Source organism: Bradyrhizobium denitrificans (assembly GCF_013179005.1).
GTDB lineage: Bacteria > Pseudomonadota > Alphaproteobacteria > Rhizobiales > Xanthobacteraceae > Bradyrhizobium > Bradyrhizobium denitrificans.
Genome location: NZ_JABFDP010000001.1, coordinates 1 through 115,343 on the forward strand (window position 1 = coordinate 1; position 115,343 = coordinate 115,343).

General features: G+C 63.9%; 82 protein-coding genes and 1 pseudogene (1 of these 83 running past the window's edge). 60 read left to right on the forward strand and 23 right to left on the reverse strand.

The window, feature by feature from the left end:
- The first annotated feature begins 209 nt into the window (after positions 1 to 209).
- The 9 genes and pseudogenes from HL671_RS00005 to HL671_RS00040 form a co-directional block, all read left to right on the forward strand.
- The gene (locus tag HL671_RS00005) at positions 210 to 692 is read left to right on the forward strand and encodes a toxin-activating lysine-acyltransferase (RefSeq protein ID WP_283813068.1); all 483 of its coding nucleotides are present in this window, start codon (positions 210 to 212) and stop codon (positions 690 to 692) included.
- A 233-nt stretch (positions 693 to 925) separates the two neighbouring features.
- Positions 926 to 3,076 carry a type I secretion system permease/ATPase gene (locus HL671_RS00010; protein WP_172235256.1) on the forward strand — a complete coding sequence of 717 codons (2,151 nt, stop codon included), beginning with the start codon at positions 926 to 928 and terminating at the stop codon, positions 3,074 to 3,076.
- A 4-nt stretch (positions 3,077 to 3,080) separates the two neighbouring features.
- Positions 3,081 to 4,571, forward strand: a complete 1,491-nt coding sequence (locus tag HL671_RS00015; protein WP_172235257.1) for an HlyD family type I secretion periplasmic adaptor subunit — start codon at positions 3,081 to 3,083, stop codon at positions 4,569 to 4,571.
- A gap of 8 nt (positions 4,572 to 4,579) precedes the next feature.
- Positions 4,580 to 5,290, forward strand: a complete 711-nt coding sequence (locus HL671_RS00020) for a DUF6778 family protein (protein WP_172235258.1) — start codon at positions 4,580 to 4,582, stop codon at positions 5,288 to 5,290.
- A gap of 133 nt (positions 5,291 to 5,423) precedes the next feature.
- Complete coding sequence (locus tag HL671_RS00025; RefSeq protein WP_172235259.1) at positions 5,424 to 6,584, forward strand: RCC1 domain-containing protein; 1,161 nt, start codon at positions 5,424 to 5,426, stop codon at positions 6,582 to 6,584.
- A 1,198-nt stretch (positions 6,585 to 7,782) separates the two neighbouring features.
- Positions 7,783 to 19,089, forward strand: coding sequence for a beta strand repeat-containing protein (locus HL671_RS00030; protein WP_172235260.1), 11,307 nt, complete (start codon positions 7,783 to 7,785; stop codon positions 19,087 to 19,089).
- Between the two features lie 225 nt (positions 19,090 to 19,314).
- Positions 19,315 to 19,422, forward strand: coding sequence for an Arm DNA-binding domain-containing protein (locus HL671_RS38135; RefSeq protein WP_246579570.1), 108 nt, complete (start codon positions 19,315 to 19,317; stop codon positions 19,420 to 19,422).
- A gap of 36 nt (positions 19,423 to 19,458) precedes the next feature.
- Positions 19,459 to 19,755, forward strand: a complete 297-nt coding sequence (locus HL671_RS00035; protein WP_246579577.1) for an integrase arm-type DNA-binding domain-containing protein — start codon at positions 19,459 to 19,461, stop codon at positions 19,753 to 19,755.
- A gap of 37 nt (positions 19,756 to 19,792) precedes the next feature.
- Positions 19,793 to 20,156: pseudogene (locus HL671_RS00040) on the forward strand (hypothetical protein); the annotation flags it as partial.
- Between the two features lie 205 nt (positions 20,157 to 20,361).
- Here HL671_RS00040 and HL671_RS00045 read toward each other — a convergent pair.
- Both HL671_RS00045 and HL671_RS00050 read right to left on the reverse strand, forming a co-directional pair.
- Positions 20,362 to 21,441, reverse strand: a complete 1,080-nt coding sequence (locus HL671_RS00045) for a SphA family protein (protein ID WP_246579569.1) — start codon at positions 21,439 to 21,441, stop codon at positions 20,362 to 20,364.
- Between the two features lie 104 nt (positions 21,442 to 21,545).
- Positions 21,546 to 23,981: an arylsulfatase gene (locus HL671_RS00050; protein WP_210263697.1), complete on the reverse strand. Its 2,436-nt coding sequence runs from the start codon at positions 23,979 to 23,981 to the stop codon at positions 21,546 to 21,548.
- Positions 23,982 to 24,069: 88 nt separating this feature from the next.
- On the opposite strand from HL671_RS00050, the gene HL671_RS00055 reads away from it, so the two are divergent.
- Positions 24,070 to 24,426, forward strand: coding sequence for a hypothetical protein (locus tag HL671_RS00055; RefSeq protein WP_172235262.1), 357 nt, complete (start codon positions 24,070 to 24,072; stop codon positions 24,424 to 24,426).
- Positions 24,427 to 24,432: 6 nt separating this feature from the next.
- Here the strand turns inward: HL671_RS00055 and HL671_RS38140 are convergent, their stop codons facing one another.
- Positions 24,433 to 24,702, reverse strand: coding sequence for a hypothetical protein (locus HL671_RS38140; RefSeq protein ID WP_246579568.1), 270 nt, complete (start codon positions 24,700 to 24,702; stop codon positions 24,433 to 24,435).
- Between the two features lie 351 nt (positions 24,703 to 25,053).
- On the opposite strand from HL671_RS38140, the gene HL671_RS00060 reads away from it, so the two are divergent.
- A complete protein-coding gene (locus HL671_RS00060; RefSeq protein WP_246579567.1) occupies positions 25,054 to 27,369 on the forward strand; it encodes a tetratricopeptide repeat protein in 2,316 nt (771 codons plus the stop codon).
- A 683-nt stretch (positions 27,370 to 28,052) separates the two neighbouring features.
- Positions 28,053 to 29,414, forward strand: coding sequence for a DUF1254 domain-containing protein (locus HL671_RS00065; RefSeq protein ID WP_246579566.1), 1,362 nt, complete (start codon positions 28,053 to 28,055; stop codon positions 29,412 to 29,414).
- Between the two features lie 230 nt (positions 29,415 to 29,644).
- Here HL671_RS00065 and HL671_RS00070 read toward each other — a convergent pair whose 3' ends face one another.
- Positions 29,645 to 30,229, reverse strand: a complete 585-nt coding sequence (locus HL671_RS00070; protein WP_172235265.1) for an AMP-binding protein — start codon at positions 30,227 to 30,229, stop codon at positions 29,645 to 29,647.
- A gap of 164 nt (positions 30,230 to 30,393) precedes the next feature.
- On the opposite strand from HL671_RS00070, the gene HL671_RS00075 reads away from it, so the two are divergent.
- Both HL671_RS00075 and HL671_RS00080 read left to right on the forward strand, forming a co-directional pair.
- Positions 30,394 to 30,717 (forward strand): hypothetical protein, encoded by a 324-nt coding sequence (locus tag HL671_RS00075; protein WP_172235266.1) that lies wholly within the window; start codon positions 30,394 to 30,396, stop codon positions 30,715 to 30,717.
- A 478-nt stretch (positions 30,718 to 31,195) separates the two neighbouring features.
- Positions 31,196 to 31,681 (forward strand): GNAT family N-acetyltransferase, encoded by a 486-nt coding sequence (locus HL671_RS00080; protein WP_172235267.1) that lies wholly within the window; start codon positions 31,196 to 31,198, stop codon positions 31,679 to 31,681.
- 544 nt (positions 31,682 to 32,225) lie between these two features.
- Here HL671_RS00080 and HL671_RS00085 read toward each other — a convergent pair.
- Positions 32,226 to 32,882, reverse strand: a complete 657-nt coding sequence (locus HL671_RS00085; protein WP_041750282.1) for a glutathione S-transferase family protein — start codon at positions 32,880 to 32,882, stop codon at positions 32,226 to 32,228.
- Between the two features lie 226 nt (positions 32,883 to 33,108).
- On the opposite strand from HL671_RS00085, the gene HL671_RS00090 reads away from it, so the two are divergent.
- The 6 genes from HL671_RS00090 (at position 33,109) to HL671_RS00115 (ending at position 40,255) form a co-directional block, all read left to right on the forward strand.
- Positions 33,109 to 33,843, forward strand: a complete 735-nt coding sequence (locus HL671_RS00090; protein ID WP_041750283.1) for a TauD/TfdA family dioxygenase — start codon at positions 33,109 to 33,111, stop codon at positions 33,841 to 33,843.
- A gap of 68 nt (positions 33,844 to 33,911) precedes the next feature.
- On the forward strand, positions 33,912 to 34,445 hold the full coding sequence (locus HL671_RS00095) for a cupin domain-containing protein (RefSeq protein WP_172235268.1): 534 nt from the start codon (positions 33,912 to 33,914) through the stop codon (positions 34,443 to 34,445).
- A 52-nt stretch (positions 34,446 to 34,497) separates the two neighbouring features.
- A complete protein-coding gene (locus tag HL671_RS00100; RefSeq protein ID WP_041750284.1) occupies positions 34,498 to 35,835 on the forward strand; it encodes a KamA family radical SAM protein in 1,338 nt (445 codons plus the stop codon).
- A complete protein-coding gene (locus tag HL671_RS00105; RefSeq protein WP_172235270.1) occupies positions 35,828 to 37,702 on the forward strand; it encodes an FAD/NAD(P)-binding protein in 1,875 nt (624 codons plus the stop codon). The genes HL671_RS00100 and HL671_RS00105 overlap by 8 nt, the downstream gene beginning before the upstream one ends.
- Positions 37,702 to 38,790 carry a branched-chain amino acid aminotransferase gene (locus HL671_RS00110; protein ID WP_210263698.1) on the forward strand — a complete coding sequence of 363 codons (1,089 nt, stop codon included), beginning with the start codon at positions 37,702 to 37,704 and terminating at the stop codon, positions 38,788 to 38,790. Before HL671_RS00105 ends, HL671_RS00110 begins: the two co-directional genes overlap by 1 nt.
- A gap of 226 nt (positions 38,791 to 39,016) precedes the next feature.
- Positions 39,017 to 40,255 carry an MFS transporter gene (locus tag HL671_RS00115; RefSeq protein WP_246705791.1) on the forward strand — a complete coding sequence of 413 codons (1,239 nt, stop codon included), beginning with the start codon at positions 39,017 to 39,019 and terminating at the stop codon, positions 40,253 to 40,255.
- 166 nt (positions 40,256 to 40,421) lie between these two features.
- Here the strand turns inward: HL671_RS00115 and HL671_RS00120 are convergent, their stop codons facing one another.
- On the reverse strand, positions 40,422 to 41,285 hold the full coding sequence (locus HL671_RS00120) for a LysR family transcriptional regulator (RefSeq protein WP_041751197.1): 864 nt from the start codon (positions 41,283 to 41,285) through the stop codon (positions 40,422 to 40,424).
- 824 nt (positions 41,286 to 42,109) lie between these two features.
- On the opposite strand from HL671_RS00120, the gene HL671_RS00125 reads away from it, so the two are divergent.
- The 19 genes from HL671_RS00125 to HL671_RS00215 all read left to right on the forward strand — a co-directional run bounded on the left by HL671_RS00125 (position 42,110) and on the right by HL671_RS00215 (position 68,169).
- Positions 42,110 to 43,309, forward strand: coding sequence for an amino acid aminotransferase (locus HL671_RS00125; RefSeq protein ID WP_172235273.1), 1,200 nt, complete (start codon positions 42,110 to 42,112; stop codon positions 43,307 to 43,309).
- 79 nt (positions 43,310 to 43,388) lie between these two features.
- The gene (locus tag HL671_RS00130; protein WP_172235274.1) at positions 43,389 to 44,228 is read left to right on the forward strand and encodes a GntR family transcriptional regulator; all 840 of its coding nucleotides are present in this window, start codon (positions 43,389 to 43,391) and stop codon (positions 44,226 to 44,228) included.
- 586 nt (positions 44,229 to 44,814) lie between these two features.
- On the forward strand, positions 44,815 to 45,315 hold the full coding sequence (locus HL671_RS00135) for a cupin domain-containing protein (protein ID WP_172235275.1): 501 nt from the start codon (positions 44,815 to 44,817) through the stop codon (positions 45,313 to 45,315).
- Positions 45,312 to 46,547 (forward strand): MFS transporter, encoded by a 1,236-nt coding sequence (locus tag HL671_RS00140; protein WP_172235276.1) that lies wholly within the window; start codon positions 45,312 to 45,314, stop codon positions 46,545 to 46,547. The genes HL671_RS00135 and HL671_RS00140 overlap by 4 nt, the downstream gene beginning before the upstream one ends.
- A gap of 531 nt (positions 46,548 to 47,078) precedes the next feature.
- Positions 47,079 to 47,909, forward strand: coding sequence for an N-acyl homoserine lactonase family protein (locus HL671_RS00145; RefSeq protein WP_172235277.1), 831 nt, complete (start codon positions 47,079 to 47,081; stop codon positions 47,907 to 47,909).
- Positions 47,910 to 48,054: 145 nt separating this feature from the next.
- A complete protein-coding gene (locus HL671_RS00150) occupies positions 48,055 to 49,179 on the forward strand; it encodes an NAD(P)/FAD-dependent oxidoreductase (RefSeq protein WP_172235278.1) in 1,125 nt (374 codons plus the stop codon).
- A 1,380-nt stretch (positions 49,180 to 50,559) separates the two neighbouring features.
- Positions 50,560 to 52,485, forward strand: coding sequence for a TonB-dependent receptor (locus tag HL671_RS00155; protein WP_246579565.1), 1,926 nt, complete (start codon positions 50,560 to 50,562; stop codon positions 52,483 to 52,485).
- 227 nt (positions 52,486 to 52,712) lie between these two features.
- On the forward strand, positions 52,713 to 53,141 hold the full coding sequence (locus HL671_RS00160) for a ParB N-terminal domain-containing protein (protein ID WP_172235443.1): 429 nt from the start codon (positions 52,713 to 52,715) through the stop codon (positions 53,139 to 53,141).
- Positions 53,141 to 54,508: a Y4yA family PLP-dependent enzyme gene (locus tag HL671_RS00165; RefSeq protein WP_172235280.1), complete on the forward strand. Its 1,368-nt coding sequence runs from the start codon at positions 53,141 to 53,143 to the stop codon at positions 54,506 to 54,508. Before HL671_RS00160 ends, HL671_RS00165 begins: the two co-directional genes overlap by 1 nt.
- A 10-nt stretch (positions 54,509 to 54,518) precedes the next feature.
- Complete coding sequence (locus tag HL671_RS00170; RefSeq protein ID WP_012040954.1) at positions 54,519 to 55,529, forward strand: PLP-dependent cysteine synthase family protein; 1,011 nt, start codon at positions 54,519 to 54,521, stop codon at positions 55,527 to 55,529.
- The gene (locus tag HL671_RS00175; protein ID WP_041750288.1) at positions 55,526 to 56,665 is read left to right on the forward strand and encodes an NAD/NADP octopine/nopaline dehydrogenase family protein; all 1,140 of its coding nucleotides are present in this window, start codon (positions 55,526 to 55,528) and stop codon (positions 56,663 to 56,665) included. Before HL671_RS00170 ends, HL671_RS00175 begins: the two co-directional genes overlap by 4 nt.
- Positions 56,665 to 58,557, forward strand: coding sequence for an IucA/IucC family protein (locus HL671_RS00180; protein ID WP_172235281.1), 1,893 nt, complete (start codon positions 56,665 to 56,667; stop codon positions 58,555 to 58,557). Before HL671_RS00175 ends, HL671_RS00180 begins: the two co-directional genes overlap by 1 nt.
- Positions 58,554 to 59,756: an MFS transporter gene (locus HL671_RS00185; RefSeq protein WP_012040957.1), complete on the forward strand. Its 1,203-nt coding sequence runs from the start codon at positions 58,554 to 58,556 to the stop codon at positions 59,754 to 59,756. The genes HL671_RS00180 and HL671_RS00185 overlap by 4 nt, the downstream gene beginning before the upstream one ends.
- Before the next feature lie 125 nt (positions 59,757 to 59,881).
- The gene (locus HL671_RS00190) at positions 59,882 to 60,655 is read left to right on the forward strand and encodes an EAL domain-containing protein (protein WP_172235282.1); all 774 of its coding nucleotides are present in this window, start codon (positions 59,882 to 59,884) and stop codon (positions 60,653 to 60,655) included.
- Between the two features lie 797 nt (positions 60,656 to 61,452).
- Positions 61,453 to 62,268 (forward strand): 2OG-Fe(II) oxygenase, encoded by an 816-nt coding sequence (locus HL671_RS38880; protein WP_012040960.1) that lies wholly within the window; start codon positions 61,453 to 61,455, stop codon positions 62,266 to 62,268.
- 3 nt (positions 62,269 to 62,271) lie between these two features.
- A complete protein-coding gene (locus tag HL671_RS00200) occupies positions 62,272 to 63,132 on the forward strand; it encodes a hypothetical protein (RefSeq protein WP_172235283.1) in 861 nt (286 codons plus the stop codon).
- Positions 63,133 to 63,310: 178 nt separating this feature from the next.
- Positions 63,311 to 64,504 (forward strand): MFS transporter, encoded by a 1,194-nt coding sequence (locus HL671_RS00205; protein WP_172235284.1) that lies wholly within the window; start codon positions 63,311 to 63,313, stop codon positions 64,502 to 64,504.
- A gap of 123 nt (positions 64,505 to 64,627) precedes the next feature.
- Positions 64,628 to 65,830: an MFS transporter gene (locus HL671_RS00210; RefSeq protein WP_172235285.1), complete on the forward strand. Its 1,203-nt coding sequence runs from the start codon at positions 64,628 to 64,630 to the stop codon at positions 65,828 to 65,830.
- Between the two features lie 641 nt (positions 65,831 to 66,471).
- Positions 66,472 to 68,169, forward strand: a complete 1,698-nt coding sequence (locus tag HL671_RS00215) for a methyl-accepting chemotaxis protein (protein ID WP_012040964.1) — start codon at positions 66,472 to 66,474, stop codon at positions 68,167 to 68,169.
- A gap of 23 nt (positions 68,170 to 68,192) precedes the next feature.
- On the opposite strand, the gene HL671_RS00220 is transcribed toward HL671_RS00215, so the two are convergent.
- Both HL671_RS00220 and HL671_RS00225 read right to left on the reverse strand, forming a co-directional pair.
- A complete protein-coding gene (locus HL671_RS00220) occupies positions 68,193 to 68,657 on the reverse strand; it encodes an NUDIX hydrolase (protein WP_012040965.1) in 465 nt (154 codons plus the stop codon).
- A 4-nt stretch (positions 68,658 to 68,661) separates the two neighbouring features.
- A complete protein-coding gene (locus tag HL671_RS00225) occupies positions 68,662 to 69,903 on the reverse strand; it encodes a DUF763 domain-containing protein (protein ID WP_012040966.1) in 1,242 nt (413 codons plus the stop codon).
- A 179-nt stretch (positions 69,904 to 70,082) separates the two neighbouring features.
- Between HL671_RS00225 and HL671_RS00230 the strand changes: the two genes are divergently transcribed.
- Positions 70,083 to 70,958, forward strand: coding sequence for an S-methyl-5'-thioadenosine phosphorylase (locus HL671_RS00230; RefSeq protein ID WP_012040967.1), 876 nt, complete (start codon positions 70,083 to 70,085; stop codon positions 70,956 to 70,958).
- A 14-nt stretch (positions 70,959 to 70,972) separates the two neighbouring features.
- Positions 70,973 to 72,076 carry an S-methyl-5-thioribose-1-phosphate isomerase gene (gene mtnA, locus HL671_RS00235; RefSeq protein WP_172235286.1) on the forward strand — a complete coding sequence of 368 codons (1,104 nt, stop codon included), beginning with the start codon at positions 70,973 to 70,975 and terminating at the stop codon, positions 72,074 to 72,076.
- Here the strand turns inward: mtnA and HL671_RS00240 are convergent.
- Positions 72,073 to 72,711 (reverse strand): HAD-IA family hydrolase, encoded by a 639-nt coding sequence (locus HL671_RS00240; RefSeq protein ID WP_172235444.1) that lies wholly within the window; start codon positions 72,709 to 72,711, stop codon positions 72,073 to 72,075. The genes mtnA and HL671_RS00240 overlap by 4 nt on opposite strands.
- 87 nt (positions 72,712 to 72,798) lie before the next feature.
- On the opposite strand from HL671_RS00240, the gene HL671_RS00245 reads away from it, so the two are divergent.
- Together HL671_RS00245 and HL671_RS00250 are read left to right on the forward strand one after the other, a co-directional pair.
- Positions 72,799 to 73,566: a S1 family peptidase gene (locus HL671_RS00245; protein ID WP_172235287.1), complete on the forward strand. Its 768-nt coding sequence runs from the start codon at positions 72,799 to 72,801 to the stop codon at positions 73,564 to 73,566.
- Positions 73,567 to 73,667: 101 nt separating this feature from the next.
- Entirely contained in the window at positions 73,668 to 75,170 is a 1,503-nt protein-coding gene (locus HL671_RS00250; protein ID WP_172235288.1) for a flavin-containing monooxygenase, read from the forward strand.
- Positions 75,171 to 75,296: 126 nt separating this feature from the next.
- On the opposite strand, the gene HL671_RS00255 is transcribed toward HL671_RS00250, so the two are convergent.
- Complete coding sequence (locus HL671_RS00255) at positions 75,297 to 76,214, reverse strand: response regulator transcription factor (RefSeq protein ID WP_172235289.1); 918 nt, start codon at positions 76,212 to 76,214, stop codon at positions 75,297 to 75,299.
- A complete protein-coding gene (locus HL671_RS00260) occupies positions 76,204 to 79,578 on the reverse strand; it encodes a hybrid sensor histidine kinase/response regulator (RefSeq protein ID WP_012040973.1) in 3,375 nt (1,124 codons plus the stop codon). The genes HL671_RS00255 and HL671_RS00260 overlap by 11 nt, the downstream gene beginning before the upstream one ends.
- 187 nt (positions 79,579 to 79,765) lie before the next feature.
- Between HL671_RS00260 and urtA the strand changes: the two genes are divergently transcribed.
- The 7 genes from urtA (at position 79,766) to HL671_RS00295 (ending at position 86,714) form a co-directional block, all read left to right on the forward strand.
- Positions 79,766 to 81,028, forward strand: a complete 1,263-nt coding sequence (urtA, locus tag HL671_RS00265; RefSeq protein WP_041751202.1) for an urea ABC transporter substrate-binding protein — start codon at positions 79,766 to 79,768, stop codon at positions 81,026 to 81,028.
- Positions 81,029 to 81,265: 237 nt separating this feature from the next.
- Positions 81,266 to 82,192, forward strand: coding sequence for an urea ABC transporter permease subunit UrtB (gene urtB, locus HL671_RS00270; protein WP_012040975.1), 927 nt, complete (start codon positions 81,266 to 81,268; stop codon positions 82,190 to 82,192).
- Between the two features lie 34 nt (positions 82,193 to 82,226).
- Positions 82,227 to 83,366, forward strand: coding sequence for an urea ABC transporter permease subunit UrtC (gene urtC, locus HL671_RS00275; RefSeq protein ID WP_012040976.1), 1,140 nt, complete (start codon positions 82,227 to 82,229; stop codon positions 83,364 to 83,366).
- Between the two features lie 10 nt (positions 83,367 to 83,376).
- A complete protein-coding gene (urtD, locus tag HL671_RS00280; RefSeq protein ID WP_172235290.1) occupies positions 83,377 to 84,132 on the forward strand; it encodes an urea ABC transporter ATP-binding protein UrtD in 756 nt (251 codons plus the stop codon).
- Between the two features lie 186 nt (positions 84,133 to 84,318).
- On the forward strand, positions 84,319 to 85,008 hold the full coding sequence (gene urtE, locus HL671_RS00285; RefSeq protein ID WP_012040978.1) for an urea ABC transporter ATP-binding subunit UrtE: 690 nt from the start codon (positions 84,319 to 84,321) through the stop codon (positions 85,006 to 85,008).
- Positions 85,009 to 85,043: 35 nt separating this feature from the next.
- A complete protein-coding gene (gene fmdA, locus HL671_RS00290; protein ID WP_009031409.1) occupies positions 85,044 to 86,273 on the forward strand; it encodes a formamidase in 1,230 nt (409 codons plus the stop codon).
- Positions 86,274 to 86,372: 99 nt separating this feature from the next.
- Entirely contained in the window at positions 86,373 to 86,714 is a 342-nt protein-coding gene (locus HL671_RS00295; RefSeq protein WP_012040979.1) for an FmdB family zinc ribbon protein, read from the forward strand.
- Positions 86,715 to 86,747: 33 nt separating this feature from the next.
- Here HL671_RS00295 and HL671_RS00300 read toward each other — a convergent pair whose 3' ends face one another.
- The 4 genes from HL671_RS00300 to HL671_RS00315 form a co-directional block, all read right to left on the reverse strand.
- On the reverse strand, positions 86,748 to 87,569 hold the full coding sequence (locus HL671_RS00300) for an MlaD family protein (RefSeq protein WP_012040980.1): 822 nt from the start codon (positions 87,567 to 87,569) through the stop codon (positions 86,748 to 86,750).
- Positions 87,570 to 87,624: 55 nt separating this feature from the next.
- The gene (locus HL671_RS00305; protein WP_012040981.1) at positions 87,625 to 88,341 is read right to left on the reverse strand and encodes a DUF1614 domain-containing protein; all 717 of its coding nucleotides are present in this window, start codon (positions 88,339 to 88,341) and stop codon (positions 87,625 to 87,627) included.
- Positions 88,342 to 88,454: 113 nt separating this feature from the next.
- Positions 88,455 to 89,021, reverse strand: a complete 567-nt coding sequence (locus tag HL671_RS00310) for a class GN sortase (protein ID WP_012040982.1) — start codon at positions 89,019 to 89,021, stop codon at positions 88,455 to 88,457.
- A 102-nt stretch (positions 89,022 to 89,123) separates the two neighbouring features.
- Positions 89,124 to 91,391 carry a marine proteobacterial sortase target protein gene (locus tag HL671_RS00315; protein WP_172235291.1) on the reverse strand — a complete coding sequence of 756 codons (2,268 nt, stop codon included), beginning with the start codon at positions 91,389 to 91,391 and terminating at the stop codon, positions 89,124 to 89,126.
- 200 nt (positions 91,392 to 91,591) lie between these two features.
- Between HL671_RS00315 and HL671_RS00320 the strand changes: the two genes are divergently transcribed.
- Positions 91,592 to 92,362: a helix-turn-helix domain-containing protein gene (locus HL671_RS00320; RefSeq protein ID WP_012040984.1), complete on the forward strand. Its 771-nt coding sequence runs from the start codon at positions 91,592 to 91,594 to the stop codon at positions 92,360 to 92,362.
- A 266-nt stretch (positions 92,363 to 92,628) separates the two neighbouring features.
- On the opposite strand, the gene HL671_RS00325 is transcribed toward HL671_RS00320, so the two are convergent.
- Together HL671_RS00325 and HL671_RS00330 are read right to left on the reverse strand one after the other, a co-directional pair.
- Positions 92,629 to 93,861 (reverse strand): ABC transporter substrate-binding protein, encoded by a 1,233-nt coding sequence (locus HL671_RS00325; RefSeq protein WP_172235292.1) that lies wholly within the window; start codon positions 93,859 to 93,861, stop codon positions 92,629 to 92,631.
- A gap of 75 nt (positions 93,862 to 93,936) precedes the next feature.
- The gene (locus HL671_RS00330) at positions 93,937 to 95,487 is read right to left on the reverse strand and encodes an acyl-CoA synthetase (RefSeq protein WP_172235293.1); all 1,551 of its coding nucleotides are present in this window, start codon (positions 95,485 to 95,487) and stop codon (positions 93,937 to 93,939) included.
- Between the two features lie 271 nt (positions 95,488 to 95,758).
- Between HL671_RS00330 and HL671_RS00335 the strand changes: the two genes are divergently transcribed.
- The 4 genes from HL671_RS00335 (at position 95,759) to HL671_RS00350 (ending at position 99,907) form a co-directional block, all read left to right on the forward strand.
- Positions 95,759 to 96,898, forward strand: coding sequence for an acyl-CoA dehydrogenase family protein (locus tag HL671_RS00335; protein ID WP_172235294.1), 1,140 nt, complete (start codon positions 95,759 to 95,761; stop codon positions 96,896 to 96,898).
- A gap of 261 nt (positions 96,899 to 97,159) precedes the next feature.
- Positions 97,160 to 98,329: an acyl-CoA dehydrogenase family protein gene (locus HL671_RS00340; RefSeq protein WP_172235295.1), complete on the forward strand. Its 1,170-nt coding sequence runs from the start codon at positions 97,160 to 97,162 to the stop codon at positions 98,327 to 98,329.
- Positions 98,329 to 98,985, forward strand: a complete 657-nt coding sequence (locus HL671_RS00345; RefSeq protein ID WP_012040989.1) for a glutathione S-transferase family protein — start codon at positions 98,329 to 98,331, stop codon at positions 98,983 to 98,985. The genes HL671_RS00340 and HL671_RS00345 overlap by 1 nt, the downstream gene beginning before the upstream one ends.
- Positions 98,986 to 99,115: 130 nt before the next feature.
- A complete protein-coding gene (locus tag HL671_RS00350; protein ID WP_012040990.1) occupies positions 99,116 to 99,907 on the forward strand; it encodes an AraC family transcriptional regulator in 792 nt (263 codons plus the stop codon).
- Here HL671_RS00350 and HL671_RS00355 read toward each other — a convergent pair.
- Positions 99,877 to 102,459, reverse strand: coding sequence for a cation-translocating P-type ATPase (locus HL671_RS00355; RefSeq protein ID WP_012040991.1), 2,583 nt, complete (start codon positions 102,457 to 102,459; stop codon positions 99,877 to 99,879). The two genes, HL671_RS00350 and HL671_RS00355, sit on opposite strands and share 31 nt — an antisense overlap.
- A 187-nt stretch (positions 102,460 to 102,646) precedes the next feature.
- On the opposite strand from HL671_RS00355, the gene HL671_RS00360 reads away from it, so the two are divergent.
- From HL671_RS00360 to HL671_RS00375, 4 genes are all read left to right on the forward strand, one after another.
- Positions 102,647 to 103,513: a beta-keto acid cleavage family enzyme gene (locus HL671_RS00360; protein WP_172235296.1), complete on the forward strand. Its 867-nt coding sequence runs from the start codon at positions 102,647 to 102,649 to the stop codon at positions 103,511 to 103,513.
- Between the two features lie 110 nt (positions 103,514 to 103,623).
- A complete protein-coding gene (locus HL671_RS00365) occupies positions 103,624 to 105,222 on the forward strand; it encodes an AMP-binding protein (RefSeq protein WP_172235297.1) in 1,599 nt (532 codons plus the stop codon).
- Positions 105,223 to 105,394: 172 nt separating this feature from the next.
- Entirely contained in the window at positions 105,395 to 107,011 is a 1,617-nt protein-coding gene (locus HL671_RS00370; RefSeq protein WP_172235298.1) for an acyl-CoA carboxylase subunit beta, read from the forward strand.
- 17 nt (positions 107,012 to 107,028) lie between these two features.
- Complete coding sequence (locus HL671_RS00375) at positions 107,029 to 108,984, forward strand: acetyl/propionyl/methylcrotonyl-CoA carboxylase subunit alpha (RefSeq protein ID WP_172235445.1); 1,956 nt, start codon at positions 107,029 to 107,031, stop codon at positions 108,982 to 108,984.
- A 93-nt stretch (positions 108,985 to 109,077) separates the two neighbouring features.
- Here HL671_RS00375 and HL671_RS00380 read toward each other — a convergent pair whose 3' ends face one another.
- From HL671_RS00380 to HL671_RS00400, 5 genes are all read right to left on the reverse strand, one after another.
- Positions 109,078 to 109,440, reverse strand: a complete 363-nt coding sequence (locus HL671_RS00380; RefSeq protein ID WP_083780588.1) for a response regulator — start codon at positions 109,438 to 109,440, stop codon at positions 109,078 to 109,080.
- On the reverse strand, positions 109,427 to 110,809 hold the full coding sequence (locus HL671_RS00385) for a sensor histidine kinase (protein WP_172235299.1): 1,383 nt from the start codon (positions 110,807 to 110,809) through the stop codon (positions 109,427 to 109,429). Before HL671_RS00385 ends, HL671_RS00380 begins: the two co-directional genes overlap by 14 nt.
- A gap of 348 nt (positions 110,810 to 111,157) precedes the next feature.
- Positions 111,158 to 111,466: a cytochrome c family protein gene (locus HL671_RS00390; RefSeq protein WP_012040998.1), complete on the reverse strand. Its 309-nt coding sequence runs from the start codon at positions 111,464 to 111,466 to the stop codon at positions 111,158 to 111,160.
- A gap of 12 nt (positions 111,467 to 111,478) precedes the next feature.
- On the reverse strand, positions 111,479 to 112,228 hold the full coding sequence (locus HL671_RS00395) for a CBS domain-containing protein (RefSeq protein WP_012040999.1): 750 nt from the start codon (positions 112,226 to 112,228) through the stop codon (positions 111,479 to 111,481).
- 97 nt (positions 112,229 to 112,325) lie between these two features.
- Positions 112,326 to 113,888, reverse strand: a complete 1,563-nt coding sequence (locus HL671_RS00400; RefSeq protein ID WP_172235300.1) for an AMP-binding protein — start codon at positions 113,886 to 113,888, stop codon at positions 112,326 to 112,328.
- 313 nt (positions 113,889 to 114,201) lie between these two features.
- Between HL671_RS00400 and HL671_RS00405 the strand changes: the two genes are divergently transcribed.
- Positions 114,202 to 115,343, forward strand: partial view of an ABC transporter substrate-binding protein gene (locus HL671_RS00405; protein WP_172235301.1) — the 5' portion only. 46 nt of this gene lie beyond the right edge of the window; only the first 1,142 of its 1,188 coding nucleotides appear in the window; its start codon is at positions 114,202 to 114,204; its stop codon lies off the right edge, out of view.

Here is a 115,343-nt window from a genome sequence, read left to right on the forward strand (position 1 = left end):
CTCTAGTTATGGGTGGTCCAAAGTTCGGTCTCACTGCACGTCAGGCCGGACTCTAAATCCTTCTGGAGGAGATTCTTAGGGGCAGGTCAAGCGAGCCTGAAGATCTCCGGTCAGATGTGACCTCGACGCATTTTCAAGAATTCGCTCAACATTCTCATCGGTCCAGTCTAGGACCAAGTCGTTTCATGTCGCGAGGAGGGAAACGACGCATGACCGAAAATCAAGCCGACGTCGGGGCGGAGCCAGCCGCACACGGAGCTTCCGCATCAGAGCAGCCTCGCAATCCGCCGCCGGATGCGGTGCTCGGACAAGTTGTATGGCTCATGATGAATATGCCGCGGTACAGGCATATCTTCCTCGCCGATCTCGAATGGATGGTCCTGCCGCCGATCCTTCTCAACCAGTATCGATTGTTTCGCGCTGGCAACCACATCGTCGCTTTCGCGGCCTGGGCCTATCTGTCCGAAGACGCGGAGGCGCGATTGCAGGAGCCGCATCCCCGGCTTGCGCCGACCGACTGGAAGAGCGGCGACCGGCTCTGGCTGATCGATCTGCATGCTCCGTTCGGGCAGCAGGAGCTTGCCTTGAAGGAGCTGGGTGCGACGGCGCTGAAGGGGAAGGCGTACAAGATGCATCGCTGGACGCCCCAAGGCCGGCAGACCGTCGAAGTCGTGCCGGAGGCCAGTTTCTGATTTCAACCTTTGAGAGTGATCGAGAGGATCGCAAGCGGCAATGCTGCGACGCTTTCTCTCGTTCACTATGTCCTCCAGGCAACGCATAATAGCAAGTTTGTGTTTCTGAAGGTGGCTACGATTGACAATCGAGACACAGAACGTCTACGGAGGGTTGTACTGACAAATCAGGTCTGAGTAGTTGCTGAAGTGTAACTACTCGCTCTCTGGTGGAAAATGTTTTGTGGGGGCGCATGGCGGACGTTGGGGGCAACGCCGGCCAGCAAGGTAGCAGTCCCGGTCTTGTGGATACGGGTCTCGGCTGTCTGGGGCTAGTTTTGGCGATTGCTGGCGAGGCGTTCGACGTCGAGCGCGCGCGCCGCGAATATTTGAAGCCCGGCTGCGTTGCAGAAAGCCATGATCTGCTGCGAATTGCCAAGGGAGAAGGCCTGAAGGCGCGACTCAGTCGTTCATCAGTCGGCCGCATTCAAGCGTTGTCTTTGCCGGTGATTGCCAGGCGCGTCGATGGCGGGTTTTTCGTCATTGGTCGTCGCACGGAAACCGGCGTGCTGGTGGGGCTGGCAGGTGGTCCGCCGCTGTCCTGGACCTTGGAAGAGCTCGCGCAACAGTGGACCGGCGAAATCCTGCTGGTCGTGAAGCGTGATCGACTCGCCAGCGATGTCGTCGGCTTCGGCCTGAAATGGTTTCTGCCCGTGGTTCGGCGTTTCGCGCGAATCCTGGCGGAGGTGCTGGTCATCTCGGTGTTCATCCAGCTCGTAGCGCTGGTGTCGCCGTTGTTTTTCCAGGTCGTGATCGACAAGGTTCTGGTGCATCGGGCGTTGACGACGCTCGAAGTGCTCGTGATCGGGCTCCTGCTCATCAATCTCGCTGATGTCGCACTCAACTGGCTGCGGACTTATGCGTTCGCGCACACGACGAGCCGGATGGATGCGATGCTGGGTTCGCTGCTGTTCCGCCATCTCGTCGCGCTCCCGATCGGCTATTTCGAGAGTCGCGCCACCGGTCAGACCGTCGCGCGCGTGCGCGAACTCGAGAACATCCGCCAGTTCATCACCTCGTCGGCGCTGACGCTGGTGCTCGACGTGGTGTTCGGCCTGCTCTTCCTCGTGGTGATGTTCTGGTATAGCCCGCAGCTCACGCTCGTCGTGGTGCTGTCGATTCCCTGCTACGCCGCTATCTCGATCGGGATCACGCCGGCGCTGAAGGCGCGGGTGCAGGAGAAGTTCCAGCGCGGCGCCGTCAACCAGTCGCTCCTGGTCGAGAGCCTCGCCGGCATCCAGACCTTGAAGGCGATGGCGGTCGAGCCGCAGGTGCGCCAGCGTTGGGAGGAGCAGCTCGCCGGCTATATCGGCGCATCGCTGCGGGTCGTCACCCTGGGCGCCACCGGCTCGCAGCTGGTCTCGCTCGTTAACAAGGTGACCTCGGCGGCGCTGCTGTGGTTCGGCGCGCAGGCGGTCATCTCCGGCACGATGACGATCGGCGAGTTCGTCGCCTTCAACATGCTGGCCGGACAAATCTCCGGGCCGGTGCTGCGGCTCGCTCAGCTCTGGCAGGATTTCCAGCAATTCCGGCTGTCGATCGAGCGACTCGGCGACATCATCAACACCCCGACCGAGCGCGCCGTTGCCAGCGCGCGGCAGAATCTGCCGCCGGTTCAGGGCCACATCCGCTTCGAGAACATCGTCTTCCGCTATCGCCCGGGCATGCCGGAGATCCTGCGCGATCTCTCGCTCGACATCCGCGCGGGTGAGGTGGTGGGGCTGGTCGGCCGCTCCGGCTCCGGCAAGTCGACGCTGACCAAGCTGCTGCAGCGGCTCTACGTGCCCGAGCGCGGCCGCGTGATGGTGGATGGTATAGACATTGCGCTGCTCGATCCGGCCTGGCTTCGCCGACAGATCGGCGTCGTGTTGCAGGAGAACGTGCTGTTCAACCGCTCGGTGCGCGAGAACATCGCGCTGATCGATCCGTCGATGCCGTTGGATCAGGTGATGCGGGCAGCGCAACTGTCCGGCGCGCATGAATTCATCCTGGAGCTGCCGCATGGCTACGACACCGTGCTCGAGGAGCGCGGCGCCAATCTCTCGGGAGGTCAGCGCCAGCGCATCGCGATCGCGCGCGCGCTCGTCAGCAATCCGCGCATCCTGATCTTCGACGAGGCGACATCCGCGCTGGACTATGAGAGCGAGCGCATCATCCAGAGCAAAATGCGGGCGATATGTCAGGGCCGCACCGTGCTCGTCGTCGCGCACCGGTTGTCGACCGTGCGCAACGCCGACCGCATCATCGTCATGGAGCGCGGCCGGCTGGCCGAGGCCGGCACGCACGATGCGCTGATGACCCACGACGGTCTCTACGCCAACCTCGTGCGCCAGGCGGTGGGATAGAGCCATGGTCGAGCCGACACCGCTGCGCAGTTCCGACAATGCAAGAGCATCCGCCGAGCCGCCTGCCGCGGCCAAGCCGGCTGCCAAGGTCATGGCGTTTCCGGGCAAGCCGATCCGGCTGAACGCCGAGGAGCGCGAGTTTCTCCCCGCCGCGCTGGAAGTGATCGAGACGCCACTGTCGCCGACCTTGCGGCTCACCGCGGCCACGTTGTGCGTGATCATCGTCGGCGCCGTCTCCTGGGCGTCGCTGTCGCACATCGACATGGTCGCCGTGGCCGAAGGAAAGGTCGTGCCGCTCGGCCAGGTCAAGGTGGTTCAGCCGCTGGAGACGGCGATGATCCGCACCATCCATGTCGATGAGGGTGATCACGTGAAGGCCGGGCAGCTGCTGGTCGACCTCGATCCGACCGAGGCGCGGGCCGATCTCGATTCGCTGCGCTCGGTCCGCGCGCAGGCGGCGCTCGATGCCGAAGTGGCGCGGGTGCTGCTGAGCCGCAATCCCGAGGAGGAGTTCCGGCCGCCGGCCGACGCCGATCCGGTGCTGGTGGCGCAGTCTCGCGACCAGGCGCATCGCGAGATCGAGAAGCATCTGGCGACCATGGCCGCCTATCAGGCCGACATAGCGCAGAAGAGCGCGGCGCTCGAGGCCAACGACGCGCAGATCGAGCGGGCGCGGCTGACGATCCCGCTGCTGCAGGAAAAGAACGACGTGGCGAAAGGACTGTTCGAGAAGGGCTACGGCCCGCGTCCCCCGGTGCTCGAGAGCGAGCAGCAACTGGTCGAGAAGCGTGCCGAACTGCGGTCCGCGCAGGTCAATGTCGACCAGATCCAGGCCGAGATTCGCGCGCTGAAGGCGCGGCTGGCCGAGTCGGCGGCCGGCTATCTCGCCGACGCCACCGACCGCCGCACCAAGGCGCTGACCAAGGTCGCGCAGCTCGATCAGGATCTCACCAAGGCGCGGCAGAAGGAGAGCTATCGCCGGCTCGCCGCCCCCGTCGACGGCAGCGTGCAAGGCCTCAAGATCCACACGCCGGGTGCGGTCGTCACCACCGCCGACACGCTGATGACCATCGTGCCGGACGGCACCGGCATCGAGGTCGACTGCCTGATCCAGAACAAGGATATCGGCTTCGTCAGCGAAGGCCAGGACGCCGAGGTGAAGCTGGAGGCGTTCCCGTTCACCCGCTTCGGCCTGGTGCACGGCCGCGTCCGCAAGCTCGGCCGCGACGCCGCGACATCGCCGAACGCGCCGCCCGGCAGCGCCGCGGCGCTGGTGACGCAAGGCTCGCCGATGAGCCCCGGCGCGCCGCCCGAACTGTCCTATCCCGCCAAGGTCACGCTGCTGCAGGACTGGATCGCCGTGAACGGCCGCCACGAGCCGATCCGCCCAGGCATGCGCGTGTCAGCGGAGATCAAGACCGGCGAGCGCCGCGTGATCGAATATCTGCTGTCGCCCGTGATCCAGGCGGTGAAGGAAGCAGGGAGGGAGCGGTGAAGCCATTCATGACAGAGCGCGCCGGCCTCGCGTCGGTGCACCTCGGACTGCCTCGCGCGGCCCAAGGACGGATGGCGATGATGGAGGCTTGCCGAGGCCGAGCCCGCCTGTTGGCGGGGTGGGCGCGATTCGCGGTCCTCGGGCTGATGCTGGCGCTCTGCGGCTGCGTCACCGCGGAGAACGCCCTGACGCAGACGGATATTGCGAGCATGAAACTGACGGCGGTGGCTGTCAGCTTCACGCCGAATGCCTTCGTCTCGTGGGACGAGGGCGAGAACGACTATGGCGCCGCGAAAGGCCTGTCAGGTCCGCAGTTGCTCGAAGCGATGCGCACGCAGGAGATGAAGGACTACGTCCGCGGCATGCTGGGCGACCGGATCAAGGCCGGCGTCGAGCAGGCGCTCGCCGGGCAACTGATCGGATCACGGCCGGTGCGGCTCGAGATCGTGGTCAAGCGCTTCAAGACCCCGTCGGGGGCGTCGCGGATCCTGATCGGCAGCGACCCTGATATGACGGCGTCCGCGACCCTGGTCGACGCCCGGACCGGTGCGGTCGTCGTCGCCCATCCTGAACTTGTTGCGTCCGTCCATCGCTCCGGCGGCCTCATCGGAACCGCAGTGACGGCCGCCATCGACAACGCGAGAAACGAGACGCAGGAGGGCTTGCTGATCGCGCGCTATGGCCGGATGTACCGCGAGTGGCTGACCCATGGCGCGTAGTGGGAATGGCATGACCTGTGTCGAAAGGGCATTGACTACGGTCCCCCGTTGCATCGTGAGGCATCGTCCGGTCGATCGGCCTGGAGCCTTGTTAAGGATGTTGCGCTCGCGGCCGAGCGAGAGGCCGCCAAGTTTGTTTGCGTCGGCGCTATCTCTTGTTCTCTTCTCCCTTATGTTCTGTGACCATACGTGGGGCGCAGTTCAGCTCGGCTCGCAACGGCATCATGCAGTCGCAATAACCCCAGGTGCTGAGGCTGTTCTTCGGGAGGATGGTCGTGTCGTTGCATTCAAGAACACCGCGAAAGACGGCGCTCCGGTGCTCATTGAAGGCTTAACGGATGTCGTGGCGATCTCTGGGGTCTCGCCGGGGATGCTGGATGCCTCACAACCCGAGAGTCCCGCCTCCTGGATAGCGCTTCGACGAAATGGCGACGTGTACCAATGGAAAGGTACGTGTGCGGAAGACGGCTACGTCGACTGCAAGTACACGCGTGCTTCCAAAGTTGCCGGATTGAGCAATATCACGACGATAAGCAGTTCGCGAGGTGCCCATCTTGCGTTGGATCGAAATGGCCAAGTGTGGGGATGGGGTTGGGATATCGATGGGTTGCTCACCGGAGCAGTCTATCCCTTCGTCAAGCCTCAGCTGGCTTTGGTAAAGCGTCCGATCCGTCTCCCAATTCCCCAGGAGCTCCGGTTCGTTGCGGTCGGCTTTCCGCATGCGATTGGGATCGACCGAGCGGGAGGTGTGTGGATTTGGGGGCGTCCAGATCGGTTCGACGCTCAGCCGGAAAAAAGCCAATCGATTTCCGCAGGGCAATTGACCTTCCGCAAGGTCGATGGACTACCGCCGGCTCGTTCAGCTGTTGCATTCGGCAGGACTTATGTTCTGGCCGAGACCGGCGAAGTGTGGTCGTGGGGAATCACTTCCTACAATCGTCATGAATCCTTTGGTCGTCGACAGCCCGATAAGATGGACGGAGCTTGCCCGACAAAGGCTTTGAGCGTTACGGCAGGAACCGTCGTGGCTGTTTGTCTTGACGGAACCGTGTATCGCGCACTCTGGCCGGGCGTCGAAACGACCGATTGCTGCCAAGCAAGGATCGTGACCGAAGAGCGATGGGAACGTGTTCCGTTTCTATCAGGGATCAATCAGCTGCACGTCAGCAACGCAACATTCGATGTGTCGCTCGTCGATAATTCCGGCGATGCGTACCGAGACGCCTTCGAAACATTTGGCGCGGTCTTGAAGCCTCTGACGAGCCTTCAAGGGCCGCTGGGCTTGGGCCGCTAGGGGGATAGCTGTGGCTGGACAAAACATTATCGATACTGCACATCAAATGTTCGGTTTCCGAGCCGACGGTAGTACGCCCTTCGTCTACAACATGAATGAGTCGCCGCGCAATCAAGGCCTTGTGTTGGAGAACAAGTATGTAAAAATCGGCGGCCAGCGGGTTCTGACCGAGGGACTTGGAATTGATTGTTCCAATCTTGTGCAACAATCGTTGTTGGGTTCTGGCTATGCTGTAGATTGGTTTCAAGCTTCGCCGGACCACCCGCCATCTTTCATGCAGAATGGTGAGTTGAGTCCCAGAGCGTCTCGCTACTATGATGTTGTTGATCCCGGTGATGTACGGCCGGGAGACCTGATCCTATTCGTTGCAACGGGCGCCAGTGATCACGGGGGCAACGGCCATGTTGGCATTGTCGAAACAGCTCCAGATCCGACCACGGGCGTGGGTACATTCTACGGGTCCCAATCGAGTACTGGCCCTGGTGGAGACCAAAGGTTCAACATCATTACCGGAACGTGGTCTAAGGATTCGATTGTCGCGGGATTGCGCGTTAAGGACAGTGCATACGATCCAGAGGCAGCCGCAAGAAGGCTTGAGCCTATACTCGCGCGGCGCAACGAACAGCTGATCCGGCTAGCCGACGAAGATCCAAATCAAGCTGATGCGGCCCACGGCATCATCGGATCAAACGAGCTTCTTTTGGAGTCGCTCACTGGCGCAAGCGGCCGCAACGTTTCACAGGCTGGTAACCCTTTTCTCGATCGGTCCCAAGCTGCCAAGCCTATCCTTTATATTCCGCAGATGGAGGTTGCCGAGCAATTGCTCGGCACGCAATGGCCTGTTGTCCAGGGTTGGAACACACCTTCGTTCAGTGGCCCCAACGTGCTGTCGCCTGATGTTGCCGCCGGGCTGGCTGATCCTAATGGTCGTTCTTATCAGCCAATTCGGTATTTGGATGGGACAGATCTGTTAAACCAGCCGATTCAACCCGCATCTTCTGATGGCTCTTTGTCAACGCCGCTCCGCAATGATATTGGCGGCACGATTGACCTTAATTTCATCCAGAATTTCGGTCTCCTGTCCGTAAACTGGGGTGCCAGCGGTGCGACATACAAGATGTCGCAGGTTCCGGTCACAGAGTGGAACTCGAGTCAGGTGCCCGTCGAAGACCGTACGTATAATATCTACTATGATTTGATGTCTTCGCCCCCCGTCGTGCTCGACCTGAACGGCGACGGCATCGACATTGCCCAGCTCAATCAATCCAACACGTTCATGAACGTCGTTGGCGACGGGCTGAAGCATCGCACGGCGTGGGCCGGGGCGGGCGATGGCGTGCTGATGTATGACGCGGCGGGCAACAGCGCGATCGACGATCCCAAGGCGTTCGAGTTCACGCGCTGGGATCCGACGGCGGCGACCGACATGCAGGCGCTTGCCGACGTCTTCGATACCAACCACAACGGCAAGCTCGATGCCGGCGATGCCGGCTGGGACAAGTTCAAGGTGCTCGTCACCAATGCTGACGGCACGACGACGCTGGAGACGCTGGGCCAGCTCGGCATCACCGCGATCAACCTGACGTCGGACACCAAGACGCAGACGCTCGCCGACGGCTCGGTGATCTCGGGCCAGACGACGTTCACGCGCGCCGACGGTTCGACCGGAACGGCGGCCGACGTGTCGTTTGCCTATGATGCGAATGGTCACGCCGCGCAGACGGTGACGACGCACAATGCCGACGGCTCGACCACGATCGACACCACCTTGCTCAATGCCGATGGCAGCCGCGCCGGCGAGAGCATCAGCACGATCTCCGCCGATGGTCGCGGCCACACCTTGCGCCGCGACACCACCGGCAGCGGCATCTTCGATTCCGTCCAGTCGGACGTGACCGTCGTCAATGCCGATGGCAGCCGCACCGAGACGCTGTCCGACTTCAACGCGGCCGGCGTGCTGCGCGACCGCACGGTCACGACGACCAGCGCGGACGGCCACAGCCAGACCATCGCGCGCGATCTCGACGGCAACGGCTTTGCCGAGCAGTCGGAAATTCACGTCACGGCGGCGGACGGGGCGACCATCGTGACGACCTCCGACCTCGTGCCGAACGGGGCAGTGCGCGATCGCACCGTGCTGACGACCAGCGCCGATGGGCTCGGCAAACGAACCGATGTCGACCATGCCGGCAGCGGCACGTTCGACGTGTCCGTCACCGACGTGACCGTGGTCGCCGTCGACGGCGGCCGCACGGAGACAATCACGACTCTGTCTGCCAACGGCACGGTCGCAAGCCGCAGCGTCAAGGTGACCAGCGCCGACGGCCGGACCAAGACCACCACCAGCGATCTCGACGGCAACGGCACGACGGATCTCGCTCAGGTCGCGGCCATCGTCGTCGCGGCGGACGGCAGCTCGGTCACGACCCAGAGCGACAGCAACGGCGATGGCAGCCTGCGCGACCGCACCGTCACCTCGCTCGGCGCCGACGGCCTGTCGCGGACGGTCCAGAGCGACCTGGACGGCAACGGCGCCGTCGACCTGACCACGACCGATGTCACGGTGCTGAATGCCGGCGGCTCGCGCACGGAGACGGTGACCGAGCTCAATGCCGATGGCTCGCGGCGCGACCAGACCGTGACGGTCTACGGCGCCGACGGCCGCTCGCGCACGGTCTCGGCTGACCGCAACGGCGATGGCATCGTCGATCATATCGAGACCATCGTGATTGCCGCGGACGGCAGCAGCATCGACACGATCGATGACGTCACGGCGAACGGCACGCTGCGCAGCCGGACCATCGTCAGCACCAGCGCCGACGGCCTGTCCAAGACGACGCAGATCGATGCCGCCGGCGCCGTCGACGCCAATGGCCACGCCGTCGACGATCTGGTTCGCAGCGACATCACGGTTGCCAATGCCGATGGTAGTCGCACCGAGACCGTGACCGAGACCCATGCCGACAGCTCGCTGAAGGACAGGACTGTCACGACGGTCAGCGCGGACGGGTTGAGCCGGACAACCCGGCAGGACTCTTTTGGTGTCGGGATTTTCAACTTTAGAGAGAGCTATGTCTATGTAAGCAACTCAGACGGGAGTAAGGTCGAGACGGTCACCGACACCCATGCCGACGGCTCGCTGATGAGCCGCAGCGTGATCACCACCAGCGCCGATCGTCTTTCGGTGCTCGCCGTGATCGACGCGACGGGCTCCGGCACGGCATCGCAGACACAGTCCACGCTCATCAAGGCCGACGGCAGCACCGTGAAGACCGTCACGGACCTCAATGCCAATGGTTCGGTCCGTGACCGCAGCGTCACCACGACCAGCGCCAACGGGCTTTCGGTGACGACGCAGACCGATTCGAACGGCGACGGACAGTTCGATCAGACACGCACCGACGTCACCGTGCTCAATGCCGACGGCAGTCGCACCGAGACGGTCACCGATCTCAACGCCGACGGCTCGCTGCGGGACCGCACCGTCAAGACCGTGACGGCGAGCGGGCTCTCGGCCACGACGCAGAGCGACTTGACCGGCCACGGCCGCTTCGACCGCACGCATACCGATGTCACCGTGCTCAATGCCGACGGCAGCCGCACCGAGACCAGCACCGATCTCGCCGCCACTGGTGCGGTCATCGACCGCACGGTCAAGACCGTCAGCGCCAACGGGCTGTCGGTGACGACCTCGTCCGATCCGTCGGGCAGCGGCACTGCGGTGACGACGACCGACGTCACCGTGCTCAACGCCGATGGCGGCCGGACCGAGACGATCAGCGACATCGCCGCCAATGGCGCGCTGCTCGATCGCACCGTGACCGCGATCTCGGCGTCGGGCGAGAGCAGGACCGTGAGCCGCGATATCGACGGCGACGGCCATGTCGACCAGACCGAAACGATCCTGATCGGCGCCGACGGCAGCCGGATCGATACCGTCTCCGACCTCAACAGTGACGGCTCGGTGAAGGACCGCGTCGTGACCACGACTGCGGCCAACGGGCTTGTGGCGACGATCCAGCGCGACCCGACCGGCGCGGGCAGCTTCGCCCAGACCGAGACCGACGTCGTTCTGCGCAAGGCGGATGGCAGCCAGGTCGAAACCGTCACCTGCCGCAACGCGGATGGCTCGGTACGCTACCGCACGGTGACGACGACGAGCGCCGATGGCTTGTCGAAGACCACGCAATGGGACGACACCGGCACCGGCCGCCATGATCGCACCCGGACGGATGTCACCGTCATCAACGGCGATGGCAGCAGGACCGAGACCGTCACCAACCTCAACGCCGACGGCTCAATCCACGACCAGACCGTGACCACTACGAGCGCCGACAGCCGCACGGTGTCGGTGCAGCGCGTGGCGAACGGCGCGACCTCGACCGAGATCCGGAAGGTGATGGCGGACGGCTCGACCGTGACCACCGTGTCGGATCGGAACGCCGACGGCACGCCCAAGGACAGGATGGTGAGCACGGTGAGCGCGGACGGGCTCACCACTACGGTGCAGCGCGACCCCACCGGGGCCGGCAGCTTTGCCCAGACCGACACTGACAGCATTGTGCTCAACGCCGACGGCAGCCGCGTCGAGACCAAGGAGTCCCGCAACGCCGACGGCTTGCTGCGCTACCGCACGGTGACGACGACCAGCGCCGACGGCCTGTCGAAGACGACGCAGTTCGATCTGGCCGGCGCCAGCCGTTTTGATCAGACCCAGACCGACGTGACCGTCCTCAACGCCGACGGCAGCCGCACCGAGACCGTCAGCACCTTCAAGGCCGACAATACGCTGCTCAATCGCCAGGTGAAGACCGTCAGCGCCAACGGCCTCAGCACCACGACGCAGTGGGACAGGACCGGCGCGGGCAAGTTCGACCAGACCGCGACCGACGTCACCGTGCTCAACCGCGATGGCAGCCGCACCGAGACGATCACCGACCTCAACGCTGACGGCACCCCGCAGGCGCAGACGATCGTCACGACCTCGGCCGACGGCCGCACCGTGACGCGGCAGACGCGCAAGACCTCCGACTCCAGGTTCGACCAGAACCAGACGGTGGTGACGACGAAGAACGCGGACGGCAGCGCGACGCAGACACTGACCGACACCACCGACGACGGCAAGCTCAGGGATCGCGCCGTCACCACCACCAGCGCCGACGGCCTTACCGTCACGATCACGCGCGACTCCAACGGCGACGGCAAGGTCGATCAGACCGAGACCGATGTGACCCAGGCCGACGGCAGCAAGATCCAGACCATCGCGGACTACGATGCCAACGGCAACCTGCTCAACCGCACCGTGATTACCACGAGCTTCGACGGTCTGACACAGAGCACACAGCAGGACGAGAACGGCAACAACACCATCAGCCGGGCCCGCAGCGACGTCACGGTCATCAATCTCGACGGCAGCAAGACCGAAACCATTATCGATCGCAACAGCGACAACACGATCCGCCAGCAGGCGGTGGTGACCACGAGCGCCGACGGCCTCAGCACGTTCTCCAAGCTCGACGGTCAGGGGAAGGGCTTCTACGGCCACACCGAGACGATGACGGTGAACGCCGATGGCAGCACGCTCACGGTGGCCAAGGACGTCGACTCCAACGGCAAGCTGCTGGACGAGACGGATACGATCATCAGCGCGGATCGCCATAGCAAGACCGTTAAGATCGATTCCAAGGGCACGGGCGTCTTCAACTCGGTCGCCGTCTCGCAATCCAACATCGACGGCAGCATCTCGACCACAATCACCGATTACAATGACGACAAGAGCGTCAAGGACCGGGCGGTCACGACCCTGAGTGCGGACGGGCGCACCAAGGTCATTCAGATCGATTCGAAGAATGCCGGAACGTTCGACCTCACCACGGTCAGCGCGATCGGGATCGACGGCAGCAAGACCGTCACCTCGACCAACGTCAACGGCACGGTCGATCGCCGCTTCTATGATTCGATCGGCAATCTCGACAGCGAGACCATCACGGCGGGCAACGGCTCGACGCTGAAGACGGTGTATAAATACGGCATTCCGGTCAGCACCAGCTACACGAATGCGAATGGCAGCGGAGGGCAAGGCTCTTCCGGGCTTGGATCGGCTTACGGCGCGTTCCTTGGCGGCAATTCGATGATTGGGAGCATCGGCCGGTCGTACCTGATCGGCCAGCTTGGCCAGGCGGTTGCGAAGTCGGATGCTCTGAACGAGCTTGCGCGATCGCTTGCCGATTCGACAGGTGCTAAATCTCCGATCAACTCGGCGTTGAGCGATTCCGCGGCGACAACAGGTAATGGCTTCGTCGATGGTGTCGACGGTATGGTCTCGTCCTTGCTGTTGGCAGAGGCTGCGCAGGCTCTCGGAATCAGAGGTTTCGCTGGAACGGTATTCACGATCACCGGATCAGCGATCACGAAGCAGCTTCTGATCAACCTTGAGAATATTGCAAAAACAGCAGTCAACGGCGCCACGCTCGACTCAGTTACGATCGGCGATCTTTTTAAGGGTTTCGACCCCGCCACCTTCTTCACCAACCTGGGCGACGCGATCGGCGGAGCGGCGGGCAGCTATCTCGGCTCCCAGGTCGTGGCACCGACCAACATCATCGGTGCCATTGGCGGCCAGATCGGCAGCACCATCGGAGGCACCATTGGGCTCTCGATCGGAACCGCTCTCGGCGGTCCGATCGGCGGCATCATTGGCGATTTTATCGGCTCGTTCATCGGCGACGTTCTCGGGACCTTGTTCGGGGATCTGTTCGGGCCCGATGGACCGCCTTCGGCCTCCATCACGCTCGGCGTGCTGAATGGCACCCTCGGCGTCGTCGCGACATCTCACGACAATGGCGGCGAGGTCGCCCCGTTGATGGGGATCGCCGGCGCCGTCGACAACATGGTCGATACGCTGATCGGCATGACCGGGGGCAAATTGAGCTTTGCCACTCCGGCCTCGCCGAGTGGTGCGGCGCAGGGCGACGGCTTCCTCGGCAGTGTGCTGGGCGGCGGCATCGGCTTGATCGGCGGATCCGCGGACGTGACGTTCTCCTATTCGGGCAATCAGGCCAGCGTCTACATTCCAGGCATCGGCACCGAAAACCTGCCCACCTCGGGCGATACGTCGGCGGCATGGACGAAGGCCGCGCAGGATAGCGTGTGGGCCATCATTCAGGAGGCGCAGCTGTCGGCCGGCGATCCGATCCTGACGACCGCGTTCGCCGCGGCGCGTGTGCAGGACAGCAATTTCGAGGCCGTTGCCTCCGACCTGCAGGTGGCCAAGGACTACGAGACCTATCTGGACAACACGGCGGCGATCAATCAGCTCATCGCACAGAACCCGGACTCGGCCTTTGCCGCGGGCTGGCTGCTCACCTTGTTGCGGGCCGAGGAACTCGGCCTGACCCAGGTGCCGCACGAACAGGGCTGGACGGCCAATCTGGTCAGCGGCACCGGCTCCGTCGCCGCCGTCGAGAAGGTCTATGACAACAACGGAATCCTGGTCGAGGAGGTCGACTTCAACAAGGACGGCAGCCAGGTCGACCAGCAATACTTCAAGAACCTCACGGTCTCCCTGAGCAACGCGACGCTTCACGATCCGGAGGGATCGACCTGGTCCATCACCGGAAACAACGACACCGTCACCGCCAAGCGGCTGTCGATCGTGAATCTGACGGGCAACAACGACAGCGTCACCGTCACGGGATCGAAGGCAACCGTCAATGTCACGGGGAGCGCGGATGATGTGACGATCACTGCCGGCACCGTCACGGTCGCGGGAGGAGGCAGCAGCGTCAGCATCCACGGCAACAATGATGTGATCATCGGCGGCAAGGGCACGACGCTGACAGTGTCCGGAACCGCCGAGGCGATCACCCTGGATGGCGGCACGCTCATCCTGACCGACGACGGCATCAATGCAGCCATCGCTGGCACCGGCGGTCAGATCACCGTCGCCAACAGCGTCACCGTCGATCTCACGGCAGCGGCGAGTGCGCTGACGGCCGGCTACGGCCTCACCGCCACGGTCGAGGGGGCCGGCTCCAGCATCACTGCGTCGACGCTCGCGCATGTCGTCGCCACAGGGGGCGGCGAGTCGGTCAATGTCGGCGCGACGTCGAGCGTGTTCTTGAGCGGTGACGGCGGCAGCATCACCGCGGGGTCTTCGTCCCAGATCACGCTGAACGGCAACAACGCAAGCATCACGGCCAAAGACAGCGAGCAGATCACCGTCACCGGTACCAACGACACGACCAGGGTCGGCGACCAGTCGACCGTGACCATCAACGGCTCCGGCGATACGACGATCGCGGGGGCATTGGCCGTGATCAATGTCACGGGCTCGGGCGACGTCACCACCGCCGGAAGCGGCCTGACGCTGGTCGTCAACGGCGACGGCAACATGCAGACCGCTGCCGACGGCGCCACGATGACCGTCACCGGCGCCAACGAGACCAACTCGGCCGGCGACAAGGCGACGATCATACAGAAGGGAGCGGGCGGCACCACGACGGCGGGCAAGGGCTCGACGGTGACCGTCACCGGCGACAAAGGCAAGACGAGTGTCGGTGATGGCTCCCATGCCACTGTTGTCGGCTTGTCGGAAGTGGTGGCGGGCGGCATGCAGTCCGTGTTGTCCGTGCAGGGTGACTCGGCGACCGTCACGGCGGGCGATTTCTCGGCCGTCACCGTCACCGGCAACTACGCCTCGGTTACCGCTGGCACCGGCGCTACGGTGAGCACCGCCGGCAGTCGAGAGACGATCACTGTCGGGGCGCAAGCCAGCGTGGTCGCCGTAGGCGGCTTGAATAATGTCACTGCGGTTGGCCTGGGAGCATCGATCTCCTTCAGCGGGCCCGGCAGGTCCCGGTCGACCGCCAACTTGGATGGTGGATCGGTCGTCCTGACCAGCGCTCTGGCGACGATCAATGGTACCGGCAATATCATCACGCAAAATACAAACAGCAACGTGATGATCGTCGGAACTGGGGATGCCGTCGATATCACTGGGGTCAGCAATAGTACCATGATCAGCAGTGGCTCGATTGCCGTCGAAGCCGGTGCCAGTACGGTCGCGACAGGCGACAATGATGCGGCGGTCGTGAAGGCGAACGCGACGCTGAGCCTGACCGGGACCGGAAACTCGATCGACTTCGCGGGGGCCGGGGCAACGGTCACCGCCAGCAATGCCGGCGTCCGAGTCGAGAATGGATCCGGCGGAACGCTGAACGGATCATTCGATACGATCGCCGTCGGTGCCAACGCCTCGCTCAATCTCATCGGCAGCAATTCGAGCGTGACGGTGAGTGGGGCGGGCAGCAGCATCGGCGTGACCGGCACCACGGACTCGATCGCGATCAACAACGGCAATGTCGCATTGGGGGCATCGTCCAGCGTCATCGTATCCGGCGACGGAAATGCAATCTCCGCAGTCGGTCATGACACCGTCATCGCGAGCGGCAAGCATGACAGCGTTGCCGTGTCCGGCACCGGCAACGTGATCGCGATCTCCAACGCGACCATCTACCTCGCCGATGGCGCGGATGCCGTCATCGTCGGCTCGAACGATACGATCGTCGCCGGCAGCAACGCGACCCTCACGCTGATCGGCAACAATGACGGCGTCACGGTGAACGGCGCCAATACGTCGATCGATCTCGCCGGCAACGGCGATTCGATCACCATGAGCGCCGGCTCGCTGACGCTCGAGCCCGGCACGGTGGCGACAGTCGTCGGCTCCAACAACAAAATTCAGCAAGGCAAGGGGCTGACGCAGGGGGACAACGCCATCATCCAGGCGACCGGCAGCGACGGCATCTTCGTTGCTGGCAACAATGCCCATGCGGATGTGACCGGCACCCACAATGTCGTGGTCGTCGGCGACAATTCGACCGCGAACGTGTCTGGTGCCCTGAACCTGGTCAGCGCCGGCAACAAGGCCGCGGTGACCATGTCGGGCAATGAAAACTCCGTCTCGGTCGGCGACGACGCCAATGTCAACATTACCGGGTCGTCGAACATGCTTGCCGCAGGCGCCAACCTGACGGCGGACGAGGGCGGGACGCACAACACCGTGACAGCGACGACGGGGGCGCATGGCATCCTGAGCGGCACCAGCGACCAGCTCACTCTGGGAAACAACGCTGCTCTTCAGGTCACCGGCAGCAACGACGCCTTCACCACGGGAACGTCCTCGTCGGTCCTCGTGACCGGAAGCAGCAACCAGGGAAGCGTCGGCGACGGTTCTTCGGTGACCGTCAACGGAAGCTCCGATATCATCAGCGCGGGCAGCAACGCGACGATCACGGTCGGCGGTGCCCAGGATACAATCAGCGCGGGCGCCAACGCCTGGCTGACGGTCAACGGCAATTCCAATACGGTCTATGCCGGCGACCATTCCAGCGTGTGGCTAAACGGCGCACATGACACGCTGGGGTCTTCGACTGCGGCAAGTGCGTGGGTCTCGCTGAACGTCGCCGGCAGCTACGATCAGGCGACTATCGGCGACAGTGCTAACGTGACCCTGGGCGGGACCAACGCGCATATCGCGGCGGGGGCAGGGTCGACACTGAATGCTGGCGGCAGCACCAACACGGCCTCGCTTGGAGACGCTGCGAAGATCACGCTTGGAGGCAGCGGCAATACGATCTCGGGCGGCAAGACATCGTCGGCCACCGTCACCGGCGCATCGGATACGCTCACGCTGGGCGCCGGAGCGAACGTGACCGTGCAAGGCAACGGCAATACGTCGACAGTCGGAGATGGATCGACCATCGTCGTCTCCGGGTCGCAAGACACAACCACGGCCGGCGCCAGCGCGGCGCTCACGGTGTCCGGTACCGGAAATACTAGCTACGTTGGCAATGGCACGTCGGCGGCAGGGTCCTCGGTCGTGATCTCCGGAAACGCAAATGCGACGACAGCCGGAACCTACACGGCGGTCCAGGTGATCGGCGATTCGAACACCACCACCGCCGGTGCGTCGTCGACGCTTGTCGTCAATGGTGCAAAGAACAACACGACCGCCGGTCCCAACGCCACGTTGACGATCAATGGCAACAACAACGCCGTCGCCGCCGGATATGCCTCATCCGCGACCGTCAACGGGGCGAACAGTCAGATCAACATGGACTATTCGGCCTGGCTGCAGGTGAACGGTAACTATGACACGAGCACGGTTGGCACCGGCTCGACCGTCATCATGGCCGGCAACCACGACGGCACCACCACCGGCAGTGGTTCCAACGTGACGCTGACGGCAACCGCCACCGCCGATCAGGTCTCGCTCAATGACAACACCAAGCTCACCGTGAACGGAGCTGGAAACGCCATCTATGGCGGCGCTGGCGATACACTGACCCTGGCAGGAAGCTCGAATGGTGTGAACGTCGGCACCGGGGCAAGCGTCACGGTGGGAGGTGACAGCAACTCGATTACCGCCGCAGCCAAGGCCTGGATGCTGATCAGTGGCAACTCCAACTCCGAAAACGTGGGTGCTGGGTCAAACGTCACGATCGCTGGAAATGCCAACAACACTCTGCTGGGAGATGGCTCGACGGCGGCGATCACTGGATCAAAGAATTCGACCTCTTACAACGCGAGCGGTGCCAACGAGAACGTGGTTGTTTCTGGAGATAGCAATTCGGTCTATGTCGGTGCGGGAGCACACGTCACGGTAAGCGGCTCAAGCAATTCGACAACGGCGTTGGCGAGCGCTTGGATGTACGTCTCCGGCAATTCAAACGCCGAGACCGTGGGTGCCGGAGCAAGCGTAACAGTCAGCGGTAAAGGAAATCAGACCTGGCTGGGTGACAACTCCGCCGCCGCCATCGGCGGGTCCAACAACATGACATCCTACAATGCGACGGGCTCGAACGAGAACCTGAATATATCCGGCAATTCGAACACGACGACCGCCGGAACGGGTGCTAGTGTCTACATCGGCGGGGCTGGCAACAACACGTCTCTCGGACAGTCAGCCGGCGTTCAGGTGGTCGGAAACTCAAACACGACGACTATCGGCGATGCGTCGACTTTGCTCGTTAGTGGCTCCTCAAACTCCACGACCATTGGCGCTAGCGCGAATGTCACTATCTCCGGCTCCTCCGACAACACGTCAATTGGTGTAAATTCAGCAATCACCGTGAATGGGAGCAGTAATTACACAACAGCGCCTGGATCCGGCGATATCGCTTGGATCAATGGCGGCAATAACCAGCTCTATATGGGAGCAGGAGCAAACGTAACAATGAACGGCAACGGCAACGTTGTCAGAATTGGTGACATTTCCTATCTTTACGTTAACGGTCATGGCAATAATGCTACGGCAGGAAACCGTTCGGCACTGATAGTGACTTCTTCCGACAATTATCTCGTGACGGGTCAGTACTCTGGCTATCATTTTGATAGTTACGCGACCGAAGCGAGCGCGATTCAGTCAGGTGGTGTACATGCGGGATATGGCACTCAATTCTTCGTCGGTAGTGCTTATGTATTCCAAACGACGGGCATGTAGCTGAGGCGGCGCTGATTGATGCTGGTGAAGTAGGGATTGACTGACACTCTATCGGCCAGTCATCCCTCCCAGCCATTCCCAAGACCCGCCAAAATGCTTGTTTAACAATGCATTAGGTGGTGGAATCGTTGCCGGCCATTCTCAGGATGACCCATCCAAACCCGGTCTAGACCGGGTATGAAACTGGGTGTCGGTCCGAGCGGACCGGGTATCGCGGGTGAGTTCATGCTGACTGACGTCCAGATCCGGAAAGCCAAGGCTGCGGACAGGCCCTACAAGCTCACCGACGGCGGAGGCCTCCACGTCTACGTCTCCGCTGCCGGCGGCAAGTGATGGCGCCTGCGCTACGAGTTCGATGGCAAGGAGAAACTGCTTTCGTTCGGACCGTATCCCTCGGTCGGTCTCGCCGAAGCCAGGGACGCTGCCGCAAACGCCAAGCGCTGTCTTCGAGAGGGGCGGGATCCTGCCGTCGAGAAACGGCTGAAGCGCCTCCAAGTCGCCACGAGCCAATCGTCGACGTTCGAGGCGATTGCCCGCGAATGGCACGATCTGAACAAGGGCCATTGGGTCGAGCAGCACGCCTTCGATGTCATCCATTCACTGGAGCGGGACGTGTTCCCGATCTCGGCTCTATTCCGATCAGGGATATCACCGCGGCCAACGTGATCGCGTTCTGCATCACATCGAGGACCGTCGAGCAGGCGATGGCGAGATCGAGCCACGAGTCCATTTGATCGGACCGATAGGACGCCGCACTCTGGCGCTGGCCAAGCTGGCCGAGCATGATTGGGTCGAGGCCGATCGCGTGCAGCTCAAGGCCGGCTCCAGCGCGGAGCTCGCATCCATCCCAGCGTTCACGACCAGCACGATCTACCTCGTCGCCGGGCTCCTGCTGCCGATCTGGAAGCGCATCCCTCAGAAGTCCACGCGGGTCTATCGCCTCCAGACCGATGCAGGCGAGCGCATCATCGGCCGCAAGGTCCCGCTCAGTTGGGTTACGGCAATGTCGGGCGGAGAGACCGGCGCTCGCAGCTGAAGACGCGTTCGCGGCACTCCTGCGCGACGGCGACCCGACGCGCACCGCGCCGCCCCCGCGGGAGCAGCGGTTCGAGCCGTCTCCATTCCACATCGCTCAACCAAAAAGTTGCTACCTCATCAAGGCCTCCCGTGATTCGGACGCCTTGAATCGCAACTCAGCCTGCGCCGACACTCCTAATTGAGTACGGACCCTAGCACCGATTGAGGCGGCGGACCGTTTCGTTGATCGCCATCTTATTTGTGCATCGGGTGCTTCGTAGGTGTCGCGATGCTCGCCGGGACAGCCTCCGATATCGAGAAAGTGAGCCAAGTGTTCCAACCCGACGGCCGATTCTGAGCCGCAAACTCGCCATATCCCTTCACGCCAAGGAACGCCTGGTTACTTCCAATCTGAAAAGCGTAGCCGATCTGTGGACCGATGCCAAAAACCCGCGATCGGAAGCTGCCAAGGACAGCCGGCTGGCCGAAATCGTCTGTTATCTGTTGATAGACGTATCCCACCAAGCCAACAAAGACCTGCTTCGACAGGAACTGAGATGCGCCCCAGTCGAAATGGAAATCGACGCCGCTCTGGTACTGTGTGTCTCGGTTCTTGAAATTATAGGTGAGGCCGCCGACTCCTGATAGTTCAAGTCCGGTGGCGGGATTGAAGTAAGTATAGCCGCCACCGACGTCAACGGCGCCGTGACCAAGGCCGATATTGGCCAATCGGTTGGGACTATAATCGCCTATCGGGATATTACCCGTACCGTAAACGATGAAGTTGTGAACGCCAGTATTCCACTTCAGCTTCGCGGTTGGGTAGAGGTCTCCATACGAGGTGACGGCTTCTTCCAGCAACCCGTTACGCGTGATCGAGATCGGGCCAACCGCAGTTGTGAGTGTGCCTGCTATGCTGGCTGAATTTCGCGCGTAGATGCTGGCCAGCGTCGCCGACAACTGACCACCGAGCACGGGCGTTGCGAATGTATAGGTCGGCGCGATGAGCATCAGGTCGGCTTGCCCGCGCAGGGCCACGTTGAGATCGACTGCAACGGCCGTTGACAATCGTCCGATCTGGACTTCCCGCGACGCGGCTGCTGCTCCTGACGCCCCTGCGTTGGCGTGATAATAGATCGCGGCGATCGACCAGCCCGGCGTGGTCGGCGTTGCCGACATACTGCCGTACAGGCCCGGCAGCCAGTACGAGATGCCGCTTTCGTCGGCGCGTGCGGCCTGCGGAGACAGTAGGGCAACGACGGTAACCGCGACGACCGCTGTCGGTCGCCGCGAGAACAATCTCGATCCGGAATTCAGACTTTCAGGCGACGTCATTGCGGCTCGCTCCAATCCAGTTCTCTACGATTGCAGGGGGGGCGGCCGCACCAGTTCAGCCTTTGGGCACTGATTTGTTGCGGCCGAAGCATCGGCTACTTCCTTCAATCGGAGAGGCCTTTCTTGACCAAGGCGGCCTTTCGAGCCCGCTTCGCGTCCTCAATATCGGCCTTCTTCATGTCGAGCAGATCGATCGTCACCTTCGCTATCTTGCCGGTGAACTTGAACGGGACCTTGTAACTTTCGGTGACGGGCGTCCCCTCGTCGGCACCGACATCAGCGCCTTCATCCGCCGAGAAAACCCCAAACTCAGTACGCTCGATCCGCCCGGTCGCAACGCTCCGACCGTTAACGATGATAGTGCCGAGGCCACCCTTGCCGACGCCACCGCCGTCATACGCGAACTCGAACCGGATTGTTGCCCTTCCGGCGGGCACTGCCTGCTTCGCGCTAACCGTGAACCGTTCCAGGCCGAGGAAGTTGTAGGTGTAGGTCGGTTTGCCATCCTTCAGATAAAGGCTCCAGCCGCCGAACCGCCCGGCTTGTGCAAGGATCACGCCGTTGGCGCCACCCTTCGGAATATCTACTTCGGCCGTGATCGTGTGCGACCGATTCTTGATGTTAATGAAGACGTTCTCCGACATTCCCGCCATGCCTTCGTGCACCGTGAGACTCGTGCGGCCTGCCATCAAATCCGGTCGCCCAGCCAGTGCCGCGTTGGCCCGTTCGAGGGTACGGTCGTCGAGAGGCAACACAGAGTTTGCTTCTGCCTCCTTCATGAAGAGGTCTTGCATCTCCTTCAGCTTGTCAGGATCCTTCGCCGCCAAGTCGTTCGCCAGGCTGAAGTCCGACCGGGTATCGTACAGTTCCCAGACATCCTGATCGAGTGGACGTCGAGGCTTGGTCTCCCAAGCCGCACGATGGATCGTGCCCGCGAGCCATCCGTCATGATAGATTGCGCGGTTGCCGAAGATCTCGAAGTACTGCGTCTTATGGGTGCTCTCCGCCTTGGGGGCGTCGAACGAGTAGACCATGCTGGTGCCTTCGATCGGCACCTGGATGGTGCCATTCACACTCTTAGGCTCCGGCAAACTTGCTGCTTCCAGGATGGTTGGTGCGATGTCCACGACGTGGTGCCATTGTGTCCGCACCTCGTTCTTGGCCCTGATCACCTTCGGCCAATACACCACCATTCCGTTACGGGTACCACCATAGCTCGACGCGACCTGCTTGGTCCAGGTGAACGGCGTGTCGCCAGCAACCGCCCAGCCGGCTGCGTAATGGCTGTAAGTGTTTGGCCCGCCCAGCTCATCGTAATGCTTGAGCACGTCCTGAACGGTCTCCTGCACACCGTTAAAATAAGTCATCTCGTTGAACATTCCGCTCATGCCACCCTCGGCACTCGCGCCATTGTCGCCAACGATGTAGAAGATGAGCGTATTTTCGAGCTGACCGGTGGCTTTGATGGCGTCGACCAAGCGTCCGATCTCGGTGTCGGTATATTCGGCGAAACCGGCAAATACCTCCATCTGCCTCGTGAACAGCTTTTTTTCGTCACCGCTAAGCTTGGCCCAGTCCGCAATGGCGTCCGGCTTAGGTGCGAGCTTGGTGCCCGCAGGAACGACGCCGAGCTTGATCTGCCGTGCCAGAGTCTCTTCGCGTAATGCGTCCCATCCCTGGTCGAACTTGCCCTTATATTTCGCGATCCACTGCTTGGGCACGTGATGAGGCGCATGGGTCGCCCCCGGAGCGAAATACATGAAGAACGGCTTGTCAGGAGTCAGCGATTTCTGCGACTTCATCCAGGCTATGGCCTTGTCCGTCATATCCGTCATGAAGTGATAGTTAGGATCCTTTGGCAACTCGACCTGCGTCGTGCCATCGTAGATCAGTGGGGCCCACTGGTTGGTTTCGCCTCCCATGAAACCATAGAACTTGTCGAATCCCTGGCGGGTTGGCCAGCGATCCGTCGGTCCCGAAGCACTGACCTCCCAGGCGGCCGTCTCGTGATTTTTGCCGAAATGGGCGGTGCTGTAGCCGTTCAGACGCAGCATCTCAGCGACTGACGCAACGTTGTTAGGACGCTGACCGGTCTGGCCCGGAAATGAGGTGCCTGTCTCGGCAATCGAACCGAAATTGTTCACATGGTGATTGCGGCCGGAAAGCAGGGCTGCTCGGGTCGGTGAACACAACGCCGTCGTGTGGAACTGATTGTATCGCAATCCGCCACTCGCAAGTTGTTCGACTGTCGGCATGTGAATTGGGCCACCGAATGCCGACGACTGGCCGAAGCCCATGTCATCAATCAGGACAATCAGCACGTTCGGAGCCTGTGAGGGCGCCTTGATCTCGAAGCGCGGCGGCGGCGCGCCGGCGTTGCGAACATCCAGCACCGTGCTGTGCGGATATGCGGGTTCAGGAATCGGCAGAACGCTACGATCGGTGGGTAGTACGACACCTGGCGGTACGACGGACTGCGCCAAGGACTGCGCCAAGGCAGGAGCGACCATCGCCGGCGCGATGAGCATCAAGGCGACCATCGCACGGATCACGCCTGCCCGACCTGTCAAGCGCACCCTTGTGCTATCTCGATTCGGAGACAGCAATTGATCCGAAGAGTCCCTACACATGACGCGCTCCTGGCTGAATGAAAATGACAATTGGATTGCCTATTCTGTCAAAACGCTTTTGATCCGTTGCGCCGCATCGCGATATGCTGCCGTTCGCGGCGTCTGGGTAGGCAAGCGACGCACGTACCCAGATGATGTCCAACATGATGATCCCGATTGGGCCGACGCTCTTGGCAACGAACAACAGAAGCCAGACCAGACCGAAGTAAACCTGCAAGGCGCGACTGAAAACAGCTCACGTCTTCGCGCCATTGAATTGCTAAATGCATCGGTCGACTGCCATGGCCGGCGCCAGATGCAGCAAAACGCCGAATATTTGAACCTGTTTGGCTTGGGCAGGCCAGCCAAACACTGAGCTGGTTCAGCGTCGACCGACGCGATTGACGGGACCGCCACGATTCATCGGCGTACCGGCACGCACGCCGACACCAGGTGCACCGACGCCAGGCCGTACCACCGCGCGTGCGACCGGTCGCGGTCGCAGAACGACACCAGGCCGAACAATGCATCCCACCGGATATTCGATGTACTGGCAGTACACCACCGCGCCGGCTCTTTCCGTGCTCGCTGCCACAAAGCCGGCTACCAATCCACTTGTGAGCAAGATCGCGAGTGCACTCGATCGCTTCATTGTGGCGTCCTCCAGTTTTTTATCAATGACTAAACTAGCGCAATGAGCGCGACATACATTGCGGAAGATCAAGCCGCTGGCCTAATCATCACATTTGAGCTGAGTTCCATCAGGCCGATGCCGGCCGCAACAGCTCGCTGCACTTGACACCCTCTGGATCCCACCGATGATATGGCTGATGGCCGGCTGACTTCATCTCTATAGGATTGGCTGTTGGCACGCAGGCGGCGCAAATCGACTCATCAACCAGTGGCGAATTTCCCTGCGAGATCGCCAGAGGCATCGTTGCGGGAACCAGAGCCACGACGATGGAACTCGGGATTCTCTGGACTGTTCTGGGCGGCCAGCTCGATGGCAACGACTGCCATTCTGGCTTGGATTGCCTTTCTCTCGCTCGAGAACAAGGCTTCGCCGGCCCCTGAGATTGCTACCTATGTCGGCAGCAGCGCCTGCGCTGGCTGTCACCAGACGGAGGCACGGCTGTGGATGGCGTCTCAGCACAAGGGGGCAATGCAGCACGCCACCGACGGGACGGTGCTCGGCAATTTCAACGACGTGCGTTTTGACTATTTCGGTGTGCAGTCGCGCTTCTTCCGTAAGAATGGACAGTTTTTCGTGGAGACCGATGGTCCCGATGGAGCGCTGGCCGTCTACGAAGTGAAATATACCTTCGGCGTCGATCCGCTGCAGCAGTATCTCGTTCCGTTCCCGGACGGCCGCCTCCAGGTCCTGCCGATTGCATGGGACAGCCGACCTAGTGATAGAGGTGGCCAGCGATGGTTTCATCTCTCGGCAAATGAAGCGATCAAGCACGATGATGTTCTGCACTGGACCAGATTGAACCAGACCTGGAACTTCATGTGCGCGGAATGCCATTCCACTGGTGTGCGCAAGAACTACGATGCGGAGAAGGATCGGTTCGCGACGACGTGGACGGAGATCAGTGTGGGCTGTGAGGCATGTCATGGACAGGGCTCGCGCCACGTCAGTTGGGCGCACGAGCAGCAGAGCTGGTTGCCGTTTGGCAGGCGCCAGGACTCGAGCAAGGGATTGCTGGTGCATCTTGATGAGCGCAACGGCATCACCTGGTCAATCGAGCCTCAGACAGGCAACGTGCAGCGCTCTTCCGAGCCCGCAGCCCTCCGCAAAGAGGTCGAGACTTGCGGCCTATGTCACGCGCGTCGGGCGGCCTTTCATGAAGGCTGGATTCCCGGACATTCATTATCGGAGACCCATGCGGTCGAAGCGCTCTCGCGCAACACGTTCGATGTTGACGGACAGATCCGCGATGTCGAGGAGCCGTATAACTACACACCCTTCAGGCAAAGCAAGATGTATGCGGCCGGCGTCAGCTGCAGCGATTGCCATGAGCCGCACAGCGGAGGGCTTCGCCTCTCAGGCGAAGGTACATGCCTGCAATGTCACGCATCGAACAAATACGCTGATGTGAAGCATCGCCAGCATGCGGGCGTCGACCCCGCGCCGACCTGCATCTCGTGCCACATGCCGACCCGGACCTACATGTCGATCGATGTCAGACACGATCACGCGTTCAGGGTTCCGCGACCCGATCAATCTGTGGCGTTGGGAACGGCGAACGCCTGCAACGACTGCCATCGCGATCAGTCGGCACAATGGGCCGCAGCGGCGATTGAGCGATGGTACGGAGCTGATCGCAAGGGCTTTCAAAGTTACGGACCGATATTTCATGCCGCCCGGATCAACCGCACAGACGCGGCGGCGCTTCTTTCGGAGCTGGCCTCGGATCGGCGCGCGCCGGCCGTAGCGCGTGCCAGTGCGCTTGGCGAATTGGCATCTCGCATGACGCGAGCGGACATTTCAACGGCCCGCGCCGCGCTCGGTGATCCCGATCCTATGGTGCGGCTCGGCGCGCTGGACATGCTGGAAAACGTGCCCGCCGCTGAGATCTGGTCGTTCGTGTCTCCGCTTTTGTCCGATCCCAGCCGCGGCGTTCGCATCAGAGCCGCTGCTCTGCTGGCCAATATGCCAGTCCGAAGTCAGCATCCGGCGGATCGTGCTCGCTTCGATCTGGCGGCGGCCGAGTTCATCGCAGCCCAGCGCTCCAACGCGGAGCGGCCGGAGGCTCGGACCGCTCTTGGGAATTTTTTGTTGCAGCGCGACCGACCGCAAGAGGCCGAGGCCGAATACCGGGCCGCACTGAGGCTAAGCCCGCATTACGCGACGGCCGCAATCAACCTTGCCGACCTCTATCGGCAGCGCGGCCAGGACGGCGAAGGTGAAGCGGTCCTGCGCACAGCGCTCGTGGCGTCGCCGCGCGACGCCGCGCTTTTTTACTCCCTTGGCCTGACGTTGACACGCCTCAGACGGCCGGACGATGCACTCAACGCGTTGGCTCGCGCAGCGGAACTGGAGCCGGAGCGTCAACGTTATGTTTACGTCTACGGCATCGCGCTGCATTCCAGCGGTCGCCGTGAGGCGGCGGTGAGTGTTCTGAAGGACGCCTTGCGCGCCCATCCAAACGATAGCCAGATTTTGCAGGCGCTCATCTCCTTCAGTCGGATGTCTGGGGACGCGACGTCGGCGCTCCGCTATGCCGAGCAGCTTGCTGCGATTGCGCCGAGCGATAAGGAGCTGGCAGCGCTTATTCAGGAACTCCGTCGCATCGCGTCTCCGCCCGCAAGATAGACGCGAGTGTCTGTTCGCAGTTCGGCCGCTCGGTGAGATGCGAGTCGGCTTCGGAGTTCCGGCAATGCAGTCGCGCAGTCTTGGTTTACCGGATGCCATGACGAGAATGACCGCGGATGCCCCGCTGAATTGAACCATCTTCGCAAGTTCGCTGGCCGCGACCACCCCGTTCAGTCCCAATGTCGGCGACCATTCACATCGGTCAAGCAATTAGAGAGACTCTGGACGGCTCGAGGAGCAATTCCTTGGAGGCGCGCAGCTCTTGAACCTGGCGTCGGCTTTCATCCGACGCAATGTGCGGTTCGATCTGGACCTCCGGGATGATAGCGACAGCCGGCTCTTCGGCATCACAACCGAGACCAAATTGGTACCCAGCCAGCTTGTCAGCTGACGCTGGGAACACCATTCGACGCCGTCCCGCGAGGGAGCCACGTGATTGAGTTATATCAATATGATCGCGCCACAAGCGATTAATCAGCAAGGGCTCTCCAACGGAGAATTCCCCGATGTGGACGAAACGCGACTTCCTTTGCTCTGGTGCATTGACCGCGGTCGTAGCTGCGGGAATAAAGCCTGGGCCGGCGCTTGCTGAGATGCTAACGGGCGCGCCCGCTGTACCCAATTTGAAGTATTCAACCTCTATGCCGTCGGGGGTCGCGATACCGGACAGTGTGGACACTCGGTTGGGTAGGCTGAACTTCTTTGGCGGCTTTCCCGATCAAGCCAGCGTCGATAGGCTTTACGACAATCTCGACTTTCAACGAGCTGTTCAAGCCTACCTGCTGGCGCTCCCGGTGGTGAACCAGGTGGGGAACCGCGATGGCATCCTCGCGGTCGGTCCGGCAAATACGACAGTACCGATTTGGGAAACCATGGTCGATGCCCGGACAGTCGAGCTCACCGCCAACAACAACACGCCTTACACTTGGTTCTGGCTCGACCTGCGCGGCGGTCCGCTCGTCGTTGAAGCTCCGCCGAACGTGCTCGGGCTCGCCAATGATATGTGGTACAGGTGGGTCGGTGACATCGGGCTCGTTGGCCCGGACAAGGGTAAGGGCGGAAAGTATCTGGTGCTGCCGCCCGGCTACAAGGGCCGGGTCCCCTCAGGCTATTTCGTCCTGCGACCAGGGTCATATCTCACCTGGATTGCATGGCGCAGTTTCCTGGTCGGCGATGATCCAAAGCCCGGTGTTGATCTCGTCAAGAAGCATACAAAGATCTATCGCCTCGGCGAAACAAATCCGCCAAAGCTCAATTTCGTGGATATGTCGGGCAAGCCATTCAATATGGTAGCGCCCGCAGACTATCCATACTGGGCGTTACTGAACAAGGTTGTACAAGAGGAGCCAACCGACGACGTCGACGCGACGACCTTGGGGTTCTGGGCTTCAGTCGGCATCATGAAGGGTAAGCCTTTTGCGCCTGACGAACGGATGCAGAAAATACTGGCCGAAGCGGCAATTGTTGGCGATGCGACGGCGCGGGCGATCATGTACAGGTGGCGCGGCGCCGATGGCTACTGGTATTCGGATAGAAACTGGCGTTTAGGTTTTGTCGGGGGTTACAAGTTCGAGGAGAACGGCGCGCGATTGCTGAACGCGTATTCCGGCTTCTTCTTCTACGCGACCGGCGTGACGCCCGCGATGGATTCGAGGAGCGTCGGCGAGGGCTCGCAATACCTGGCGATGTTCGTCGATGCCAAGAAGACCGTCCTGGATGGCGGTAAGAACTATCGGCTGCATCTGCCACCGAACATCCCGATCAAGAACTTTTGGTCGGTGATCGTCTACGACAACCAGACGCGCTCGATGCTCCAGACAGACCAGCGCTTTCCTAGCGTAAGCAGCCAGAACAAGAAGCTGAAAATCAACCCGGACGGCTCGGTTGATGTATATTTCGGACCCAAAGCACCCGCTGGCTTGGAGGATAACTGGGCTCAGACGGTCCCCGGAGCAAGCTGGAATATCCTGTTGCGGCTGTACGGTCCGCTTCAGGCTTTCTTCGACAAGACATGGCGACCTGGCGACATCGAGCTTCAATCCTGAGCGAGTTGGCTGCCTTGGGTGGCTATGCCGCCCAAGGCAGCATAGCCAGTTCCTCTGAACGAAGCTCGCGTTGGCTCACAATCGGCCCTATGCCGGCGTGTCTCTCCACGTCTGCTACGGGTCACAGGACTAAACCGCTCGCGCGGTAGGGCACACAGCCGGCAGCACGGCTGAGAGGATGGCGCAACGAGGCAGCCGCTACGGAACAACGACGTTGGTGCGGTGCAGCTTCAACGCGATCGCTGCGCCGCGCGGCCGGAGATACGGACGCCAGCAATCCCGGCGCTACGGTCGTCAATTCGGTGCCGATCAACGCAATGACTGGTCGGCGGGCAGGCGTCACCACCGATCCCGAGACGCCGGATCTCGCCGAGCACAGCGAGTTGCGTCGGTGATCCTGTGTTCACCAGGTGCTCGATCAAGGCCGGGGTCATCAGGGCGACCGCCAGTCGGCCCGTTTCGATCGCTTGGCTCAGGTCGGTGATGTCGCCGCGTGGGGGAAGTACCACTGTCCCACCGACGACCAGTGGCGACAAGAACGACGAAATCAGGCCGTAGCTATAGCTCAATCCGAGACTTTGCAGCGCCTGGAATGGTCCTGACAGCCCGAGGCTGTGAAGACGCTTTATGGCGTTAAAGAGCACGGCTGCGTGGCTCAGCCGAACAATCTTTGGCTTCCCAGTACTTCCCGAAGTCGCGATCAGAAGGAGATCATCGGTCGGGCGACAATCCTCTCGCGTATCCGCAACGTCCCGAGGTCCATCTTGGTTCGTTGGCGCTCCTCGAGGGAAAGCGTGGCGAGATGCGTCCGACACTTCCAGGAGAATCGTTCCATGCCAAGGCGGCGCGCATATTGAAGGAATGCGAAGCAGCCAAGGTTGGGTTCAGGCGTGGCCAAAGCCGTCGCCGCATAGAAATCGGCGTCCTCCCGACCATCAAGATGCAATGCGTAACCGCTTTACAATAAAGCCTCGCGACATTGCAGCCCGACATCGATGTTGCTTTGCGCGAGCGCAGCCGGGACGGACACGACATCCTCACCGCGAGAGGAGTTCGCCTGAACGTGGTCCTCAAGACGAATCAGGACCAGTGCGCTATGGAGGCCGTAAAATCCATGAATAGTACAATCGCTCCATTGAGTCTGATTGCCGAACTATCAGCCGTTCCCCTCGACGACTTCGGATTGATACGCTCTTTGGGCATGTACCTTTCGAAGAGCCTCGAACAGGATTTTCAAGCGGATCTTGTTTCTGCTTTAAAGGTCGCCTTGGAGGAAAATATGAGGGACGTAATGAGCAAATAAGTGCGTTCCCGCAGAACCGAGCGCAGCCCAATGGCACTTGAAGTATGAATCAACACTCGGAAGCCGACCGCTTGCATCTTTGAAAGCCGGCCACCCCGAAATGCGCCGAGACTTGGCGCTCGCCGGAATACAGGGCCGGATGCGACTAAGAAATATATGGTGCGTTCGCGATTGTGAGCAAGCGCGCGGTCGGCTACGCTGCCTGTCCTGCCTCGTAGGTCAGCTGTAGAGGATAATAGATCGCGCCGATCCAGGTTGAACGCGATTGGAATAAAGCTCCTCGCGTCAGTCCGGAAGCTTGAAATCAAATTGCTTCGTTCGTCCGACGACACGCTTTGTCCCATCCCAAGTCTGGCGCCCGCGGTCCACATCTGCCGGCCGTCCGGTGCCACCTCATGCGACCACGTCTTGGAAGAGGCCGCAGGCCGCTGCCCGAGGACGTCATGCGCTCCGACTTGCTCAACGACAGGAGAGTGGCTTGAGTACCAATCTTGGCACTGCAGTTGCGAGGCCCGCCAATGCCATGAGGCAGGCGAGGCCGGATGACGCTGAGAAGCTGACACGTATCGCTCAGGCAGCGTATGGAAAATACGTGCCGCGCATGGTGAAGGCGCCAGCGCCGATGTCGTATGACTATCTCGCCTGGATCAGGGAAGGAAACACTTATGTTTTGGAGCATTTTGGCGAAGTGGCTGCAATGATCACGCTTCTGCCGAAGGATGATCACCTGATGATGCGCAATCTTGCCGTTCTTCCTGCATTTCAAGGCAGGAGACTCGGTCACGCGCTGATCGATTTTGCCGAGGCGGAGGCCAAGCGTCGGAATCTCCCTGAGTTGCGTCTCTACACCAACGAGAAGTTTCCGGAAACAATGCCGTTCTACAAATCGCGCGGCTTCTCTGAAACGCATCGTGCCCAGGTCGACGGATATTCGTTCATCTATCTGTCGAGAACGCTCACCTGATTCTGTCCTCGGCAAGCATCGTAGATCCGATGAAGCGTCCGTATAAGCCGATCAGTCGTTGGCCGGCGGAGAGCCGCGGCGTGGCGGAAGTTAGCTCTCTCCGTCGACGCTCTGATCAAAGCTCGCAGGCGTTCGAGCTTTTGCTCGGCGTCGGGCGCCGCGAGACGTCAAGTTGATCAACGCGGCTGGTGCGTTTCATCGCGGGCTGGTGCGGGCCGGCGGTGGTGGTTGAAACGCGCGAGCTGCCAGGGCTACATCATGAGCATCGGCGTGTTCAGTACGGCTTCGCACATCTCCTCAAGCAGAGGTCGCTGGCGGCGGATCCGTCGGCGGGACTGAACCTCTGATCGGGGCCCCGCACGGTGAAGAAGGAGCCAAACACGGTTGAACATGCCCACTCCTGTCCGGTCCTCGTATCTGGCCCGTCGGTTGTGCCAGCAAAGTCAGCTCTGGATTCGCAAGCCGGCGCGCCTCGTGGGGGCTGACAAAGGGGCGGCAATCAGCACCGACGCAGCCCGGCGTGCCGAAGACGCGATAAGAGGTGCTATTCAGGCAGAGCGAGGCCCTCCCGTGCGAACGCGCGCCGGACCGCAGGCCTTTCGGCGAGGCGCCGCGCATGGTCGGTCCAAGCGGGGAAGTCGGTTGCCATATCATAGCGCAGACGTTGACCGCGTCCCCAGTTCCAGAATACCTGGAGATAGGGATCGACGACACTGTAGGTGTCGCCGAGCGCCCAGGGGCTGGCGCTCAGGCGATCGTTGATCTCCTGCCAGAGCGGCCTGCACGATTCGACCCCCTTCCGGACCACCTCTGCTTTGCCTTCGGGACTGTCAGCATAGCGCTCGGCGCGACTGATATGCGCGTAGGTGACGTGCACGGTCGATGCGAGCCACGAGCACCACTCGGCGCAACGGGCATCCGCTCGCGACTCGGTCGGCCAAAGCCGCGAGGCCGGCGTCGGATGCGTCCCTGCGGCTGTCAGATAGCGCAGTATCGCTGGTGTCTCGGTCAGGATTCCCCAGGGCGTCGCAAGCGCCGGAACGCGGCCGCGCGGATTGATGGCCAAGTAGTCCGGTTCTCGTTGCTTGCCTGCGGCGAAGTCGACCTTGATGGCCTCGAAAGTCAGCCCTGTCTCCTCCAGAACGATATGGGCTGCAATCGAGCATGCGCCCGGCCAAAAATAAAGTACCAGATGGCTCACAGAACTAATCCCCTGATTGGCGTGTTGGTAGGATAGGGCTTCAATGCTTCGGAGTGAACGCCGGCTTCGAATATATTTCGCGCCATATCCGCTTCGCTGATCATCAATGATCGAGACGAATATCGCGTAGCATGTGTGGGCTCATATAACTTCAAAAATCACTATCAAATCGGCGAGGTGCAACCTAGCGTCGGCTCATGACTGCAATTGTTCAGGAGCGTAACGAATGGCCGAGCACCTCGTATCCAGTGATTTCCTGCAATTCCAGACACTCTTGGCGAGCCGTGGATGGGCGGTTCTTGCATCAGGTGAGATCGATGCCGATCCGGCTGTGACGCTTCGGCGGCTTGGGACGATCGTGCCGCAATATGACGGGCGCGTTAGTTTCGATGTCACCTACCGGCCAGGCTATGACGATGCGCCCTATAGTCAGAGCATGAATGCGCTCGGCGCGCATACGGAGGCGCCAGGCTTCATGCCGCCGCCGAAATATCTCGCGCTCTATTGTCACCGGCAGGCGCGTTGTGGAAATGGACAGACGCTCCTCGCCGACGGCATTCGCTTCTACGACGAGGCGCTGAGCCCCGATCTGCGGCGTTGGTCTCAGAACAACGAGGTCGAATTCGTGTCCAGCGCGACACCGGGCGATGAGACCAGGTCATCGCTCCGCGCGCCGATCCGCGCCACCGTCGCAGGCGAGCCGGTGCTGAGGTTCAGCTACAATTTGTTTCGTTACGGCAATGTGAACCCGGATGCGATCGAAGTCAGGCGCGTCGGCGACGATCCGTCCGATCCGCTCGGGCAAATCGCGGAAGAAGGGGAGGCGTTCTTCAGCCGCAACCTGATCCCGGTCCTTATTCCCGACGGCTGCATGCTCGTCTGGAACAACCATCGCCTGATGCACGGCCGTGGCCGCTATGCCGACCAGGCGCGTCACCTCACGCGCTACTGGCTGAGCTGAGCGTTCGAGGTCGCCGTCTCGACGCCGACCTCGTTGCGCGACTTCCGGCATGTTTGACAGAGGATGCGATGATGAATGAGGGGTGTTACCTGGCTTATGGCGTCCTTCGCGACGCGTTGAAGAGCAGAACCACCGTGCCCGTCGCGTGGAGCTGGAGTCGAACGGCCGCTGAGCTTGAGACCAGGGTTGGCGCCGAGATTCGTGGCATCTCGCTCGTGGCGCTGTCGACAGCCGCGAGTGACGCGACGGGCGAGGTCGTTCCCGGCATCTCCTTTGCGGTGCAGTCATTGCCGGTCGACGGGCAGACTCCGCGTCATTCCCATGCGTGGTGGCACGTGTTCGTCGTTCAGAGTGGATCGGGCATCGTCGGCTTCGGTGATGGTCGCGAGGCGATCCGTATGACGCGGAACGACGTGGTGTTGATCCCGGCCTGGTGCGTCCACGAGCTTCGCAATGACGGTGCCGAACCGTTCGTCACCTTGAACCTCAGCAACATGCCGCAGCAGGCTGATCTCGCAAACTTCAGAACGGCTGATGGACGTCAATCATCGTCTTGCACTGATCCAATTGGAAAGGGCCGCACGCATGCTACAGGTCTCTGATCTCCCTCGTACGACCAGAATGCAGCCACATGTCGCGCAACCACCGGAGCGATTGATCTATTACACCAACCATCGCCTGTCGCAGGTGCCGCAGCTCAAGTCTCTGCCGCCGCGTCTGGTTCGAGGCATCCATCTCGCGGCAATGGTGTTTCCGTTCAAGGTCAACAGTTACGTCCTCGACAATCTGATCGATTGGGGGGCGGCTCCGGATGACCCGATGTTCCGGTTGGTCTTCCCGCATCCAGACATGCTGCAGGATGGCGATCGGGAGGTCCTTGATGATCTTCTTGAGCGAGGGGATGAAGTCGCGATCGCCGCCGAAGTGCAGCGTATCCGCGCGGACATGAATCCGCACAGCTCCGACCAGATCGTCAATGTTCCGCTGTTCGAAGGGGCCTCCCTGGAAGGCGTGCAGCACAAATATGACGAGACGGCATTGTTCTTTGCCAAGCAGGGCCAGACCTGCCACTCTTATTGCTCGTTCTGCTTTCGATGGCCGCAGTTTGTGGATTCGGCCGTCGACCGGTTCGAGGCGCGGGACGGAGAGCGGCTCTACGCCTATCTGCGGACACGTCGCGACATCACGGATGTGCTGCTCACGGGCGGGGACCCGTTCGTCATGAGCAGCCGGCGGCTGGCCGATTACCTCGAGCCGCTGCTGGCGCCGGAGTTCTCACATGTGACGAACATCCGTATCGGCACCAAGGCTTTGTCGTATTGGCCGCAGCGATTCTATGTCGGCGCGGAGGCGGAGGAACTGAACCGGCTGTTGGTTCGGGTCGCCGATTCAGGAAAGCAGGTCGCTGTCATGGCGCATGTCAATCACTGGCGTGAGCTGACGCCCGAGCCGGTTCATCGGGCCGTCGAGGCGCTGAGAAGGTCCGGTGCGGTGATCCGCACGCAAAGTCCGGTGCTGCGCCATGTCAACGATGATGTCGCGGTGTGGCGTCGCAATTGGCGCGACCAGGTCGCGATGGGAATGATCCCGTATTACATGTTCGTCGAGCGCGATACCGGCGCGAACCACTACTTCCGCATCAGCCTCGATCGCGCGCTGGCGATCTACCAGGCGGCCGCTGCCGCGGTGTCGGGGATTTGCCGCACGGCGCGCGGGCCGGTCATGAGCGCGGGGCCGGGCAAGATCCACGTTCTCGGCCGGCTTGCGATCGGAAATGACGACTATTTCGTGCTGTCGTTCCTGCAGGCAAGGCGCAAGGAGTGGCTGCATCGGCCATTCCTGGCCAAATATTCTGCAGATGCGGCCTGGATCAACGAGCTCGTGCCCCCCGAAGGCGAAGACGGCTTCTTTTTCGACAGGCCGTACGCCGAGCTCTTGGCGCAGAGAAGCGGCGAACATCGTCTGGAAGCCGAGGAGGTCGGACATGAGTGAGATATCGGTCGCAATCATCGGGGCCGGCTCGCGCGCGCTCAACGTGATCGAACATCTGGCTTGGCGGTTGTCGTCAGACCCGGCGCTTCCCGGTGTCGTGGTGCATCTCATCGATCCAGGCGAGCCGTGCGCCGGCGTGCATGTCGCCAATCAGTCCAGCCAACTGCTCACGAATACGCTTGCGTCACAGGTGACGATGTTCTCGCCGACGAACAGGCTGGAGCCAAAGTCGCCGCCGAGTGGGCCGTCCTTCACAGAATGGGCGCGTCGTCAGGGTTACCGCCGGTTCGGCACCGAGTATCGTCAGGCCGCCGGAGGTGAGGAGATCGGAGAGCTCGATTATCTTCCGCGCGCCATGCTGGGCGAGTATCTCCGCGACGCATTCAGGATGGTGCTGCAGCGAGCGCCGAAAACGATGACGGTGAAACACCACCGGACGACCGCCATCGACGTCTCGGAGCATCCGCGCCGCGTGCATCTCGAAAACGGTGACCGCATCCCGTGGGACGCGTTGATCATCGCGACGGGGCATTGCGAGCTCCAGCCCTCGCCCGAAGAGCGCAAAATCCAGTCGTTCGTGACACGTAATCGGTCGCGAAACAGTCGGCTCAGATACATCGGCAATCCGTACCCCACCTCGCGATTGGCGGAGATCTCCCGGTCCGACGTGGTGCTCGTTCAGGGTCTCGGATTGACGGCGTACGATGTCATTGCCGACCTGACCGCCGGCCGAGGAGGCGGGTTCGTCGAGACAGGCGGCGGGCTGCGCTACATCCGTTCCGGCGAGGAACCGCTCATTCGTCTGTTCTCGCGCCAGTCGCTTCCCTACGGAGCGAGAGGGGTCAACCAGAAGGGGGTCGACGGAGGGCATGTCGCTCAATTCCTCACCAGACCAGGTGTCGACGCCATTCGGGCGCGATCTGCCGCCGGCGGAATGGCGAAGCTCGACTTCCTGACCGACATCCTGCCGCTGATCCGGAAGGACATGGCGTTCGCGTATCGGTGCGCCGAGCAGCGGCGAAAGATCGATGTGGAGGACTTCCGGCCCACGCCGACGGAAGACGCGATCATCGACCGGATCTTCGAGCCGAAGGAGCTGTTGTCTTGCGGCGGACTGAGTGAATTGCGATCACGCGTCGTGAAGTACCTGCGCGACGATTTGGCGGAGGCCGTCCGAGGCAATGTGGACAGCCCGTTGAAAGCGGCGACGGATGCCATCCGGGATCTCCGAGACGGTCTGTCTGCGGCCATCGAGTTCGGCGGACTGACGCCGGAGTCCCATCGTTACGTCGTCGAGGTGTTTGTTCCGTTGACGAATCGGATCACATTCGGTCCGCCCTTGAGGCGCAACGCTGAATTGCTGGCCCTGATCGAGGCCGGCGTGGTCGACTGGGCAGGCGGCGCGGGAGCCCGGATTCGCCTTGATGAAGGTCTTGCGCGCTTCGTGGTTCAGACGACGTTCGGATCGAAAGAGGAGTGCGTCGCTGGTGACGTTCTCGTCACGGCGCGGGTGTTTGGTCACCGACCGCTCGAGGACGTTCGGCCGTTGTCGCGAAATCTGGTGGAGCGGGGCATCGCCAGGCCATTCTGCAACGGCAACTATCATCCGCACGGTCTCGACGTGGATCGCGGCCTGCGGCTGCTGCGAGCTGACGGATCACCAAATCGAAGCATCTGGGGAATCGGCTTCGTCACCGAAGGGCCGCGCTTTCATACCCATGCACTCCCGCGGCCCGGCCGGCGCTCGAGCCAACTCGCCGATGCTGCGCGACTCGTGGATGATCTCCTCGCGTCGTTCGCATCGGGAGCAGCGCCGCATGCTGCGGCGGCTCAAGCTGAAGTCCTGGCTGAAGAAGGGGTGCGGTGATGCAACAAGATGCCCGCTCGCCCCTTGCGCATCTCGGCGGTGCTCTGGGGTTCGGCAAATATATGACCAACGCGATGGTGCTCTGTCGGTACAGCGACGGGACTGGCTGGGAAAAGCCGAGCCTGGTCCCCTATGGGACGCTCGCATTCGACCCATGCGCGCTGGTGCTGCATTATGGCCAGGCGATCTATGAGGGGATGAAGGCATATCGATCCCCCGACGCCTCGATCGCGCTGTTTCGACCGGATCGCAACGCGGCGCGCTTCCGCGCTTCTGCACGGCGCATGGAGATGGCCGAGATGCCGGAGGGCTTGTTCATCGAGGCAGTGAGCACCCTGGTGGACGCGCAACGCGATTGGGTGCCGGCTGGCGCGGAATCGTCGCTGTATCTGCGACCGGTCATGGTCGCCGACGAAGCGGCATTCGGTGTGCGCAGATCGACGACTTACCTGTTTTTCATTGTCGCGACGCCCGTGGACGCGCTCTACCGCGACGGCATGGCGCCGTTCAGATTGATGGTGAGCGAGGACTTTGCCCGCGCGGCGCCCGGCGGCGGAGGAGATGCGAAGACATCGGGAAACTACGGCAGAACATTGATCGCGCTCGAAGCAGCGCGAAGGAGCGGCTTCAACAACGTTCTCTGGCTGGATCCGGTTGAACGTGAGTTCATCGAGGAGGCGGGGATCACGAATGTCTTCGTTCGCCGCGGGCGCGACCTGCTCACGCCGCCGCTCAACGGTCGCATTCTGCCGGGCGTGATGAGAGAGACGATCCTGCAACTGGCCCGAGACTGGGGCCTGAGCGCGATCGAACGGGAAATTTCGGTTACGGAGCTGCTGAGCGGGATCGATGCAGGTGATGTTGATGAGGTGTTCCTGAGTGGCACAGCCGTTCACGTCGCTCCGGTCGGCGTCATCGCCCGGCGGGGGCGCGAACATCGATTGGCGGCCGCCGGGGAGGCGCAGAGCCTGGCGAAGCGGCTGTCGCAGGCCATATCCGAAATCCAGCGAGGGCTGGTCGCGGATACGCGAGGTTGGATGCGCCGCGTCGCCGCGCCGTCAGACTGTCTGGTCCTAAGCGAGCCTTGATTCAAGTCGGTTGCCGCTGATCGCAGGTCACAGCAAGCCTGCGCGACAGGGCGCGTCGCGCAGATCGTCTTGCCCGTCGGCAGACCTGCGTTGCGGGCTGACGGCTGGTCCGCGTCCGTCAGATTCGGTCAGGGTCGACGGGCATATCAAAGCGTTATCACTGAAAGCTCCGGGGGCGCGCTTTCATTCCAGGCGCCGATTAGTAGGGTCGCGTGGCAGAGGAGCAATGATGACGATCGTGGCCGGCAAGTCGCAGTCCGTTGAGACGGCGCCGAAAAATATCTGGACGGTGCTTGCGATCGCCGTTGCGGCACAGACCGCTGGCTCTTTTGTGGCTCAGGGCGTCTACGTGATGGTGCCGATCTGGCGCGAGGCCTTCGACATCTCGTTGGCCGTCGCGTCGCTGGCTGTGACGTTTATGAACGGCGGCCAGATCATAACCATGTTTCTGCTCGGCAAGGCGATCGACCGTCATGGCGAGAGGATCGTCGTCTCCTTGATGATGTTGGGAATGGGCGCCGCCGCCTTCCTATGTGCCGGCCTCGCGACCAGCTTCTGGGCGACGCTGGCCTGCATGACCTTCCTTGGCATGACCTATGCGGCAGTTCAGCCGGGGGGCACACGCGCGATCATCCGTTGGTTTCCTCCGCATCGGCGCGGTCTGGCGACCGGGTTTCGTCAAGCCGCTGTTCCGCTCGGAACGGCGCTGGCGGCGGTGTCGTTGCCGCTGACGGCCTATGCCTATGGGTGGCGCGCCTCGGCACTTCTTCTCGGAAGCGTCGCCGTCGCCGGTGGCGCCATGTTCTGGGCATTCTACCGCGAGCCGTTGGAGCCGATGAGCGCGACGGAGCGGGTCCTGCCGCTGAGAGATCTGCTCAAAGCCGTGGGACAAGATCCGCTCTTTTGGCCGGTGCTGTGGGCTGGCGTAACGATGTCTGCATTGCAGTTCACCCTGACGGCGCATGTGATCGGGTTCCTGTCCAGCGGTCTCGGCCTATCCGTCAAGACCGCGGCTTCCTTGTTCTCGTTTGCCCAGCTGCTTGGAATACCTGGCCGCATTCTGCTGCCGTCGCTCAGCGACCGCTGGTTTCCCGGCCGGCGCATCCGGTCTCTGGCCTGGACGATGATGATCGCGGCCGCGACCGTCGGAAGCTTCGCCCTGCTGGAGGCCGGAACCCCGCAAGCGGCCATCGTGTTGCTTCTCATCCTCCTCGGCGTGTTCGGTATCGGCTGGTTTCCGCTTTATCTTCTGCAGGTTGCCGAAATGGCGCCGCGGAGTTCGATTGCCTCGACCGTTAGCCTGGCGACGACCTTGTGCATGATCGCAATGGCGACCGGGCCGTTCATCTTTGGTCTTCTGGTGGATCAATCCGGCTATGCGGTTGCGTGGATCGCGCTCGTCCTGCCGGTGGCCGTCAGCGCGCTCTCACTGCTCAGAGGTCGGACATTGCGCGCAGCCAGCTGACTCCGGATGTTTGCTTGCCAGCGCGGTGCGCAAAGATCGTCCGGGAATGGCGTGGCGGCAACGGTGCGCCGCACGCGCAATGATTGACAACGCGCAGAATGTCGTCGCGGTGGTCTGCTCGGGCACACTGGCCGCGAAGCGTTCGCCGGCCAAGACCGCCAGCGCGCTAGTCTGCTGTCGGCTGCGCTGCAGTCTGAATCGCGCGAGCGACGGTGAACAGCACCTGTCGTGATGCGGCCGTTCGGGCGTTTGAATGCAGCACGACTTCCCTCTCCGGGAGCGGTGGCAGATGGAAGCGCTGAGTCACGTCGATGACCCCTGCCGGCATCGCGGTTCGGGCCATCGCGGCAATTGCCAATCCCGCGGTCGCCGCGGCGCCCACCGCGATTGCGCCGCCGCCAACGATCGCCTCTCGCCAGCGAATATCGGCCCTCGTCAAGGCTCGTACCGTTAGTTCGCGCACCTGACAGGGCTCGGGCTGGATTGCGATCGGCAACGGCTCCGATCGTCCCACCTTGAGATCGGGCGAGCCAAACCAGGAGAAGCGCTCATTGAACAACCGCTCGCCCGAGCGGCGGTTCTCGCCGTGCCGCAGGATGATTGCGGCGTCCACCTTCCCGCTGTCGAGGAGCTCAAGCAAGCCGCGCGTATCTCCGATCCGGAGATCGAGCACGAGATTGGGATCGTTTCCACCGACCCGCTCCAGTGCCACGGGAAGTCCAGGCCCGACCAGATGATGCGTGATCCCGAGCGTCAGCCGGATGGTTCGGGGAGACAGCGCGGCGAGCGCACGCTTGTAGGCATTCACGAGCTCACGTGCGGGATCGAGAAATCTCTCACCCTCGCGGGACAGGCTCACTTTGCGCGGTGTCCGGTCGAGCAGGCGCTGTCCAAGTCGCTCTTCGAGCCGTTTGATCCTCAAGCTCACGGCGGCCTGCGTCGTGTTCAAGCTCTGGGCCGCAAGTGTAAAGCTCCGCAACTCCGCGGTCAGAACAAATGCTTCTACAGATTCGGGATCAAGCGATGGCATTTGGAGCCATATCCAATCGTAATCACTGAAATCCATTACAGCACGTTTTCGGCGGAGAATTCAAACCGTAAGATGATCGCCCGGCGAGACGAGACATGCGCGCAGGCGGATGACGTGCACTGCAGAGCATCGGTTGCCAAGGATCTCGCGTCCCCGGCATGTCCCCGACCGAATCCGGTCGTGCAAGCCGCCTCGGCCCCATCCAGGGCGCCTCGCGGGATTTCGTGGATTGTCTTCGCCCGACGGTCAGGGGCAGGTGCCGCATTCTCGATGATGACAACGGCCCTTCAGCGATGCATCGAATTGAGGAGCGCAAGGCGACAAGACGACGTGATCGCCAGCGCGCTGTGGGCGAGATAAGGAGCCGGACCGCGCGTGACGTCTGCGCTCCCGACGATGCACGACATGCACTTGGCTCTGCTGAAGATCATGAGCATGTTGCAATCGTCTCAATTCGACGATCGGGGAATCGTGCAGTCCTCACGCGATCGGAATCGTCACCTCATCAGCCTTGACTGATATGCCTGGACAAAGCCGTAATCGGCATTCAATTGATTCCGGCCGCGGCCCGATCACAGCTATCCGATGGCCGTCGACTGAAAAAAACTAAGCGCCTATCCGTCCCTTGCGGAATGTTCTTCCTAAGGGCGATCTCGTTGATTCGATGTCCTTCGAATCAGACATGCCGCACGGCTTGATAGTTGTTGCTGCCGACCATGCCATGTCGGATTAACGAATAGTTGTCCTTCTCTGATACATTCTTAGGTTGCCCAAGATGCTTTCGCGACCTATCGTCTGTGGCTCTGTGAGAGGGGATGCAAGCGATGTTGATCAATCTGTCTCCAACGCCGCCCGATGCTGTCATGCTGGCGGCCAGACTGTTTGCGGAAGACCCCAGGCCTCACAAAGTGAATCTCGGCATTGGCATGTACTATGACGAGGAAGGCCGGATTCCTCAATTGGCAGCGGTGCGCGAGGCTGATCATCGCCTTCGATCGCGCAACCGGCCGTGGCCCTATCTGCCCGCGGAGGGGTTGGTCGATCTGAAGAACAAGGCCATGCCGGTCGTGTTTGGCGAAGACCAGGCGGACGATCTGCGCCGGCGCACGGCGTGGATCCAGACTGTCGGTGGTACAGGCGCCGTTCGCATCGGAGCGGAGCTCGCCCGAGCGATCGCGCCGGACGCGATGGCATCGATCAGCGATCCGAGCTGGCCGAATCACGAAGCAATCTTTCGCGCTGTCGGGGCCCGGGTTTCGAGCTACAGATATTACGACGTCGAATCCTGCGACATCGATGTCGACGGCATGCTTGAGGATCTCGGTCGTCTTCCCCGGGGGACTGTCGTTGTGCTTCATGGGTGTTGCCACAACCCGACGGGATTCGATCCGACGCCGGCGCAATGGAATCACATCGCGCAGGTGCTGGCGGATCACGGCCTGATTCCCTTCATCGATCTGGCTTATCAGGGATTTGGCGAAGGGCTTGAGGCCGACGCTCAGTCGGTTCGCATCATCGCGCAATCGTGCAATCTGATTTTCGTCAGCGTCTCTTTCTCGAAATCGTTCTCTCTTTACGGAGAGCGTGTTGGATTATTGTTCGTGGTTACCGAGAGCGAGGCCCAGGCGGCACTCGTCGGCGAACGCGCTCGCGCGGTCTCACGGGCGTTATATTCCAGCGCGCCAAGCAACGGAGCTCTCCTCATCGCCGAGGTTCTGGGCGATCCGCAATTGAAGACGACGTGGATCGACGAACTCGATGCCATGCGCCGGCGTATCCTGCTGATGAGGGCTGAGCTCGTCGACCAGCTCGCTGGCGGCAATCGAGGAGCAAATTTCGCGCCGATCAAGGCGCAGCGCGGGCTGTTCTCGTATTCAGGCCTGACCCGCACCGAGATCGAGCGACTGAGAGTCGACCACGCGATTCACGCGGTGGGCGATGGGCGGATCTGTCTGGCGGCGCTCAATGCGGGGAACCTTCCGTCGGTCGCTGCCGCAATTCGACAGGTTTCGAGCCGGCATTGACGGCGCCCGTGCAGTTTTGTCGCAACTTTAGGTCGAGTAAAGTTAATTTTGCCCGAGTTCGGACAAGTTTTTGCAGGAGATGAGTTCCGCGAAGGAGAGTGACCGTCAGTCGAATGGTGGGGCGGTCATAGAACCTGTTTCACAATTGATCATCATGATCGAGCGGTCGCTCCATCAGCGGGAGCGCGAGCGTGACGATCGAAATGCTCCGGAGGAGCTTGTGCAGAGTCTCGACAGATCGCTTTTGAAGCGAAGAGCCAAAGTATATCCAACTCTTAGAGAAATGTGTCTCGACTATGCATTCTGGCCGCGGCAGCAGCTGCATATCGAGGATCTCGCCGCTCTTCTGTCGTCGAGTGCGACGCCGGTCCGGGAAGCTCTCGCCCGCCTGGCTGGGGAGGGCCTGATCGAGGCGCTGCCCAACCGCGGCTACGTGGCGAAGGCGCTCTGCGAAGATCAGATGCGCGGCAATCTCGATCTTCTCTTCACGCTGCTGACGGACGCAATTGCACGGGCGAAGCCGGAGCGCTGGCCCATCCGGGCCGAGCAGGGCGGTTTGGACGAGCAGGATCTGTTCCGGTTGGCCGATGCGAACTTCATGAATATCGCGCGCCTGCCGGACAACGACGTGTTGTGTGAGCACATTGTCCGGCTGATGGAGCAGACGCGCTTCGTCAGGAGGCTGTATTTCGAGGACGACAGCGGCCGTGCGGAGATGACGGAGCCGATCAGATGGCTTCGTGACAGCCTGGTCACGCACGATGCGATGTCCGCGAAGCAGGCGCTGGACGATCAGATCCGTGATCTTCACGAACGCCTCGGTGCGCTGATCAAAGAGGGGCGCACGCGCTCGATGACTGTCAACCGTGCGCCCATGCTCGTTCGAAGCGTCGGAGCGATACGACTCCCCACGGCTTGAGCAGTCGTCGTGGGCCCCAGACGCGGGTGCGCCTGGGCCCATCTGTCTGCGTTCATCGGTCGCGTTCATGGCGGCAAGGTCAATGGCGATTGGACTTGAAATGAAGCTGCATATGGCTCTGGCTCGACGCGGGGGGAAGCATCGCCGATGGCCGGTCCCGGTGTGCCACTCACTTCCCTACGCGGTGATGTGCCGTCACGGCTCACGCGCTGCTTCCGCTGGCGCCTCGTCGGCGGCAGGAGTCTCCGATCAACACGTCTCGAACCCGTTCCCGTCCGGTCATATCAGCAGAGCGCACGGCTCCGTTGGCGATCGCGGTCACCAACGTTTGGAATATACAATCGCAGATAGCATCAAATATTGCTTCCGATTGTCAGCAATCGTCTCCTATATGGAGCAGCCGCGTGCTGCATTCGGGCGGGCTTCATCGATCTCGACCAGCGCTGCGGCGGGGCCTGCTGTGGAGGTCCGGCGCGGCGCAGGTCTGAGCGCGTCGGAATTCGGTCGAGCGAGCCATTGAAGAGGCCGCAGTGCCACCTGACCATCGATCAGCACCTGGCCCAGGTCGGAAGGGAGAAAGTGAAGCATGTCGCTCAGGGTCGGAGATTACGTCCGCTATGCGGATTATCGCGCGCATTTCGACGCCGACGTCGCTCGGCCTCCCGTGCTGTGGCGAAGAAAGGAGCTGCTCAAGGTTCTGGATGCAGCTGATAAGGACGAGCGCGGGACCGTTGCTCTCTCGAGCACGGGAACGATCGATGGGCTCACGATCATGGACGGACTCTCGATGACCGTTCAGGTCGTGCCGGCGGGATCGTCGACGCGGCTGCACTCTCATTCATGGTGGCATCTCTTCATCATCCAGTCCGGCCATGGTGTGGTCTGGTTTGGCGACGGCGGCGATGAGGCGCCGGTCCAGGCGGGAGACCTTCTGCTCGTGCCGGCCTGGAGCGAGCACGCGTTTCGGTGTTCATCCGAGGATGCCCTGGTAATGGCCGTGCTGGGTAATCTGCCGCAACAGGCGCGGCTATCGAACAAGCTCGCTCGCGAGCCGGGGGATCCAATGGCGGTCGGGAAACGCGCATGAGTGAGGTCGATCAGTCGCTTCCGCAAAAGGCATCGTGGCAGATCGGGTATCGCTGGATCGTGCTCGTCGTTGCGTCGATGGCGCAGGCAACCGCCTCGGTCGTGTCGCAGGGATCCTATGTGATGGTGCCGTTCTGGCGGGAGGCGTTCGTCCTGAGCGAGGCGCAAACCGGGGCGCTGCTTGCTGCCATGAATGGAGGGCAGATCCTCTCCATGATCCCGCTGGGCACGGCGATCGATCGTTATGGCGAGCGCGTGGTCGTCGGCGTCACCATGCTGGCGATGAGTGCCGTATCATTCGCGATCGGACATTTTGTCGACAGCTATGTCGGGCTTCTGTTTGGTCTGGTGGCGCTCGGCGCGTTCTACGCATCGGTGCAGCCTGGCGGCACGCGCGCGATCCTCAAATGGTTTCCCCCCAGCGAGCGCGGCTTCGCCATGGGCATCCGCCAATCCGGCCTGCCGCTGGGAACGGCGGCGGCGGCATTGCTGCTTCCGGCGCTTGCAATCAGTGCCGGCTGGCGCAACGTCACCCTCGTGCAGGCCGGCATCGGCATGGCCGGTGCGCTGCTTTTCCTCGCCCTGCACCGCGATCGGGATCTGCCGCCCCAAGGTGGCGCAAAGGGGCGCATTCCGTTCTTCGCTCTCCTCAAGATCATCAACGAGACACCTGGATTCAAGGCGACATTGGCCGCCGGCGCCATCATGGCGGGATTCCAGTACACCTTCTCGACCTTCGTCGTCGTGTACCTCGCGTCGGCCGTCAAGGCGCAGCTCCTGACGGCTTCGTCGCTATTCGCGCTGACTCAGATCGTAGGCGTAGTGGGACGCGTATCGCTGGTCTCGATCAGCGACCGGCTCTGGCCCGGGCGGCGCACCCGAACGCTGCGCTGGCTGATGATCTCCTGCGCGGGTCTCACGCTGTCCCTGTTGATGCTGCCCGCTGGGGCCTCGACCGGCCTGCTGGTGCCGCTATTGGCCGCCTTCGGTCTCGCCGGCATCGGCTGGTATCCGGTCTGGCTGCTCCAGGTGGGCGAAAATGCACCGAAAGAGGCGGTGGCTGCGACCGTGAGTTTCGCCATGACGCTCAACCTCGTCGTGATCAGCCTCTCGCCGCCGCTCTTTGGATTGATTGCCGATCTCGGCGGGTATGTCGCTGCTTGGATCGCGGTTGCGGTCGGCGTGACGATCGGCGCGCTCGCGCTGCGTGAGCGTCGGGTCCCCGTCGCATGACCGACGCGCGTGACCGCGAGGCATCGGGCGTTGCGCGGCATTGAGGGAGTGCCGCTCGACGGGGAGCGCGCGCGAGAGCTGTGAGACCGGCGCCGGCCGCGCGCAAGTCTGCGGCGGCGGCGCTCGTCTGTGCGATGCGCAGACGGCGCGCGGCCTCCGATGACTGCGGATGCGTTCGCGCGACACGGCTTGAAATTCACAACCCGCATTCACAACCTGCACCAGTGAAGCTCGGTCGCCATTTGCGCTGGGACATCTGCTGCTGTCGATGGCATTGAGCTGCAGCCAGCGCCGGCGAGGTGCGGGCGGATCGCCATGATGTCGCAAACGCGCGTGTCGTTGGTCGCGAAGGTCGAACTATATATTCGCTTCGATATCAGGCGATCACAGCACCGGACATCGGACGACAAATCCGCTGGGATCGACGCTGCATGATAGAGCCAGATATAGCTTCTGAACGGTTCGCGGCCGTCTTAGTCTTGCATCAATGGTCTTGATGGACGTCGTGGTCCGATCTGATGGAGTAGACTGGTGTACGAGGTTTTTGCGCTCCACGTGGCGTCCGATCCGCATCGTACGGTGGGGAAGAACTTCTTTTTCGATGCGCTGCCTGCCGATGTCGATACGGCGATGCCCCAGGATTATTTCTTCTGGGTGATCCGTGGAGATGATCGCGCCATCGTGGTCGACACGTGTTTCCTGGGCCGTGCGGCTGAGCGCCGCGGCAGGGTGATGCACGCATTGCCAGGGGTGCTGCTTCGTGAGCTCGGGATCGCGCCGGCGGGTGTCACGGATCTTGTCATGACCCACCTGCATTGGGATCACGCCGGTGCGCTCAGTGAGTTTCCGAATGCGAGAGTGTTCGTGCACGATGAAGAGCTCACCTATTGCACCGGTCCCGCGATGCTGTATCCGCAGGTCAGCAAGATCTACGACGTCTCCGATATTCAGAACGTGTTGGGGCTGCTGTTCGCCGGGCGGCTGAGGCTCATTTCCGCCGATCGGGAGACGCTGTTCCCTGGCATCGTGGCCGCGAAAGTGGGCGGGCATACGCCGGGGAGCCTGGCGCTGCAGGTGACCACCGAACGTGGCGTCATCGTGCTTGCATCGGATGCGGCGCACTTCTGGGCCAACTACAGCCGGCGGAGCCCATTTCCCATCCTGGATAGTTTCCCGCAGGCGCTGCGTGCCTTCGACGATATCGAACGACTTGCGCTCGGCGAGCTGCATCGGGTCGTCCCCGGTCATGATCCGCTCGTGCGTTCGGCGTTTCCGTCGTTGGGTCGGAATGAACGGATCAGTTGTCTTCATGAGCGGCCGGTCGCCGACATTGCCTCCCTCGTGGCGGCTCAGTTCTCCTGAGAGAAGGCGCCCCCGCATTCACGACGCCGGCACGCAGCGCGAGCCGGGTCGGGCCGGTGCGGCAGGAAGACGGCTTCAACGGCGCTTCGCAGATCGAGAGCGTGCGCGTTGGCTGCATGGCTCAAGCGAGCATCGGAGATGACGGATGAATGACGCGTATGAGGTGGACACTGTCATCGTTGGAGCGGGCATCGTGGGGGTTGCGCTGGCTCGGGAGCTGGCGTCCGCCGGGCGCGACGTGCTGGTCATCGAACGCGAGAAGCGCCATGGGCAACATCAGTCGTCGCGCAACAGCGGGGTGATCCATGCCGGATTCTACTACCCGTCCGGCAGTCTGAAAGCGCGTCTGTGTCGCGGGGCCAATCGGGATCTCTATCGCTACGCGGAGAGCCGGGGCATCCCGCACAAGAAGGTCGGCAAGCTTGTCGTCGCGGCAAACGCAGATGAGGTGGTTGGCCTGCAGCGGCTCGCCGCCCGTGGCGCCGAATGCGGGGTCGACGGACTCGAGATTCTCGATGCGGACCAGGCGCGGCGGTTGGAGCCTCAATTGTCGTGCTTCGCGGCCATTCTGTCGCCGTCGACCGGCGTCATCGATCCGCTGGCCTATCTGTTGTCGTTGCGCGGCGAGGCCGAAGCCGCAGGTGCGTCATTCGCGATGAGCTGCCGTGTGGTGCGAGGCGAACTGGGGACTGCTGGTTGGCGGCTCTGGCTGGCGGCTGAGGAGGGCATGGTCCAATTGGAGTGCCGGTTGCTGCTCAATTGCGCGGGCGTTGAGGCGCCGATGCTTGCCGCTTGTCTGGAAGGTTATCCTGCCGACCGTGTGCCGCCTCACTATCTGGCCAAGGGGCACTTCTTCACCTGCACGGCTCCTGTCCCATTCAACCGGCTGGTTTACCCCGTTCCCGGCAGCGTCGGTCTTGGTGTTCACTTGACCCTGGACGTGGACGGCAGCGCCAAATTCGGCCCGGATGTCGAACTCGTCGAGCGGATGTCCTATGACGTGCCGCCGGCGCGGGCCGAAGGATTCTACGATGCAATTCGAAAATTCTGGCCCGGTCTTCCCAACGCGAGCCTTCAGCCGTCCTATGCGGGGATACGCGCCAAAATCGGCTCTGTTGGCGCCTCCCAGGATTGGGTCGTCGACATGCCGTCCGACCATGGCGTTGGAGGGCTCGTCAATCTATTCGGCATCGAATCGCCTGGCATGACGTGTGCCGTTGCGTTGGCGCAAGAGGTATCGCGGCGGCTTCGCGTCGAGTCTCTCCTGTGACGAGGATTGGACGCGAGCTTCCGAGGGATGTCGACTTGGATTCGAAAGCGGCGGAAGCCGGATTGGAAGCATCGCCGGCCGCTTCGCAATCTTGACCGCGCGAGAGATCCTGTTCATCGCGATCGGTGGATCATCGCTCTGAAAGGCCAGCTCTAACCTGATCGACAACTCAGCACCTGTCCTGCCTGCCGTCAGGCGGCGCTGGCGAGGTGCAGCTATCAAGTCCTGTGCTGCGCGCATGAGAATGCGCCGAATGCCCTGCCGGCATCGATAGATGCTGCCTAACATCGATCGTGCTGCAATCATCTCCGAGGCCGTGTGATCCCATTCATGCCGTGGCGGGGGTGGTCGCTCGATCCGTTTCACCGAAATGTCACTTTCGACGTCGTGAGTTCACCGCAATCGAGCTCGACAATCATGCTGAGTTATCGCGAAGCGATGCCTCAGCTCGGCTGTGTTGCGTAAGGCTCAGCTGAGTGCCGCCATCGCCGAGATGAGCCTAAGGCGTCCTCGCAGCGGCTGACTTCCGCCGGGAAGGCCGTGCGCATAGGCGCGCTCCGGGAAATCGGTCCCCTGCACGCAGCAATCAAATTGAGACAGATTCGATGCACGCAACTCATCGGCGTGGCATCTGTTTGGCGGCATCTTCAAATGCGCTGCATCGTTTAGACATCGTCCGTCTCCGGGAAAATGCCATGCGTACATTCGGGAAGTATGTCCCGTGGCGCGCCTTAGGATGAATCTAAACGATAGGGTCAGATAATTAGATGATCGATCGTCGAGGCATTCTAATTAGTCGCGAACGCATTTGCGTTGCGGCCGCTCGAATGTCGCCCTAAGCAAAGCGGTAAAAAAGTAAGGGCAATCTGTGATCGGTTTGTCGGCGTGAGAGCTACCTTAGCGGGTAAGTTTCTAAGGAAGCCGACCGCAGCGTGATCTGCGTCATCAGAAGCAGATGCCGAGTCGACTCGTTATCCGCGGTCACCGCAGGCCGATCGTGGGATCAATGCGGCATGCTGGCCTGTGTTGGGGAGTTTGGTGGGAATGCGGCGTACTCGCGTGGGGGGAGCAGTAGCTCCATTTGTTGCGACTTTGTTGGGTGGAGTGACGTTGTTCGAGATGCCCGCCCATTCTCAGCCGCAGGCTGAAATGGCGCTGCCGCCCGTGACGGTTGATGCCCCCACGGCTCGGTCGACTCGCGCCGTGCCAGCCAAGCGGCCTCCCGCACGCACTCGGTCCGCCTCGCGGCGCAACGCGCCGCCGCCCCCGTCACGCGCTGATCGAGCACCGGAGGCGTCATCGCCCGGCGTCGCGCCGGCCTTTGCCGGCGGTCAGGTCGCTCTCGGGGGACGCGTGGGGCTGCTCGGAAATGTCCCTACGATGAAGTCGCCCTTCAATGTCGCCAGCTATACGGACAATTTGATCCGGGACCGGCAGGCCGCGACAGCGGCGGATGCGCTGATCCTTGATCCCTCCGTGCGCAGCACTCATCCGGGCGGCGGTGTGCTCGACTCCTTCAACATTCGCGGCTTTCCGATCGGCGAAGGCAACAGCGGGGAATTCGCCTTCGAAGGCCTCTACGGAATCGCGCCGACCTATCGGCTGTTCACCGACTATATCGAGCGCATCGAGGTGCTCAAAGGGCCTTCGGCTGCGCTGTCGGGCGCCGCGCCGAATGGCGGCGTCGGTGGTGTCATCAATGTCGTGCCCAAGCGCGCCGGGGAGGATCTGACCCGCTTCACGCTGGATTACGGCTCGACCGCCCGATTCGGAGGGCAATGGGACGTCGCGCGACGCTATGGTGCCGGGCGGGAATGGGGCGTGCGCGCGAGCGGCAGTCTGCGGGGCGGTGATACGCCGATCGACCGTCAGTCTGAGACGACCGGCGTTGGCTCGCTTGCCCTCGACTACCAAGGCCAGCGCTACAGGTCCTGGCTCTATCTGCTCGCCCAGACCGATCGGTTCGACGCGCCTGTACGGCCTTTCTTGATGGCTCCCCGCCTGCAGGTGCCCACGGCGCCGGACGGCAAGTTGAATGTGACCCAGCCTTGGGAATGGTCGCACATCGACGACAAATCCGTGTTGTGGCGGAACGAATATGATCTGAGCAACCAGGTCACGCTGTTCGGCGATATCGGCGGCTCGCGAACCGATGTGTCACGCTTCTTCGGCCTGCCGACGATCATCAATGCTCGTGGCGATACCACGTCGACGCCGCAATTCTTTGGGCTGAACATCGATCGATATACCTATGATGGCGGATTCCGCGCGCGATTTGACACCGGAATTGTTCACCATGCCCTGACTGTCCAGGCTTCGGTCTATCATGACGAGCTGTACCGGCGCTTGACCAACGGAACGCTTGTCACCTCGAACATCTACAGTCCGAGCCTCGCTGCCACGCAGTTCGCGAACGATATGCCGGGGCGTCCAAGGCTCTCGGACAGCACGCTCACTGGCGTGTCGGTCGCTGATACGCTGTCGGTGCTCGACGAGCGTGTGTTGTTGACCCTGGGCGTCCGGCGCCAGGGTATCGAGGCGAATAATTATCTGTCCAATGTTGGAACGCTGACGTCGTCCTACGACAAGAGCGCGACCACGCCCGTGGTTGGCCTCGTGATCCGTCCCTTGGAGCACCTGTCTCTGTATGCAAACTACATCGAAGGCCTCAGCCGCGGTGACGTCGCGCCGCAGCAAGCTTCGAATTTCGGCGAGGTTCTCGCTCCCTATGTCGCAAGACAATATGAGGCCGGCATCAAGGTCGATTTCGGCCGGCTCGCGACCACTCTCAGCGGCTTCGAGATCTCGAAGGCGAGCGGGGAGCTGTTTGCGGGGCGCTTCGCGGCCACCGCCGAGCAAAGGGTACGGGGGATCGAGCTCAACGTTGCCGGCGAACTCACGCAGAGCGTCCGCGTGCTCGGAGGCTTGGCGATTCTGGATGGGACCCTGACCAAGAGCGCGGTCGCGTCCAATGTGGGCCATACGCCTATCGGCGTTCCGAACCTGCAGGCCAATCTTGGCCTCGAATGGGACCTGCCGTGGGTCGCAGGGCTCACTTTGAACGGCGCCGTCATCTATACGGGCAAGCAATTCATCGATGCGGGCAACAGCCAGTCCATTCCGGATTGGACGCGGCTCGACCTCGGGGCCCGCTACACAACGATGATCAACGGCAAAAAGACGGTGCTCCGCGCGAATATCCAGAACGTGACCGGGGAGAGCTACTGGTCAAGCGTGGCGTCATTCGGGACTTTCTTCCTCGGTGCGCCGCGCACCTACCTGCTGTCGATGAGCGTGGACATGTAGTTGCCGCGTTGCTCGTCAGCCGGAACGTAAGCGAAGCACGATCATGGACACCGCAACGATCCGTTTGCGGCTCGGTGAGGCGCATGGTCGTGCCTCGCCTCCTCCATCGCTGCGCGGGGCGCCACGGCTTGCCCTCGCAGCTGGCGCCTCGGGGCAATGTCGCGGCTCTGCTCCAAGGACGTGGTGAACAACGGCCGCCCACTCATATGGAGATCGAGTTGATCGAGATGCAAGTCCGCCTCGTATCGCCCGAAAGCTTGATTCCAACCGAGGACGTCGATCCCGAAAGGGTCATCGAGCTGCAGGCGCAGATCCTCCGCCAGGGTATCTGGACTGTTCCCATTACCATTGAGAAGGACGCGCTGTTCGTCATGGACGGCCACCATCGGCTCACGGTGGCACGTCGCCTGCGACTGGCGTTCATCCCGGTGGTGCCGCTGGACTACACGGTCGTGCGGTTGGAGAGCTGGCGGCCGGATCTGACGATCACACCCGCATGCATCTTTGCGATGGCGCGCAGCGGCCGGACCTTTCCATGCAAGACGACGCGACACATCGTCGACCAGGGCCTGCCGAGCTGCAGCCTCTCGCTGGAGGCCTTGCGCCATCCTGCGCCGGCCAGGCTTGCACCAGCTGACCTCGAGAGAGCCGGGTGATGCTGTTGCACGGCCACAAGCTTGGCGCATGTTTGCCGCCTCTTCTGAGGTCCGGCGCCCTGGCGCTGCTCAACGAAAACGGCGCGCTCCTGCACGGCTGGATCGCGCATCATGGCTCCCCAACCCATCTGATCTGGCCTGAAGAGCTGCAGAGCAACATCGCGTCGCTCAAGTGTGTGCTGCAGGATAGCGGCGTCGCGCACGCGATCTATTATGGAGCGAAGGCCAATAAGTCGCCGGCGCTGTTGGCCGCCGCGCTGGGCGCGGGCGCAGGCATCGACGTGTCGAGCCTCTATGAGCTGCGCGAGGCAAGGCGCCTCGGTGCGGACGGCGCGCAGATCGTGGCGACCGGGCCGGCAAAGACGGCCGCGTTCCACCGCGAGCTCATTGCAGCGAACGCGCTGATTTCTGTCGATTCGCCCGAGGAGCTCGACGATCTCATCGGCAGCTTGCCTTCGGACGAACGCGAGCCGGTCTGCCCGGTGCTGTTGCGGTTGCGCCCTCACAGCCAGGCGCAAAGCCGCTTCGGCATGCCGGCCGCCGCCATTCGGCGTTGCCTGGCGCAGATCGCGGACGAGCGCAGATTGCGCCTCGATGGGCTGCACTTTCACTTGGGCGGTTATGATTGGCCCTCGCGCGCGCAGGCGATCGACGAGGTTGCCGGCCTGATCGGCGAATGCCGCGCACGCGGTTTCTCGCCGCGGATGATCGACATCGGTGGCGGGCTTCCGGCCCAGTATGTCGATCATGACGTCTATCAGGCGCATCTCGCGGCACAGGCGCCCGAGGATTATCGCACGCGCGAGGTGCCGGCTTCGTTCTATCCCTATGGCGGCAGGCTCTCTGCGGCCACTTGGCTGCGCTGTCTGCTCCGTGCTCCGCTGGCCGACGGCCGCAGCATTGCTGACTATCTGACCGATGAAGGGCTGGTGCTGGCGATGGAGCCGGGGCGGGCGCTGGCCGATCACGCGGCGCTGTCGGTCTTCCGAGTGACGCGCGTGAAGGCACTGGCCTGCGATGCGCATGTCCTCTTCGTGGAGGGCAGCAGCTTCAGCGCATGCGAAACCTGGTTCCGATCCGAATTCCTGGTCGACCCGATCCTGATTCCGCACGACGCGCGCCCGGCCGGCGCTCCGCCGATCAGAGCCTATCTCGCGGGACATAGCTGCCTGGATGACGACGTGCTCTCCAACCGCTGGCTGACCTTTCCGGTCGCTCCGCAAGCAGGTGATCTTCTCGTCTACGCCAATACTGCCGGCTACCAGATGGATCTGCTCGAAAATCAGTTCCACCGCCACCCGATGCCGAACCGCCTCTGCGTCGCCCAGGACGGCAAAGGGCAACTCACGCTGATTCCCGATACATAGGAGAGGCACAATGCTCTGCACGACCGTAAGCCAGCTGATCGGCCAGACGCCGGTGATGCCGATTGCCGTTCCGAACAGGAATGCCAGCCTGGTGCTCAAGCTCGAGAAGAACAATCCGGGCGGCTCGATGAAGGACCGGATGGCGCGCAGCATGGTGCTTGCCGCGCTCGAGGACGGCCGGCTGCCGCCGGGCGGCACGATCGTCGAATCCTCATCCGGAAACACCGGAATCGGATTGGCGATCATTGCCTTGGAATTGGGCCTCCGCTTCATCGCCGTCGTCGATCACCACGCCGCCCCAGACAAGATCCGCATGATGCGGGCGCTGGGCGCCGAGATCCGCTATGTCGAAGGCGACTACCGGGAGGACGAGGTGGCGGTGGTGGCGCGGCAGCGGCTGGCGGCGCAGCTCGGTGCCCAGCTTCCCGGCGCCTTGTTCATGAATCAGTCGGACAATCCGGCGAATCCGGCCGGCTATGCCGGCTTTGTCGAGGAGCTTCTGACGCAGCTTCCGGACGGCGTCGACGCCTATGTCGGTTGCGTCGGCACCGGCGGTTCGATGACGGGAATCGCGCAGCGATTGAAGAAGCTCAATCCCGCGGTCCGCACCGTCGCCGTCGAACCTGCTGGCTCGATCGTGTTCGGCAAGCCCGGCCATCCCTATTATCAGTCCGGCACGGGAACACCGGCAGGAGACGACATCGGCAAGGTGCTCGATTATTCGTGCATCGATGAAGGCGTGCAGGTCACCGACACGCAGGCGTTCGAAACGGCACGATTCATCGCGCGCCGCTACGGGCTCCTGGTCGGAGGATCGACCGGAGGGGCGATCTACAAGGCGCTCGAATTCATCGCGGCCGGCAAATTGTCCGGAACGGTGCTGACGCCGGTCGCTGATGGCGGCGAGAAATATCTCGGCTCGATCTTCGACGATGATTGGATGGCCAAGCGCAATCTGCTGGATCCGGCCGTCGCCATGCAGCTCGAGGCCTGGCTCCCGGGCCGGGCGCGTGCAGCATGAGGGTGGCCATCTGCGGTGCGGGCCGCACCGGGCATGCGAACGCCGTGCTGTTCAAGCAGCGGCCCGGCGTCAGCGTGTCGGTCCTGACAGGGGCAGCCGATGTCGCCGAGCGGTGGGCGAGCGGCGACCAGATCTGGCGCGCCCATACCCGCGATGGCGATGTCCTGAGCGGGCGCCCCGATCACGTCGGCACCGATCCGCGCGAGGCGCTCAGGGATGCGGACATCGTCATCGTGACGCAGCCGGCCCATGCACGCCCGGCGCTGCTGCAGCAGATCGCTCCCCACCTGCCCCGCGACAAGCGGGTCCATGTCGGTGCGATCCCCGGTTTCTGCGGCTTCAACTGGCTTGCGGCGCAGGCGCTGGCCGGGATGGACAATGTGGTGATCTGGGGCATGAAGGACGTGCCGCATACGGCGTTCGATCTGGTCGCGGGCGAGCAGGTGCGCATCGGAGGCGCGAAGTCGCAGCTGTTCGCAGCGCTTCATGGCCGCGACAGCGCGACGAACGGGGCCGAGCTGCAGGCGATGCTGGCACGTCTCTACGACGCTCCGGTGCTGCTCCTGCAGAACTACCTGGAGATCACGCTGACGCCGGGCAACGCGCTCATGCATCCCGCTGTGCTCTATGCCCTGATCGGTCCCGGTGCACCTTGGGAAAACAAGCCGTTCGACGGTCCGCTTCGTTGGTGGAGCGATTGCCCGCGCGCCGGAGCCGAACTGCTCGAGGCCTGTGACGCCGAGAACCAGGCCATCTGCAAGGCGGCCGAAGCGCGTCTTGGCATCGACCTCAGCTCGGTGAAACCGCTCCGCCAGGAATTGATCGAGGCCTATGGCGCCCAGATCGCGGACGATCGGACGATGTATTCGCTGTTGCGGACCAACCGGGCCTATGCGGGCATTCGTGCGCCGCTCGTCGCCAACCCGGACGGGCCCGGGTTCGTCATCGATCGCGCCAGCCGCGCCTTTCACGAGGACATCGCCTGCGGCCAGGCACTGCTCGTGGCCTTGGCCGCACGGCTCGCGGTTGCCACGCCGTCGATCGCGAAAACCTACACTTGGGCGCTCAACTATCACGGCGGGTTCACCGCCGGTGTGCCGAGCTGCTTGCCCGCCAACTGGCCGGAGGACGTCTGATGGATGAGACATTGCCCGGTGTCGCGGCCGATGCCGAGGTCCAGGTTGACGAGGCGCGATTGCGCGCGAACGCGTCGCGCAATGCGCTCAACCGGCTCGTCCGCTGTCTGTTCGCCGAGCGTCTGCTCGATGCTGAAGCGTTGCTGTGGGCGCACGATGCCAACCAGGCATGGCTCCCGCTGTGGCAGCAACGCCTCGTGCTGCATTTCAGCGACCTCAGGCGCGCGCCGGCCAGAACCCTGCGCAATCGCGGCGCCATCGATGTCGTGGATGAGGCCGGCCGCCGGCGCCGGATCGATGGTCCCGCCGAGCTCATCACGCTTGTGGCGCCAGCGCTGGCGATCTCGCCGGCGCCGGATGGCGTCGCGACGCTGATCCGCGACGTCGAGGACAGCATGCGCAATGACGTCATGGCGCGGCGTCACCGCGACAGCTGGAGCGCGGAGTTGCGGACGCAGGTGGCCGATGCGGGCGAACCGGGCCTGCTGGCCTATCTCGCCGACAGCCTGCCGTCGCATCTGGCGGCGATGACGCTCGATCAATGGGGGGCGCTGGAGGGCCATCCGTTCTATCCGACGTGGAAGGCCAAGCCCAATCTGGCGCCGGACGACGTCGCCGCCCTGTCGCCGGAATTCGGGGCGCGCGTTCGCGTCCGCGTGGGCGCGCTGCGCAAGCAATGGGCCTATGTCGAAAAGATGCCTCATGTCGAAAGCTATGCGGACTGGTTCGCGCAGAACTTTCCCGATCTCTGGCAGGACTGGGTGAAAGGATTGCACGAACGCGGCCAATCGGCCGATGATTGGCTGCCGCTGCCGGTCCACATCTGGCACCTCGACCATTTCGTGCGGCGCGAATTTGCCGCCGAGATCGCAGCCGGGGTGTTCGATCCGGATGGTCCGGACATCGTGACCCTGCCGTCGATGTCGTTCCGCACGATGCTGCCGTTCAGTACGCAGCCGCGCCCCTTCATCAAATTGCCGGTGGCGATCTGGATGACGAGCGAGCAGCGGACGCTGCAGGCCAAATCGATCCATATGGGACCGCGGCTCAGCCGTCTGATCGCCGACATCCTGTCGCAAGAGCCCGAGCTTCAGGACAGTCTGGAGATCTTCACGGAGGAACTCGGCGCCATCCTGCATCATCCCACGACTGGCGATGAGCATCCGGGTCGCTTCCTCTCCGTCGTCTACCGCAACTCCGACGCGCTGGCGCGCCATGATGGTCTGCTGCCGGTCACCGTGGCCGCGCTTCTGACGGCAAGCCCGATCGACGGCCGGCCGCTGCTCTGCGAACTGATTGCGCGCTCTGGCGACCAGAGTGAAGCGGCGCCGGTGGCATTCTTCCGCGCCTATGCCGCGATCGTCGTGCGGCCGGTGCTTGCGATGTATCTGCTCTATGGCGTGGCTTTCGAGGCGCATCAGCAGAACAGCTCGGTCCTGTTCGACGCCACCGGCCGCCCGCGCAAACTTCTGATCCGCGACTTCGGCGATGGCCGCAGCTTTGCGCCGCTGTTCCAGCAGCGCGGCCACCGGATCGAGCCGTTTACGCGCGAGGGCATTCTGCCGACGACCTTTGATGACGATATCAGCCTGGTGCGCTCGTTCGTCATCGATGCCTGCTTCGTCTGCCACCTGCATGAGGTGGCGCTCTGCCTGGATGAGCATTATTTGTTCGCGCACACCACGCCCTGGCATATCCTGCGCGAGGAGATCGAGAGCGCCTTCGACGCGCTCAGGCCGCGCATGTTGTCGGACGCGTTCTGGCTGGACGAACGCAAGGCGTTTCTCGAGCAGCCATGGCCCACGCGTTCGGTGCTGCGGATGCATTTGGAGCGCTACCGCGACTATCGCGTCGAGCACGAATTGCCGAATCCGGTGGCGGATCTGGCATGACGTCCGCGTCCGCCGCGCTGCGCGGCTTCGGTCCCGTCGTCGGTCTGCTGTTCGGGCTGCAATTCGTGTCGATGGGCGCCATGGAAATGAGCGGCCCGTTCTGGCCGATCCAGATCAAGCTGCTCAGTCCGTCGGAGGGAGCTTTTGGTCTGGCTGGGATCGGCGTCTATCTCGGCCCGATGATCGGAATGTCGGTGACCAGCGCCTTCTGGGGGCGGATGGGTGATCGCTACGGCAACCGGCTGATGATGGTCCGGGCGCTGATTGGCCTCGCGGTCACGCAGTTGCTCGTCGCGGCGGCCGCGGATGTGTGGACGATCGTGGCGCTGCGCACGCTGCAGGGCGGCTGCGCCGGCTATATCGCGCCGGCTCAGGCCTATGGCGTGCAGATCACCGGCGGAAAGGATCGCGCGCGCCTGTTCGCCTGGCTGCAGATCGCCACCAATGTCGGTTCGATGGGCGGCGCATTCCTCGGCGGCCTCATTCTCGATCGCATGCCTTTCGCGGCGGTCAACCTGACCGCCGCCGCGATTTGTGCGCTCTGTGCCGCGCTCGCCTGGTTGAGCCTGCCCATGCCGACGCGCGCGGCGCCTGTCGCTCCTCTCCATCGCGAGCCTGTTGCGGCGCCCGGCGCGGCGGGCGCGGTTTCGATCCCCGCGGTCCTGATCCTGATGGCGATGCTGCTGGCCAGCCGCATGGTGCTGCAGGTTCCGTTCTCGCTGTATATGAGCCAGATCTTCGGCGCCCGGCATTGGATGATGGGCGTGATCTATGGGCTGCTGGCCTGCGGCTTCGTCGTCGCTGCGCCATTCTGGGCCCGGCTGGTCGAGCATCGAAGGCCACGCGACGTGCTCGGCGCAAATGGGCTGATTGCTGCGGCTTGTGCGCTGGTGACATATCTGGCGGGCGGCACGGATTCCGTCGCCCTGTTCGCGCTGCTTTATTTCATCTGGGGCATGTTGCTCGGCGGAACCACGCCTCTGCTTCTCGCCCTCGTGTCGGCCGCAGCGGCCCATGATCGACAGGGCTCCGCTTTGGGTCTTGCCCAGGCGCTGCAGCAGGGCGCGTCCGCAAGCGGAATCATCGCCGGAGTCGTGGCGACGCAGCTCTACGGCATCGAGGCGGCGTTCCCGCTGGTCGCCGCGCTCTATGCGGTGTCGTTCCTGGTGGCGCTCGGCATCTGGCTCGCGGCGCGGTGAGCTGTCACCGGGCGTTCCAGCCAACGGGCGCGCGAGATCCGTTTGCCGGCGCGTCGCGAGGCTCATCCTTGTTTGTTTGTTAACGTCCCCTCCGTACCTTTGCGGATCGAACTGGAGAGGATCGCATGGCGGGAGCATGCACGGGTTGCGCTGACGGAACCGAGTTGCCGTTCGATTTCAAGATGGCGTTCCAGCCGATCGTCGATGTCGGCGCGCACAGGGTCTGGGGCTACGAGGCTCTGGTCCGCGGACCGGCGGGCGAGGGCGCTCACAGCGTGATCTCCCAATTGACGGACGCCCAGCTCTATCGGTTCGACCAGTCGGCGCGGGTGCTGGCGATCGAGACGGCGGGACGGCTGTTCACGGACCCCGCGGCGCGGTTGTCGATCAACTTCATGCCCAACGCGGTCTACGAGCCCCGGGCCTGCATTCAGAAGTCGCTGGCGGCGGCCCGGCGCGCCAACTTCCCGGCTGAGAACCTGATGTTCGAGTTCACCGAGAACGAGCGCATGGCGAGCCCTGATCATGTCGAGCGTATCGTCAAGAGCTACAAGGAGCTCGGCTTCTGGACAGCGCTCGACGATTTCGGCGCCGGCTATGCCGGCCTCAATCTGCTGGCGCGATTGCAGCCCAATCTGATCAAGATCGACATGGAGCTGTTGCGCGACATTCACCGATCCTCGGCCAAGCAGGTGATCGTATCGGGCGTGGCGGCGATGGCCCGCCGGCTCGACATCGAGGTGCTCGCCGAGGGCGTGGAGAACGAAGCGGAGTTCACGGTGCTGCGCTCGGCGGGCATCAACCTGTTCCAGGGCTATTACTTTGCCAGGCCAGCGCTGATGGCGCTGCCCGAGGTGGCGTGGCTCGCCGAGCCTGCGCGTGACGTGGCGCTGGGCTGACGCGCGGAGCCTCACACATCCCTGGCGCTGCCGCCGCCGTTCACTTCATATTCGCCCCCGGTCACCATCGCCGCCGCGTCGGAACACCGCGGCCGGTGAGATATCGTCGGGCTGCAGCCAGCCGACCTTGAGCGCGACGGCGGGGCCGCGCGCGTCCCAGACCTGTTGCGGTGTCGGATGCGCCGGCGCCTCGCGGCCGGTCTCGCGAATGGCCTCGCTCAGCCCGACATCGTAGCGCGTCCGATCCGATGCGCTCAGTCATGGCGCCTTGGTGCGTCTTGCCGCGGCGCAAGAGGTATCCATCCACCCTGCCGACGGCTCGCCGCCAGATCCGCCTCGTTCGCAGTTGCGCCACATGCCTTGGGAGTCCTCGCTGCGCCGCAGGCTTGTCGTCGAGCCGATTCACAGGGGAGTCGCTCGCTCAGCCGGTCAACAGCTTGTCGCTCCAGGACAGTTGAGCTACTCTGATCGTGTTTGTTTTGCTGATTTCTTGCCGATTGTCGTTCGTCTTTTCTGGGGGGCAGCCGCCGTTCGACCCGCCGCTTGTTAGTCGCGGCTCGCGTAGATCTTCTCTGCGTCGTTCTCTCTTCGTGATTCTGTGCGCTGATACGTCTTGCACGGGGATCATCGATCAACACGATCGAACCGTGCCTGATCTTCTGTCGAATCTCTTGCTGAAATTGCAGTCCGGTGGGCGTGTCGAGCCAGTCGCGTTTCCAGCGCTCATCCTGCCGATCCATCTGAAGTGACCGGTCCTTCTGTTTCGTCTCCTCAAGGCCTGACTTAGGAGAGTTTCCGTGAAGAATCCTTTTGAGCGTCTCGACAAGGAGGAGCTCAGGCATCGTTTTCTCGCTGCGAAGCCCGTTCATTGGATCAAGATTGACGGCTTCCTGCCAGAAGCAGACGCCAGGGCCGTGGCCGAGGGCTACCCCGAATTCGATGCTGCGTTACAGATCGGCCGGGCGTTCCGGTCGGTCAATGAGCGCAAGAAGATCCAGATCACCGACAGTTCAAAATTTGCGCCTGCTGTCGCCGAGCTTCATCAGGTGCTGGCGTCCCCCCAGTTTCTGTCCGATCTGGCTTACATCACGGACATGCCAGATCTGCTCGCCGATGATCAACTGGTCGGTGGCGGCATTCACATCACCGGCCCCGGCGGGCGCCTCGACGTCCATGTCGACTTCAACTACCTCGAAGATCGTAAGCTCCATCGACGCCTGAATCTCCTGATCTACTTGAATGATCCGTGGCGCGAGGAGTGGGGCGGCCAGTTTCAGCTCTACGATGCCGAGGTTCGAAGCTGCGAGGCCACATTCGCGCCGATCTTCAATCGCTGCGTCATTTTCGAAACCAACGAGGTCAGCTTCCACGGCGTGATTCCGGTCTCGCCGGCCGCTCCCAATCCGCGGCGGTCGTTCGCGACTTACTACTACACGCGCGAGGCGCCGGCTCATTGGTCCGGCGTCGCCCACAGCACCATATTCAAAGCCCGCCCCGAAGAGCGAATGAAGGGAATGATCTTGATGCCGGCCGATCGCGCCAAGCAAACCGTGTTGGAGCAGGTGAGGATCGCCAAGCGCGGACTCCGGCGTATCTTTGCGCGGCAGATCTGACTGATGACAGACAAGAGTATCGGAACGCGCGTCCTGCGCCGGCTGTGGACGATGGCGCTCGGCGAGAGGTCCTGGGTGTCGCGTACAGGAGACTTCAGAACCCGGGAGCGGTACGGCCTCGTTGGTCGGCCCAATTATGCCTATGGCATGCTGAGAGCGGCGGACACCGCGCGCTATTTCGGCCATGACCAGGTCACGATCGTCGAATTCGGCGTGGCGAGCGGCGCGGGTCTCATCAACATGTCCGACCTCGCGGGCCTCATATCCCAGGAGACTGGTGTCAGCTTCAAGATCTACGGCTTCGACACCGGAGCGGGGTTGCCCGAGCTCCGCGGTCCCAAGGACCATCCGGAGATTTGGAATGCCGGCGATTTCACCATGGAGGACCGTGCGACGCTTGAACGGCGCCTTGCCGGGCGCGCGACGATCATCTGGGGCGACATCGAGCAGACCATCGGGCCCTTTGTCCGTGAGCTGAATCCGCAGGTGCCGGTCGGCTTCGTTTCGGTCGACGTCGACATCTATTCCGCCACGATATCTGCGCTGAAGCTGTTCGACGGCGACGTGTTGAATTATCTCCCGGCCGTGAGCATGTATTTCGACGATGTCGGGTTCTTCTTCGCCAATCATTGGGCGGGCGAGCTCGCCGCCATCAACGAATTCAACGAGGCTCACGCGCTGCGGAAGATCGATCGAGATCGCAGCCTGCCCAGCGACAGGCGTCCTGGAGGCCCACGATCCTGGTATGGGCACATGTACGCGTGTCACCTGCTCGATCATCCGCGGCGCCAGACCTCCATGCCGCGCTCTCAGTTGACGATCAATGCGCATGCAAGGTTCATGACCGAGAATGCGCTGTTCTGACCGACGCGCCGGCCCAGAGCGACGGGGCGGTCAAACCCGCCTGTCGCGCGCATGACTGGCTCGCGCGCGGCGCTCAAAATCGAGAGGTTCTAATCAGCGGCGACCCTCAGGCAGTCCGGGATGTCATCGTCGAGATCTAGGTTGCTGGCCCGAAGGCGTGAGCTGAAGAGGCCGACCGTTGATCTCAGACCGAAACATCCTGACCGCGCTCGCGGTTCTGGCCATCACGCAAGTGATCGGCTGGGGCACCCTCAGTTTGCCGGCCGTGCTCGGTCGCGACATGGCCGTGGATCTCGGGCTGAGCCTGAGCGCGGTGTTTGCGGGCAATTCGGTGCTGTACGTGGCGATCGGCCTGTGCTCGCCCTTGCTGGCCCGGTCGTTCGCGCGTCACGGCGGCCGACGGGTCATGATGGTCGGTACGCTCGTCGCCGCGGCGGGGTTCACGATGCTGTCCGCTGCGCGAGGGCCGATCTCGTATTACATCGCCTGGCTTGGGCTCGGCGTGGCCGGCAGCGCGACGCTGTCGACCGCTGCCTATGTCGTCCTCAACGAGGTCGCCGGCCCTGGTGCGCGGCGCGCCATCGGAGCCCTGATGCTCGTGACCGGCTTGTCGAGCAGCATCTTCTGGCCGGTCAGCGCGGTGATGGCCGCCCAGCTTGGCTGGCGCGGCACGTGTCTTGTCTATGCCGCCCTGCTGCTGCTGGTTTCGCTGCCGCTTCTTGCGGCGCTGCTGCCAAAGCGTCGCAACGAGCAACCGACGCTTGCATCGGATGCCGGTTCTGCGATGGCCCGGCCGGAGCCCAGCCAAGGCACATTCTATCTTTTGACCGCTGCCATCGCCCTCAATGCGTTCGTCACGATGGGACTGAGCGCGGTCTTGATCGAGCTGTTGAAGGTGGAGGGACTGACGGCGCTGGAGGCGATCGGCTTCGGTTCGATGCTGGGGGTGATCCAGATCAGCGCCCGTGCCCTCGATCTGCTGGGAGGAGGGCGCTGGGACGCGATTACAACCGCGCTTGCCGCAGGCCTTGCTCTGCCGCTGGCGATGCTGCTGCTGATGGTGTGGGGCGGCTCTGCCGGCGCTGTGGCGGTGTTCATTGTCGTGTATGGGCTCGGCAGCGGTGCGCTGGCGGTGGCACGTGCGACCATGCCGCTTGTATTCTACGATGGAGCGGCGTTTGCCAAAGCGTCGGCGCAGATTGCGCTCCCGCTCAACCTGCTCTCCGCCACGGCAGCGCCGGTCATGGCCGCCCTGCTGACCAGCTTCGGCAGCAACACTTTGTTAAGCCTGACCCTGATCTGCTCGTCGGCGGCCCTGCTCATGCTGCTGCTGCTCCGGCTGCTGCGCCCGGCCGTTGCGGCGTCGGCATGAGGCGAGCACCCCCATCCGCGTTGGGTGGCAATTCCGAAACAGCGGGTCTGGCCTCGGTCCGAATGCTCTAAAAGCATGGTCGCGCCGGGTGCCGGCGCGCTCCCCGCTCTGCCAACATCCCCCATGCCGCCCGTCATCGCCGACCCCGCTCTGCTGCGCGTTCTGATCGTTCTGGCCACTACGCAGCTGATCGCCTGGGGCACGCTGAGCCTGCCGGCGGTCATCGGCCGGGCGATGGCGGCGGATCTCGGCATGGACCTGACCGCGATTTTCGCCAGCACGACGGTGCTGTACATGTCCATGGGGCTGTGCTCGCCGCTCTTGGCGCGGCCGTTCATCAAGCATGGCGGCCGCCGGGTGATGATTGCGGGCACGCTGCTCGCGGCCCCCGGCTATGCGCTGCTGGCCGCTGCACAGGGCCCCTTGTCCTATTATGCGGCTTGGCTGCTGCTCGGCATTGCCGGCAGCGCGACGCTCTCGACCGCCTCCTATATCGTGCTCAACGAGGTCGCGGGCCTGCGGGCGCGCAGCGCGATCGGCGCCCTGATGCTGGTCACGGGGCTGTCGAGCAGCATTTTCTGGCCGATTACCTCGGCGCTGTCAGCCCATGTCGGCTGGCGCACCACCTGCCTGCTCTATAGCGGTCTGCTGCTCGCGGTATCGCTGCCGCTGTTCGTGTTCCTGCTGCCGCGACGGGTCCACGACCATCTGTCGCCGGCGACCGGTGCCACGGAGTCCGGACCCGTGGCCGTCCCGGCGCGAAGCACCTTCTATCTGCTGGTCGGCGCGTCCGGTCTCAACGCCTTCGTCGCCTTCGGCATGGGCGCCGTCCTGATCGAGCTGCTGAAGGCGGAGGGCTTGTCGGCGGCGGAAGCGATCGGCTTCGGCTCGCTGCTCGGCGTGATCCAGATCAGCGCCCGCGTGATCGATTTTCTCGGCGGCGGCCGCTGGGACGGCATCACCACCGCGATCGTTGCCGGCCTGGCGTTGCCGGCCGCGATGCTGCTGTTGATGCTGAGCCATGGCTCACATGCCGCGATTGCCATGTTCATGCTGATCTACGGTCTCGGCAGTGGCGCGCTCGCGGTTGCGCGCGCCACCATGCCGCTGGTGTTCTACGACAAGGCGGCGTTCGCCAAAGCCTCCGCCCAGATCGGTCTGCCGATGAACCTGCTGTCAGCGGTCGCCGCCCCGATTCTGGTCGAGCTCCTGACCCGCTACGGCAGCAACGCGCCGCTGGCGCTGAGCCTGGTGTGCTCCTGCGCGGCCGTCGCGATGCTGCTGCTCCTGCGGCAGCGTCGGCCGTCCCGCGCGACCGCATCTTGAATCATGATGCGCTTCGCGATCTCATCGGCAGCCGGTTCCCGTCCGGATCATGCTTCGGACGAGGCGCTTGGCTGATTCGCCCGTCCGGCCCGGGGGGCGCTGCCGGCGGCGCCTCACACGACGTGACAGCGCCGTGTTCGTTGTGCGCCCAGGCACGAAGTTCATTCGGAGCTGCAAGCACATCGGCTCGGCCATGGGTGCGCGCCCAGATTTCTTATTTCGCTTTATCGGAAGTCGTGATCCGGCTGAACCTGTGGTTCCAGCCTCGTGCCCTTCCTTTCGCACGGGGGTCGCAGGAACCAGCGGAGACTTGGTCTTCCGCGCACCCTCACGGCTCGAGGGCTTCGCTGCATAAGCTCGGCCGCTTGGCGCGCCGCGAGGACGCGATGGCGCGGACTCGCGAATGGAACTCTTTCGGCGTTCGGTAAGAGAACCAACGGGCGCGACGCCGGCGAATTAACCTAGGTTGGTTTCTGCTACCATCAATGGAACTTTTTGCTTGCTCGCCAAAGCAAGAGTGCCCAGGCGGAGGATCGTCATCCCAAAGACTAATTAGTTTGGTCCGGCGCGCTTCCGCGCATAGCAAACAATTAATGTGCGCTTGGTATCGTGCATACAGCATCTCCAACGAGAACCAGAAAATGCGACACCTGACTGTCTATCAGCGTCTGGCGGCGATCATCGCCGTGATGTCGATCGCACTGTTTGCCGTCTCGGCCATGCAAATCCTGATGCTGCGTCGAACCGTGATCGAGGAACGGCAGACCATGGTCCGCAGCCTCGTGGAATCCGCCGTCAAGGTGCTGAGCTATTATGATGCTGCGGCGACCGCCGGAAAGATCCCGGCGGATCAGGCGCGTCAACAGGCCTTCGCGGCGATCGGTGCCATGCGCTGGGGGCCGTATTCGGATTATCTCGGTGTGTATGGCACCGGACCCGCCGATGCCGGCGTCACCTATGTCCACGCCAAACCGGAATACATCAACGTCAACCGCTGGGGCTACAAGGATTCCACCGGCAAGCTCCTGATCCAGGACATCGTGAGCGCGGCGCGCGCCGGCGGCGGCTTCGTCGAATACAAGGTGCCGCGAGCCGGGGGAAATACCGAGCTGCCGAAGATGTCGTATGTCGGGGCCTATGGCAGCGGCGACAAGATGCTGGCGTTGCAGGCCGGTGTCTATGTCGATGATGTCGATGCCGCCGTGCTCGAGCGCGCGCTCTGGGCCGGTGGTGGCGCCCTGGCGGGGTTGCTGGTGGCCGCGATCGTCGCCTTCGGGCTCGGACGCAGCGTCGTCGCTCCGCTCGACCAGACCTGTGCCGTGATGGACGAACTGAGCAAGGGCAATCTGGCTGTCGAAGTGCCGTTCACCGACCGCAGAAACGAGATCGGGCGCATGGCGCGCAGCCTGCAGATCTTCAAGGATCATCTTGCCGACAGCGAGCGGATCCGTGCCGAGCAGGAGCAGTCCAAGCAGCGAACGGCCGAGGAGCGCCGCACGGTGCTGGCGCGCATCGCCGACGAGTTCGAACGCTCGATCGGCGGCGTGATCCAAACCACCGCGAGCGCGGCCGACGAGTTGCAGACGTCGGCGAAATCGATGTCGGGCATCGTCTCCGGCACGACCGACCAGAGCGCGAAGGTGGCTGCGGCCGCCGAGCAGACGGCCAATAATGTGCAGACGGTGTCGGCCTCCGCCGAGCAGCTGTCGTCATCGATCCAGGAGATTGCCAAGCAGGTCACGCAATCATCGTCGATCGCACAGAACGCGGTGGAGCAGGCAGCCAAGACCGAAGCGATGGTCAACAGACTGGTTCATGCCTCGCAGAAGATCGGCGAGGTGATGGCGCTGATCCAGACCATCGCCGGCCAGACCAACCTGCTGGCGTTGAATGCCACCATCGAATCGGCACGCGCCGGCGAAGCCGGCAAGGGCTTCGCCGTGGTCGCCAACGAGGTCAAGGCGCTGTCGGCGCAGACCGCCAAGGCGACCGAGGAGATCACCAGCCAGATCGAGGCGATCCGCGATGCGACGACCTCTACCGTCACCGCGATCCGCGACATCGGCAGCACGATCGGTCAGATGAACGAGATCACCGAGACTATCGCGGCTGCGGTCGAGGAGCAGGGCGTCGCGACCAAGGAGATCGCGCGTAGCGTCCAGCAGGCAGCCCAGGGCACCCAGGGCGTCATGCAGCACATCGTCGGCGTCCGCGAGGCCTCTGGTCAGGTCGGCGCGGCGGCGGCGCAGGTGCTGAGCGCGGCGGCCCAGCTCGGCAGCCAATCGGATCAGCTCAAGACCGAGACCGGCCGATTCCTCGGCAACGTTCGCGCGGCGTGAGCCCGGCGGCGAAGGGAGACACCTCACCCGTCGCCGACGATCTCCGCGAGACGATCGAGCAGCACGGCCTGCGCCGAATTGATGCGTTCTCTCGCCTCGGCGAGGCCGAACCAGGCGGCGCGGTCCACCTCGGGAAAGCGTCCGATGCGGCCGCTGCGTGGTGGCCATTCCAGCTCGAATTCGTTGCTGACGATGGCATCGGCATCGAGATCGGCCTCGGCAGCGAACGCCTCGACCACCTTGCGGCCGCGCTGCTTGATCTCGCCGAGCCCGATCAGTGGCGTGGTCACCGCGGTGCCGAGCTCCTCGGCAAATTCGCGCCGCGCCGCCACCTCGGCGTCTTCTCCGGCGCCGAACTCGCCCTTCGGAATCGACCAGGCGCCGCGATCCTTGTTGCGCCAGAACGGCCCGCCTGGATGCACCAGCAGCACCTCGAGCTGGCCGCCGGTTCGGCGAAAGGCGAGCACGCCCGCGCTGCGCGCCGACATGCCGTCAAGCCTCGCCGGTGCGCTGAATGAGATCGCGCTCCCAGCCGAACACCGAGCGTCCGTCGAGATCAGGCGACGCAGCCCGCTCGGTGGCGATGAAGGCGTCGAGCGATGGGCCGGACGCCGTGCGCTCGAGCCGTCGGGCCTGGTCGTCGAGCCGCTTCAGCGCCGACATCGCCTCGTCGCGGCCGAGCTTGGCCTGGCCCACCGCCGATTTGAGCACGCGGATGGTCTCGTCATAGACCTTGATGGGAACGGGATAAGGATGCCGATCCTTGCCGCCATGCGCCAGCGAGAACCGCGCCGGATCCGTGAACCGATACGGCGCGCCATGCACGACCTCGGCGACCATGGCGAGCGAACGCACGGTGCGCGCACCGACGCCGGGCGTCAGCAGCAGCTCGGGGAAGTCCACCGGCCCGCGCTCGGCCGCCGCCGCCAGCGTGCCGTGCAGCCGGCGCGCAAACACGTCCTTCGGCCTGACATCGTGATGGGCGGGCATGATGAGGTGCGGCAGCAGGCCCTGCGCCGGCTCCGGCGTGCTGAGCCGCGCGAACTCGGTGACGAGGCGGTCCGGTCCGAACTCGGTCAGCAGCTCGAGCTGGGCCTTGCGCGAAACCGCGGCGCGTCGGTCGGTGAGATTGACGATCTCGCCCTGGGCGGGGCCGTCGATCGCGCTATGCGGGGCGTCGACGAAATCCGCCAGCTGTTGCGAATGCCAGTGGTAGCGGCGGGCCTGGCGGGCGTCGCCATTCATGCCCTGCTGCACGACGGTCCATCTGCCGTCGGCGGTGACGAAGAAGCCGTGCAAATAAAGATCGAAGCCGTCCTGCACCGCGGCGCTGTCGACCTTGGCGACGAGCTTGCTGGTGCGCACCAGATCCTCGCCATCGAGGCCGAGCCGGTCGCTGAGCAGGCGAAGCTCGTCCGGCGTCTTGCGCGAATGCTCGCCGCGGCCGCCGCAGACATAGATGCCGAGCTCTCCGGACAGCGGCTTCAGCCCACGCTTCAGCGCACCGATCACGCTCGTGGTGATGCCAGAGGAATGCCAGTCCATGCCCATCACGGCGCCGAACGACTGGAACCAGAACGGATGCGACAGCCGGCTGAGGAATTCGTCGCGGCCATAATGATGCACGATCGCCTGGGTGATGATGGCGCCGAGCGTGGCCATGCGCGTGCCGAGCCAGGCCGGGACGCGCCCGGAATGGAGTGGAAGATCGGCGCTGCCGGTGCGTCGGGCCATCGGGACCTTGCAAAGCGGGACTGTCCCGTCAATGTAGCAGACGGCGGGCCCGAGCGCGATCCATCCGGCAGCGGCGGCCGACAGCATGGGGACCGACCGGTCATCATGGCTTCGGATGGGTGCTGTTCCCAATTCCTCCCGGAGCTGGCATTCTTGCTCTGCTTGGCGATGAGGGTCATATGACAAAGGCTGTGCTTGGGATTATCGGCGGCTCGGGCATCTATGATCTGCCCGGATTGGAAGCGGCCCGCGAGGAGGTGATCGCAAGCCCGTGGGGCGAGCCGTCGGCGCCGTTGCGCCGCGGGACCATCGCGGGACTGCCGATCGTCTTCCTTCCGCGGCACGACAAAGGGCACCGGCTGTCCCCGTCCGACATCAACTATCGCGCCAATATCGATGTGCTGAAGCGTGCCGGGGTCACCGACCTGGTGTCGCTGTCGGCCTGCGGTTCCTTCAAGGAGGAGCTGCCGCCCGGCACCTTCGTGCTGGTCGACCAGTTCGTCGATCGCACCTACAAGCGCGAGAGTTCGTTCTTCGGCAAAGGATGCGTGGCGCATGTCTCGATGGCGCATCCGGTCTCGCCGCGGCTGCGCATTCATCTGGCGGCTGCGGCCGAGGCCGAGGGCATCGCGATCGCGCGCGGTGGCACCTATGTCTGCATGGAGGGGCCGCAATTCTCGACCTATGCCGAAAGCATGACCTACAAATCCGCGGGCTATTCCGTCATCGGCATGACCAACATGCCGGAAGCCAAGCTCGCACGGGAGGCTGAGATCTGCTACGCGACTGTGGCGATGGTGACGGATTTCGATTGCTGGCATCCGGACCATGATGCGGTGACCGTGCAGGACATCATCCGCGTGCTCACCACCAATGCCGACAAGGCCAAGGGACTGGTGGCCCGGCTCGCCCGCGAATTTCCGCGCGAGCACGAGCCGTGCCCGATCGGCTCCGATCGAGCCCTCGACACCGCCCTGATCACCGCGCCCGAAGCGCGCGATCCCGAACTGCTGAAAAAACTCGATGCGGTCGCCGGCCGCGTTCTGCGCAACTGAGCTGAGGGCGGGCGATGAAGGTCGACGGCAAGCATTATCGCAGCATCTGGCTCGATGTCGACGGCTGGTCTGTCTGCGCGATCGATCAGCGCCGGTTGCCGCATGAATTCGTGCTGGCGAAGATCACGACCTGCGAGGAGGCGGCGGAGGCGATCCGCAGCATGCTGGTGCGTGGTGCGCCACTGATCGGCGCCACCGCCGCGTTCGGCATGGCGCTGGCGATGCGCGACGACCGCTCCGATCCGGGCATCGACCGCGCCTATGAGATGCTGATCGCGACGCGTCCGACCGCGATCAATCTCAAATGGGCGCTCGACACGATGCGCACGATGCTGCGCCGGCTGGCGCCGTCGGAGCGGCGTGACGCCGCCTATGCGCGCGCGGTCGACATCGCCGGCGAGGATGTGACGATCAACCAGGGCATCGCCAAGCACGGCCTCGCGCTGATCGAGGCGGCCGCGGCGCGCAAGACGCCGGGCGAGGTCGTGAACGTCCTCACCCATTGCAACGCCGGCTGGCTCGCGACCGTCGACTGGGGCACGGCGACGGCGCCGATCTATCTCGCGCATGATCGCGGCATTCCGATCCATGTCTGGGTCGACGAGACCCGGCCGCGCAACCAGGGCGCCTCGCTCACTGCCTGGGAGCTCGGTCATCACGGGGTGGCTCATACCGTCATCCCCGACAATACAGGCGGCCATCTGATGCAGCACGGCATGGTCGATCTCGCCATCGTCGGCACCGACCGCGTCGCGGCCAATGGCGATGTCTGCAACAAGATCGGTACCTATCTGAAGGCGCTCGCGGCCTACGACAATGGCGTGCCGTTCTATGTCGCGCTGCCATCGCCGACGATCGACTTCGCGGTCGGCGAGGGGCGGCAGATTCCGATCGAGCAGCGCAGCGCCCAGGAGGTCACCGAGATGACCGGCCGCACGGCGGACGGTCGCATCGAGACCGTCCGGATCGTTCCTCCGGGATCACCAGTGGCGAATTACGGCTTCGACGTTACCCCGGCCCGGCTGGTGACGGGATTGATCACCGAGCGCGGCGTCCTGCAGGCCGACGGCGCGGCACTGGCGGCGGCATTTCCGGAGCGGAGCAGCGCGGCGAACTAAGTGAGCCTGAGCCCGGTCGCGGCCTCGAGCTCGGTGATCGCCTGCGATGCGCTGACCACCTTGATCGTCGTCATGCCGAGGGCCCGCGCTGGCTTGAGGTTGACGCCGAGATCGTCGAGATAGACGCAATCGGCCGGATTGACGCCGAGCGCCTCGATCATCATCTGATAGATCCGCGGATCGGGCTTGCGCAAACCGATCTTGGCCGATTCGATGACGTGGTCGAACAGCGCCATCACCTCGGCGACGTAGAACGAGCGCCCGCTTTGGCTGCCGATCGCGTTGGCCGGCAGATTGTTGGTGATACAGCCGGTCTTGCACTCCGACTTGATCCGGCGGAGCGCCTCGACCATCTCGGGGCGGAGATCGCCGGCAAGCAGCGGCAGCACCTCGCGGCCGCTGACCGCGGCGCCGCCGAGCGCCAGCGACTCCTCGGCGAACAGCCGGTCGAACGTGTCCAGATCGATCTCGGCGCGCTCGAATTTCGCCCAGGCGTTCTCGAGGTGATTGGCGGCGTTGGTGTTCCGGATGATGTCGGCGGGATAGCCGCGCTCTCTTTCGAACCGCGCAAACGCCTCGAATGGCGATGTCGTCATGACGCCACCGAAATCAAAGATCACCGCCTCGACCATGATACTCTCATCCCCGCTCGATCTGCCGATGATCGCTATCATGGGACGCCGCGCTTGGCGATATCGCCGCCAGCGGCTATGTGTGCCGCGATGAAGCTCCTCGCCGCCACAGCTGTCACCGCCCTGCTGGTCTCCTCCCCGGCCGCCGCCATCGTCGGCAATGCGCCGGCTGTGACCGATGGCATTGGGCGGTCCGTCGTCACCATCGTCGGCTCGCGTGGTAATTTCTGCAGCGGCGCCTTGATCGCGCCGAAGCTGGTGCTGACCGCGGGCCATTGCGTGCAGCCGGGCGTCGATTATCGCATCGTGGAATATGATCGCGAGCGCAAGCCGGCCCTCAAGACGGTGCGGCGCGTGGCTGTGCATCCGGGCTTCAGCATGCAATCCATTCTCGCGCATCGCGCCACGGCCGATGTCGCGTTGCTGGAGTTGGCGGCTCCTGCGCCGGAGCGCGTTGCGGCGGTGCTGGGCGTGCCGCAATCGCCGCTGGCGGCCGGCAATATCTTCACGGTCGCGGGCATCGGCGTCGCGATTCCGGGTGATGGCAAAAGCGGCGGCGTGGTGCGCGCCGCGCCGCTGGTCGCGACCGGCAGACCGGGCACGTTGCAGATCCGGCTCGTCGATCCGGCGACGCAGGGCGCGAAGCCCGGCCTTGGCGGCTGCACCGGCGATTCCGGCGGGCCTGCATTCGAGACGCAGGCGCAGGGGCCGGTCCTGATCGGCGTGGTCTCATGGTCGACCGGGCCAAATCTGGGCGACGGCTGCGGCGGCATGACCGGCGTCACGCCGCTCACGCTGTATCGCGAGTGGGTGCTGCAGACCGCGCGGCAATGGGGCATGCCGCTCGGCGGAAATTGACGGCATCGCCGCCATGAGGCGGCGCGCTGCGACGGGTTGACCGTTGTCGTGATCAGGTTCAGCCTGTTACGCGAGGAAACAACAACCGTCCAAGGACAACAATGAACGTCATCGCGCCCATCCGGGAGGCTGCGTCCTCTCAGGCGACTGAACATTTCGACGTGCTGATCGTCGGCGCCGGCATCTCGGGCATCGGCAGTGCCTATCAGCTTGCCAGGCAGATGCCGGAGACCCGCTTCGTCATCCTGGAGAGCCAGGACAGTTTTGGCGGCACCTGGCGCACGCATCGCTATCCCGGCATCCGCTCCGACAGCGATCTGCATACGTTCGGCTACAGCTTCAAGCCGTGGGTCGGACCGCCGATCGCGACGGCCGAAGAGATCCTCAAATATATGGGCGACGTGATCGACGAGAACGACCTCGGCCGTCACATCCGCTACGGTCATCGCATCCTGTCAGCCAGCTGGTCCAGCGCGACCAATCTCTGGACGGTTCACGCGGTGAAGGGCACGGATCAGGAGCCCGTCACCGTCACGGCGAATTTCCTCTGGATGTGCCAAGGCTACTATCGCCACTCGAAAGGCTATACGCCGGAGTGGCCCGACATGGCAAAGTTCAGGGGCCGCATCGTGCATCCGCAAAGCTGGCCGGAGGATCTCGATCTCGCGGACAAGCGCGTCGTCGTCATCGGCTCCGGCGCGACTGCGGCAACGATCCTGCCGTCGATCGCCGGCAAATGCGCGCATGTCACCATGCTGCAGCGTTCGCCGACCTACTTCCGCATCGGCCGCAACGCCATCGAGCTGGCCGAGGAGCTGCGCCGATTGCAGGTCAAGGAGGAGTGGATCCACGAGATCGTCAGGCGCAAGATTCTGTTCGAGCAGGATTGGTTCACCAAGCGCTGCCTCAGCGAGCCGGATCAGGTGAAGAAGGAGCTGATCGGGCAGATCAGCGCGATCCTCGGACCGGAATATACCGCCAAGCACTTCACGCCGACCTACCGCCCGTGGCGGCAGCGCATTGCGTTCGTGCCGGATGCCGACCTGTTCGAAGGCATCAAGAGCGGCAAGGCTTCCGTCGTGACCGACGAGATCGAGCGCTTCACCGAAGACGGAATCCAGCTGAAGTCCGGCGATGTGCTCAAGGCCGACATCATTGTCACGGCGACTGGCTTCGATCTCTGCGTGCTCGGCGACATCGCGTTCACGATCGACGGCAGGCCGCTCGACTTCGCAGACACCGTCACCTATCGCGGCATGATGTTTACGGGCGTGCCAAATCTGGCCTGGGTGTTCGGCTATTTCCGCGCCAGCTGGACATTGCGCACCGATCTGGTAGCGGACTTCGTCTGCCGACTGCTCGTGCATATGAAGGAGAAGGGCGTGCACAAGGTCACGCCGACGCTGCGCCCGGAAGACCACAACATGCCGCTGCTGCCCTGGATCGATCCGGAGAACTTCAATCCGGGCTACATGATGCGCAACATGCATCTTCTGCCCAAGCGCGGCGACAAGCCCGAATGGCAGCATAGCCAGGACTATTGGAGCGAAAAGGACCAGATTCCTGCCATCGATCTGGATGATCCGGCGTTCCTGTACGGGTGAGCCGCCGCAGTCGTGCCCCGTCGCGCGCTAAAATCCGGTGCCATCCCGGCGAAGCCTGGCGACGCTGCGCGTCGACAGGCTTGCCCGGGATGACGTTGTGAGTTGTCAGCGACCGCTGAACGTACCTCAGCTCTCCCGCCGCGTCAGGCCGGTGGCGATTGCAGCTGCCGCGGTGCGGTTCTCGACGCCGAGCTTGGCGTAGATCTGCTCCAGATGCTTGTCGACGGTGCGGGGGCTCAGTCCGAGAATCTGCGCAATGTCGCGGTTGGTCTTGCCCTTTGACAGCCAGGACAGCACCTCCGCCTCGCGTACGGTGAGACCGAACTCGCTGGAGAACTCCTTCGGCAGCTCGCCCGACGATTCCTTGGCGAGCCGCAGCAGGAATTCGTTGGGGCCGGCACCGCCCATGTAGTACAGGCGCAACTCCGGATGGTCGGGGACCGACGCCATCGGCTTGGTGCCGCCCTTGCCCTTCTGCGCCTGGTCCAACCATTGCCGCAACGCGTCCGGCAGCACGAGCTCCTCGGCCGTACCAAGGCTGTCGGAGAGCAGACGCTGCGCCTGCGGGGTCGCCCACATCAAGCGGCCCTCGCGGTTCACCGCGAGCAGAAAGCGGCCTGAGACGTCGAGCGCCGCACGCGCGCTCTGCGTCATCCTTGCGTTGGCGAGATGCACGCGGATCCGCGCCAGCATTTCCTCGACCGCGATCGGCTTGGTGACATAGTCGACGCCGCCGGCCTCCAGGCCTTGGACGATATGCTCGGTGTCGGCCAGCCCGGTCATGAAGATCACGGGAACATTGGAGAGGCCGGCCTCGCGCTTGAGCTTGCGGCAGGTCTCGAAGCCGTCGATGCCGGGCATGACGGCGTCGAGCAGGATGATGTCCGGCGTGATCTGGTCGACGATGCGCATCGCCGCCGCGCCATCGAGCGCGACCATGACCGTCATGCCGGCGCCATCGAGCGCGTCGGTGAGCAGCCGCAGCGTCTCCGGCGAGTCGTCGACGACCAGCGCGACATCGCGCTTCTTGCTGTCAGTGCTCATAGGCGTGCAGGGTCTTCAGAGTTGCCATGTACTGATCGAGGTCGAAACGGTCGATCAGCGTGCGCATCTGGGCGACGAAGTCGGCATGCTCGGGGTGCGCGCTGCCGATCTCGTCAAGCTTGAGCTGAATGGCCCTGATATAGCCGATCTGGCCGAGGCCCATCAGCTCCTCGACATATCTCGGCGGCGGCCGTGATCCGGTTTCCGGCCGCCAGCGCGGCTGTGCCACGGGAATGTCGGTCTGATAGCTCCAATCGAGCTTCAGCAATTGTCGGATTGCCTCCAACAGCCGCGGAATGTCGATTGGCTTCATCAGATAGCTGTCATGGAACGGCTGCGCCAGCGGGCGTCCATGAGCCTCGAGCGCGCTCGCCGATGTCATGAGGATGCGCGCCTGATGATGGCCGCTGCTGCGCAAGGTCTCGGCGACGGTCCAGCCGTCCATGCCGGGCATCGAGATGTCCAGGATGAACAGGTCCGGCTGGCAGTGCTGCGCCAATGCCAGACAGGACGGCCCGTCGGGTGCGCTGAGCAGAATGAAGCCGAGCGGGGTCAACACCTCTCGCAGCAGGTCGCGGTGGACGGGATCGTCGTCGGTGATCAGGATGGTCTTGCGTGGGCCGAGATAACCCGCGACCGGCGCCTTCACAGGCGCGTGCCGCGTCGGATTGGTCACCTCGGAGAGCAGGATCTTCACCTTGAACGTGCTGCCGAGACCGACCTTGCTTTCCACCTTGATGTCGCCGCCCATCACGCCGGCGAGCAGCCGGCTGATGGTCAAGCCGAGGCCGGTGCCCGTTTGCGGCTGCGCCGCACCGAGCGCGCCGCGCTCGAACGGAGCGAAGATACGTTCCAGGTCATCGGGCTGAATGCCGGGGCCAGTATCGATCACCTCGAATTCGGCGACGGGGCTGCGGTAGTGGACGACGAACTGGACGCTGCCTTCCTGGGTGAACTTGATCGCATTCGACAACAGGTTGATCAGGATCTGCCGAAGCCGTTTCTCGTCCGCGTAGACCACAAGCGGCAGCACGGCCGGACGCTTGAACACGAAATCGATACCTTTCGCTGCCGCCTGCAGCCGGAACATGCCGACGAGCTGGTCGAGGAACTCGCTGAGACGCACCTCGTCGCGCGACAGATACAGCCGTCCGGCCTCGATCTTCGAAATATCGAGAATGCCGTCGATCAGTCCAGAGAGATGATCGGCGCTGCGCCGGACGACACGGACCTGGTCGCGCGGCTTCGGCGCGAGGCTCGTATCCTGCTCGAGCAGCTGCGCATAGCCGGAGATCGCGTTCAGCGGCGAGCGTAGTTCGTGGCTGAGTCCGACCACGTAGCGGCTCTTGGCGAGGTTCGCCGATTCCGCCACCTCCTTGGCGCGCTGCAGTTCGGCATCGGTGCGCTTGTGGGCTTCGATCTCCTGGATCAAGAGCTGGGTCTGGCGCCGTGTCTCGGCCTCGGCCGCGCGGCGGCTCTGCTGCGCCAGCACGAACAGCCAGGTCACGACACCGATGATGATGGAGAGGGCGAAGAACACCTTCCAGAGAACGTCGGAGATGATGCCCTTGAAGCCGGGCAATGCGGCGGATGTTTCCAGATAGATCATGCCGAGCGTCAGCGCGACCAGCCCGGCGGAGGTCAGAAACACGCCGACATAATGCCCGAACTGCGAGTTGATCTTGGCCAGCACGGATTGCGGCAGCATGCCGCTGAGCGCCGCGGCGACCTGCGCCTGCGCGCGCGCATGCGGCTTGCAAAGATCGTGGCAGCGTGCGTCCAGCGAACAGCAGAGCGAGCAGATCGGGCCGGCATAGGCCGGGCAGGAGGTGGTGTCCTCTGGCTCGAAATGATGCTCACAGATGCAGCATTGGATCTGCTCGATGTTCTGCCAGCTCCGCTTCGGCTTGCGTGCCAGGTAGTATTTCCCGTCTGTCAGATAGGCGATCGCCGGGGCGGTGACGAGCGCAACGCCGAGCGCGACGAAGGTCGACAGCGCCTTTCCGGTCGGCCCGAACAGACCGTAGAAGGCGCTGATCGAGACGATGGTCGCCATGGTCATGGCGCCGACGCCGACCGGATTGATGTCGTACAGGTGAGCGCGCTTGAACTCCATTTGCGGCGGCCGCAGCCCGAGCGGCCGGTTGATCACGAGGTCGGCCACGAGAGCGCCGACCCAGGAGATCGCGATATTGGAGTACAGGGCCAGCGTCTGCTCGAGCGCCTTGTAGACGCCGATCTCCATCAACAGCAGCGCCACGACGACGTTGAACACCAACCACACCACGCGGCCGGGATGGCTGTGGGTCAGCCGTGAGAAGAAGTTCGACCAGGCAATCGAACCGGCGTAGGCATTCGTGACGTTGATCTTGATCTGCGACAGGATCACGAAGGTGCCGGTCAAGGCGAGGGCGAGGTCCGGCTGCGCCAGCACGTAGCGGAACGCCTCGAGGTACATGTGCGCCGGCTCGGCGGCGCGCTCTGCCGACACGCCGTGGCTCAGGGCGAAGAAGGCGAGGAACGACCCCGCCAGCAGTTTGAGCGCGCCGAGCACGATCCAGCCCGGGCCAGCCGAGAGCAGCGCGATCCACCAAGACCGGCTGGACGTGCGGCGGTCGCGCGGCAGGAAGCGCAGGAAGTCGACCTGCTCGCCGATCTGGGCGACCAGCGAAAACACCACGGCCGCGGCCGTGCCGAACAGCGCCAGATCGAGATGCCCGGCCGGATCGCCATGCTCGCCCGGGAACTGCTGCCATTCGGCGAAGGAGTGCGGGCTCGCATAGGCGATCGCCGCGAACGGCAGGATGTGCAGCACGACCCATAGCGGTTGGGTCCAAAGCTGGAACCGGCTGATCAGCGTGATGCCATAGGTGACGAGCGGAATGATGACGACCGCGCTGATCAGGTAGCCGACCGGCCGCGGGATACCGAAGCACATCTCCAGCGCAGACGCCAGGATCACCGCCTCGATCGCGAAGAAGATGAAGGTGAACGACGCATAGATCAGCGACGTCACGGTCGAGCCGATATAGCCGAAGCCGGCACCGCGCGTCAGCAGGTCGATGTCGATGCCGCATTTGGCGGCATGATAGGCGATCGGCAGGCCGCAGCAGAAGATGATGACGCTGGCGATGAGGATCGCCGCGGTGGCGTTGGTCACGCCATAGTTCAGCGTGATGGTGCCTCCGATCGCCTCCAGCGCCAGGAACGAGATCGCGCCCAGCGCGGTGTTGGCCACGCGGGCGGCGGACCAGCGCCGCGCGCTCTTGGCCGTGAAACGAAGTGCGTAGTCCTCCAACGTCTGGTTGGCGACCCACTGGTTGTACTGGCGCCTGACGCGGTCGATCCGCTGCCGCCCTGCCACTCTCGAACTCCTGACCGCGAAGCGGTTGTCCCGCACGCTCTGTCCCACCCCTCGCAAGATCTGCGTAGAGCCTACGTCGCGCTTTTGCGGTGCAGTATACGCAATCTTGCGTATCCGTGCAGTGCAGGAAGCGCGCCATCCTTCGTCCGACCCAAAGCGTGTCCTCGAACCAATGAATGGGGTGCTCATGTCAGACGAAACTGAAAAAGGCCTGAAGTCGCCGCTTCGGCGCCAATTGCTGATGGGAATGGCAGCTCTCCCGGCGCTGACGATGTTGCCGCGGCCGTCGTTTGGCGCCGGCCCCGCAACCTCTGCTGTCAACACGACCGGACTTGCAGTCACTGATAGTGAGGTGACGGTCGGCATTCTGCATTCGGTCACCGGTACCATGGCGATCTCGGAGACCGGCTCGGTGCAGGCCGAGAAGCTCGCGATCGAGCAGATCAACGCCGCCGGCGGCGTGCTCGGCCGCAAGATCAAGTATATCCAGGAAGACGGCGCGTCCGACTGGCCGACCTTCGCCGAGAAGGCCAAGAAGCTCCTGGTCAACGACAAGTGCGCCGCCGTCATGGGCTGCTGGACCTCGGCCTCGCGCAAGGCGGTGCTGCCGGTGTTCGAGCAGTACAACGGCATGCTGTATTATCCGACCTTCTATGAAGGCCTCGAGCAGTCCAAGAACGTCATCTACACCGGCCAGGAAGCCACCCAGCAGATCATCGCCGGCCTCGACTGGGTCAACAAGACCAAGGGGGCAAAGACCTTCTATCTGCTCGGCTCCGACTACATCTGGCCGCGCACCTCGAACAAGATCGCGCGCAAGCACATCGAGGGACATCTGCAGGGCGCCAAGGTCGTCGGCGAGGAATATTTCCCGCTCGGCCACACCCAGTTCAATTCGGTGATCAACAAGATCAAGCTGACAAAGCCGGACGTGATCTACGCGATCATCGTCGGCGGTTCGAACGTCGCGTTCTACAAGCAGCTCAAGGCGGCCGGCATCGACATGTCGAAGCAGACCTTGCTCACCATCTCCGTGACCGAGGACGAGATCGACGGTATCGGCGGTGAGAACATCGCCGGCGCCTATGCCTGCATGAAGTACTTCCAGTCGCTCGACAACGCCAACAACAAGGCATTCGTCTCGGCGTTCAAGAAGATGTGGGGCGAGAAGACCGTCATCGGCGACGTCACCCAGGCGGCCTATCTCGGTCCGTGGCTGTGGAAGTTGACGGTGGAGAAGGCCGGCAGCTTCGATGTCGACAAGGTCGCCGCCGCCTCCCCGGGCATCGAGTTCAAGGGTGCGCCGGAAGGCTATGTGCGGATCCACGAGAACCACCATCTCTGGTCCAAGACCCGCGTCGGCCGTGCCAAGGCGGACGGTCAGTACGAGCTGATCTACGAGACCGCCGATCTGGTCGAGCCCGATCCGTTCCCGAAGGGCTATCAGTAAGTCTGGCGCCTCGCGCTTCATTGCGATGAGCCCATGAAGCGACGTTGTCGCCGCACAAGAAGTGCGCTCCCTCCCCCCTTGTGGGGGAGGGGTGGGGAGGGCGGATCGCACCCGCAGCTCGTCGTGGGGACCCCCTCCCTAGCCCTCCCCCACAAGGGGGGAGGGAAAGATCCCGGTCGTGGAGTCAGACTTCGCGAGCCGATCCACTTTCCAGCCCGCATCACGAGAGGACGGATCATGTTCGGTGACTATTCCATCGGTGACCTCGGGGCCATCTTCGCGATGCAGGGCTTCGCGGGCCTCATCCTGTTTTCGGTCTATGTGCTGATGGCGCTGGGGCTTGCCATCATCTTCGGCCAGATGGGCGTCATCAACATGGCGCATGGCGAGTTCATGATCCTCGGCGCCTACGTCACCTGGATGACGTCGAACGCCTTCCAGAGTTTCCTGCCCGCGCTGTTTCCCGGCTACTTCTTCGTCGCGATGGCGCTGGCCTTCATCGCCTCCGGATCCCTGGGGATGCTGGTCGAATGGGCGATGATACGACGGCTCTACAAGCGGCCGCTCGATACGCTGCTCGCGACCTGGGGCCTCAGCCTGATCCTGCAGCAGGCCTATCGCTCGGTGTTCGGCGCCCGCGAGGTCGGCGTCGAGCTGCCGGAGTGGATGATGGGCTCCTGGCAGGCCACCGATGCGATCCAGATCCCGATCAACGGCATGTTCGTGATGTGCCTGACCATCCTGATCACGATCGTCGTGGCTTATGTGCTGTTCCTGTCGCGCTGGGGTCGCCAGGTCCGCGCCGTGGTGCAGAACCGCGTGATGGCCGGCGCCGTCGGCATCAACACTGAGAAGGTCGACCGCTACACCTTCGGCCTCGGCTGCGGCATCGCCGGCGTCGCCGGCTCCGCCTTCACGATGATCGGCTCGACCGGTCCGACCGCCGGCCAGCTCTACATCGTCGACACCTTCCTGGTCGTCGTGTTCGGCGGCGCCGCCAGCCTGCTCGGCACCATTGCGTCGGCTTTCACCATCTCCCAGGCGCAGTCGACCATGGAGTTCTTCATGTCCGGCTCGATGGCCAAGGTGCTGACGCTGCTGGCGATCGTCGCCATCCTGATGATGCGGCCGCAGGGGCTGTTCGCCCTCAAGGTCCGCAAATGAGCCAGCTCCGGCAGTCCAACAAGAAAGCACGGCCATGATCATCAACTCGCGCTTTTTCAACCGATCAGAACTCATCGGCTTCGTCTCGCTGCTGCTCCTGCTCGTCGTCATCCTGCCCCTGGCGCTGGATGTGTTCCGCCTGAACCTGGTCGCGAAATATCTGACCTATGCCTTCGTCGCGATCGGCCTGGTGCTGTGCTGGGGCTATGGCGGCATTCTCAGCCTGGGGCAGGGCGTGTTCTTCGGCCTTGGCGGCTACTGCATGGCGATGTTCCTGAAGCTGGAGGCCTCAAGCGTCGCCAACACCAAGATCCAGTCGACGCCTGGCATCCCCGACTTCATGGACTGGAATCAGCTGACCCAGCTGCCGTTCTTCTGGAAGCCGTTCCAGAGTTTTCCATTCGCGCTTGCGGCAATCATCCTGGTGCCGGCGATCTTCTCCTTCATCATCGGGGCCGCGATGTTCAAGCGGCGGGTCGGCGGCGTCTACTTCGCGATCATCACCCAGGCCATCGCGGCCATCATGACGATCCTGATCGTGGGACAGCAGGGTTACACCGGCGGCATCAACGGCATTACCGACCTCCGCACCTTGCACGGCTGGGACATCCGTACCGATCATGCCAAGTACATCCTCTATTTCGTCGAGGTGTTCTTCCTGTTCGTCGCCATCCTGGTGGCGCAGTTCATCCGCCTGACCAAGCTCGGCCGTATCCTGGTGGCGATGCGTGAACAGGAGGATCGCGTGCGCTTCTCCGGCTATAGCGTCGCCAACTTCAAGATCTTCGCCTTCTGTGCGGCGGCGGTCTTTGCCGCGGTCGGCGGCGCGCTGTTCACCCTCGAGGTCGGCTTCATGTCGCCGTCCTTCGTGGGCATCGTGCCCTCGATCGAGATGGTGATCTACACCGCGGTCGGCGGCCGGCTGTCGATCTTTGGCGCGGTCTACGGCTCGCTGCTGGTCAACTTCGCCAAGACCAGCCTGTCGGAGACCTTCCCGCAGCTCTGGTTGTTTGGCCTCGGCGCGCTCTTCATCGCGGTCGTCCTCGCTTTCCCGAACGGTCTCGCCGGCATCTGGGGCGATTATGTGCAGCCGCGCATCGACCGGCTGCTGGCGTCGCGCAGCAAGAAATCCGGCAATGGCGGCCTTGTCGCCAACGGCGCCCCCGCAGAGTGAGGACACAGCGATGCTCATCGGTCATCAGCCCAAGGACTTCCTGCTCGCGGTCGAGGCGCTCACCGTCTCCTTCGACGGCTTCAAGGCGGTCAACGATCTCTCCTTTTATGTCGAGGAGAACGAGATCCGCGTCATCATCGGCCCGAACGGTGCTGGCAAGACCACGGTGCTCGACCTGATCTGCGGCAAGACCAAAGCGACCTCCGGCTCGATCCAGTTTCGCGGCAAGGAGCTGACCAAGCTGCGCGAGAACGAGATCGTCAAGGCCGGCGTCGGCCGCAAGTTCCAGACGCCCTCGGTGTTCGAGGATCTCAGCGTGTTCGAGAATCTCGAGATCTCGTTCCCGCGCGGCCGCACCGTATTCGGCTCGCTGACCTTCCAGCGCGATGCGACCGTGAAGGATCGTGTCGAGGAGGTCGCCGAGATGATCTTCCTCAAGGATCGTCTCAAGACCTCGGCCGCCGAGCTCAGCCATGGCCAGAAGCAGTGGCTCGAGATCGGCATGCTGCTGATCCAGAACCCGGACCTCTTGATGCTCGACGAGCCCGTCGCCGGGATGAGCGTCAGCGAGCGCGCCAAGACCGCCGAGCTGCTCAACCGCATCATCAAGGACCGCTCGGTGCTGGTCATCGAGCACGATATGAAGTTCGTCGAGGACATCGCTCACAAAGTGACGGTGCTGCACCAGGGACAGATCCTGTCCGAAGGCACGATGGACAAGGTCAAGAACGACCCCAAGGTCGTCGAAGTCTATCTCGGGCATTGAGCCGATGTTCGAGACATCAGTCCATCCACACCCTCGCTGCGCCCCCCTCCCCCTTGCGGGGAGGGGTCGGGGGTGGCGGTCCACAACGGCGGTCTCGCCCGGAGCCACCCCCACCCCCAACCCCTCCCCGCAAGGGGGAGGGGAGAACAGACAGCTCGTCGAAGCAACGAACAGGGAACAGGCGTGATGCTCGCAATCTCCGATCTCCATGTCGCCTACGGCCAGAGCGAGGTGCTGCATGGCCTCAACGTCAAAGTCGCGCCCAACGAGATCGTCGCGATCATGGGTCGCAATGGCATGGGCAAGACCACGCTGATGAAATCGCTGATGGGCATCCTGCCGTCCAAGAGCGGCTCCATCGACATGAATGGCACCGAGCTGTCCGGGCTGAAGAGCTATGAGCGCGTCGCCAAGGGACTCGCTTATGTGCCGCAGGGCCGCATGATCTTCTCGACCATGACGGTCAAGGAGAACATCGAGACCGGCCTCGTCGTCTCCGGCGAGTCCGAGGTGCCCGGTGACATCTATGAGCTGTTTCCGGTGCTGCTGGAGATGAAGGGCCGCCGCGGCGGCAACCTCTCCGGCGGCCAGCAGCAGCAGCTCGCGATCGCGCGCGCGCTCGCCACCAAGCCGAAGGTGCTGCTGCTCGACGAGCCGACCGAGGGCATCCAGCCGTCGATCATCAAGGAGATGGCGCGCACCCTGAAGCGCATCCGCGACGAGAAGGGACTGTCGATCGTCGTTTCCGAGCAGGTGCTGAGCTTCGCGCTCGACATCGCCGACCGCGTGCTGGTGATCGAGAACGGCGAGATCGTCCGTGACGATCCGCGCGATCAGGTCGATGCCGCGCAGGTCTCGAAATATCTGTCCGTCTAACCACTCCGTCCAAGCAGGTAAAAGGGGAGCTTCTGATGCCAGACACATTGATCAAGGTCGATCTCACCAAGTCGGCCTACGAGAACGACAAGGTGCACAACCGCTGGCACCCGGACATTCCGATGGTCGAGTGGGTCAATCCCGGTGATGACTTCATCATCGAGACCTATGACTGGACCGGCGGCTTCATCAAGAACAACGACTCCGCCGATGACGTGCGCGACATCGACCTGTCGATCGTGCACTTCCTCTCGGGTCCGATCGGCGTCAAGGGCGCCGAGCCCGGCGACCTCCTGGTCGTCGACCTGCTCGATGTCGGTCCTCTGAAGGAGAGCCTGTGGGGCTTTAACGGTTTCTTCTCCAAGCAGAATGGCGGCGGCTTCCTGACCGATCACTTCCCGCTGGCCCAGAAGTCGATCTGGGACATCAAGGGCCTGTACACCTCGTCGCGTCACGTGCCCGGCGTCAACTTCGCCGGCCTGATTCATCCCGGCCTGATCGGCTGTCTGCCCGATCCGAAGCTGCTCGCGACCTGGAATGAGCGCGAGACCGCGCTGATTGCGACCAACCCGACCCGCGTGCCGGGCCTCGCCAATCCGCCATTCGCGCCGACCGCCCACGCCGGCCAGGCCAAGGGCGACGTCAAGGCCAAGATCGGCGCCGAGGGCGCGCGCACTGTGCCGCCGCGCGAGCATGGCGGCAATTGCGACATCAAGGACCTGTCGCGTGGCTCGAAGATCTACTTCCCGGTCTACGTGCCCGGCGGCGGCCTCTCGATGGGCGACCTGCATTTCAGCCAGGGCGACGGCGAGATCACCTTCTGCGGCGCCATCGAGATGGCGGGCTGGCTGCACATCAAGGTCGACGTCATCAAGGACGGTGTGGCCAAATACGGCATCAAGAATCCGATCTTCAAGCCGTCGCCGATCACGCCGAACTATCGCGACTACCTGATCTTCGAGGGCATCTCGGTCGACGAGGCCGGCAAGCAGCATTATCTCGACGTCCACATCGCCTACCGGCAGGCCTGTCTCAACGCCATCGAGTACCTCAAGAAGTTCGGCTACTCGGGCGCCCAGGCCTACTCGATCCTCGGCACCGCGCCGGTGCAGGGTCACATCTCCGGTGTCGTCGACGTGCCCAATGCCTGCGCGACGCTCTGGCTGCCGACGGAGATCTTCGACTTCGACGTGATGCCGTCGGCGGCCGGGCCGATCAAGCACATCAAGGGCGATATCCAGATGCCGATCTCGCCGGACAAGTAATTCTTCTCCCTGCGCGATGGGTGCGGGACGGCAACGTCTTTGCCGCCCCGCATCCGCCGCGCGGGACTTGGAGACGATCGTTGCGCAGGAGACGAGACAATGCCGGTTTACGAATATCTCTGTGATGCATGCGGGCCGTTCACCGACATGCGACCGATGTCCGAATGTGATGATCCGCAGGTCTGCCCGCAATGTGCAGATATGGCGCCGCGCGTGATCCTCACCGCGCCCGCCTTCGCCTGCATGCCGGCGGAGCGGCGCACGGCGCATGCCACCAACGAACGCAGCCGCCACGCGCCGCAGACGCTCGCGGAATACAAGGCGAAACACGGGCCGGGCTGCGGCTGCTGCTCGCCGAAGAAGTCGCCGCGGCTGATGACCAAATCCAAGAGCGGCGCCAAGGGTTTTCCCACGGCGCGGCCATGGATGATCAGCCACTGAGTGAAAGCCATGGGCGGCGCGATGCGCCGTCCCTCAGCGTGACGCGGGCACGCGGCGCGGTCCCGGTGCGGGCTGCCCGCCGAACTTGGCGCTCATCGCATTCGCGCCGTCGCTGATGTCGACCAGCGTCTTGCGGCTGTCGTCGATCACCTTAGCGGATTTGCGCTTGAAGCTGTCGACGAGCTCGCGCATCGACTTGATCTGGTCGAACAGCTGGCCGGGATTGCCGTCCGCGAAGCCGGGAATGGTGCCGTCGATCTTGGTCACCAGAGTGTCGAAGCCCTTGAAGATGTCCTCGGCCTTGTCGATCGCGGCGTCGATTGCTGCCGTCTTCTCCTGCAGCGCGGCGGTTTCGGACTGGAAGCTCTGCAGCGCCTCCTTGATCGCCGGGGCGTTGCTGACGACGTATTTATCGATGTTGTGCACCGTCTCGACCATCGTCTCCTGGTCCTTGAGATCGGCTGTCAGCACCGGCACGCCGTCGTGATCGAGCGGCACCGGCGGCGCCGTCGGCGCGCCGCCGACCAGCGAGATTGCGGCGATGCCGGTGAGTCCCTGGAACTCGATGCCGGCCGTGGTGTCCTTGCGAATCGGCGCGGATTTGTCGAGCGTGATCATGGCGACGATCCGGCGCGGACTCTCGAGATTGATCGAGAGGATCTGTCCGGCCTGCACGCCGTCGAAATTGACCGGGCCGCCCTTGCGCAGGCCGGCCGCCGAGCCGCCGTCAAACACCACCCGCATCACGCTGCGCTGCTGGGCGATGCGCGACTTCTGCTTGATCAGCAGGCCGCTGATGCCAGCCGCCACCGCCGCGATCGTCAGGGTTCCAACAATGAGATTGATCGCGCGCATTTGTGTCCGCCGCTGCCTCGGCCGATTTTAGCCGTTAAGCCGCGCTGTTGAAAGCTCAGCGCGCGAGCCCGGGTCGGGACGGGGCGGCGAGGCCGGCCAGCAGCACCGAGAGAATGCCGGTCAGGAAGATACCGTCAAAGGTTCCGGCGCCGCCGATCGAGGCCACGGGGGCGCCGAGGCTGCCGATCTTGTCGAGGTTCATCAGGTCGGCCCCGACCAGCGTCCCCATCGAGCCGCCGATGTAGGCCAGCGGCGCGGCATATTCGCGCGACAGCAGGAAGGCCAGGATCGCGGTGACGACGACGGGTGCGAACACCGGCACGGCGATGCCGACGCCCTGCACCGGCGTCGCCATGGCATGGATGATCACCGCGATCACCAGCACGGCGATGACAGCGCGCAGCCACAGCTGGTAGCGCAGCACGAGATAGGTCGACATGATGGTCGGGATCACGGCGCCACCGATATTGACCGCGAGCAGGGTGCCGGGCCATTGATGCACCAGCGGCACGACATATTGCATGCCGAAAAAGTCGATGACTTCGCCGGAGCGGGCGACCGGTCCGGGCAGCATGGTGATCGGGATGTTGAAATAGCTGCCGACCAGCGATCCCAACAGCAGCAGCATTGCGGTGCCCGAGCTGACGCCGAGCTTCATATAGGCGTAGCGCAGGATGCCGAGCTGGATCAGGACGATCAGCGCACCGAAGGCCAGCACCAGGATCGCGAAGAAGGCGGGCGTGATCGGCAGATATTGGATCTGGGAATGCATGGCGGAAGCGCTTGGAATGTGAGCCTGACTGACTCCGCCGTATCATCTCACGGAGCAGGCGGGCTGACAAATGCTCATCCGGCGCCTGGTTCCCTTTGGCTGGCCGTGCTCGTTCATCGCGCGGCGATCAGCGTGGCGTGCAGCACGTAGCGCTCCGGCCCCTGTGTCAGCGCATCGAAGGGCCAGCAGGTCGAGAGCACGAGCTCCGGATTGTCCGTCGTCGGATCGATGCCGGAGGCATCGAAGCGGACGATGCTGAACGCGTCGGCACGGTAACGAAAAGTCTTGCCGTCGCGCCTGACGACCTCGATCTCGTCGCCGATCCTGACGTCGCGCAGGAAGCGGAAATGCGTGTCGCGATGCGCGGAAAAGACCGCGATGCCGCGCTCCCCCGGCTCCGCTGTTCCCTCGACATGGCCGGCGCCGAAGGCCAAGGCCTGGCCGCTGGAGCCGGCCAGCGCGATGGTGGAGACGCCGAGTCGCTTCACGTCGATACGCGCCACCGGGACGGTGTCAGCCCATGACCATGGCTTGACGGAATGGCCGGTGGCGATGGTCTGGCTGAAGGCCCTGTCGAGCAGCACCTGCGCGACCATCGCCTTGGCATGGATGAGGGCGCCGTGGCCGAAGAGGGCGAGGCCAACCAGCGCGACTACGAGCGGGACGACACAGCGGGGCATCCTCTCTCCTTTCGTCATTGCGAGGAGCGAAGCGACGAAGCAATCCAGAGTCGTGGACGCAGCTCCTGGATTGCTTCGCTGCGCTCGCATCGACAGTGCCCCTTAGTTGGCTGTCCGTCGCCGGATAGCGATGAGCCAAATCAGTTCCAGCATCAGGATTCCGAGCCCCAGCAGCATGCTCAGCTCGGCATTCGTCGCCGTCTTCGGCAGGGTGATTGTGGCCGGCGCCGTCGGCACGACCGGCCGCTTCAGCGCGGCGAACTGGACGTCGCCATCCGCTTCGGCACGGCGCTCCTTCGGCACGCCCGGCATCCGGCTGCGCTCGCCGAACACCTTCTCGAAGTCCCAGCCGGCCGGCAGGTTGATTGGCAGCTCGGCGAGCTTGAGCGGCTCGCCGTCGGGGCGCCGCGGGGTCTTGTCGACGGCGACGAGGCTGGTCAGGCGCGTGACCAGCTGATGGTCCAGCGCCAGCCTGAGAATGGCGCCATCGGATTCTTCCGGCGTCATCTGGCGCATCGTCTTCGCCACTTCGGCATCGCCGATCTTGCGCCGGGCCCACAGTTTTGACAGGCCCTTGCCCGCGGCGGCGCCGGCGAGCGGCAGCGTGATGGTCCATGGCTGATCGCCGATCCGCGCCTTGAGCTGCAGCGACCCGGCGAGACGGTCGATCCTGGCGGCCAGCACCAGCGGCTCATTGCGATAGACGTCCGGCAGCACAGCCGGTGTGAGGTCGGCGGAGGCTTCGGAAAACGTGGCGGTCAGGCCAGTCACGACCGGATTCTCCAGCTTGGCGAACAGGTCACGCATGCGCTCCTCGACCTGCTCGACCGAGCCGATAGGGGTGAAGGCGCCGCGGCCGAGCTCGGCGGCGCGCGTCATCAGGTAGGTGTTGGGCGCCGAGCCGATGCCGACCATGAAGATGCGCGAGCGGCCGCGCATCGCCGTGATGGTCTCGAACAGCTGCTGCTCGTTGCCGATGGCGCCGTCGGTCAGGAACACCACCTGGCGCACGCGGTCGCTGTCGCTGCCGTCGTCGGTGAGCGCCGCACGCATCGCCGGCACCATCTCGGTGCCGCCGCGCGCCTCGAGCGCGCTCACGAAGCTGGTCGCGCTGCCGACATGTTCAGCGTCGGCCGGCACCGAGGATGGAAACAGCACCGTCATCGTGTCGTCGAAGCGGATCACGTTGAAGCGGTCATTGGGCTGCAGCCGTCCCAGCGCATAAAGCAGGCTGGCCTTGGCCTGGCGGATCGAGGTGCCGCCCATCGAGCCGGAATTGTCGATCACGAAGATCACGTCGCGCGGCTGCGGGCGCTGCGCTGACGCCGCGACCGCCGGCGGCGTGATAAAGGCGAGCAGATAATCGGCATCGCCGACCTGCTCGTGAAACAGGCCGACCGACGGCATGGCGACAGAAGCCGGCTTCCAGGTCAGCTCGAAATCACGATCGGCCGGCGCCACGCCCTCGGCCAGGGTCACGATCCGCGTCTTCGCATCGGGGCTGTCGATCGTCACCTGGTGATGATGGCTCTTGACCTCGCCGAGCGCGAATCCGGCCTGCAGCCGCACTGTGATCTTGGTGGGATTGACCGGATCGGTCTTGGCGGGGTCGAGCACCTCCGGCGAGATGCGGTCGCGGTCCGGCACCGGATCATTGCTTGCGGCGCTCCAGCCATCGCTGCCCGGACGCAGGTCGACGCTCTGCACGATCGGCGCGGGATTGTAGCGCGGCGCGACGACCAACGGCACCCGCAGCGAGAACGCGCCATCCACCTGCGCCACCGGCTGCTGATATTCGATCTGCACCAGCACGGTCTCGCCGGGGCCGATATTGGCGAGCGAGTTGGTGAAGATGTTCGGACGCTCCTGCTCGGTCAGCGCGGCGGTCTTGCCGTCGCGCTTGGCCTGCTCGTAGATCACCTTGGCCTGCTCGCGCGGCTTGATGTCGCCGATCACGACGCGATCGCCGACGATCATCTTCAGCGTATCGACCGCGCTATCCGGCGGCAGCGGATAGACATAGACCGCCTCCATCCATTGCGAGCTCGTGTTCCTGAACAGCTGCGTCACGTGCGCCCGCGCCGTTGGGCCGGAGACGATGATGTCGACATCGATGCCGAGCCGCGGCGCCTCGGCATAGCCCGCGTCGGACTTGAACAGCAGCGCGCCGGAGCGCGCGTCGCGCGGCTTGGTCAGCGGAGCTGGCGGGCCTTCGGCCGACCAACCCGGCGTGATGCTGAGAAACAGCGCCGTGAAGCCGACCAGCAGCACCGCGGCGGCCTGCAGCAACAGGAACAGCAGCATGGTCACGATCCACGACCGGATCGGATGGGCACTGCGGCGGATGTCGTAGTCGATCGTCTCACTCATCGGTGGCTCCGCAACGAACAGGATAGGGCAGGCCGAGATTGAGCGCGGTGCCCCGTCGCCGCGAGCGGAATGGTCGGTCTTGTTCGGCCCCCGTCCGCCCGGCATTGTCCGGTGCCGGCCAAGCGCGCGGCTGATCTGTGCGGGTTTGTGCTGATTTGTCCGTCTGCTAGAAGGGGCAACGCCACGCAGCAGGGGACCGCATGTCGATACCGGAGAACGAGCTGTCGGACGAGCTGAGCCGGCAGGTGGCGGAGACCATCCGCGAGGAGATCGCGCGCCGCCGCATGTCACGGCAGGCGCTGGCGGAGCAGGCGAAGCTGAGTCTGTCGACGCTGGAGAAGGCGCTCGGCGGCCGCCGTCCGTTCACGCTCGCGACCATCGTCCGGCTCGAGCAGGCGCTCGGGATGGCCTTGCGCAAGGCGCCGAGCCCGCCAGTTGCAGCACCAGGCGCAAGTGGCGGCATCGCGCCAGATAGCCTCGGCTCCTATTCGCGGCGGGCGGTGGAGTGGATCGAAGGCACCTATGTCACTTTGCGGCCGTCATTCGGCGACAAGGAGGCGATCTACGCCTACCGCACCGACATCGTCTGGGACGATGCGGCCTCGTCCCTGGTGTTTCGCGAGGGCGCGCGGCTGGATGCGGCGTTCACGCAGTTCGGCGAGGTCGCCGTGCCCAACCAGTCCGGTTTCGTCTACCTGGTCACCAACCGCCACGGCCAGCACCGCCTGATCACGGTGTCGCGCCCGACCATCACCGGCGAGATGTACGGCATCATCACGACGCTGCTCGCCGGCCGCGGCTCGCTGCTGACGCCCATCGCGGCCCCCGTCGCGCTGTTGCCGCTGCGCAATGTCGTCGCGCCGAGCTTCGGCCGGCTCGGTGCTGACGATCCACACTTTGCGCTGTATCGCGAGCACCTGCGCAAGACGCTCGAGGAGCCGTTTGCGCTGTTCGTGCAGGGCGTGCCGTGACGTGTGAGAGCACACAACGAACCGCTGTCATTGCGAACAGCAGCGAAGCAATCCAGAGTCCTCGCGTCGCCCTGGATTGCTTCACGCTCGCAATGACGGAGCTCCTGGTCGATGACATCGCGCCTCACGGCTTGCCTGGACTGGCGCCCGCTGGGCGGGACTGATCACTGCGCACCCCGCTTGGTGAGGGGAGGCACGCGAACGCCTGTCGGCGTTCGCTCCGGTCGTCCACCGCAGCTGCAATCGACGCTGCATCGCGCGTCAGCCTAGCCTCCGACATCCGCGCTGATGATGTCGCCGAACAGGTCCCATTTGCCGCCCTTGAACTGCATCATCTTCAGCTGCTCGATCGGGGCGAAGTCGTTGGGACCGGTGTTGACCTTGATGCCGGGGATCAGCGTATCCGGCGCGAAGTCCTTCAGGCTGGCGGCCTGCTTCATGACATTCTCGCGAGTGAGATTGTCGCCGCACTGCTTCAGGGTCTGCACCATCGTCTGCGCCGCGGCATAGCCATAGGCAAGATTGGCGTCGGAGATGTTGGCGCCGGGCATGTACTTGTCGATGAAGGCCATGAACTTCTTCATGCCCTCGTCATCCTTCCACTGCGGATCCGACGGGTCCTTGAGGTAGCCGGCGGAGAGCACGCCCTCGGAGGCGTCAAGGCCGGCTGGCTTCATCACGGCGCCGATCGAGATCGATACGTCGGTCATCAGGTGCATCGGCTTCCAGTCGAGCTCGGCGATCTTCTTGATCGCCTGCGCCGCGAATTTTGGCGTCGCGATGTTGACGAATACATCCGCGCCAGTGCCCTTGACCTTGACGATATGGGCATCGATCGAGGGCTCCGATGTCTCGTAGCTCTCCTCGGCGACGATCATGGTCTTGGCCTTGTCGCCCAGCACCTCCTTGATGCCGAGCAGGTAGTCCTTGCCGAAATCGTCATTGGCATAGAAGATTGCGATCTTCGCGTTCGGCTTCTCCTTGAGAATGTATTTTGCGAAGATCCGGGCCTCGACGCGGTAGCTGGGCTGAAAGCCCATGGTCCAGGGGAATTCCTTCGGCTCATTCCACTTGCTGGCCCCGGTGGCCAGGAACAGCTGCGGTACCTTCTTGGCGTTGTGATATTTCTGCACGGCGGTCTGGGTCGGCGTGCCCAGCGCGTTGAACACCAAGAACACTTCGTCGCTCTCGATCAGCTTGCGGACCTGCTCGACCGTTTTCGGCGGGCTGTAGCCGTCGTCATAGGAGATGAAGTTGATCCGCCGGCCGTTGATGCCGCCCTGATCGTTGATCATCTTGAAATAGGCCTCCTCGGTCTTGCCGATGATGCCGTAGGCCGAGGCCGGGCCGCTATAGGCCTCGACATTGCCGATCTTGATCTCGGTGTCGGTCACCCCGGTGTCGTATTTCTTCTGGGCGAGCGCACTCTGGCTCGCGAGCACGGAGAAGGCGGCCGCGGCCGCGAGAGAGAGCAGAGTCCTGGTCGTCATCGGCAACATTCCCTGGGCTTCCTCTGGTTGGTCTTATGGGTCTTGTTGAGCAGTCATGCACAGCTCTGGCTGGGCATGGGATGGTCAAGACGCCTGCTGGACGAGGTCGACCGCTGACGCCGTCGCAAAGCTCTTGCGCAACGTCGGCTTGTGGATCTTGCCGGTGGCGTTACGCGGCAGCGCGTCGACGAAGCGGACCGTTCGCGGGCATTTGAAGCGGGCGAGATTGGCCTGGCAGTGGGCGTGAATCTCAGCCTCGCTCAACGTGTGCCCCGGCTTCACCGCGATGATCGCCATGCCGGTCTCGCCCCATTGCGGATCGGGGATGCCGATCACGGCGGCCTCGGCCACCGCGCTCAGCTGGTGCAGGACGTTCTCGACCTCGGCCGGATAAACGTTCTCGCCGCCGGAGATGTACATGTCCTTCCAGCGGTCGACGATGTAGTAGAAGCCTTCGTCATCCACGCGCGTGGCATCGCCGGTGTGCAGCCAGCCGTCGGTGAACGAGGACCGGTTGGCGTCCGGCCTGTTCCAGTAGCCCGGTGTCACGTTCGGTCCACGGACCCAGAGCTCACCGAGCTCGCCGACGTCGGCATCCGTCCCGTCGGGGCGGACGATGCGCACTTCGGTATGCAGCACTGGCTTGCCGGCGGAGCCGGCCTTGCGCCCGGCATCCTCGCGGTCGAGCGCGAGCACCGCGGGCGAGGTCTCGGTCATGCCGTAGCCCTGCTGCAGCGCGACGCCGCGCGCCTCCCAGGTGTGGAGCAGCGGGACCGGCATCGGCGCGCCGCCGACGCCACCGATCACCAACCGGCTGAAATCGGCGGTCGCGAACGCCGGATGCTGCGCCATGAACTGATAGATCGCGGGCACGCCGAAGAACACATTGATGCCTCGGGCGGGATCGCTGATCAGCTGCAGCGCCAGTCCGGGATCGAAGGCGCGCATGATCAGCACGGTGCCGCCGACATGCATCACCGGATTGGTGTAGCAGTTGAGCCCGCCGGTGTGGAACAGCGGCAGCACGGTGAGCAGAACCGATGACGGCGTGATATAGGCCGGGCCGCCGAGATTAACGCAATTGTAGAACGTCATCCCGTGGGTGATCATGGCCCCCTTGGGCTGGCCCGTGGTGCCCGACGTGTACATGATGGTCGAGACGTCATCGAGCGTGACCGGCTCGATCGTGGCGAGCGGCTTCGCCGCGGCGATCGCCTGCTCGTAGCTGCCGGTGGCGCCGTAGCGCAGCGTCGTCGCGACACCACACAGCCGGCTGACGCTCTGCGCGGTATCGGCGAGGTCGTCATCATGGATCATGACCTTGGGCGCAGCGTCGCCGACGATGAACTGCAGTTCGGGCACTGTCAGCCGGGTGTTGAGCGGCACGAAGATCGCGCCGACGCGGAAGCAGGCGAACTGCACCTCCAGCGTATCGGTCGCGTTCAGCGCCAGCACCGCGACGCGATCGCCCTTGCCGACGCCGCAGACGTCGCGGAGATGACTGGCGAGGAGCCCGACGCGGGCATCGAACTCCGCATAGGTGAAGCGTCGGTTGCTGCCGAGATCGACCATCGCGGTCTTGGCCGGCGTGCGCCGGGCATGATGCGCAATCCAGTCGTAATACCGTACAGGCACGGGGTTCCCTCCTGGTATCAGGCGATCTGATGCCGCCTTGATCGCGATGCGCTGGTCTTATCTGCGCGTCCCATTGACGAGGGGCGATGCGCGCAAGGCCTTTGGCCCGAGTGGGCCGGTGTGTGCATTGCACTGTCTTGCGTCAAGGCGCTGTTGGCGGGCAACCGACGCGTCCCCGCTGCACGCGATTTCAGCAGTCAGCCACTCGACGCAAGGCGTTACCGCCGCTTCCGGCCATTCTGACGAAGCAGCAACCAGAGCTCCGGCACCGATGACCAAGAGTCCGTTCTACACGGCCGAGCACGAGGCCTTCCGCGACGTGGTCAGGCGATTCGTCGAGAAGGAGATCGCCCCGTTCGCGAGCGCGTGGGACGAGGCCGGTGAGTTCCCGCGCGCGCTGTACGCGAAAGCCGCCGAGATCGGCCTGCTCGGACTCGGCTTTCCGGAGGAGTTCGGCGGTGTCCCGGCCGACCAGTTCATGCACATCGTCGCCTCGCAGGAGCTGGCCCGTGCGGGCGCCGGCGGCGTCAGCGCCAGCCTGATGAGCCATTCGATCGGTGCGCCGCCGATCGCGCGCGCGGCGAGGCCGGAGGTCCGCGCCAGGGTGCTGCCGGAGATCCTTGCGGGACGGAAAATCTCGGCGCTCGCGATCACCGAGCCGAGTGGCGGCTCGGATGTCGCCAATCTCCGGACCAAGGCCGTCCGCGATGGCGATCATTATGTCGTCAGCGGCGAGAAGACCTTCATCACCTCGGGCATGCGCGCGGACTATATCACCGTCGCGGTGCGCACCGGCGGCCCAGGGCCGTCCGGGGTGAGCCTGCTGCTCGTTCCTGGCGACGCGCCCGGGCTGACGCGCACCAAGCTGAACAAGATGGGCTGGTGGGCGTCGGATACGGCCACCCTGCATTTCGACGGCTGCCGGGTGCCGATCGAGAACCTGATCGGCGAGGAAGGGCAGGGCTTCAAGCTGATCATGCACAATTTCAACAGCGAGCGGATGGGCATGGCGGCGAGCTGCACGGCGTTCGCCCGCGTCTGCCTGGAGGATGCGATCGCCTATGCCAAGGAGCGGCACACCTTCGGCAAGCCCTTGGCGCAGCACCAGGTCATCCGGCACAAGCTGGTCGACATGGCGCAGCGCGTCGCGGCCTCGCAGGCGATGCTGGAGATGCTGGCGTGGCGGCTCGAACAGGGCGATAATCCCGTTGCCGAGATCTGTATGATGAAGAACCAGGCGACGCAGACCATGGCCTGTTGCGCTTCCGAGGCGGTGCAGATCTTCGGCGGCGCCGGCTTCATGCGCGGCATTCGCGTGGAACGCATCTACCGCGAGGTCAAGGTCAACGCGATCGGCGGCGGCACCGAGGAGATCATGAAGGACCTGGCCAGCCGCCAGATGGGATTGTGACGATCCTGCTTCGAATGCCTATGGAGCTGGTCGGGCCGGTTGTCACTATGCGGCCGTCCTTCGAGACGCCCGACTGCGGCGGGCTCCTCAGGACGAGGACTTTTGTTGCGGCGACACGGACGAAGGATCCTCATGGTGAGGAGCACCGCGTCCGGGCCGCAGCGTCATGAACGAGTGTTGAGCGCGGAGCGTCCCGAACCATGAGGCCCCGATGCATCTTGGTGTCTGCCGCCGCGCCCAGAAATGACGAGAGGAATTGAGATGCTCTTCACCGCCGACCACGACGAACCGCGCCGCATCCTGCAGAAGTTCATCGCTGCCGAGATCAACCCTCACGTCGACGAATGGGAGGCGGCCGGCATCTTCCCCGCGCATGAGCTGTTCAAGAAGCTTGGCAGCCTCGGCTTTCTTGGCCTCAACAAGCCGGTCGAATTCGGCGGCCAGGGGCTGGACTATTCCTACGCGCTGATGATGGCCGAGGAGCTTGGCGCGATCACTTGCGGCGGCGTGCCGATGGCGATCGGGGTGCAGACCGACATGGCGACGCCGGCGCTGGCGCGCTTCGGCTCGGATGAGCTGCGGCGCGAATTCCTGGCGCCCGCGGTTTCCGGCGATGCGGTGGTCTGCCTCGGCGTGTCGGAGACCGGTGCGGGCTCGGACGTCGCCTCGATCAAGACCACGGCCCGCTCCGACGGCGATGACTATGTCATCAACGGGGGCAAGATGTGGACCACCAATGGCACCCAGGCCGACTGGATGTGCCTGCTCGCCAACACCGGCGACGGACCGGTCCATCGCAACAAGTCGCTGATCATCGTTCCGATGAAGACCAAGGGCGTGCAGATCGCCCGCAAGCTCGACAAGCTCGGCATGCATTCGTCCGACACCGCGCAGATCTTCTTCGACAATGTGCGCGTGCCCAAGCGCAACCTGGTCGGCGAGGAGGGACAGGGGTTCACCTACCAGATGCTGCAGTTCCAGGAGGAGCGGCTGTGGGGCGCGGCGGCCTGCCTGAAGTCGCACGAATACATCATCGCGAAGACGATCGAATACACCCGCGAGCGCAAGGTGTTCGGCCGCAGCGTGCTCGACAACCAGGTGGTCCATTTCAAGCTCGCGGAGATGCAGACCGAGGTCGAGCTGTTGCGCGCGCTGATCTATCGGGCCGCCGAAGCGCTGATCGCCGGCGAGGACGTCACCCGGCTCGCAACCATGGCCAAGCTCAAGGCTGGCCGCCTTGGTCGCGAGCTGACCGATGCCTGCCTGCAATATTGGGGCGGCATGGGCTTCATGAACGAGACGCCGGTCAGCCGCGCCTATCGCGACGCCCGGCTGACCTCGATCGGCGGCGGTGCCGACGAGGTGATGCTGACGATCCTGTGCAAGATGATGGGCACCTTGCCCGGCACCGGCAAAGCGGGGAACGCCTGATGATCACGCTGTATCATTGCGACGGCGCCCGCTCGTTCCGCCCGCTGTGGATGCTGGAGGAGCTCGGGCTCGCCTATGAATTGAAGATGCTGCCGTTCCCGCCGCGGGTGCTGGCCAAGGACTATCTCGCCATCAATCCGCTCGGGACGATCCCGTTTCTGATCGACGGCGAGACCAGGATGACGGAGTCCTCCGGCATCTGCCACTATCTCGGCATCAAGCATGGCCCGACGCCGCTGATGGTCGGACCTGAGGAGAAGGACTACGGCACGTTCCTGAACTGGATGTATTTCTCCGACGCGACGCTCACGTTCCCGCAGACGCTGGTGCTGAGATACGGTCAGCTCGAGCCGGATGAGCGACGCTCGCCGCAGGTGGCGGGCGATTATGCCAAATGGTTTCTGGGCCGGCTGCGCGCGGTCGAGGCAGCGACGCGGACTGCCGAGTTCTTGAGCGCCGGCCGTTTCACCGCAGCCGACATCGTGATCGGCTACGCGTTGCGCCTCGCCGAGACGATCGGGCTGTCGAAGGACTTCGGTCCGAATGTGGCCGGCTATTGGGCGCGGCTGCAGCAGCGCGATGGCTATCTGCGGGCCCGTACAGCCGAGCAGCGCGCCGGCGTGGAGCAGGGCATCACGCCGCGCGTCCGGCCATGACCAGTATCGCTCATAGCGACGATTAACCGCGACAAAAATCGGCGGTGACAGCCGATGACAGCGGCGCGAATTGCGCTATGGTCCTCCACCAAAGAAGCGGCCAACAGAGCCGCGCCTCAGGAGGAAGACCATGGATGTGACCCGCCGGGACTCCGGCCATCTCATGCTGATCACGCCCGAGCGCGTCTTCTACGCCGGGCTGCTCGGCCGTCCGCGCCAGCGCTGCTCGGGTGCGTTCCACATTTACGTCGCGCTTACCGGCAGCCTCCGGCTGCTGCCCGAGGGGGGCGAGGAGCGCTGCGGCGAGCTGCTGGTCGTGCCGCCCAACAAGCAGCATACGATCGAGAGCGATTATCGCACCGTGATCGTCGTGACGATCGAGCCGGAAAGCGTGCCGATCGGCACGCTGGATCGTTTCGCCAGCAAAGTTACGCGCGAGGCGGAGGCCTATGGCTGCCGCATCCGCGCCGCCTATGAGGAGCTGGTGCAGCGGCCGCTGAGCGGCGACGTCACCAGCGCGATCTTCGATCGGCTGTGCTTCGGCGAGGTGTTGCCGCAGCGTTCGCTCGACCCGCGCGTGGTCAAGGCGATCGGCCTGATCAGCCGTTTCTCCGGCGAGCCAGCCACCGCCGAGAGCTGCGCGGCGGCGGTCGGGCTGTCGACCTCGCGTTTCCTGCATCTGTTCAAGGAGGAGACCGACATCTCCTTCCGCTCGTTCCGGGCCTGGAAACGCGCGCGGCATCTGCTGAACTACGCCAACCAGGATCTCAACCTCGCACATCTTGCGCAGGACATCGGCTATCCCGATTCGACCCATTTCAGCCATTCGATCCGCCGCTTCTATGGCCTGAAGCCGCGCGCGATCTTCTCTGGCTCGCGCGATCTCGCGATTTACCGCGCCGGCGAGGCGGCCTTGACCTGATCGGGTCTCGCGGCGCGCCGCGTGAGGGCGGCGCGCAGCGGGAACTTCGACAGTTCGAGCACGATCAGCGTCGCGATGGCGGCGCCTGCCGTCAGCATCAGATCGTCGGCGTGCAGCGGGCCGAACCGGAACAGCGCCGTTGCGGCGGGCAGCGTCAGGCTGGTCGCGAGCACGGCGATGACGAAGCCGATCACCAGCAGCAGCACCCGATTCGGCCGCAGCAGCGCGTCGCGCAGCGAGCTCGAGAACGAGCGGTTGACGAAGATCAGGCTGACGATCACCGACACCAGCACGAAGAACACCAAGGCGCGGATCTCGTCGGCGGGCATGCCGGCCCGGCTCGCCAGCAGCAGCACGGCTCCGGTCACCCCCATCGCCAGGATGCCCTGCAGCGCGCCCCACAGCACCAGCGGGCGCGGCAGCAGCGGCTCCTGCGGATCGCGCGGCGGCCGCCGCATGATGTCGCTTTCCTCGGTCTCGGCCTCGAACACCAGCGAGCAGACGGGATCGATGATCATCTCGAGAAAGGCGATGTGCACCGGGCCGAGCAGCAATGGCAGGCCGGTCACGAGCGGCAGCAGCGCCAGCCCGGCGATCGGGAAATGCACCGCAAGAATGAAGCTCATCGCCTTGCGCAGATTGTCGTAGATCCGCCGGCCCAGCTGGACCGCCTTGACGATCGAGCCGAAATCGTCGTCGAGCAGCACGATCGCGGCGGCCTCGCGCGCGACATCGGTGCCGCGCCCGCCCATCGCGATGCCGATATGGGCGGCCTTCAGCGACGGCGCATCGTTGACGCCGTCGCCGGTCATCGCGACGATCTCGCCATCGGCCTTGAGCGCCGAGACGATGCGCAGCTTCTGCTCCGGCATGATGCGCGCAAACGCCGTCGGCCGGCGCGCCGCCTGCGCCAGCGTCTCGTCGTCGAGCGCCGACAGCTCGGCGCCGGTGATGACGCGCTCAGGATCGAGCCCGGCCTGCCGCGCGATCGCCGCCGCCGTGGCCGGATAATCGCCGGTGATCATGATGATTCGAATGCCGGCGGAGCGGCATTGCGCGACGGCATCGGCGACCTCCGGCCGCAGCGGATCGGCGAAGCCGACCAGGCCGCAGAAGCTGTACGTGAAGCCCTGCTGGGTGTCCGGCAGCGCCTCGTCGCGCCAGCTCGCTTCGGCGACGCCGAGCACGCGCAGTCCTTCGGCGGCGAGGGTCTCGACACGCGCCTGCAGCGCCTCCAGCGCGGCGCCGCCGAGACCGCAGAGCGTCGCGATCGCCTCCGGCGCGCCCTTGGCGGCGACGACCGTCGCGCCGTCGCGCGACCAGACATTGGTCATGGCGAGCAGATCCGGACGCAGGCCGTAACGCCGTTGCAGGGTGGCGCCGACGATCGCTTCGGTGTCGAGCGCCTGCAGGGCGCGCTCCATCGGATCATGCGATTGCGGGTCGCAGGCGAGCACGGCGGTGGCGACGAGATCGCGGAACGCCGCCGTCACCGCCTCCGGCGTTGCACCGGCGGGGTGCAGACCCTCGCCGTCGGGACGCACCAGCCGCGCCACCATCATGCGGTTCTGCGTCAGGGTGCCGGTCTTGTCGGTGCACAGCACGGTCGCTGCCCCGAGCGATTCGATCGCCGCGGCGCGCCGCGTCAGTACCCGCGCCTGCGAGATCCGCCAGGCGCCCATCGCGAGGAACACGGTGAGCACGACCGGGAACTCCTCGGGCAGCATCGACATGCCCAAGGCGATGCCGGCCAGAATTCCCTCCAGCCAGCCGCCGCGATAGAGCGCATAGAGCACGACCGTGATCGCCACCACGATGCCGCCGCCGATCGCGAACGCCATGACGAGACGTCGCGTCTGCTGCCGCAGGCGCGGCGTCTCGGTCTCCAGCGTGCTGACCGACTGGCCGATCCTGCCGATCGCCGTGCGCGGTCCCGTGGCGATCACCTCGGCAATGCCGCCGCCGCGCACCACGAGGCTGCCCGAGAACACGAAGGGCTGATCGTCGCCGCCAGCCGTTGCGGCCACGTCGATCGCGGCGTCAGCGGCCGGCCGTTTGCGGACCGGCACGGACTCGCCGGTCAGCAGCGATTCATCCGTTAGCAGATCGTCACATTGCCGCAGCACCGCGTCGGCCGCGACGCGGTCGCCCTCCGCGAGCACGATGACATCGCCGCGCACCACCTCGCGCCCGGCGATGCGGCTGCGTTCGCCGTCGCGGATCACCAGCGCGCGCGGGCTGGACAGGTCGCGCAGCGCTTCCAGCACCCGCTCGGTGCGTGCCTCCTGCACGATGGTGATGGCGACCGAGGCCGAGGCGAACACGCCGAGGAGCAGCGCCTCGGCCAGATCGCCCAGCGCGAGATAGATCCCGGCGCCCGCCAACAGCAGCAGCAGCATCGGTTCCTGCAGCACATCGGCGATCAGCCGGACGATCGAGCGCGCGCCGGCCTGCGGCAGCTCGTTGAAGCCCTCCGCCTGCAGCCGCCGCGCCGCTTCGGCGGCGCTCAGGCCAAGCGAGGCGGCTGGCGCTGGTTGTGTATCGATCGGCATTGCACGTCCTGTGATGAAGGAGCAGGAACCGCTTATCGCTGATCCCGGCTGCCGGCTTGATGCAGAGCAATACCGGGTTGCGGTGCTTCCAACCAGCGAGTCAACGCAAGCAGATTTGGCCTGGACATCATCATATGTGACCCGGATCAGCATCGCGCTGCGACGTGCAGCCTATCGAACGAGTGCCATGAGCAACAAAGCCGTCATCACCTGCGCGCTGAACGGCGTGCTCACCGATCCCCGGCAGCATCACGTGCCGGTCACGCCCGAGGAGATGGCGCGCGAGGCGCGCCGCGCCTTCGACGCCGGCGCTGCGATCATGCACATCCATCTGCGCCAGCAGGCGCCGGGCAAGGGTCATCTGCCGTCATGGGAGGTGAGTGTCTCCCGCGAGATTCAGCAGGCGATCCGCGAGGCCTGTCCGGGCGTGATCATCAACCACACCTCGGGCGTGTCGGGCCCGAACTATCAGGGTGCGCTCGATTGCATCCGGGAGACGCGGCCGGAGATCGCGGCCTGCAATGCAGGCTCGCTGAACTATCTGAAGGTCAAGGCCGACAACAGCTGGGCATGGCCGCCGATGATGTTCGACAACTCGGTCGAGAAGATCGAGGACTATCTCGCCGCAATGAAGGACGCGCACACGATCCCGGAGTTTGAGTGCTTCGATGTCGGCATCGTGCGCTGCGTTGGCATGTACCGCCAGACCGGCATGTATGGCGGGCCGCTGGAATACAATTTCGTGATGGGCGTGGCCTCCGGCATGCCCGCCGATCCCGAGCTGCTGCCGATCCTGCTCAGGCTGAAGCTGCCGGAGGCGCATTGGCAGGTCACCGCGATCGGCCGCGCCGAGATCTGGCCGCTGCATCAGCGCTGCGCCGATCTCGGTGGCCATCTCCGCACCGGCCTGGAGGACACGTTCTATCTCGCCGACGGCACCAAGGTGACCTCGAACGGCCAGCTGATCGAGGCCATCGCCGCCTGCGCGCGGCGCGCGGGCCGCGAGATCGCCAGCCCCGCCGAGGCGCGGCAGATGTTTGGGACAATCAACTGACGCCGGATACTCCGTCATTGCGAGCGCAGCGAAGCAATCCAGAGCTGCGCGTGACGCCCTGGATTGCTTCGCTGCGCTCGCAATGACGCGGATGGAGAGGGACTAGAATGATGACCAATCTCGACGCCACCGGCGGCGTAGCCGGACCCGGCCGCATCGGCCGGGTCGCGATCGGCGATCTCTTGAAGCGCGCGGCGCGGCGCTTTCCGGAGCGCGTCGCGATCACTGACGGCAGCCGCCAGGTCACGTTCACCGAGTTGGAGCGTGACGCCAACCGCTTCGCCAATTACCTCGTCGCCAAGGGGTTGAAGCCGGGTGAGAAGATCGCCACGGTCTGCAACAACTCGATCGAGTTCGTCAAAGCCCTGTTCGGCATCCATCGGGCCGGGCTGGTGTGGGTGCCGATCAATACCATGCTCGGCCCGGCCGACATGGATTATATCCTCGGTCACGCCGAGGTCCGCTTCGCCATCATCGACGACAATCTCCACGCTCAGCCGGAGCGGCGCGCGGCGCTGGAAAAGCGCGGCGCCGAGCTGATCGCGATCGACCTCACCGGCACGGCGAAGGCGGCAGAGCTCGCTAGCTTCAACGAGCTGATCCTGGGCCAGTCCGAGATCGAGCCGGATATCGCGATCAACGATCGTGATCTCGCGATGATCATCTACACCTCCGGCACGACGTCGCGGCCGAAGGGTGCGATGCATTGCCATCTCGCGGTGGTCATGGCGGTCATGAGCAACTGCATCGAGATGCAGCTGTCGCGCGATGACGGCATCACCGGGCAGTTCCCGTTGTTCCATTGCGCCGGCCATGTGCTGCTCTTGAGCTATCTCTCGGTCGGCGGCCGCATGGCGCTGATGCGCGGCTTCGATCCGGTGGCCTGCATGGAGGCCATCGTGCGCGACCGCCTGACCGTGTTCGTTGGCCTGCCGCTGATGTATCAGGCCATCCTCGATCATCCGCGTCGCAAGGAGTTCGACCTCTCGTATCTGCGCACCTGTCTCTATACGATGGCGCCGATGGGCCGGCCGCTGCTGGAGCGTGCGATCAAGGAGCTGTGCCCGAACTTCGTGCTGACCAGCGGCCAGACCGAGATGTATCCGGCGACGACGATGTCGCGGCCGGAGGTCCAGCTTAACCGCTTCGGCAATTATTGGGGCGAGTCGCTGTTCGTCAACGAAACCGCCATCATGGACGATGCCGGCAATCTGCTGCCGCCGGGCGAGATCGGCGAGCTCGTGCATCGCGGACCCAACGTGATGATGGGCTACTACAAGGACCCCCAATCGACCGAGGACGCGCGAAAATTCGGCTGGCACCACACCGGCGATCTCGCGGTGATCGAGAATGGCGAGGTGCTGTTCCTCGACCGCAAGAAGGACATGATCAAGTCCGGCGGCGAGAACGTCGCCTCGGTCAAGATCGAGGAGACCCTCTTGGCGCATCCGGCGGTGCAGAACGCTGCTGTCGTCGGCCTGCCGCATCCGCAATGGGGCGAGGCGGTATCGGCCTTCGTCAAGCTCAAGCCGGGCGCGCAGGCGAGCGAGACTGAACTGCTCGAGCATTGCCGCAAGTCGCTCGGCGGCTTCCAGGTGCCGAAGCTCGTCCGCGTGCTCGCGGAGATGCCGATGACTGCCACCGGCAAGCTGCGCAAGGTCGAGCTGCGCCAGGCCTATGGCGACCATTTCGCGGCGAAGAGCGCGTGAGCCGCTCCACCAACTCCTTCGTCATTCCGGGATGGTCCGAAAGGCCAGGCCCGGAATCCATCACCACGATCGTGAGTATGGAGTCCGGGCTCGCGCTTCCGCCTTCGCTCTTCGAGCTGCGGCCGACAAGCCGCGCGTCCCGGAATGACGATCAATAGCGAGCTTGTTGCTTATGGCCATCATCGACAACACCATCTCTCCCACCGGCGCCGCCTTCCAGGCCAATCGTGACGGCATGCTCGGCCTGATCGGGCGCATGCGTGATCTCGAGGCGCGGACGCGCAATGCCTCCGCTGCGGCGAAAGATCGTTTCCATCAGCGCGGCCAGCTGTTGCCGCGTGAGCGCGTCGCGCTGGTGCTCGATCCCGGCGCGCCGTTCCTGGAGCTGTCGACCCTGGCTGGCTACATGTTCGATGTGCCGGACCCGGCGAAGAGCGTGCCGGGCGGTGGCGTCGTGGCCGGCATCGGCTTCGTCTCCGGCGTGCGCTGCATGGTGTCGGCCAACGACGCCGGCATCGATGCCGGCGCGCTGCAGCCTTACGGCCTCGACAAGACCCTGCGGGTGCAGGAGCTGGCACTGGAGAACAAGCTGCCTTACGTGCAGCTGGTCGAGAGCGCCGGCGCCAATCTGCTGCGCTACCGCGTCGAGGATTTCGTGCGTGGCGGCAACATCTTTCGCAATCTCGCGCGGCTGTCGGCGGCGGGACTGCCGGTCGTGACGGTGACGCACGGCTCCTCCACGGCGGGGGGCGCCTACCAGACCGGTCTGTCCGATTACATCGTCATGGTCCGCGGCCGCACTCGCGCCTTCCTCGCCGGGCCGCCACTCTTGAAGGCCGCGACCGGCGAGATCGCCACCGAGGAGGAACTCGGCGGCGCCGAGATGCACACCTCGGTCTCGGGTCTCGGCGACTACCTCGCCGAGGACGACCGCGACGCTTTGCGCATCGCCCGCGAGATCATGGGCAAGCTGAACTGGGACCGTCCATCGCGTGACGCGACGATGGCGAAGCCGCCGCGCTACGACCAGGAGGAACTGCTCGGCATCATGCCGCTCGACCATAAGCGCCCCGTCGACATGCGCCAGGTCATCGCCAGGATTGTCGACGACAGCGACTTCGTCGAGATGTCTCCGAACTACGGCCCCGCCACGGTGTGCGGCCATGCCCGCATCGAGGGCCAGGCGATCGGCATCGTCACCAACAACGGCCCGCTCGATCCCGCCGGCGCCAACAAGGCGACGCATTTCATCCAGGCCTGCTGTCAGACCCGGACACCGATCCTTTATCTCAACAACACCACCGGCTACATCGTCGGCCGCGCCTATGAGGAGGCCGGCATGATCAAGCACGGCTCCAAGATGATCCAGGCGGTGACTTCGGCGACGGTGCCGCAGATCACGATCTATTGCGGCGCCTCGTTCGGTGCCGGCAATTACGGCATGTGCGGCCGCGGCTTCCATCCGCGCTTCTGCTTCTCCTGGCCGAATGCCAAGACCGCCGTGATGGGCGGCGAGCAGGCGGCCGAGACGATGGCGATCGTGACGGAAGCGGCCGCGGCGCGCCGCGGCAAGCCGGTCGAGCGCGAGAAGCTCGACGCCATGAAGGCGCAGATCGTCAGCGTGTTCGACAGCCAGATGGACGTGTTCGCGACCTCCGCCCGCGTGCTCGACGATGGCGTGATCGATCCGCGCGACACCCGCGCCGTGCTGTCGGAGGTGCTGGCGATCTGCCGCGAGGCTGAGGCGCGTGAGCCGCAGCGCATGCAGTTCTCGGTGGCCAGGCCATGAGTGGAGAGGTGAAGGCGATGTCGCGCAGGCCGTTCCACAAGGTGCTGATCGCCAATCGCGGCGAGATCGCGCTGCGCGTCATGCGCACCGCGCGGCGGCTCGGCCATGGCGTGGTGGCGGTGTATTCCGATGCGGATCAAGACGCACCGCATGTGCGGCTCGCCGACCAGGCCGTCCGCATCGGCGCGCCGCCGCCGGCGCAATCCTATCTGAACATCGCTGCGATCATCGCGGCGGCAAAGGCCACCGGCGCCGATGCCGTGCATCCCGGCTATGGCTTCCTCGCCGAGAACGAGGATTTTGCGCAGGCGTGCACGGATGCGGGCCTCGTGTTCATCGGGCCATCGCCTGACGCGATCGCCGCGATGGGCAACAAGGCCGGCGCCAAGGACATCATGCTGCGCGCCGGCGTGCCCTGCGTGCCCGGCTATCAAGGTGAGGACCAGAACGACGAGGCGATGCTGCGCGAAGCGCGCCGCATCGGTTTCCCCGTGATGATCAAGGCGGTCGCCGGTGGCGGTGGACGCGGCATGCGGCTGGTGAGCGATGCAGATGCGTTCTTGGACATGCTGCGCAGCGCGCGCTCGGAGGCGGCTGCGGCCTTCGGTGACGGCACCGTCATCCTGGAGAAGGCGATCGCCAATCCGCGCCACATCGAGATCCAGGTGTTTGGTGACAGCCATGGCAACGCCGTCCATCTCGGCGAGCGCGACTGCTCGGTGCAGCGCCGGCATCAGAAACTGATCGAGGAGGCGCCGTCGCCCGCCGTCGGTCCCGAGCTGCGCGCGCGCATGGGCGCGGTGGCGGTACAGGCCGTGAAGGCGCTCGCCTATGAGGGCGCCGGCACGCTGGAATTCCTGCTCGATGGTGACGGCCAATTCTACTTCATGGAGATGAACACGCGCCTGCAGGTCGAGCACCCCGTGACCGAGGCGCTGACCGGCCTCGACCTCGTGGAATGGCAGCTGCGTGTTGCCGCCGGCGAGCCGTTGCCGCTCCGTCAGGAGCAGATCAGGCTCGAGGGCCACGCCATCGAGGTGCGGCTGTGCTCGGAGGATGCCGCGCAGGACTTCATGCCGAAATCCGGACGGATGGCGTTGTGGCAGATGCCGGAGGAAATCCGCGTCGAACATGCGCTGGAATCAGGTGCGGAGATCCCGCCATATTATGATTCGATGATCGCCAAGCTGATCAGTCATGGCGCGTCTCGCGAGGAGGCGCGGGCGCGGCTGATGGTCGGACTTGAGCAGGCGGCGGCGCTCGGCGTCACCACGAACCAGACTTTCTTGCTGTCATGCCTGCGTCATCCGGCGTTCGTTGCCGGCAAGGCGACCACCGCGTTCATCGCGGCGCACGGCGATGATTTGAACGCGCCGGCCGTCGCTGCGGCTGACGTTGCGCTGGCTACACTCGTGCTCTCCGTCAGCCATCCACTTGCGCATCCCGTCGGCGGTGGCCGCTCGCTGGCCGCAAGCTTCGCGACGCCGTTGCGTTTCGAGATCGGTGGCGCGGTTCGTGACGCTGAGTTGTTGCGTGAGCGCGATGGCAGCTATCGCGTGACGTGTGACGGGACCGAACATGGCTGCGAGGTCATCTCGTTGTCCGGCGATATGATTCGCGTTCGTCGCGGCGACATCACCGAGAGCGCGCGCTTCGTGCGTGACGGCGATCAGCTGTTCGTGCAACATCGCGGTCAGACGCTGGCCCTCCGCGACCTCACGCTGGCTGCACCGCAATCCTCCGCAGCCGCCGGTGGCGACGGCAAGGTGCGCGCCGCCTTGAACGGGCGCGTGGTGGCGGTGCTGGTCAAGCTCGGTGATCGCGTCGCGGTGGGGCAGCCGGTCATCACGTTGGAAGCCATGAAGATGGAGCACGTCCACGCCGCCGGCCTCGCCGGAACGGTGACCGCGATCGAGGTTGCCGAGGGCGATCAGGTGACGACGGGCCGGATCGTGGTGGAGATCGCGGCGTGAGCATTGAACGGGCTTATTTGTAAGGCAACTGCCCTACCCAGAATCGCTCTGGCGCAGGCCTTGCTTCCGTTGCCAGCGCGGTACCGGCCAGTCTCACTGGTGCAATTGCCGCTTCAACGTCGCCACCAGCCGGGCGGTCTGGAACGGCTTCGAGAGCAGCGGCGCGGTGGCGAATTCTTCCGGACATTGGTCGACGGCATAGCCGGTCACGGCGACGAAGGGCACACCGGCGGCGATCAAGGCGCGGGCGATCGGTGCCGAGGTCTCCTGGCCGAGATTGACGTCGAGCACGGCGAGATCGCAACGCTGTCGCTCCAGGAGATGCAGCGCCTTCGCGACCGTCGGCGCGACACCAACGACGTTGAAGCCTGCTTCCTCCAGCTCGACGGAGAGATCGAAGCCGATCATGGGATCGTCCTCGACGATCAGGACATTGATCTTGTCAGCGACGGGCATGGATGCTGCCGCGGCTGAGGCGTTGCAGGGGGCATCTCAGGTGCCAGCGCAGTCCGGCGGGCGCGAAATCGACATCGACCATCCCATCCAGCCCGGCCCGGACCATGTCGGAGATCACGCGGCTTCCGAAGCCGCTATGTGTCGGCGGCGAAACCGCGGGGCCGCCGCTTTCGCGCCAAATCATCTCCAAGTCGTCGCCGTCGCGGACCCAGCGGAGCGTGACATGTCCGTCGTCATTGGACAGCGCGCCATATTTGGCGGCGTTGGTCGCGAGCTCGTGCACCGCCATGCCGATCGCCTGCGCCGCTTCCGGCGTCAACTCGATCTCCGGGCCGTCGATCGCGATGCGGTTGCCGACCAGGTCGCTGAACGCGCCGAGCTGGGAACGGACCAGGCCGCCGAGCGGAATGAAGCGCCAGTCGTTCTGGATCAGGAGATCCTGATTGCTCGCGATCGCCTGCAGGCGCTGCAGGAAGCGTTCGAGATCGAGCGGCCGGCCTCGGCGTGTCATCTGCCGGGCGATGGCCTGCACCAGCGACAGCAGGTTCTTGCTGCGATGATTGACCTCGGCGAGCAAGGTGCGCAGTTGTTCCCGGGTTTGGCGTTTGTCGGTGATGTCGCGCACGATCTTGGACGCGCCGATGATGCGGCCATGGGAGTCGCGGACCGGCGAGACCGTCACCGACACGTCGATCAACGCGCCGTCCTTGCGCAGGCGGATCGTCTCGAAATTGTCGATGATCTCGCCGGAGACCACGGTGGCGAGGATGCGGTCCTCCTCGGCCTGGCGCTCCAGCGGGATGATGGTGCGGATCGAGCGGTTGATCATCTCCTCTTCCGAGAAGCCGAAGATGCGCTCGGCGCTCTTGTTCCAGCTGGTGATGGTGCCGTCCAGGGTCTTGCTGACGACGCCGTCGGACGACGAGGCGACGATGGCGGCCAGCATGGCGGCGCCGCGTTCGGCCTTCTTGGTCAAGGTCACGTCGCGGATGATCGCCGAAATGCCGACCACAGCCGCCTGCGGGTTGCGCACCGGCGAATAGGTGATGGACACCTCGATCGGCCGGCCCTGTTTGCTGAGCAGGACCGTCTCGAAGCTCTCGACCGATTCGCCCGTCGCGATCCGGTCTCGAATGTCGCGCGCCTGCTCGTGCAGTTCAGCGGGAATGATGTCCGCAACGGGCCTGCCGATCATCTCCGTTGCGCTATAGCCAAGCATCCGTTCGCAGGCGGCATTCCAGCTGCGGATGGATCCGTCCGTGGTCGTGCTCAGGATCGCATCGGCCGACGAGGCAACGATCGCGGCGAGATGAGCCGTGTCGTGATCGCTCACATGGGCCATGGGGGAGGCGCCGGGCATTCCGTGCACGTGGCGGGCTCCTTGCTAACGGGACGACGGAGAGGATGCCGCACACCCGATTACCAACTTGTTTGTGTACGAATGCAAGGGCTATCTCGTTCGTTGCTTGTTGTTGGTTTTCCGGCAACGAGGACAGGGAACACGGCCGTGGCCGATAGCGGTCGTTGCGACGTGCTCCAGCCCATCGCGGCGATCACCTGTAACGTCGATCTGACGATTTTGTTCCGCCGAAACCTCCCTGAAAGGTTCGGGAGGTCGCGGCGCCGAGGCGGTCTGCGGCGGCGGCTTTACCCATTCGCAAGCACCAGCGTCGCGCCGGAACTTTGGATTCCGCTCGGCCGAGCGGGCTACCGACGCTTACTGGCCGAGGCTGAGGATGTAGCTCGCGAGATCGGCTGCATCCGCCGCTGTGAGTGGATTGTTAGCCATGGTGGCGTGAGGCAGGAGAAGGAACTGGACCAGTGTTTCCTTCGTCAGGCCCGGCTTGGTCGCAATCGCCACGAATGGCCGGGCGCGGCGGAACTTGGGGGTCTCTGTGCCGACGACATGGCACGCGGCGCACCAGCGCTCCGCGAGCTGACGCCCATGATCGGTGTTCTCCGCCCTCCCGGGAACCGTCGCCATCAGCAGCAGCGCCATGATCGACAACGCGGTGGCTCGACGCACGGGCGGCACTCCTCACAGCGGCTGGTCGTCGTCGGTCGACGGCTGATCCTGCAGCGAGACGATATCGCCGCCGCCGAACTCCTCCTCCGGCGGCGGGTAGACCCACATATGGTCACGCACGTCGCGGACGCCCTGAACGCTCTTGGCCGCCACGATCGCGGTTGCCCGCTCCTGGTCGTTGCGCACCGCACCGGTGAGATGCGCGACGCCGTTGCGGACGACGACATTGAAGCGGCAGTGTTTGCAGGCGGCCTGGTCGAGCGCGTCGAGGATGGCCGTGCGGAGCCCGTCATCGTCGGGGGTGGGGCCCGGCACCGCCGTCGCGAGATCAGCGAGGGTCTGGACGAAGTCGGTATGAGTGACCATGCCGACCAGCTGCTCGCCGCTGACGACCGGCAGGCGCTTGATGCTGCGCTTCTCCATGATCGCGGCGATCTCGGCGAGACTCGCATCGGGGCTGACTGTGACCGCAGGCCGGCTCATGATATCGCCGACGGTGCGGCCATGGGAATGGACGAAATCGGCGCCGATGCGGCCGCGTCCGACCAGGAGGTCGAGCCAGCGGCCCTGCTTCCGCTCGGTGCCGAGCTCGGCCCGACGGAGGAAGTCGCCATCGGTGACCATGCCGACCAGTCGCCCCGCGGCATCGACCACCGGCAGTCCGCCGATGTGATTGCGGAGCATGATCCGCGCCGCCTCGGCCACCGGGGTTCCCGGCGTCACGGTGATGACCGATCTCGTCATGATCTGATGAGCGCGCATGTCGTGATCTCGCGAAAAGGGCTGCTGTCGCAATCGCACAAGCATAGCCCCAGGTGTCGCCGCGCGCTTGACCAGGATCAACGCCGTCCCGGGTGTCCTACACGATCCGCGAAGTCTTGTTGCCCCAATAGCGATCGCGTAGCAGGCGCTTGTACAGCTTGCCGGTCGGCAACCGTGGCAGTTCCTTCTCGAAATCGATCGAGCGCGGCACCTTCTGGCGTGACAGTGACTGTCGGCAGAATGCGATCAGCTCCTCTTCGAGCCCGGCGCTGGGTGGAATGCCGGACATCGGCTGGATCACCGCCTTCACCTCCTCGCCGAGATCCGGATTGGGCACGCCGAACACGGCGGCGTCGGCGACCTTGGGATGGGTGATCAGCAGGTTCTCGCATTCCTGCGGATAGATGTTCACGCCGCCCGAGATGATCATGAAGGTGGCGCGGTCGGTGAGGTAGAGATAGCCGTCGGCATCGACATAGCCGACATCGCCGACGGTGCTCATCGTGCCGTCGGCCGAGCGCGCTTCCTTGGTGCGCTCGGGATCGTTGAAGTACTCGAACGGCGAGCCGGTCTTGAACCACACCGTGCCGGCGGTGCCGACCGGGCAGGGCTGCATGGCCTCGTCGAGGATGTGCAGGTCACCGAACAGCACCTTGCCGACGGTACCGCGATGCGCGAGCCATTGTTCGCTGTCGCAGGCCGTGAAGCCGAGCCCTTCGGTGGCCCCGTAATATTCGTGGATGATCGGTCCCCACCAGCGGATCATGTCCTCCTTGACCTGCGCCGGGCAGGGCGCGGCGGCATGGATCGCGACCTCGAGCGACGACAGGTCGTAGCGGCTGCGCACCTCCTCCGGCAGCTTCAGCATGCGCGAGAACATCGTCGGCACCAGCTGGGTGTGGGTGATGCCCCATTGCTCCACGAGCTGGAGGTAGCGCTCCGGATCGAACGTCTCCATGATGATGGCGGTGCCGCCGCTGCGGATGGTAAGGTTGACGGCGGCCTGCGGTGCGGAGTGATAGAGCGGCGCCGGCGACAGATAGATCATGCCCTCGCGGTAGCGCCACAGCCTCTCGAGAAAGTCGAAGATCGGCAATTGTTGCAACGGCGGCTGCTCGGGCAGCGGCCGGAGAATGCCCTTGGGCCGGCCCGTGGTGCCGGAGGAATACAGCATCGCGGTGCCGACGCTCTCGTCGGCGATCGGCGTTGCCGGCAGGCCGGCGGTGGCCTCCGCGAGGCCGACGATGCGCTCGCTCGTGCCAAATTCATCCGGATGCCCGTCGACGACGATGCACAGCTCGATGCCGGGCGCCTCCTGCAGCGCCTCGCGCGCGACGTCGAGCTTGGCGACCGAGGTGATCAGCAGCCGCGACCGGCTGTTGTTGAGGATGTAGGCGAGCTCGCCGGGGGTGAGGTAGGAGTTGACGCAGGTGAAATACAGTCCGGAGCGCTCGCCGGCGCCGCAGGCCTCGAGATAGCGGTCGTTGTTCTCCATGAAGATCGAATAGTGATCGAGCCGCTGCAGCCCGCGCTGGCGGAACAAATGGGCCAGGCGGTTCGTGCGCGCCTCCAGCTCGCGATAGGTGACCGCCTCGCCGGTGGAGGCCATGATGAAGGCGGGCTGCAGCGGGCGCAGCCGGGCGTGCTTGCCGGTGTACATGAGTCCTCCCTGCGAATGTCTGCCGTTCGGTTTGCAGGAGAGTGCATGAGGGAGAACAGCGAGCGCACTGGCGGGGACGGGGCAACGCCCGCCTCACGCCCTCAGGCTGTCTCCTGCCGCATGCACCATCCCGCAGGACGGCCGCTTATTGCTTGGACGTGACTGTAGCGGAGGAGCCGGGAGCCCTCAACACGCCTTTCATTCCATTGGCTGAGGCGGGAAGGGATGGGCGCCGCCGGGGTTCTGGCATAACATGACGGCGCATTCCAAAACGAATGACTTCTCAAGACCAAAAAACTCCGGGAGAGACGATATGAAATCGAGCTTGCTGGCTTTTGCTGCGGTTGGCGCGCTGATGGTGGCGGCGCCGGCCTCGGCCCAGGTCAAGATCGGCATTCTCAACGATCAGTCCGGCGTCTACGCCGATTACGGCGGCAAATATTCCGTCGAGGCCGCCAAGATGGCGATCGAGGATTTCGGCGGCGAGGTGCTGGGGCAGAAGGTCGAGCTGGTCACCGCCGACCACCAGAACAAGCCGGATCTTGCCTCGTCGATCGCGCGGCGCTGGTACGACACCGAGGGGGTCGACATGATCACCGAGCTGACGACCTCCTCGGTCGCGCTCGCGATCCAGGAGCTGTCGAAGGAGAAGAAGAAGATCGACATCGTGGTGGGCGCTGCGACCTCGCGCATCACGGGCGATGCCTGCACGCCCTATGGCTTCCATTGGGCCTATGACACCCGCGCGCTCGCGGTCGGCACCGGTGGTGCACTGGTCGAATCCGGTGGCGATAGCTGGTTCTTCATGACCGCAGATTACGCCTTCGGCTATGCACTGGAAAAGGACACCAGCGACATCGTGACGTCGAAGGGCGGCAAGGTGCTGGGCTCGGTGCGCATCCCGCTGAACTCGTCGGATTTCTCGTCCTTCCTGCTGCAGGCGCAGAGCTCGAAGGCCAAGATCATCGGGCTCGCCAATGCCGGCCTCGACACCACCAACTCGATCAAGCAGGCCGCCGAGTTCGGCATCGTGAAGGGTGGCCAGAAGCTGGCCGGCCTGCTGATGACCTTGTCGGAGGTGCACGGCCTCGGGCTCGAGGCGGCGCAGGGGCTGGTGCTGACCGAGGGCTTCTATTGGGATCACGACGACAAGGCCCGCGCCTTCAGCGAGCGGTTCATGAAGCGCACCGGCCGGATGCCGAGCATGATCCACGCCGGCACCTATTCGGCGACCTTGTCCTATCTGAAGGCCGTGAAGGCTGCGGGCAGCAAGGACTCCGACGCGGTGGCTGCAAAGCTGAAGGAGCTGCCGGTCGACGACGCGTTCGCGCAGGGCAAGGTGCTCGCCAACGGCCGCATGGTCCACGACATGTATCTGTTCGAGGTCAAGAAGCCGTCGGAATCGAAGAAGCCGTGGGACTACTACAAGCAGCTCGCCACGGTGCCCGGCGACAA

Excerpts from the sequence above, each read along its gene's own strand:
- HL671_RS00115 (WP_246705791.1), top strand. The coding sequence starts at position 39,017 with ATGATGACGATCGTGGCCGGCAAGTCGCAGTCCGTTGAGACGGCGCCG.
- HL671_RS00175 (WP_041750288.1), top strand. The coding sequence starts at position 55,526 with ATGAGGGTGGCCATCTGCGGTGCGGGCCGCACCGGGCATGCGAACGCC.
- HL671_RS00010 (WP_172235256.1), top strand. The coding sequence starts at position 926 with ATGGCGGACGTTGGGGGCAACGCCGGCCAGCAAGGTAGCAGTCCCGGT.
- HL671_RS00060 (WP_246579567.1), top strand. The coding sequence starts at position 25,054 with ATGGCAACGACTGCCATTCTGGCTTGGATTGCCTTTCTCTCGCTCGAG.
- HL671_RS00300 (WP_012040980.1), bottom strand. The coding sequence starts at position 87,569 with ATGCGCGCGATCAATCTCATTGTTGGAACCCTGACGATCGCGGCGGTG.
- HL671_RS00395 (WP_012040999.1), bottom strand. The coding sequence starts at position 112,228 with ATGCGCGCTCATCAGATCATGACGAGATCGGTCATCACCGTGACGCCG.
- HL671_RS00185 (WP_012040957.1), top strand. The coding sequence starts at position 58,554 with ATGACGTCCGCGTCCGCCGCGCTGCGCGGCTTCGGTCCCGTCGTCGGT.
- HL671_RS00225 (WP_012040966.1), bottom strand. The coding sequence starts at position 69,903 with ATGGCCCGACGCACCGGCAGCGCCGATCTTCCACTCCATTCCGGGCGC.
- HL671_RS00130 (WP_172235274.1), top strand. The coding sequence starts at position 43,389 with ATGAGTTCCGCGAAGGAGAGTGACCGTCAGTCGAATGGTGGGGCGGTC.
- HL671_RS00095 (WP_172235268.1), top strand. The coding sequence starts at position 33,912 with ATGATGAATGAGGGGTGTTACCTGGCTTATGGCGTCCTTCGCGACGCG.
- HL671_RS00320 (WP_012040984.1), top strand. The coding sequence starts at position 91,592 with ATGTCGATACCGGAGAACGAGCTGTCGGACGAGCTGAGCCGGCAGGTG.
- HL671_RS00050 (WP_210263697.1), bottom strand. The coding sequence starts at position 23,981 with ATGGTCGCCTTGATGCTCATCGCGCCGGCGATGGTCGCTCCTGCCTTG.
- HL671_RS00310 (WP_012040982.1), bottom strand. The coding sequence starts at position 89,021 with ATGCCCCGCTGTGTCGTCCCGCTCGTAGTCGCGCTGGTTGGCCTCGCC.
- HL671_RS00400 (WP_172235300.1), bottom strand. The coding sequence starts at position 113,888 with ATGTACACCGGCAAGCACGCCCGGCTGCGCCCGCTGCAGCCCGCCTTC.
- HL671_RS00220 (WP_012040965.1), bottom strand. The coding sequence starts at position 68,657 with ATGTCGGCGCGCAGCGCGGGCGTGCTCGCCTTTCGCCGAACCGGCGGC.
- HL671_RS38140 (WP_246579568.1), bottom strand. The coding sequence starts at position 24,702 with ATGAAGCGATCGAGTGCACTCGCGATCTTGCTCACAAGTGGATTGGTA.
- HL671_RS00365 (WP_172235297.1), top strand. The coding sequence starts at position 103,624 with ATGACCAATCTCGACGCCACCGGCGGCGTAGCCGGACCCGGCCGCATC.
- HL671_RS00335 (WP_172235294.1), top strand. The coding sequence starts at position 95,759 with ATGACCAAGAGTCCGTTCTACACGGCCGAGCACGAGGCCTTCCGCGAC.
- HL671_RS00210 (WP_172235285.1), top strand. The coding sequence starts at position 64,628 with ATGCCGCCCGTCATCGCCGACCCCGCTCTGCTGCGCGTTCTGATCGTT.
- HL671_RS00125 (WP_172235273.1), top strand. The coding sequence starts at position 42,110 with ATGTTGATCAATCTGTCTCCAACGCCGCCCGATGCTGTCATGCTGGCG.
- HL671_RS00030 (WP_172235260.1), top strand. The coding sequence starts at position 7,783 with ATGTCTTCGCCCCCCGTCGTGCTCGACCTGAACGGCGACGGCATCGAC.
- urtB (WP_012040975.1), top strand. The coding sequence starts at position 81,266 with ATGTTCGGTGACTATTCCATCGGTGACCTCGGGGCCATCTTCGCGATG.
- HL671_RS00345 (WP_012040989.1), top strand. The coding sequence starts at position 98,329 with ATGATCACGCTGTATCATTGCGACGGCGCCCGCTCGTTCCGCCCGCTG.
- HL671_RS00160 (WP_172235443.1), top strand. The coding sequence starts at position 52,713 with ATGCAAGTCCGCCTCGTATCGCCCGAAAGCTTGATTCCAACCGAGGAC.
- HL671_RS38135 (WP_246579570.1), top strand. The coding sequence starts at position 19,315 with ATGCTGACTGACGTCCAGATCCGGAAAGCCAAGGCTGCGGACAGGCCC.
- HL671_RS00165 (WP_172235280.1), top strand. The coding sequence starts at position 53,141 with ATGCTGTTGCACGGCCACAAGCTTGGCGCATGTTTGCCGCCTCTTCTG.
- HL671_RS00370 (WP_172235298.1), top strand. The coding sequence starts at position 105,395 with ATGGCCATCATCGACAACACCATCTCTCCCACCGGCGCCGCCTTCCAG.
- HL671_RS00110 (WP_210263698.1), top strand. The coding sequence starts at position 37,702 with ATGCAACAAGATGCCCGCTCGCCCCTTGCGCATCTCGGCGGTGCTCTG.
- HL671_RS00200 (WP_172235283.1), top strand. The coding sequence starts at position 62,272 with ATGACAGACAAGAGTATCGGAACGCGCGTCCTGCGCCGGCTGTGGACG.
- HL671_RS00350 (WP_012040990.1), top strand. The coding sequence starts at position 99,116 with ATGGATGTGACCCGCCGGGACTCCGGCCATCTCATGCTGATCACGCCC.
- HL671_RS00120 (WP_041751197.1), bottom strand. The coding sequence starts at position 41,285 with ATGCCATCGCTTGATCCCGAATCTGTAGAAGCATTTGTTCTGACCGCG.
- HL671_RS00315 (WP_172235291.1), bottom strand. The coding sequence starts at position 91,391 with ATGAGTGAGACGATCGACTACGACATCCGCCGCAGTGCCCATCCGATC.
- HL671_RS00230 (WP_012040967.1), top strand. The coding sequence starts at position 70,083 with ATGACAAAGGCTGTGCTTGGGATTATCGGCGGCTCGGGCATCTATGAT.
- HL671_RS00190 (WP_172235282.1), top strand. The coding sequence starts at position 59,882 with ATGGCGGGAGCATGCACGGGTTGCGCTGACGGAACCGAGTTGCCGTTC.
- HL671_RS00105 (WP_172235270.1), top strand. The coding sequence starts at position 35,828 with ATGAGTGAGATATCGGTCGCAATCATCGGGGCCGGCTCGCGCGCGCTC.
- HL671_RS00325 (WP_172235292.1), bottom strand. The coding sequence starts at position 93,861 with ATGTTGCCGATGACGACCAGGACTCTGCTCTCTCTCGCGGCCGCGGCC.
- HL671_RS00045 (WP_246579569.1), bottom strand. The coding sequence starts at position 21,441 with ATGACGTCGCCTGAAAGTCTGAATTCCGGATCGAGATTGTTCTCGCGG.
- HL671_RS00360 (WP_172235296.1), top strand. The coding sequence starts at position 102,647 with ATGAGCAACAAAGCCGTCATCACCTGCGCGCTGAACGGCGTGCTCACC.
- HL671_RS00005 (WP_283813068.1), top strand. The coding sequence starts at position 210 with ATGACCGAAAATCAAGCCGACGTCGGGGCGGAGCCAGCCGCACACGGA.
- HL671_RS00055 (WP_172235262.1), top strand. The coding sequence starts at position 24,070 with ATGACGCGCTCCTGGCTGAATGAAAATGACAATTGGATTGCCTATTCT.
- urtA (WP_041751202.1), top strand. The coding sequence starts at position 79,766 with ATGTCAGACGAAACTGAAAAAGGCCTGAAGTCGCCGCTTCGGCGCCAA.
- HL671_RS00155 (WP_246579565.1), top strand. The coding sequence starts at position 50,560 with ATGAAGTCGCCCTTCAATGTCGCCAGCTATACGGACAATTTGATCCGG.
- HL671_RS00170 (WP_012040954.1), top strand. The coding sequence starts at position 54,519 with ATGCTCTGCACGACCGTAAGCCAGCTGATCGGCCAGACGCCGGTGATG.
- HL671_RS00150 (WP_172235278.1), top strand. The coding sequence starts at position 48,055 with ATGAATGACGCGTATGAGGTGGACACTGTCATCGTTGGAGCGGGCATC.
- mtnA (WP_172235286.1), top strand. The coding sequence starts at position 70,973 with ATGAAGGTCGACGGCAAGCATTATCGCAGCATCTGGCTCGATGTCGAC.
- HL671_RS00090 (WP_041750283.1), top strand. The coding sequence starts at position 33,109 with ATGGCCGAGCACCTCGTATCCAGTGATTTCCTGCAATTCCAGACACTC.
- HL671_RS00180 (WP_172235281.1), top strand. The coding sequence starts at position 56,665 with ATGGATGAGACATTGCCCGGTGTCGCGGCCGATGCCGAGGTCCAGGTT.
- HL671_RS00305 (WP_012040981.1), bottom strand. The coding sequence starts at position 88,341 with ATGCATTCCCAGATCCAATATCTGCCGATCACGCCCGCCTTCTTCGCG.
- HL671_RS00355 (WP_012040991.1), bottom strand. The coding sequence starts at position 102,459 with ATGCCGATCGATACACAACCAGCGCCAGCCGCCTCGCTTGGCCTGAGC.
- HL671_RS00380 (WP_083780588.1), bottom strand. The coding sequence starts at position 109,440 with ATGCCCGTCGCTGACAAGATCAATGTCCTGATCGTCGAGGACGATCCC.
- HL671_RS00015 (WP_172235257.1), top strand. The coding sequence starts at position 3,081 with ATGGTCGAGCCGACACCGCTGCGCAGTTCCGACAATGCAAGAGCATCC.
- fmdA (WP_009031409.1), top strand. The coding sequence starts at position 85,044 with ATGCCAGACACATTGATCAAGGTCGATCTCACCAAGTCGGCCTACGAG.
- HL671_RS00245 (WP_172235287.1), top strand. The coding sequence starts at position 72,799 with ATGAAGCTCCTCGCCGCCACAGCTGTCACCGCCCTGCTGGTCTCCTCC.
- HL671_RS00215 (WP_012040964.1), top strand. The coding sequence starts at position 66,472 with ATGCGACACCTGACTGTCTATCAGCGTCTGGCGGCGATCATCGCCGTG.
- urtE (WP_012040978.1), top strand. The coding sequence starts at position 84,319 with ATGCTCGCAATCTCCGATCTCCATGTCGCCTACGGCCAGAGCGAGGTG.
- urtC (WP_012040976.1), top strand. The coding sequence starts at position 82,227 with ATGATCATCAACTCGCGCTTTTTCAACCGATCAGAACTCATCGGCTTC.
- HL671_RS00140 (WP_172235276.1), top strand. The coding sequence starts at position 45,312 with ATGAGTGAGGTCGATCAGTCGCTTCCGCAAAAGGCATCGTGGCAGATC.
- HL671_RS00250 (WP_172235288.1), top strand. The coding sequence starts at position 73,668 with ATGAACGTCATCGCGCCCATCCGGGAGGCTGCGTCCTCTCAGGCGACT.
- HL671_RS00020 (WP_172235258.1), top strand. The coding sequence starts at position 4,580 with ATGACAGAGCGCGCCGGCCTCGCGTCGGTGCACCTCGGACTGCCTCGC.
- urtD (WP_172235290.1), top strand. The coding sequence starts at position 83,377 with ATGCTCATCGGTCATCAGCCCAAGGACTTCCTGCTCGCGGTCGAGGCG.
- HL671_RS00295 (WP_012040979.1), top strand. The coding sequence starts at position 86,373 with ATGCCGGTTTACGAATATCTCTGTGATGCATGCGGGCCGTTCACCGAC.
- HL671_RS00340 (WP_172235295.1), top strand. The coding sequence starts at position 97,160 with ATGCTCTTCACCGCCGACCACGACGAACCGCGCCGCATCCTGCAGAAG.
- HL671_RS00375 (WP_172235445.1), top strand. The coding sequence starts at position 107,029 with ATGTCGCGCAGGCCGTTCCACAAGGTGCTGATCGCCAATCGCGGCGAG.
- HL671_RS00135 (WP_172235275.1), top strand. The coding sequence starts at position 44,815 with ATGTCGCTCAGGGTCGGAGATTACGTCCGCTATGCGGATTATCGCGCG.
- HL671_RS00255 (WP_172235289.1), bottom strand. The coding sequence starts at position 76,214 with ATGAGCACTGACAGCAAGAAGCGCGATGTCGCGCTGGTCGTCGACGAC.